Consider the following 111,733-nt stretch of genomic DNA (forward strand, 5'->3'; position numbering starts at 1 on the left):
CAGCAGCTTCGTGAAATCGGGGGCGTGCACGATCTCGCGCACCGCGCGCTGGACCTTCAGGATGCGCTCGGGCGGCGTGCCGGCAGTGGTCCAGAGGCCCATCATCCCGATGAGCTCCCACTCCGCGAAGCCCTGCTCCTTCATCGTCGGCGTCTCGGGCACCAGCAGGGCGCGCCGGCGGCCGGTATAGCCGATGGCGCGCAGCGATCCCTCGCGCAGGAAGGGCAGCGCCGGCGGGATGGTGGAGAAGGTGATGTCGACATTGCCGGCGAGGATCTCGGTCAGGCTCGGCGCGGTGCCGTGCAGCGTGACCAGCACCAGCTCCGTTCCGGTGAAGGCCTTGAACTGCTCGGCCGCGAGATGGGTGATGTTGCCGAAGCCGCTGATGGCGCAGGTGAGGCCGCCGCGCGCCCGCGCGATCGCGGCAAGCTCCGCCATGCTCGTCGCGCCGAGGCGCGGGCTCGCCACCAGCATCATGCCGGTGCCGTCCGCGACCAGCGTCACCGGCGCCACGTCCCGCATCGGGTCATAGGGCAGGGGCTGCTGGCTGAAGGCGAGGTTGCCGATGAAGCTGCCGGTGGTGAAGAGCAGCGTGCCGCCGTCGGGCCGCGCCGTCGCGATCTGATGCGTGGCGACAATGCCGTTGGCGCCGGGCTTGTTCTCGAACACCACGGTCTGGCCGAGCTTCTCGCCGAGCCGCTCGGCCAGCGGCCGGCCGAAGATGTCCATGGGGCCACCCGGCGTGAAGGGCACCCACATGCGCAGGAGGCGCGTCGGCCAAGCCTCCGTCTGGGCCTTCGCCGCGCCGGTGGCCAGGCAGGCCACCGCCAGCATGGTCCTGCGGGTGCACCGCATGGATCATCTCCCCCGTCGGCGCGGCGCCTGCAATGGGCCCCGCGCTTGTGCATGGTCAAACGAGTGTTTTATACGGGTGTCACAGTGTCAAGCGTCCATGGGCGGGGTGGAATGAGCGTGAGCGTGGACGCCATCGAAAGGCCGGGCTCGGCGCAGGAGCGGACGGTGGGCCGCATCCTGACTGCGGCGGCGCGGCTCTTCGCGGCGCGCGGCCTGGCGGGCGTGGGCCTGCGGGAGATCACGGCGGAGGCGGGGGTCAATCTCGCCGCGGTGAACTACCACTTCGGCTCGAAGGAGAGGCTGCTCGAGGCGCTGTTCCTCCGCCGCGCCAGGCCGATCACCGAGGAGCGCCTGCGCCTGCTCGCACTCTGTCGCGAGGCGCCCGGCCGGCCGCCGATGCTCGAACAGTTGCTGGAGGCCTTCCTGCGCCCGGCCTTCTCGCTCGGGCTCGAGGCGGGTGTGGACGGCGCGACCTTCGGCCGGCTGCGCGCCCGGCTCTCGGTCGAGAGCGAGGACCTCTATCGCCGCATCCTGTCGCAGGCCTTCAATGCCAGCACGCGTGCCTTCCTCGACGCGGTGGCGGCGGCGCTGCCGGACCTGCCGCGGGCGGAGGTGGAGTGGCGCTTCCACTTCATGCTGGGGACGATGATCTACACCATGGCCGATAGCGGCCGGATCCAATCGGTGGGCGACGGGCTCTGCCGGCCGGGCGAGGTGGAGACGGCGCTGGCCAGGCTGGTGCCCTTCCTCTGCGCCGGCTTCCGCGCGCCGCCGACGTGACGGCAGCGGGCGGCGGCGCGCGACGGGAATGACAAGGCCGGCGAAGGCCGACAGGGGAGGAGCTGAGGATGCCAGCCTGGACCAGGCGGGCGGCGCTCGCGGGCGCCGGCCTGCTCGCCACCCGCATCGCGGCGGCCGAGCCCGCCTTCGACCGGCCGCTGCGCCTGGTGCTGCCCTTCGCGCCGGGCGGCTCCACCGACATCAGCGGCCGGCTGCTGGCCGAGCAGATGCGCCAGTCGCTCGGCCAGCCCGTCGTCGTGGAGAACCGCCCGGGCGCGAACGGGCTGCTGGCGCTGGAGGCGGTGGCGCGGTCGCGGCCGGATGGCACCACGCTCATGCTCGGCAACGTCACCACCAACGGCACGGCGCCACTGCTCGCCGGGCCGCGGCTCGGCTTCGACTACGAGCGGGACATGCAGGCGGTGACGCGCATCGCCGACGTGCCGAGCCTGCTGGTGGCGACCGCGGCCAACTTCGTGCCGCAGAGCCTCGCCGAGGTCGTGGCGCTGGCGCGGGAAAGGCCGGGACGGCTGAACTACTTCTCCACCGGCGTCGGCAGCTATACCCATCTGGACACGGTGCTGCTGGCGCGCGCCGCGGGCATCGACGTCGTGCATGTCGTGCTCTCCGGCGGCGCCGGGCCCTCGCTGCAGACGGTGATCGCCGGCGACGTGCAGTTCGGCTTCATGAATGCGGCGACGGCGACGCCGATGGTGCGCGACGGAAGGCTGAAGGCGCTGGCCGTGACGGGCGAGCGGCGGCTCGCCGAATGGCCGGCGGTGCCGACCATGGCGGAGGCCGGCTACCCCGGCATCGGCACCAGCGCCTGGCACGTGCTGATGCTGCCCTCGGGCGTGCCGGAGCCAGCGCAGCAGGCGGTCTTCGCCGCGGCGCGCGCGGCGCTCGGCAGCGAGCCGGTGCTGGCCGCCTTCCGGCGCCAGTCGATCCAGCCGACGCCCAGCGCCTCCATCGCCGAGGCGCGGGACTGGATGCGCGCGGAACTCGCGGCCTGGCGCCGCATCCTGCGCCAGACCGCCATCGCCACCGCGGACTAAGCAGGCTTTCGCGGGTTGGGCCACACTTCGTGCGGCCCAACTTCTTGAAGCGAAAGCCTGCTTAGGATTTTGTTGCGGCGCAAACCCCGAGGGGTTTGCTTAGGGAAGGAGAGACGGATGCTGGTCTTCGACCTGAAGCAGGAGCAGCGCTGGGACCCGGTGAAGCATGTCGAGCACGTGCTCGGCCGGATCGAGGGCGGCGACGTGACCGTCGCCTGCTGGGAGCCGGGGCAGTGCAGCCCGCACCACCTGCATCCCAATTGCACCGAGATCTATGTCTGCTTCGAGGGCGGCGGGACCATGCGCACGCCCGGGCAGACCATCGAGGTCAAGCCCGGCGCCTTCGTCGTCCATCCGCGCGGCGAGCTGCACGAATACGAGAACGGGCCGCAGCGCACGCTGCTCTTCCGCGTGCGCTACGGCGACGACTTCTCCGTCCGCACGAAGGAATGGCGCGGCAACCCCGCCTGGAGGCCGCGCCCGGAGGACATCGCGCATTTCGGCCTGGCTGCCGAGCCGACGGCCTGACCGCGCGTCAGGCCTTGCCGATGCCCTTGTTGACCAGCGAGAGGTCGAAGGCCTTCCGCCAGTCGAGCGCCGCCGGCAGCACGCCGATATCGGCCATGGCGGCGTGGAAGCGCTGCCAGCGCGCCTCGGTCATGGCGCCGATGCCGAGCGTGGCGGCATCGCCGGAGCGGAGGATGCCGGCCTCGTTCATCATCCTTGTGCCGAAGGCGATGAGGTCGTCGCCCATCTCCGGGTTGTGCGACTTGATGAGGGCATTGGCCGGCGCGGTGTCGAAGCCGCCGGCCGGGCCCTTCAGGTACTGGTCCCAGCCCTCCATCGTCGCGTCGATGAAGCGCTGGATCACCTCCCGCTTCTCCGCCAGCGTCTTCTGGCCGATATTGATGGTGGTGCCGTAATTTTCGAAGCCGGCATCGTGCAGCAGCAGCGTGTCCGGCTCGATCCCCGCCTGGCGGATGGAGAAGGGCTCGCTGCCGAGGTAGCCCTGCTGGACGAGTTGCTTGTCCGCCAGGAAGGGCTGCAGGTTGAAGGTATAGGGGCGGATCTGCTCGTCCTTCAGCCCGTATTTCTTCACCAGGAAGGGCCACCAGGTCACCCGCGGCTCGGCGCTGATCAGCACGGTGCGGCCGCGCAGTGCCTCGAAGCCGGTGAAGCCGGTGTTCGGGTGGGCGATCAGCACCACCATGTCCTTCTGGAAGACCGCGCCGATGCAGAGGAAAGGAATGTTCTCCCGCACGAAGTTCAGGGCGGTGAGGCCATTGCCCATCGACATGTCCACGCGCCCGCCGAGCAGGAGCTGCGCCGGGTTGACCTGCGGCCCGCCGGTCCGCAGCTCCACCTCCAGCCCCGCCTTGCGGTAGAGGCCGGCGGCCTGCGCCTGGTAGAAGCCGCCATGCTCGGCCTGCGCGCGCCAGTTGGTGACGAAGCTGACCTTGTCGAGGCGCGGCTGCGCCCGGACGGGGCCGGGGGCGGCCACCAGCAGCGGCGCGCCGGCGCCCAGCAGCCCGAGCGCCGCGCGGCGCGAGACGGTGAAGCGTTGGATCGTCATGCGGTGGTCCTCCCGGGCGAGATCGGTCGCCGGGAGGGAAGGTGGCGCATTGCGCCGCCGGCGCAAGCGGGAACCGCCGCTCAGGCTCTGAGGCCGAGCGGCCGGACCAGCATCAGCGCCGTCCCGAAGCCCCAGGCGCCATTGTAGAGCAGCCCGCGCCAGGGGATGGCGCCGCTCCAGGTCGGCAGCCCCTTCAGGGCGGGCACCAGCGTCACCGCGACCGCGGTCAGCGCCAGCGCGCCGAAGATGGTGGAGAAGAGGATCGCCGGTGGCCGCAGCCGGACCAGGATCAGCGCCAGCACCAAGCCCCAGACCCCGCCCCAGAAGGCCTGGGACAGCACCACCGGCACGCCGAGCGGCCTGGTCGGGGCCATGTTGAAGGGTGGCGAGGTCTGGCCGAGGACCGCGACCACCGCCGGGATCCGGTTGCCGAACTGGTGCAGCAGGAAGGCCGTGCCCTGGTGGAAGACCAGCACGGCAATGAAACCGGCGATGAAGCCGGCGATGATCGTTCTGAGCATGGTTGGAAACTGTCCCCTCTATGGCCGCCACGGCCGGGGGGTCCCTTGCCGTGCGGCGCTCGCCCGCGCACCCTGCCACCACCTTGCATCCGCCGGAGGGGGAAGTCGCCGTGAACGGAGCCGAAAGCCTGGTGAAGACGCTGCTGGGGGCGGGGGTGGATGTCTGCTTCGCCAATCCCGGCACCAGCGAGATGCATTTCGTCGCGGCGCTGGATCGCGTCCCGGGCATGCGCTGCGTCCTCGGCCTGCAGGAGAACATCGTCACCGGCGCCGCCGACGGCTATTGGCGCATGGCGGAGAAGCCGGCCTGCACCCTGCTGCATTGCGGTCCCGGCCTCGCCAATGGGTTGGGCAGCCTGCACGACGCCCGTCGGGCGCGCTCGGGCATCGTCAACATCGTGGGCGACCAGGCGACCTATCACCGGCCCTTCGATGCGCCCCTGACCGCGGATACCGAGGGCTGGGCGCGCGGCGCCTCCGCCTGGGTCCGCACCTCGACGCGCGCGGAGGATGTGGGCGCCGATGCCGCCGTCGCGGTGCAGGCCGCCCGCACCTCGCCGGGGCAGGTGGCGACCCTGGTCCTGCCCTCCGACAGTTCCTGGAACGAGGGCGGCACGGTTGCCGCGCCGCTGCCGGTGCTGGCCGTCCCGCAGGCCGATCCGCATGCGGTCCGCACCGTGGCGAAGCTGCTGCGGGAGAAGCGGAACGTCCTGCTGCTGCTGGGCGGCCTGGCGCTGCGGGAGGGAGCCCAGGCCCAGGCGCACCGCATCGCCGCCGCGACCGGCGCCGCGCTGCTGGCCGAGGGCTCCAATGCCCGAATCCAGCGCGGCCGCGGCCGCCTGCCGCTGGACCGCGTGCCTTACGTGAACGAGCAGGCCGTCGAGGCGCTGCGGCCCTACGAGCATATCGTCCTGGTCAATGCCAAGGAGCCGATCGGCTTCTTCGGCTATCCCGGCAAGCCCAGCCGCTTCTGGCAGCCGGGCTGCGAGATCCATGTGCTGACCCGGGTCGAGCACGACGCCGAATCGGCGCTGCGGGCGCTGGCCGAGGAACTCGGCGCCCCGGCCGCGTCCATCCCCGATCCCGGTCCGCGGCCGGAGGCGCCGCGCGGCGAGCTGAGCCCGGAGGGCCTGGCCCGCGCCGTCGCCGCGCTGATGCCGGAGGGCAGCATCGTCGTCGACGAATCGGTGACCTATGGCCGCGGCTTCTTCCCGCACAGCGTTGCCGCGCCGGCACATGACTGGCTGCAGAATTGCGGCGGCGCCATCGGCTACGGCCCGCCGGTCGCGGTCGGCGCGGCGATCGGCGGCGGCGGGCGCCGGGTGATCGCCCTGCAGGCGGATGGCAGCGCCATGTATACCGTGCAGGCCCTCTGGACCCAGGCGCGGGAGAAGCTGCCCGTCACCACGGTGCTGCTCTCGAACCGCAAGTACCAGATCCTGATCGGCGAGTACCGCAATGTCGGCGCCAATCCAGGCCGCACCGCCATGGACATGCTGGACCTGGGCAATCCCGATATCGGCTGGGTGCAACTGGCGAACAGCCTGGGCGTAGAGGCGGCACAGGCGCGCAGCCTGGAGGCGCTCGGCGACCTGATGGCTCAGTCCTTCGCCAGGCCGGGCCCGTTCCTGATCGAATTGCTTATCTGAGGCACCGCCAGGACCATTTTTTCTCATGTTGTAGCGCAGCATGAGAAAAGCCGATTGAAACAAGCTGTCCTAGCCTTCAGGTTTCGCGCAAACTTCGTGTAAGGCGGGGTGGCGCATGGTCGGGTGCGTCGTGGGGGTGTCCCCCTCGCGATCCGCTCACCTGTACATGGGTGCCGGGACATGGTGGGCGGGGATGTGCAGCGATGCGGACAGCGGCGGTTTCTGACAAGCGATGAATATGATCCACCAGCCGCCGCCCGCGTCGGAGACTGACGCCTCCCGGCCCGCGGTCCATACCATCACGCTGCCGCCGGCCCCGCCCACGCCTACGCCCGCCGTCGTGCCGCCGGTCGGGGCGCCGCCGGTCGGGGCGCCGTCCGAGCCGCCGCAGGACGCCCATGCAGCGGACCCGGCGCCGTCGCGGCGGCGGCTCTGGATCCCGGCCGTCCTGCTGCTGGTCGCTGCCGGCGGCGGCTATGCCTGGCATGTCTCGCAGGAGGCGCGGCCGGTGCCGACCTCGCCCCCGGCGACGGTGACCGAGCCCCTCTCGCAGGGCGAGTTCCGCCTGTCCGACAACGAGATGCGGGCGCTGCGGATCGAGGAGATGCAGCTCCGCGACTTCCGGGCGGAGCGCGTGGCGGAGGGCCGCATCGCCTACAACGAGGACCGGGCCACCCCGGTCTACTCGCCCTACAACGGCCGCGTGGTGCGGGCGCCCGCCCGCATGGGCGATACGGTGAAGGCCGGCGACACGCTGCTCGAGATCGAGACCACGGACCTCGCCGGCGCCGCCAACGACCTGCTCTCGGCCGCCGATGCCGCCAACAAGGCCCGCGCGACCCTCGACCAGGCGCGGCGCGAGGAGGCGCGGCAGGCCAGCCTGTTCAGCGCCCGCGCCGCCTCGCAGCGCGACGTGGAGCAGGCCCGGGTCGCCGCCATGACCGCAACGGCCGACCTCCGCAGCGCCGAGGCGACGCTGGCCGCCTCGCGCGACAAGCTGCGCGTGCTCGGCCGCAGCGCCGGGGAGATCGCGCGGATCGAGCAGACCCGCATGGTGAACGCCATCGTGCCGGTGCTGGCGCCGATCGGCGGCACCGTCACCCAGCGCAAGGTCGGCCCCGGCCAGTGGCTCTCGACCGGCGCCGCCGACCCCGTCTTCACCATCGCCGACCTCTCCACCATGTGGCTCGTCGCCGCGGTGCGCGAGCTGGACGCGCCGCTGATCAAGGTCGGCCAGCAGGTCAAGGTCACGGTCGGCGCCCTGCCGGACCGCGAATTCGACGCCCGGGTCACCACCGTCGGCGCCGGCCTCGACCCCGTCACCCGCCGCATGACGGTCCGGGCGGAGGTGCAGGACCCCGACCGGCTGCTGAAGCCCGAGATGTTCGCCACCTTCCGCATCGCGGTCGGCGAGGAGCAGCGGGCCGTCGCCGTGCCGGTGAATGCCCTGATCTTCCGCGGGCCGGAGGCGAGCGTCTGGGTGGCGCTGGACGCCAACCGCTTCATGCTGCGCAAGGTGAAGACCGGCATCCGCAGCGGCGACGTCGTCGAGGTGACGGAGGGGCTGAAGGCGGGCGAGCGCGTGGTCACCGGCGGCGCGCTCTTCATCGACCGGGCCGCCCGCATCGACTGAACCATCTGCCGCTGGCCGGCGGGGGGCCGGCCGTGGCAGAGAGGGAGGGGGCGGAACCGACTCGCCCCCAGGACCGCCGGGACCGCCGCCATGCGCCAGATCGTCGCCTTCTCCCTGCAGCGCCGGCCGCTGGTCATCCTGCTGTTCTTCACCTTCATCGTCATCGGCCTGGTCGGCTTCACCCGGCTGAACATCGAGGCCTATCCCGACCCGGTCCCGCCCCAGGTCGTCATCATCACCCAGAACCCGGGCCAGAGCGCCGAGGAGATCGAGCGCTACGTCACCATTCCGGTAGAGGTGGCGATGGCCGGGCTGCCCAACCTGACCTCCGTCCGCTCGACCAGCCTCTTCGGCCTCTCGGACGTGCGGGTGCAGTTCAACTTCAACTACACCTACGACCAGGCGCTGCAGCAGGTGCTGAACCGCCTCGGCCAGCTCGACGACCTGCCGGAGGGAGTCTCGCCGCAGATCAGCCCGCTCAGCCCGATCGGCGAGATCATGCGCTACCGGCTGGTCGGGCCCCCAGGCTATTCGCTGGCCGACCTCAAGACCCTGCAGGACTGGGTGCTGGACCGCCGCTTCAAGCGCGTGCCGGGCGTGATCGACGTCACCTCCTTCGGCGGCCTGACGAAAAGCTACAACATCGTCGTCGACCTGCACCGCATGGCGGCGCTCGGCCTGACGCTGCCGCAGGTGATCCAGGCGGTGCGGGCGGGCAATGCGACCGTCGGCGCCGGGACCATCCGCATCGGGCCGCAGGCCGCTGTCGTGCAGGGCATCGGCCTCATCCGCGGCCTCGACGACGTGCGCAGCGTGGTGGTCTCGGCCGAGGGCGGGGTGCCCGTCCTGCTCTCCGACATCGCCACCATCGAGGTCGGCAATACCCCGCGCCTCGGCATCGCGGGGCATGAGCAGGACGACGACGTGGTGCTGGCCACCGTCCTGATGCGCCGCGGCGAGCAGACCCTGCCCACCATCCGCGGCGTGCAGAAGGAGGTGGAGCGGATCAATGCCGGCGGGGTGCTGCCGCCGGGCGTCAGGATCGTGCCGCTCTACGACCGGGAGGACCTGGTCAAGATCACCACCAAGACCGTGGTGCACAACATCATCGAGGGCGTGCTGCTGATCCTGGTGATCCAGTACCTCTTCCTCGGCGACCTCCGCGGCGCGCTGGTGGTGGCGGCGACCATTCCCTTCGCCTTCCTCTTCGCCATCTTGCTGATGCTGGCCCGGGGCGAGAGCGCCAACCTGCTCAGCCTCGGCGCTCTCGATTTCGGCCTGCTGGTCGATGCCACCGTCATCATGGTGGAGAACATCTACCGCCATCTCGGCCTGGCCCGCAGCGCCCACCGCTACATCGCGCCGGCCGGCTCGAAGGAACTCTCCGGCCTGTCGCTGACCGTGCTGCGGGCGGCGGGCGAGGTGGACAAGGCCATCTTCTTCTCGGCGCTGATCATCATCGCCGCCTTCATCCCGCTCTTCACCCTCGGCGGCATCGAGGGGCGGATCTTCGGCCCGATGTCGAAGACCTATGCCTATGCCATCGTCGGCGCGCTGCTCGCGACCTTCAGCATCACCCCCGCCCTCGCCGCCGCCCTGCTGAAGGAGGACAGCCGGGAGAAGGACACGCCGGTGGTCCGGGCGCTGCGCTGGGGCCACCAGCGGCTCTATGGCCTGGCGATGCAGGCGCGGCTGCTCTGCGTCGCCCTCGCCGCCGCCCTGTTTGGCGCGGCGCTCTTCCTGCTCTCGACCCTCGGCGCCGAATTCCTGCCGACGCTCGAGGAAGGCAATCTCTGGGTCCGCGCCACCATGCCGGGCACCATCAGCCTCGAGGAAGGCAATGCCACGGTGAACCGCATCCGCGGCGTGCTGATGGAGTTTCCGGAGGTCATCACCGCCACCTCCCAGCAGGGGCGGCCGGATGACGGCACGGACAGCGCCGGCTTCTTCAATGCCGAGTTCTTCCTGCCGATGAAGCCGCCGGACCAGTGGACCACGGCGTCGAACCGCGACGGCCTGGTGCACGCCATGCAGGAGCGGCTGTCGCGCGAGTTCCTCGGCATCGAGTTCAGCTATGCCCAGGCGATCAGCGACAACGTGCAGGAAGCGGCCTCGGGCGTGAAGGGCGCCAATGCCATCAAGGTCTTCGGGCCGGAGCTCGACATCATCGCCCGCAAGGCGGAGGAGATCAGGAAGGTGCTGGCGGGCGTCGAGGGCGTGGCCGACCTCGCCGTCTTCCGCTCGCTCGGCCAGCCCACGGTCGCGGTGCAGATCGACCGGGCGCGGGCCGCCCGCTTCGGCCTCTCGGTCGAGGACATCAACGAGGTGGTGCAGGCGGCGATCGGCGGGCGGGAGGCCGGGCGGCTCTACGAGCCGGGCGGCGACCGCAACTTCCCGCTGGTGGTGCGGCTCGACGCGCCCTTCCGCGACAGCCTCGAGGCCATCCGCCGCATCCCGGTGGGCGGCGCCCGGGCCGCGACCCTGGCCGATGTCGCCGAGGTCCGCCTCGTCTCCGGCGTCTCCTACATCTACCGCGAGGATGCCAGCCGCTACGTGCCCATCCGCTTCTCCGTCCGCGGCCGCGACCCGGCGAGCACGGTCGGGGAGGCGCAGGAGCTGGTGGCGCAGCAGGTGGAGCTGCCGCCCGGCTACCGGCTGGACTGGGTGGGCGAGTTCCGCAACCTGCAGGACGCGCTCGGGCGGCTGATGGTGGTGGTGCCGGCGGCGCTCTGCCTCATCCTCGTGCTGCTCTATGTCCAGTTCAACACGCTGCGGGAGACGCTGCTGGTCTTCGGCGTCGTGCCGCTCTCGCTGACCGGCGGCATTGCGGCGCTCGCCGTCGCCGGGCTGAACTTCTCCGTGCCGGCCGCCATCGGCTTCCTCGCGCTCTTCGGCATCACGGTCATGGAGGGCATCATTATGCTCTCCCACTTCAACCACCTGCGGCTGGAAGGCATGCCCTGGCGCACCGCGCTGGACCAGGCGGGCCGCGACCGCATGCGGCCGGTCTTCATGACCTGCTTCGCCTCCTTCACCGGCCTGCTGCCCATGGCGCTGGCCACCGGCATCGGCGCCGATGTCCAGAAGCCGCTCGCCCTCGTCGTCGTGGGCGGCATCGGCCTGGTGCCGCTCTTCATCCTCGTGGTCTTCCCCGTCATGATCGATCTCTTCGGCAAGCCGCGCCACCTGCGGCAGGAAGCCGCGCGCGTCCGCGCGCTCGGCGCCCGCGCATGAGGCTGCGTCCCTCCGCCGCGCTGCTCGGCCTCGCCGTCTTCGCGCAGCCCGCCCAGGCCCAGCCCCAGGGGCAGGCCCAGGCCCAAGGGCCGGCCCAGGGCCAGGCGCCGTCGCCCGCCCGCCCCGCCGCGCCGGGCAACCTGCCGCTGCCGGTCGGCCAGGGGGCCCAGCCGCTGACCCTGGCGCAGGCCGAGGCGGTGCTGGTGGAGCGCAACCTCGCCGTCATCGCCGCCCGCCGCGGGGTGGATGCGGCGCGGGCCAACCGCCTCGTCGCCGCCTCCCTGCCGCCGCCGCAGGTCGTGGTCGGCAACAGCTTCCTGCAGTTCAACGAGACGGCCGCCGGCGCGGTGCGGGGCACGCGCCTGATCTCGCCGAGCAACAACATCCAGGCCGGGCTGCAGGTGCTGGTCGAGCGCGGCGGCAAGCGGACGCTGCGCACCCGCGTCGCGGAGGACCAGATCGGTGCCGCCGAGGCGCAGGTGCTCGACGCCCTGCGCACCTCGCTCTTCGCCCTGCGCCAGGCCTTCCTCGGCGCACTGCTGGCGCGGGCGAATCTCGAGGTCGCGCTCGGCAACCGGATGAGCCTCGACCGGACCGAGGCGCTGCTGCGGCGGCAGTTGCGCGACGGCGCCATCCCGGAAGGCGACCTGCTGCGCTTCCAGGCCAGCCGGCTGCAATTCGAGCCGGACGTGACGACCAATGCGCAGGCCTATGCCGCCGGCGTGGCGGCCGTGGCGGCACTGCTCTCGGCCGACCCGGCCGCCTTCCAGCCGGGTGCCGGGACGATTCCGGCGCTCGGGATCAACCCGTCGCAGCCCGGCGCACTGCCGCCGGAGCCGTCCGGCCCGCGCGGCCGCGCCGCCGCGCCGCCCGGGCCCGCCAGTGCGCCGACCACCGTGCAGACCATCCTCTCGCCCGTCGCCTTCGATGTGCGCGGCCGGTTCGAGGCGGTGCCGCAACTCGGCATCGGTCGCGAGGACCTGGCCAAGGGCATCGAGAGCCGCGCCGACGTGGTCGCGGCGCAGCGCCAGTTCGCGGCCGCCAATTCCAACCGGCTGCTGGCCGAGGCCGGGCGCTCGCGCGATGTGACGGTCAGCGGCAGCTGGAGCCGTTCCCGCCTCAGCCAGGACCTGCCGAACTCGCGCGACCAACTGGATGCCACCAACAGCTTCGGCATCCAGTTCTCGGTGCCGATCTTCACGCGCCAGATCGTGGAGGGGAATGTCGGCGTCGCCTCGGCGCAGGCCGGCCAGGCGGAGGCGCAGGCGCGCGCCGCGCTGCTGCAGGCCCGCGCCGATTTCGCCGCGGCCTGGGCGACCTACGAGCAGGCGCGGGCGCTGCTCAACCTCTATACCGGCGGGGCGCTGAACCGGGCGGAGGAGGCCTATCGCAGCACCGAGCAGGCCTATCTGGCCGGCGGGCGGTCGCTGATCGACGTGCTGGACGCGCTGCGGGTGCTGAATGCGACGCGCATCCAGGCGAACCAGGCCCGCTATGCCTATCTGCTGGCGCTGTCGCAACTCGAGCAGGCGACGGGCGTGAGCGGGATCGCGCCGCGGCTCTAGCCGCGCACGGGTCGGTGCGCTGCATCAACGGCGCGCGAGAGCGCGCGCCCTCGGGTGGACGTGGCCGCGTCGCCTTCCCAATCTGCGGTCGCACGACCAAGGGAAGAGATGCCGATGCGCCGGATCGCGTTCGCCGCCAGCCTGCTGGGCCTGCTGGCGGGGTGCAGCCCGACCTTCTCCAGCGAGCCGGAGCCGCGGCAGGTCATCGTGGTGCCGCCGGGCGGCAGCGTGGTCTGTCCCGGCGGCTACGCGCCGCCCTGCCGCTGAGGCCTGAGAGGGCCTGCCCCGGACCGGCGCCTCAGGCGCGGCAGCCGAGCGGGGCGAGTTGCGCCAGCACGGCGCCCGCCAGCACCACGCCATGTTCCGAGACCGGCAGGCCGGCATGGCGCAGCGCCTCCGCGGTCCAGGTGTTGCAGGTATAGGCCAGGGAATAGCCGCGCGCGGCGTCGAGGAAGAGGCTGCCGCGCAGCGCCAGGCTGCCCGCATCCGCGGCGATGCTGGCCTCGAGGAAGGTCAGCAGTCGGGCGAGCCCGCCCTCCGGCAATGCGAGCGCGATGGCCCCGCCCGGCCAAGCCTCCGGCGGCAGGGTGGAGAGGCCCTTCGCTTCCACCACCCCGGCCCCCGGGAAGGGGCCGAGCAACACCTCGGCCGGCGCGTCCGCCTGCGCCAGCATGAAGCTGCGCTTGCCGAAGCCGAAGCCGAGCGCGGCGGCGCCGGGGAAGAGCGGGCGGAGGCGGGCGAGGGGGCCGGCGAGGTCCTCGGCGCGCAGCCAGATCTCCGTATGCCAGCCGGGGGCGGTGACCCAGAAACTGCCCTCCGCCCCTCCGCAGGCGGGCGGCCGGGGCACGGCGCAGCCGGCCAGCGTGCCGAGCGCGAGCAGGGTCATGGCCTTGCGACGGCCCGGGGCGGCGGCGATAGTCATGCGGAGAGGCGAGATCCTGCGCGGCGGGCCGGACCGGTTCGCATGCGTGCGGCGCGCCGGCAAGCGGGGGAACGGACATGGAGATGGAAATCTGCGGCAAGCGGGTGCTGGTCACCGGCGGCTCGAAGGGCATCGGCCTCGCCTGCGCCCAGGCCTTCGCGGCGGAGGGCTGCGACCTCATCCTTGCCTCGCGCGACCAGGGGGCGCTGGACAAGGCGGCGGGCGAGATCCGCCAGCGGCACCAGGTGAACATCGCCAGCTTCGCCGGCGACCTGGGCGATCCCGCGGTGCGCACCGCGCTGCATGCGGCGCACTCCGACATTGATGTACTGGTGAACAATGCCGGCGCCATCCCGGGCGGGACGCTGCACGACATCAGCCTGGAGCGCTGGCAGCAGGCCTGGGCGCTGAAGGTCTTCGGCTACATCCACCTGACGCAGCTCTACCTGCCGGCCATGGAGGCGCGGCGCGACGGCGTCATCGTCAACATCATCGGCATGGCGGGCCGCGGGCCGCGGGCCGACTATATCTGCGGCGCGGCGGGCAATGCCTCCCTCATCGCCTTCACCGCGGCGCTCGGCGGTAAGGCGCCGGACAGCAATGTGCGGGTGGTCGGCATCGCGCCGGGGGCGACGATGACGGAGCGGATCATCACCTTGAGCAAGAGCCGCGCGAAGACGAAGTGGGGCGACGAGAGCCGCTGGGAGGAGATGCTGTCCGGCCTGCCGCTCGGCCGCGCGGGGAAGCCGGAGGAGATCGCCGACCTCGCCGTCTTCTGCGCCAGCCCGCGCGGCGGCTATCTCAGCGGCACCACGATCGAGGTGGATGCCGGCGCGCAGTTCCGGGGCTGAGCCTCGGCCGGCCAGCGCTCGAGAGGAGGATGCCGTGGAGTTCCGGCTGACCGAGGAGCAGCGCGCGCTGATCGCGCCGGTGCGGGAGATGGCGCAGACCAGCTTCCGCCAGCGCGCCCTGCGCTGGATGGACGGCACCTTCCCTTGGGAGAACATCCGCGACCTCGCCTCGCTGGGCGTGTTGGGGATGACGGTGCCAGAGGACTATGGCGGGCTGGGCCTGCCGGTCTTCGAGACGGCCCTCGTGCTCGAGGAACTGGCGAAGGTCTGCTACCCCACAGCCATGGCCGTGCTGGGCGAGGCCGGGGTGCAGACCCGCGTCATCGCCCGCTATGCGCCGGAGAGCATCCGCAGCCGCATCCTGCCGCAGGTGGTCAGCGGCGACTGCATCCTCTCGATCTGCATGACCGAGCCGCATGCCGGCACCGATGTCGCGAACTACCGCACCAATGCCGTGCTGCGCGGCGACCGCGTGGTGGTGAACGGCGCCAAGACGCTGATCAGCCGTGCCGAGGAGGCCGGCATGTTCGTCGTCTTCACCCGCATCGACGGCAGGCCGGGGCGCGAGGGCATCGGCTGCGTGCTGATCGAGCGCGGCACGCCGGGGCTCGCCGTCACCGGCACCTTCCACACCATGGGCGGGGAGAACCTGCACGAGGTGCGCTTCGAGGATGTCGAGCTGCCGCTCGAGAACCTCGTCATCCGCGAGGATGGCTTTAAGAAATTGCTGAGCGCCTTCAACACCCAGCGCTGTCTGAACCCGGCGATCTCGCTGGGCCTCGCCGAGGGCGCCTTCGACGAGGCGCTGCGCTATGTCCGGGACCGGCCCGTCTTCGGCAAGCCGATCGCCGATTTCCAGGGCGTGCGGTGGAAGCTGGCCGATATGTACAGGGATATCGAGGCGGCGCGCGGCCTGCTCTGGCGCGCCTGCATGACGGCCGATCCCTTCCCGGACCCCTTCCTGGCAGCGACGGCGAAAATCTTCTGCAACGAGATGGCGATCCGCGTGACCAGCGAGGCCGTCCAGCTCCATGGCGGCTTCGGCTTCACCGACGAATACCCCGTCTCGCGCCTCTATCGCGGCGCGCGCTACGGCAGCCTCGGCGGCGGCGCGACGGAGACGCTGCGCGACCTGATCGGGCGGAAGCTGGTGGGCGAGGATCCCGGCCCGGACGGGATCATGGGCCTCGGCTATTTCTGAGGCGCCGCCTCCAGGCTCTCGACCAGCATCTGCAGCAGCGTCTCGCCGAAGACGCGCATGTTGCCGATGCGGTCGGGGCTGGCGGTCTCGATCGTGCGGCGACGGCCGACCGGCCCGGCGACGGCGAAGACGCCATGCCCCGCCGCATGGCCGTAGCTGTTGCCGGTCGGCCCCGCCGCGCCCGCCTCGCCGAGCGCCCAGGTGGTGCCGAGCCGTTGCCGCGCGGCATCCGCCAGCAGCGCGGCCATCTCCTCCGAGGCCGGCGCCGCGGCGCGCAATGCGCTGGTCGGGATGCCAAGCAGCGTCTCCCGCGCCGCGCGGGTATAGACCACGCTGCCGCCCTTGAAATAGGCCGAGGCGCCGGGCACCGCGAGCAGCGCGGCGGATACCAGCCCGCCGGTCGAGCTTTCCGCCACCGCGATGGTCTCCCCGCGCGCCTTCAGCAGCGCGCCGGCGCGGGCGGCGATGGGCAGCAGCGTCTCCATGGGCGGTCCTCCTTGCCGCGAAGGCTAGGGCGCGCCGGGCCGTCCCGGCAAGCGCCGCCCGGTTGACGCGGCGCGGCAGGCTGCCAGACTCGCGGCCAGGAAGGGACGTCCATGCTGAGCATCGAACCCACCGGCGCGGTCCTGGGCGCCACGGTCCATGGCCTGGACCTGCGGCAGACGCTGTCCGACGCGGAATTCGCCGGGCTGCTGCGGGCGCTCGGGGAGCACGGCGTGCTGCGCATTCCGGGCCAGGCGATCGGGGCGCGGCACCTCCGCGACTTCTCCGTGCGCTTCGGCCCCATCCAGGGCTCCGTCACCGGCCGCTTCCATGACGGGGAGGTGCCGGAGGTCGGCATCCTCTCCAACATCATCAGGGATGGCGAGCCGATCGGCATCGCCGATGCCGGGCAGGACTGGCACACCGACATGTCCTATACGGCGGCGAAGGGCTTCGTGAACGTCCTCTACGCCGTGCAGGTGCCACAACGGGACGGCCGGCCGCTCGGCGACACGCTCTTCGCCAACATGCACGCCGCCTATGCGGAGCTTCCGGCGGAGGTGAAGCGGCGCCTCGCCGGCATGACGGTGCGGCACGACTTCAACGTCTTCTGGGAGCGCATGCGGACCCGCCCCGGCAGCATGCGCGCGCCGCTGACGCCGGAGCAGCGCGCCAAGCGCCCGCCGGCCGTCCACCCCATCTTCATGACCCACCCGATCACCGGCCGCACGGTGCTCTACTGCAATCCGGGCTATGCCGAGCGGATCGTGGAATTGCCCGACGCGGAAAGCCGGGAGATGCTGGATTATCTCTTCGCCCACCAGCTCCAGCCCCGATACCAATGGGCGCATCGCTGGACGGTCGGGGACGTGCTCCTCTGGGATCATATCGGCACGCTGCACAATGCCATCCCCGACTACCGACCGGAGGAGCACCGGCTGATGCTGCGCTGCCAGGTCATGGCCGACCGCATCTTCGATGCGGGGTTCCAGCGGCAATGGCTGCGGGCGGCCTGAGCCCATGCGCATCGCCAGCTACACCACCGCGGCCGGCCCTTCCTTCGGCCTCGTCACCGGCGACGGCATCGTCGATCTCGGTCGCCGCACGCCCCATGCCGACATCTCCGCCGCGCTTGCCGCGGGCGCGCTGGCGGAGCTTGCGCGGCATGCCTCGGCGGCGCCCGACCACGCGCTCTCGGAGGTGGCGCTGCTGCCGGCGGTGCCCTCGCCGCTGCGGAAGGTGCTCTGCGTCGGGCTGAACTACCGCGCCCATGTGGCGGAGGCGGCCGGGCGGGAGGTGCCGGAGCATCCCCGCATCTTCGCGCGCCTCGCCGACTCCATCATCGCCCATGGCGCGCCGCTGGTCCGGCCGCGCAACTCCGCCCAGTTCGACTACGAGGGGGAGCTGGCCGTCGTCATCGGCAGGCCGGGCCGGCATATCCCGGCGGCGCGGGCGTTGGAGCACGTCGCGGCCTATACCATCTTCAACGACGGCAGCCTGCGGGACTACCAGAAGCACTCGGTGACGGCGGGCAAGAACTTCCCGGACACGGGTCCGCTCGGCCCCTGGCTGGTCACCGCCGACGAGATCCCGGACCCGGCCGCGCTCACGCTCGAGACGCGGGTGAATGGCGAGCGCCGGCAGCGGGCGAGCACCGGCGACATGATCCTCTCCGTGCCGCAGCTCATCGAATACATCTCGGCCTGGACGCCGCTCTCGCCCGGCGACGTCATCGCCACCGGCACGCCGGAGGGCGTCGCTCATGCCCGCAGGCCGCCGCCCTGGCTGACGCCGGGCGACGTGGTGGAGGTGGAGATCGGCGGCATCGGCGTGCTGCGCAACCCGGTGGTGGCGGAGGAGGACCCGGCATGATCGGCCGTCGCCTGTTGCTCGGCGCGGCCCTGGCCGCGCCCGCCATCGCCCGGGCGCAGGGCGGCTGGCCGAACCGCCCGGTGCGCATCGTCGTCCCCTTCCCGCCGGGCGGCTCGAACGACGTCGTCGCCCGGCCCCTGGCGGAACGTCTGCAGGCGAAGCTCGGCCAGCCCTTCGTCATCGAGAACCGGGGCGGCGCGGGCGGCGCGATCGGAGCGGCGCAGGTCGCCCAGGCGCCGGCGGATGGCTACACGCTGATGGTCACCTCCTCCTCCTTCGCCACCTCGGCGGTGATCCAGAAGACGCCCTGGGATGCGGAGGGCAGCTTCGATGCCATCGCCATCCTCGCCCGCGCGCCCTTCTTCCTGATGCTCAACCCGGATTTCCCGGCGCGCGACCTCGCCACGCTGGTCCGCATGGCGAAGGAGCAGCCGGGCTCCATCGACTACGGCAGTTCGGGCGCGGGCGGGATCAACCACTTCATCTCGGAATACTTCGCCCAGGCCGCCGGCATCCGGATGAACCACGTGCCCTATCGCGGCACGGCGCCCGCGGTCACCGACCTCGTCGCGGGCAATATCCAGCTCATGCTCACGACGGTCGCCAGCGCCAATGCCGCGATCCGCGAGGGTCGCGTGCGGGTGATCGCCGCGACGGCGCCGGGCGGCGGCCTGCCGCCGGAGGTGCCGCCGGTCCGCACCGTGAAGGAGCAGGGCATCGACTACGAGGTCGCGATCTGGTGGGGCCTGCTCGCGCCGAAGGGCGTACCCCTCGAGATCCGCCGCGCCATCCATGCCGCCGTCAACGAGGCGCTGGGCGACCCGGCCCTGAGGCGGGTCTATGACGCCGAAGGGGCGGTGCCCTCACCGGGCGGTCCCGAGGAATTCGCCGCCGTGCTCCGCGCCGACCTCGCCCGCTGGCGCCGGGTCGCCCAGGCCGCCAATATCCAGCCAGAATGACCGACCGACCGACCCCGCATCGCCGCGACTTCGACCCCGCCGCCACCGGCGCCCTGCAGGGGCTGCGCGTGGTGGACCTCTCCCGCCTCGTCGCGGGCAACCTGCTGACCAAGGTGCTGGCCGATCACGGCGCCGAGGTGGTGAAGGTGGAGCCGCCCGAGGGCGACACGCTGCGCGCCTGGCGCATCCAGGGCATCTCCACCACCTGGAAGACGCTCAGCCGCAACAAGCTCTCGGTCTGCCTGGACCTGCGCAACCCCGAGGCGATCGTGGTGGTGAAGCGCCTGGTCGAGGAGGCCGCGATCTTCGTCGAGAGCTTCCGCCCCGGCATCCTGGAGGTGATGGGCCTCTCGCCGGAGGCGCTGCTGGCGATCAATCCGCGGCTTGTCGTCGTCCGCGTCAGCGGCTGGGGCCAGGACGGGCCCTACCGCCACAAGCCCGGCTTCGGCACGCTGGTCGAGGGCTATTCCGGCTTCGCCGCGGTCAACGGCTTCGCCGACCGGGAGCCGGTGCTGCCGCCCATGTACATGGCGGATGGCTATGCCGGGCTCTACGGCGCGGCGACGGCGATGATCGCGCTGCGGCATGCCGAGGCGACGGGGCAGGGGCAGGTGATCGACCTGACGCTCTTCGACCCCATCCACGTCATGATGGAGCCGCAGCACGCCAACTGGCAGCTCAACCGCAAGCTCAAGCCGCGCACCGGCAGCCGCAGCACCAATGCGGTGCCGCGCAATGCCTATCGCACGCGGGATGGCGGCTGGGTCTGCCTCTCCGCCTCGACGCAGGGCATGACGGAGAAGCTGTTGCGCAGCATCGGGCGGGAGGAACTGATCGCCGATCCCCGCTTCCGCACCAATGCCGACCGGGTGCGGCATGGCGAGGAGCTGGACGCCATCATCGCCGACCATATCCGCGGCCTGACGCTGGCCGAGTGCCTGGCGAAGTTCGATGCCGCGGGGGTGACCATCGGCCCGATCATGGATGCCGAGATGCTCGAGCACAACCGCTACGTCGTGGAGCGCGAGGCGGTGATCGAGGTGCCGGACGCCGAGATGCCCTCCGGCTGGCTGCCGATGCATGGGATGGTGCCGCGCCTCTCGGCGACGCCCGGCATCCTGGCGCGGCCCGCGCCGCGGCTCGGCGAGCACAATGACCGGATCCTCTCGCCCGCGCTGGGCGAGGCGGAAGTCGCCCGCCTGCGGGCGGCGGGCGTGGTGCGCGACCCCGCCTGAGCGGGGCCGCGGCGCGGAGCGGATCGCCGGAGGGCCGCATGGCCCGGAGGCGTGGATCCGCTCCGCCAGCCTGAACTCAGCCCTGCTTCAGCTTGTCCAGATCCTCCGGCTTCGCCCCTGCGAAGTTGTTCTGCAGCAGGTAGCGCGGGCTGGTAGCGATCCAGCGGTCGAGGTCGATCTCCTCGAAGACCGGGTTGTCCCAGGTCTGCACCATCTCCAGCGGCTCGTCGCCGATGTTGCGCATGGCATGGCCGAAGCCCTGGGTGATGTAGACGACGTCGCCCGGATTGACCTCGGCCACCTTGCCGCGGCCGCCGGAGCCGAAGACCGCCACCTGGCCCTTGCCGCGGAGGTAGTAGTGCCACTCATTGGCATTGGGGTTCCAGTGCAGCTTGCGCATCTCGCCGGGCTTGATGACCATCAGGCCGCCCGACATGCTCTTCTGCGCCGGGAATTCCTCGTTGGTCGCCAGCCAGAACTGGCCGCCCTCGAACTCCCGGACGGCGCGGCGGTCCTGCAGCAGGCGGAAGCGGTGCGTCGATTCCTTCGGCCAGGGCGCGTCCATCGCCTGCGAGATTGGGACGACCGGCCCCTGCGAGATATAGGCCTCGCCCTTCGGGAAGGCGTCGAAGATGTCCTTCGGCACCCCGAACTCCTTCGCCAGCAGGTCCTTTGGCGTGACGTCCACCCAGTCGGTGATGCCGAAGGTCCCGTGCTCCGAGAAGGCGCCGTTGTCGAAGCTCAGGATGAAGTGGCAGGGCTCGTCGCCGATCGTCTGGATCGAATGCCCGTGCCCCTTCTGGAAGTACCAGAGGTCGCCCGGATTGTAGTTGTTGATCTCCGACGCGCCCGAGGGCTCGAGCACCACGGTCTGGCAGCGGCCTGAGATGACGAAGGCCCATTCGGCCGCGATGGCGTGCCAGTGCAGCTCACGCGAAGCGCCGGGGTTCAGATACATGTGGACGCCGGCGATCCCCTTGCTGACGGGGAATTGGTGGACCGTCGCCTCCTTCGCCCAGCCGCCAGAGGTGATCTTCGGCACATTGCCGTCGAGCGAGAAGCGGAAGTCGGGGAATTCCGCTATGTCCTTCTGGTTGTGCGTCGCGACCGGCGGGCCGGGCGGCAGCCGGTCCACCTTGCGGCCGAAGCCGCCCTGGCCGGCCTGGCCATGGTCGCTCTTCGCCGCGGCCTCCTGCGCCGCATCGGCGATCTTCTCGAAGGAGACGAGACCGCTGGCCCCGACGGCGGCGGCGCCCAGCAGCGAACGCCTGTTGGATGGAAACATGGTTCTCCCTTTCCGGAAGTGCCGGCATGGGAGCGGCCCCCCGGCTTGGGCATCCCGCGACCTGGATCGGCCGGCTCTGGCCGGCTAACGGGGGCGGCGGTCGGCCGGTTGCCCTTCGATCCGCCCCACACCTGCGCAACGGCCGCTCTGCGCGGCGTTGGAACCTCGAGGATCAGCCGACGTTCCCCGGACGGAACGCAGGAGAGGAAGCCATGCGCCTGGACGGCGAGCGCGAGAGCGAGAACATCGAGGACCGCCGCGGCAGCGGCGGCGGCTTCGGCGGTGGCGGCGGCTTCCCGATCGGCGTCGCCGGCGGCGGCCTCGGCACGGTGGCGATCATCCTGCTCGCGCTCTTCTTCGGCGTCGATCCGCGGGTGATCCTTTCGGGCGGCGGCGATGCACCGGCGCCGCAGCAGAGCCAGGTGACGGAGAGCCGCCCCGCGCCAAACGGGCAGGCGAACGGGCAGGAGGACGGCCAGCGCCGCTTCGTCGCCCAGGTGCTGGCGACCACCGAGGATGCCTGGACCGATATCTTCCGCAATGCCAACCGCCGCTACGATCCGCCGAACCTCGTGCTGTTCAGCGGCGGCACGCAGAGCGCCTGCGGCTTCGCCCAGACCGCCGTCGGCCCCTTCTATTGCCCGAACGACCGCAAGGTGTACCTCGACACCGCGTTCTTCGCCGACATGGAGCGCAAGCTGGGCGCACCCGGCGAGTTCGCGCGCGCCTATGTCATCGCGCATGAGGTCGGGCACCACGTGCAGAACCTGCTCGGCATCCTCGATCGCGTGGATCGCGAGAGGCGCGGCATGGATCGCGCTGAGTCGAACGCGCTGCAGGTCAGGATCGAGCTGCAGGCCGACTGCTTCGCCGGCATCTGGGCGGCCCGCACCGAGCAGATGAAGCGCTTCCTCGAACCCGGCGACATCGAGTCCGGCATCGGCGCCGCCGCTGCCGTCGGCGACGACCGGCTGCAGCGCCGCGCGCAGGGCTATGTGGTGCCGGAGAGCTTCACCCATGGCAGCTCCGCGCAGCGCACGCGCTGGTTCCGCACCGGGCTTGAGAGCGGCGATATCCGCCGTTGCGACACCTTCGGGGCAGACCGTTTGTGACGGAACGCGCCTGATGATTCCCCGTTAGTGGCGGGCAAGCAGGCGGCAAGCCTGCGAACCCATCACACGGGAGACAATCATGCGCACGACGCTCCTTCGCCTGGCCTTGCTGGGTGCGGTGGCGGCCGTCCCGGCCTATGCCCAGACCTCTCCTGCGACGCCCGACCGCACCGCCCCGGGCGCCGCGACCCCGGGCAGCACCACGCGTCCCGGCACCACGGTGGCGCCCGCACCCGATACCCGCAGCGGCGCCACGACCCCGAGCCGCGACACGGACAGCAGCAATGCCGCGGTGCGCACGGATGACGGCACCCGCACCGCCAACGCGCCGGCGCCCGGCGCCAACAGCTTCACCGAGGGCCAGGCGAAGAGCCGCATCGAGGCGGCCGGCTTCACCAACGTGTCCGACCTGCAGAAGGACGACCAGGGCGTCTGGCGCGGCAAGGCGCAGCGCAGCGGCCAGCAGGTCAGCGTCGCGCTGGACTACCAGGGCAACGTCGTCCCGAACGCCGGCCGCTGAACCAACAGGATCGGAGAACCCCCATGGCGACCCGTACCATCGCCCGCCTCTTCGACAGCTACGCGGATGCTTCCGCGGCCGTGCGCGACCTCGAGGCCGCCGGCATCGCGCGTGACGACATCAGCCTGATCGCCAGCCGCGGCGACGCCGGTACCGGCACCACCGCGACCGGTGCCGACACGACGACGGAGGCCGACAGCGGCACCGGCGCCGGCACGGGCGCGACCATCGGCACCCTCGTCGGCGGCGGCGCCGGCCTGCTCGCCGGCCTCGGCGCCCTCGCCATCCCGGGCCTCGGCCCGATCGTCGCCGCCGGCTGGCTGGTGGCGACGCTGACCGGCGCCGGCGTCGGCGCGGCCGCGGGCGGCCTGCTCGGCGGACTCACCGGCGCCGGCCTCTCCGAGGAGGAGAGCCATGTCTATGCCGAGGGCGTGCGCCGCGGCGGCAACCTGGTGACCGTGCGCGCCGACGACACCCGCGCGACCGAGATCGAGTCCATCATGGCCCGCCACAACGCGGCGAATGCCGAGACGCGCGGCGCCGATTACCGCGCTGCCGGCTGGTCCCGCTATGACGAGGCGGCGGATCCGGCGACCGGCCTCGGCACCGCGGCGGGCGTCGGCACCACCACCGCCGCCGCACAGATGGGCACGCGCACCGGCGCCATCCCGCGCACCGATGCTTCCACCATGACCAGCCCGCCGGACGGCACGCCGGGCAACCCGCCGGGCACGAAGCTGTCCCGCGGCATCGACGAGGTGGCCGGGACCAATATCAGCGGCGCGCATCCGGAGAACGAGACGCGCCGTGCGACTGGTGCCAGCCTCGGTGCCGGTGCGCGCAGCACGACCGATGTCGCCAGCAACCCGCCGGGCACCATGGCCTCCCGCGGCGCCGACGACATCGCCGGCACCAACATCAGCGGCGCGCGGCCGGAGAACGAGGGGCGCAGCACCTTCGGCACCTCGGCGCCGGACGGCACCCCCGGCAATCCGCCCGGCACCAAGCTGTCCCGCGCTGCGGATGACGCGCTGGGCACGAACGTGAGCGGCGCGCGGCCGGAGAACGAGGTGAAGAACAACCCGCGCCGGTAGGGGCAGGGCGAGGGGCGCTGCCCCTCGCGCTCCCCGCCAGGGGTCCGTTCGGCGTATACGCCGAACCCCCTGGACCCGGCCTGAGTCTAGCGGGCGCGCGCCAGGAGGCGACGCGCCCGTTCCACGACGGGTTCGTCGATCATCTCGCCCTCGAAGGCGACTGCGCCGACGCCCTTCGCCAGGGCATCCTCGAAGGCCGCGACCATGCGCTTCGCGCGCGCGACCTCCTCCGGCCGGGCGCCGTATTCCTCGTTCACGATCGGCACCTGCAGCGGGTGCACGCAGCTTGCGCAGGCAAAGCCCAGCGCCCGGGAGCGCCGGAGCATCGCCCGATAGGCCTCCATGTCGGAGATGCCGGCCACCGTGCCGATGAAGCCGAGCGGCAGCACGCCCGCCGCACGCGCCGCGACCACCGCCAGCATCTTCGGGACATAGAGCGCGTCCGGCGTCGGTTCCATGCCGAGATCGGTCGCCAGGTCCTCCCCACCCGCACCGAGCGCGACCAGCCGCTCATCGGCCCGCGCGATCGCCTCCATCTGCGGTAGGGCCTGTGCCGTCTCGACCAGGCCGATGAAGCGCGTGCGGCCGCCTGGCGCGCCATGCGCGGCTTCGGACTCCGCCGTCAGCTCCGCCAGCAGCCGGACGTGATCGGGGCCCAGCAGCTTGGTAAGCACCAGCACGTCCGCCCCGGCCGCGACCGCCGCGTCGATGTCCTGCGCCGCCATGCGCAGCGGCCGGTTGATCCGCACGCAGACCTCGGCGCCGCCCTGCCGCACCATCGGCACCGCCTTCGCCAGCGCGGCGCGGGCGGCCGGCTTTTCGGAGAGCGCGACGGCGTCCTCCAGGTCCAGGATGATCGCATCGGCGCCGCGGGTATGCGCCTTGGCGACGAAGCTGTCGCGGGTCGCCGGGACGTAGAGCAGAGACCGCCAGGTCGGGAGGGTGCGCATGCCGGCGACGCTAGAGCAGATCGCCGCGACGTGGAAAGGCTGGGGGGGCTTGGCTCTGCCCTGCACGTCGAAGGCGTGGCGCATCCCCGCGCTGCCCGGGCCGCCCGGGAATGCCCCGGCGCGGCCGGCGACGGTTGCGAAGCGGGTCGGCAGGGTGTGCGCGACCCGCGGCGGGCGGCCTAATCCAGCGTGACCTTCGCCGCCTTCACCACCGGGCCCCAGCGCTCGACATCGGCGCGCACGAAGCGCTCGGTCTCGGCCGCGTCCATCCAGATCGGCTCGCTGCCCATGTCGGTCAGGCGCTGGCGGATCGCCGGCGTCTCCAGGATCTCCCGCAGCGCCGGCGCCAGGGCCTGGGTCACGGCGGGCGGCGTCCCGCGCGGGGCGAAGAGGCCGGTCCAGGAGCGCACGGCGAAATCCGGCACGCCCTGCTCCTGGATCGTCGGGATCTCCGGCCGGCTGCGGACCCGCTCCGCCGAGCCGACGGCGATGATCCGCACCTGGCCCGCCGCGGCCGGGCCGGAGATGGTCGGCAGGTTCAGGAAGACCATCGGCACGGTATCGGAGATGAGGTCGGCGATCGCCTGCCCGCCGCCGCGATAGGGCACATGCGTCAGGTCGAGCCCGGTGCGGAGCTTCAGCAGCTCCCCCGCGAGGTGGTTGGAGGAGCCGACGCCCGAGGAGCCGAAGCTGGCGCCGCCGCGCATGCGGCGCACCTTCTCGATCAGTTCCGGCACGGTCCGCACGCCGAAGGCATTGGAGACGGCGAGCACGTTCGGCACATCCACCAGCATGCAAATGGGCTGCAGCGCCTGCTGCACGTCGTAGCCCAGGTCCTGCGCGATCAGCGGATGGAAGACGTGGTTGGAGGCGGAGGAGACCAGCAGGGTATAGCCGTCCGGTCTGGCGCGGGCCGCCATGCCCATGCCGAGGCTGCCGCCCCCGCCCGGCCGGTTCTCCACCACGAAGGGCTGGCCGAAGCGGGCCTCGAGCGCCGGAGTGAGGAGGCGGGCGGCGACGTCGTTGGACCCGCCCGGCGCCCAGGGCACGATCAGCGTGACGGGGCGCCCTGGCCAGGCTTCCTGTGCCGCCGTGCCGCGGGCCAGCAGCAGGGCAGGGGCGGCGAGCGCGGCGCGGCGGCCGAGGCTTGGCATGACGGGTCCTTCCTCCACGACGACGGGCCGCTGGCTATACGGCGGGGACGGGTCGGGCGGAAAGGGCGGGGCGGCGGTGCTGACGGATGCCGGGCTGCGTCCGGCGCCGGGAGCGCCACCGGCCGGGCTTCCTGGCCTTGCCCGCGGCGGCCTCGCCGCGGCGTGGAGCATGCGATGCGCAGAGCCGCGTCACGCCCCCGGACGCTTCCGCTCTGCCGCGATCTGCGCTAGCCGCGGAACAGGCTGAGCAAAGCCTGCGGGGCCTGGTTGGCGATGCCGAGCGCCTGGGTGCCGAGCTGCTGGCGGATTTGCAGGGCCTGCAGCCTCGCACTCTCCTTGGCCATGTCGGCATCGATCAGCGCGCCCAGGCCGCTTTCCTGCGCATCCAGGATCGCCTTGTTGTAGGTGATCTGGCTGTCGATGTAGTTCGAGTAGCTGCCGAAATTATTGAGCTGGGTGAGGACGTTGGTGATGGCCGTGCCGACCGCGCCCGTGGCGGTCAGCGCCGCCGAGGCCGAGACCTGGTCCCAGGTATTGGCGCTGGAGACGGCGTTGTAGACCTGCGCCAGCGCCGAGTAGCTGCTGAAGCTGTAATAGGTGCCGGTGCCGCTGGTGATCACCTTCACCGCGGTGGCCGCCGTGTCGTCGAGGATGTTGAGCCCGTTGTAGCTCGCGTCCCCGATGAAGGCCTTGACGTTGTTGGTCAGCTGCTTCGCCTGCGCTTGGTACTGGGTGCGCTGCTCGGAGGTGATGGTGCCGTCGGCGAGCTTGACCACGATCTCCTTCAGCTTGTTGAGCGTGGTCGAGACGTTCTGCAGCGCGGTGTTGGTGACGTCGAGCAGGCCCTTGACGCCACCAAGCTGCTGGTTGGCGGAGTTCGTCGCCGCCATGTCGCCGCGGATGCGCTCGGCCACCGCATAGGCCGCGCCGTCGTCGCGGGCATCCGCCACGCGGTAGCCGGTCGAGATCCGCTTCTGGGTCGCCGAGAGCTCGTCGGTCGTCCGGTTGAGCGACTGCAGCGCCACCATGGCGCCGGCATTGGTGTTCACGGAGTTCAGCGGCACGGGATTTTCCTCGCGATCGGCGGCCGCCTGACGGCCACATGGCTCGATCATGGCCGCGGAGTGCTGAAGGAGCGGTAAAGGCGAGGAGCGCAACATGGAGCGACGGTCCACTCCTGCTGGGCGCTACAAACACATCGAAGTGATACTCTGGGTTGTGTGCTGGGCGACGCACGGCTCCTCTGCTTCGTCGTAATGGATGGCCGGGAGCAGATCCCGCAAGCGCCGGGAGCGGGTTGAGGGTAAAGTGGGCAACATCGGAAAAGGCGCAACATTCATAGGCTGGCGACGGGATGAGGGGATGCCGCCCGCTTCGGCGAGCGCACGCCCTGGCGGGCGGGCACCCTTGCGGCCGGGGAGACTCCGGGGCTTAAGGAACCGGACACTCAGGCAGCGGAGAGAGCCCCTTCGACCTAGCGGGTGCATGGCCTGGTTCGGTTCCGGAGGTACCTGGTGCTCACGCTCAAAACGGCGGATGGCGGCATGACGACTGGCCCTGCAGTTTCCGGGAATTTCACGGCGGAGCGCTTCGCGCTGCCCGGCCCCGTGCTGGTGACGCCGCGGCGCTTCGGCGACCACCGCGGCTTCTTCCTCGAGACCTGGAGCGCGCGGGACTTCGCCGCGCTCGGGATCCCGGATGTCTTCGTGCAGGACAACCACTCGCTCTCGGCCCGCGCCGGCACGATCCGCGGCATGCATTTCCAGCGCCCGCCGCATGCGCAGGCCAAGCTGGTCCGCGCGCTGCGCGGCGCCATCCTCGACATCGCGGTCGATATCCGCCGCTCCTCGCCGACCTATGGCCAGCATGTGGCGGCCGAGCTCACGGCCGAGAATGCCCGGCAGCTCTACGTCCCCGTGGGCTTCGCGCACGGCTTCTGCACGCTGACGCCCGATACCGAGGTGGCCTACAAGGTCACCGACCTCTATGCGCCGGACTGCGATGCCGGCATCGCGTGGGACGACCCGGATCTCGGCCTGCCCTGGCCCTTCGCGGCCGCCGAGGTGCAGCTTTCCGACAAGGACCGGCGCGCCCCCCGCCTGCGCGACATCGCGCCGGCTTTCGACTGACGCGGTCCGATGGCCGGAGCGGTCCGACGCATGCGCCGGCTGCCGCGGAGGCCTGAATCGGCCCGCCCAACCTTCAAGGAGCCCAGAGACATGCGCATCCTGGTCACCGGCGGCGCCGGCTTCATCGGCTCGGCCGTCACCCGGCTCCTCGTGCTCGAGCGCGGCGCGAGCGTGCTGGTCGTCGACAAGCTCACCTATGCCGGCGACCGGCGGAACCTCAGGGACTGCGAGGGCCGGCCGGGCTTCTCCTTCCTGCAGGCCGATATCTGCGACCGCGCCCGCATGGCCGCCGCCATGGCCGAGTTCCGGCCGGATGCGGTGATGCACCTCGCCGCCGAGAGCCATGTGGACCGCTCCATCACCGGTGCGGCCGACTTCATCCGCACCAATATCGACGGCACCTTCTCGATGCTGGAGGCGGCGCGCGGCTACCATGCCGGGCTGGACGCCGAGGCGAAGGCCCGCTTCCGCTTCCACCACATCTCGACCGACGAGGTCTTCGGCTCGCTCGGGCCCACCGGCGCCTTCTCCGAGACCACGGCCTATGACCCGCGCTCGCCTTACTCGGCGAGCAAGGCGGCCTCCGACCACCTGGTCCGCGCCTGGCACGAGACCTACGGGCTGCCGGTGCTGGTCACCAATTGCTCGAACAATTACGGCCCCTACCACTTCCCCGAGAAGCTGATCCCGCTGGTGATCCTCAATGCGCTCGAGGGCAAGCCGCTGCCGGTCTACGGCGACGGCAGCAACATCCGCGACTGGCTCCATGTGGAGGACCATGCCCGGGCGCTGGTGACGGTGGTGGAGCGCGGCCGCATCGGCGAGACCTACTGCATCGGCGGCCGTGCGGAGCGGCGGAACCTGCAGGTGGTCGAGACCATCTGCGACCTGCTCGACGCGCGCCGGCCGATGGGCACGCCGCGCCGCGGGCTCATCCGCTTCGTCACCGACCGCCCCGGCCACGATGCGCGCTACGCCATCGACTGCACGAAGATGGAGAGTGAGCTCGGCTGGCGGCAGCAGCAGAGCTTCGAGAGCGGCATCGCCCAGACCATCGACTGGTACCTCGCCAACGAGTGGTGGTGGCGGCCGCTGCGCGAGCAGAAGTACAGCGGCGAACGGCTGGGCCTGATCACCCAGAAGGCAAGCTGATGCGCGTCCTCGTCATCGGCCGCACCGGCCAGATCGCGACCGAACTGTTGCCGCGCCTCGCGGCCGCGGGCCATGCGGCCGAGGCGCTGGAGCCGCCGGGCTTCGACATGACCGATGCGGCGCAAGTCGCGGATGCCTTCGCCCGCACCCGGCCGGAGGCGGTGGTGAACTGCGCCGCCTATACGGCGGTGGACCGGGCCGAGGACGAGCGCGCGCTGGCCTTCGCGGTGAACGCCACCGGCCCGCGGCTGCTGGGCGAGGCGGCGGCGCGCGCCGGCGTGCCCGTGCTGCACTACTCCACCGACTACGTCTTCGACGGCACCAAGGACGCACCCTATTCCGAGGCCGATGCGCCCGACCCCGTCGGCGCCTATGGCGCCTCCAAGCTCGCGGGCGAGCTGCTGCTGCACCTCGCGCAGCCGCGGAGCGTGACGCTGCGCACCGCCTGGGTCTGCTCGCCCTTCGGCAACAACTTCGTCAAGACCATGCTGCGCCTGGGGCAGGACCGGCCGGAGCTGCGCGTCGTCGCCGACCAGCAGGGCGCGCCGACCTTCGCCGCCGACCTCGCCGAGGCCGCCGTCACCCTGCTGCCGCGCCTCGCCGCCGCGCCGGCGGGCGATCCGGTCTTCGGCGTCGCCCACCTGACGGGTGCGCCCTACACCACCTGGCACGGCTTCGCCGAGGCGATCTTCGCGGGCGCCGCGCGGCGCGGCCAGCCCGCTCCGAAGGTGACCGCCATCACCACCGCCGACTACCCGACCAAGGCGCGCCGCCCGGCCAATTCCCGGCTCGACTGCACGCGCGCGGCGACGGTGCTCGGCATTCCCCCCAAGGACTGGCGCGCGGGCCTGGACGCCTGCCTCGACGCGCTGATGACGAAGGACCAGGCAGCATGAAGGGCATCGTCCTCGCCGGCGGCAGCGGCACAAGGCTCTATCCGGCGACGCTCGCCGTCTCCAAGCAGCTCCTGCCGGTCTACGACAAGCCGATGGTCTACTACCCGCTCTCGGTCCTCATGCTGGCCGGGATCCGGGAGATCATGATCATCTCCACCCCGCACGACCTGCCGCTCTTCCAACGCCTGCTCGGCGATGGGAGCCAGTGGGGCGTCCGGCTGGAATACATGGTGCAGGAGGCGCCGAACGGCATCGCCATGGCGCTGGTGCTGGCCGAGGAATTCCTGGCCGGCGGCCCCTCCGCCCTGGTGCTCGGCGACAACATCTTCCACGGCGACGAGCTCGAGACGCGCATGGCTGCCGCCAAGGCCGAGCACGGCGCCTCGGTCTTCGCCTATCGCGTCGCCGACCCCGAGCGCTACGGCGTCGCCGAATTCGATGCCGAGGGCCGGGCGCTCTCGATCGAGGAGAAGCCCAAGCACCCGAAGTCGGACTGGGCGGTGACCGGGCTCTATTTCTACGACGGCCGCGCGCCGCAGATCGCGCGCGCGCTCAAGCCCTCGACCCGCGGCGAGCTCGAGATCACCGACCTGAACAAGGTCTACCTCGCCGAGGGCACGCTGCGCGTCGCCCGCCTCGGCCGCGGCTATGCCTGGCTCGACACCGGCACCCATGACAGCATGCTGGAGGCCGCCGAGTTCGTTCGCGCCATCGAGAAGCGCACGGGCCAGAAGGTCGCCTCGCCCGAGGAAGTGGCCTGGCGCATGGGCTTCATCACCGACGCGCAACTGATCGAGGTCGCCCGGCCGCTCCACAACAGCGGCTATGGCCGGTATCTCGAGAGCCTGTTGACGCACCGCTAGGCCCGACACCCCGATGCCGGACGGCGCGACCCCGCCCGAGTCCGGCCTGGTCCAGGCGACCTGCGCCCTCCTCGGCCGCGCGCCGGGGGAGGCGGAGGCGCGCCTGCGCCCGGCCGCGCTCCTTGCCACCCTCGCCGGCTCGGCCGAGTTTGGCCTCCAGCTCGGCCGCCTCGCGGCCGGCCTGCCGACGCGCCATGTCACGCTGCCGCCGCCGGCGCTCGCCGCGGCCTGGGACTGGGCGCTGTCGCGCGGCTGGCTGAGCGAGGCGGCGGCAGCGCTGCCGCCCTCGCCGGGCGCGCTCCTCGCCGGGCTGCTGCACCTGCCGCCCGTCGCCGCCCGCATCGCCCGCCTGCCGGAGGCGCAACAGGCGGCGCTGCGCGCGGCCGCGGCCGCGCCGGCGCGCAGCGCCGGCCACCTGCTCACCCGCATGGCCGGGTCGGAGGACCATGCCATGCTCGCCGGCCTGCTCTTCGGCCCCGGCGCCATGGCGCCGGCCGGGCAGGCCGCGCAGCCCGTGCCGCTGCTGCTCCTGCTGCAGCATGTGCTGACCGGCGAGCGGTTCCGCGACGCCATCCTGCGCCCGCTGACCGAAGGCGGCCCGGTGCCCGGCGAGGGCCTGCCCGGCCCCGATCTCCGTTCCTGCGCCGCCTGGCTGGCGGAGCGGCTCGGCGCCGCGTCCTGCCCGGGCGAGCCGCCCTATCACGGCGCGCTGCTCGCCGCGCTGCTGCGCCTGCCCGCCGCCGCCGAGATGCTGGCGAGCGGCTGGCCCGAGCAGCGCGCCGCCCTCGCGGCGGCGCTGCCCGACCTTGCCTCTGGCCTGCACCAGCTCCGCCAGTCCGTGCTGCCCGATGACGCGGCGCATGCCTCGCTGCTCGTCCTCGGCCGGCCGCTGCGCGGCGAGGCCGCACCGCCCGCGGGGACGCGCTGGTCCCTGCTCTCCGGCCTGCTCGGCGGGCCGGCCTTCCGGCAGGCGGTCCTTGCCGAGCTCGTGGACGGCCATAGCCCGCCGCATGCCGGCCTCCCGGCCGAGGAGCGCCGCATGGCGGCGGCCTGGCTGCGCCTGCGCCTCGGCCTGCATCCGGCGGAGCCCGAGGCGACTCCGCCGGGCGGCCCCGCCCTGCTGCGCCGGCTGCTCTCCCTGCCGGTCCTGGCCGCCGAGGCCGCGGCGCGCCACGGCATGCTCTGGACCGACGCCGCGGAAGCGCTGGCGCTCTGGGACGATGCCGCCGCCGAGGGTCTCACCGGCGGCATCGACTACGTCACCGGCGACCGGATCGCCGGCTGGGCGCGGCACGGCTCGGGCGGGCCGGTCGAGGTGGAGGTGCTCTGCGACGGCCGCAGCCTCGGCACCGCACTGGCCGATCGGCCGCGCAGCCAGGGCGAGGCCGGCGCCCGCGGCTTCCGCCTGCTCTGGGACGGCCGCCACCTGCTGGAGGAGGGCGGGGCGCATCGCTTCCAGCTCCGCGAGCCCGGCACCGGCCGCCCGCTCGGCGCCGGTTTCGCGCTGGAGCCGATCCTCGCCGAGGCGCGGCCGGCGCTGCAGGCCATGGCCGTCCAGCTCGCCGAGACCCGCGCCACCCTCGAGCGGCTCGAGGGCATGCTGCCGCAGCTCGAGAGCTTCGCCGCCTGGCCGCCGGAGCACTATACGCAGTTCCGCCGACGCCACGACGTCCCGCCGCCGCCCGCCGCATCCGGCGAGGCGCCGGTGATCGACATCCTGGTGGACGGCAGCGCCGGGACGGTGCGCGGGCTGCGCCGCACGCTGGACAGCCTCGCGGCGCAGACCCATGCGCGCTGGACCGCGGCGCTGCTGGTCCCGCCGGCCGCTGAGGCCCTCGCCGCCCAGGCCGCGGCGCGCGACCCGCGGATCCGCGCCTGGCCGCTGGAGGATGCGGCGCAGCTGGCCGAGCGGCGCGCCATGACCGGGGGCGCGGGCGACCTCGTCCTGCTGTTGCCGGCCGGGACGCTGCTCGACCCCGCCGCGCTCGCCTGGTTCGCCCATGCCGCCGGCCGGGCGCCGGGCGCCGTGGCCTTCCTCTGCGACGAGGACGCGGCCCTCGAGCCCTTCCGCGGCCCGCCCTCGCAGGCCGCGCCGGTGCTGCGTGGGGCGCTCGACGAATGGTCGCTCGCCTTCGCCGATCCCGGCGGGGCGGTGGTCTGCGCCCGCCGCGCCGCGCTCGCCCCGGCCTTCGACGCCATCGCGGCGGAGGCGCCGCGCTGGGTGCTCTGGGCGGCGCTGCGGCGGCAGGGGCCGGTCGGGCACATCCCGCGCCGCCTCGCCTCCATGCTGCGGGCCGAGCAGGCGCCGCCCGCCGCGCCGGCCCGGCCGCCCGCCGCGCTGCGCGGCCTGCTGCGGCATCCCTGGCTGCTGGACGATCCCGCCGGCTGGGACGCGCCGCCCGCCCGCATCACCGTCATCGTCCCGACGCGCGACGGCGGCCCGCTGGTGCGGGAGGCGCTGGGCTCGCTCGCGGCCCGCGCCGCCGACCCCTCGCTGCTCGATGCCGTCGTCATCGACAACGGCAGCACCGCGGCGGAGACGCTCGACATCCTCGCCGCCGGCGCGCGGGCCGGCCGCTTCCGCGTGCTGCGGCTCGACCAGCCCTTCAACTGGTCACGCCTCAACAACCTCGCGGCGCGGGAGGCCCAAGGGGAAGGTGGGGGGGCGGGCGGGGGCGAGCTGCTGCTCTTCCTCAATGACGACACGCGCATGCTGACGGAGGGCTGGGACCGCATCCTGCGCCGGCTGCTGGCCGAGCCCGAGGTCGGCGCGGTCGGCGCCCGGCTGCTCTACGAGGACCGCACCATCCAGCATGCCGGGGTGCTCTGCGGCCTGGAGCGGCTGGTGGGGCATGAGGGCGTCGGCGCCGCGGCGGAGGAGCCGGGGCCGCTCGGCCGCTGGCAGACCCTGCGGCAGGCCGGCGCGGTGACCGGCGCCTTCCTCGGCTGCCGACGCGAGGTCTTCGCGGCCGCGGGCGGCTTCGACGAGCAGGCGCTGCCGGTCAGCTTCAACGACGTGGATTTCTGCCTCAAGCTCCGCGCCGCCGGCCTCGCGGTGCTCTACGAACCACGGATCGCGCTCATCCACTACGAATCCAAGAGCCGCGGGCATGACGATGCCGACCCGGTGAAGCAGGAACGCGCCGAGGCCGAGCAGAGCCGGCTAATGGAGCGCTGGGGCGAGGCGCTGCTGCTCGACCCCGGCTGGAACCCGCATTGGAGCCGCTGGACGAAGCCCTTCGCCGCGCTGCGCGAGCCGAGCCCGGCGGAGATTGCCCGGCACCTGGCGGCGAGCTGCGCCGCCGCCCCCTGGTCGCTGGCCTGATCAAGCCGCGGCCGCGGCCGGCGGCGTGGCGACCACGCAGCCCGGCGGCAGGTGGATCGCGCAGCGCAGCCCCTCCGGCCCCCAGTCGCGGGTGAGCCGGCCGCCGAGCTGGTCGCGCACCGTCGCCTCCAGGATGCGCATGCCGAACCCATCCTGCGGCGGCGCGGGCGGCGGTGCTGGCTGCCGTTCCTGCCAGAGCAGCTCGAGCCCGCCCGCCGGATCCAGCCACCAGGTAACGGAGAGCATGCCGCCCGCCTGGGCGAGGGCCCCGTGCCGCGCCGCATTGCTCGCCAGCTCGTGCAGCACCATGGCCATGGGCTGGGTGGCGATGGCGGCGAGCATGACCGCGGGCCCGCTGAGCAGCGGCTGCGCCGCGCCGTCCCGCGGCCGGTGCCGGTGCAACTCGGCCGCGGCCAGGTGCCGGAGCGAGGTGCCCTGCCAGCGCGACTGCGCCAGCAGCGTATGGGCGCGGGCGAGGGCGGCGATCCGCGCCTCGACCCGCGGCAGGAAATCCACCGGATCCTCCGTGCGGGTGAGGCGGAGCAGGGCCTGCACCACCGCCAGCGTGTTCTTGGCGCGGTGATCCACCTCCCGCAGCAGGCGCTGCTGCTGCTCCTCCGCCTCCCGCCGCTCGGTGATGTCGCCGACGACGCCGTGCCAGACGATCCCGCGCGGCCCGCGCGCGGCCTGGGCGCGCAGTTCGATCCAGCGCAGCGGCTGGCCGGCCGAGGCACGCAGGCGCAGCGTGCACTGGCAGGGTTCCCGGTCCCAGCGGGCGCGGGCGAAGGCGGCGTCAAGCGTGGGGTGATCCTCCGGCTCCAGCCGCTGACGAATGGCGCCGCGGGGCACGGCATGGCTCGGGTGCCACCGCAGGATGGCGGCGGCGCGGTCGTCCCAGGTGACCTCGTCCGTCGCCTCCTCCCAGGACCAGGAGCCGAGTTCGGCCGCGCCGAGCGCGAGTCGCAGGCGCGTCGCGCTCTCGGCGAAGCTGGCGTTGCGTTGCTCCTCCCGCACGTCCTCGGCCGCGGCGGCGTCGCGTGCCCGCCGCTCCCACCGATGCGCCAGGCCCGCGAGGAGCAGCATGCCGCCGACGGCGCTGCCGAGAGACAGCAGGCCGTTGCCGCCCGGCGTCGCCATGTCGCGCATGGCGATCACCATGGCCGGCCAGCCCGGGACCGGCGACCGTGCGCAGAGAAGGGGCTGGTTCGCCGGGATCGCCTCCTCCGCGCTGCGCGCCAGGACGCGGCCGTCCGACGCGAGGAGGGCGAGGCGAATGCCGGGCGGCGGGGAGGGGCCCAGCAGCGCGGCGGCGAGCGCGGCCGGAGTCGGCGCCGCGCGCCAGGGTGCGTCCCGCAGCGCGGCGGCCGTGGCGGGGGAGGCCTCGGGGTCCGACAGCGAGGCCTGCGGCGACGCAGGGACGAGGGATGCGATCCGGTCGGCGGCCGCGGCCGCTTCGTGCTGCAGTCCCGCCGCCCTGCCGGCATGGTCCGGCAGCAGCCGGCCGAGCAGGACCAGCGCCAGCGGCAGCAGCAAGGCGCCGACGAGAAGGAGACGCGACAGGCGCACGGTTGTCCGCGCCGCGGCAGGCCGCGGTCTGGGCGCGGACTCCGCCACCGTCGGGAGCCGAAGACTGATGCCGGTGAAGCCCAACCCCCGGGGCCCCTGTTCGTTGAGGGCGAGCACCACGCCCGCGCCGTTGCTTGCACCATGACGTTCTGGTTGAAAATCTGCAGCTAGAAATCTCGTGAACAATGGAAGTTGTCGGCAGCATCCCCGCGCCCTTGCCCGCGAGGTGAGCCGGGCAGGCGTTTCCGCCCGGCTCGCATCTGCCTTATCCTGACGCGCCTTCCCCGGGCACCAGCGCTGCCCGCCATCTGCGGAGACCAGACCGGATGCCCGATGCCCCGCGCGACCTCGTCAGCGACATGCCCGAGCCGGGCGAGGTACGCATGCTGCAGCCCGGCTTGCTGCGCGCCCGCATGCCGCTGCCCTTCCCGCCGGGCCATGTGAACATCTGGCTGCTCGAGCATGACGGCGGCTGGCTGGCGGTGGATACCTCCGTCGCCGGGCGGACCAGTCGCGGCCTCTGGGACCAGGTGCTGGCGCAGCCGGTACTCGGCGGCCGGCCGCTGACCGGCCTGCTGGTCACGCATTTCCACCCCGACCATATCGGCCTCACCGGCTGGCTCTGCGAACGCTTCGGCCTGTTCCCGACCATGACGCGCATCGAATGGCTGATGGCCCGCGCGCTCTGGTACGACAGCGGCCCGGACATGATGGCGCAGCAGCTCGCGCATTACGCCCGCGCCGGCTGCACGCCGGAATACCTCTCCTTCGTCGAGGGGCGCGGGGCGCTCTACCAGCGCGCGGTCGCCGAGCTGCCGCGCAGCTTCCATGCGATCAAGGACGGTCGCAGCATCCGCATCGGCGGCAGCGAGTGGCGGGTGATGACCGGCGCCGGCCATGCGCCCAACATGGCGACGCTCTATTGCGCCGAGCGCGGCGTGCTGATCTCGGCCGACCAGATCCTGCCGCGCATCTCCCCCTATATCGGTCTGCATCCGGGCGAGCCGGAGGCCGATCCGCTCGGCGACTTCCTCTCGAGCAACGAGCGCTTCCGCGCGCTGCCGGAGGACACGCTGGTCCTGCCCTCGCATGGCGAGCCCTTCACCACGCTGCACCGGCGGCTCGACCAGCTCGCCGGCCACCATGCCGAGCGGCTGGATACGCTCGCCGAGGCCTGCCGCGAGCCGCTGACCGCCTTCGAGGCCGCGCAGGTGCTCTTCCCCCGCGCGACCGGCGAGCTGTCGCAGGTCGGCTTCACCGTCGGCGAGACGTTGGCGCATCTGCGTCGGCTGGAGCGGCAGGGACGGCTCTCGGTCGAGCCCGGCCCCGGCGATGCCGTGAGGTTCCGGACGCGCACATGAGCTTCGACGCCGATGTGGTGGTGGTCGGTGCCGGCGCGGCCGGCATCGCGGCGGCGCGCGCGCTGCTGGCGCGAGGGCGGACGGTGCGGGTGCTGGAGGCGGGCGGGCGGCTCGGCGGGCGGGCCTTCACCGACACCGAGTCGCTCGGCGCGCCCTTCGATGCCGGCGCCTCCTGGATCCATGTGGCGGAGCGCAACCCGCTGACGCCGATCGCGCAGGGCATGGGCTTCACGCTGCGCGACGAGCGGCGGCGGGTGCGCGACATCCTGCTGGTCCGCGGCCGGCCGGCCACCGCCGGGGAGCGCGCGGCGCATGACGCGGCGGCCGAGGCCTGGGAGGCCGCGGCCGAGGCGCGGGATGCCGCCGGCGGCGAGGACATCCCGCTCGCCCAGGCGGTGCCGCGCGGCGGGCCCTGGGACGCCACCATGGCCTATTGGTTCAGCACCATCATCTCCGGCGTGGAGGCGGAGCGCTTCAGCCTGCGCGACTACGTGGCGACCGGGCTGGACGGCGGGAACCTGCAGGTGCGGGAGGGCTTCGGCACGCTGGTCGCGCGGCTGGGGGAGGGCCTGCCGGTGACGCTGCACGCGCCGGTCGCGCGGCTGCGCCAGGACGGCGCCGGCCTCGCGGCGGAGGGCGGCTGGGGCGTGCTGCGGGCGCGGGCGGCGATCGTCACCGTCTCGACCGGCGTGCTGGCGGCGAAGGGCATCCAATTCGAGCCTGAATTGCCGGACGAGGTCCATGCGGCGATCGCCGGGTTGCCGCAGGGGCTGCTGAGCAAGGTCGTCCTGCGGGCTTCGGGGGAGGGGCGGCTCGGCCTCGGTCCCTTCTCGCGGCTGGGGCGGATGGTCGAGGGGCCCGGCGACCACGCCATGTCCTGGATGCTCTGGCCCTGGGGCCGCGACCATGCCGTCGGCTTCCTCGGCGGCGAACTCGCCTGGCAACTGGCGCAGGAAGGCCCGGCCGCGGCCGAGGCCTTCGCCCGCGCCGAGCTCGCCCGTTATGTCGGCGCGGCGGAAGTCGCGCGCAGCTTCGCCCCGGGCGCCGTCGTGACCCGCTGGGCGGAGGACCCGCTTTTCCTCGGCGCCTATTCCCATGCCCGAGTCGGGCACTACGGTGCCCGCGCCGCGCTGCGCGACGCGGCTCCGGGCGATGGCCGGCTGCGCTTCGCCGGCGAGGCCTGCCACCCGCGCTATGCCGGCACGGTCGGCGGCGCCTGGGAGAGCGGCGAGCACGCCGCGGCGGCAATCGACGCCACGCTCGGCTGACGCGCAGGCCGCGTCGGGGTATGGCGCGGGCATGATTTGCATCGACGTCGCCGGCCCCGTCGCGTCGCGCGCCACCGGATGCTTGCCGGTCGAGGACCTGCGCCAGGTCGCCCCTGTGCACGCGCCGGCGGCGGGCGCATGACGGCGTTGCGTCCACACCCCCGGCCTGCCGCGGCGGAGGCCGCGGATCCCATCCGCCCGCGCGCCGCGACCGAGGGCCGGAATGGGGGTGCCGGCGGCAACGTCCCGCGCGCGATGCTCTGGATGCTGGCGAGCGGGCCGCTCTTCACCTGCCTCAATGCCCTGCTCCGCACGCTGGCGCAGCAGCTCGATCCCTTCGTCGCGCAGTTCCTCCGCTACGGCGCCGGCCTGCTGGTCATGCTGCCCTTCATCTGGCGCGCGGGGCTTGCCGCCTACCGGCCGAAGGGCCTCGGCGGGCAGCTCTGGCGCGGCGCCGTGCATACCGGCGGGCTGATGCTCTGGTTCGTCGCCGTGCCGCATGTGCCGCTGGCGGAGATGGTGGCGCTCGGCTTCACCACGCCGCTCTTTATCATGCTCGGCGCGATCCTCTTCCTGCGGGAGAGGCTCGTGCTCGCGCGCTGGGTCGCGGCGCTGGTCGGCTTCGCCGGCGTGCTGGTCGTGGTCTCCCCGGGGCTGGGCGGTGGCGGCAACCCTTATGCGCTGGTGATGCTCGCCAGCTCACCGCTCTTCGCTGCCTCTTTCTTCATCACCAAGGCGCTGACGAAGCGCGACACGCCGGCGGTGATCGTGGCGTGGCAGGCGATCGGCGTGACGGCCTTCACCATGCCGCTCGCGCTCTGGTCCTGGACCTGGCCGACGCCGCTGCAATGGGCGCTGTTCCTGCTGGCCGGGGCGCTGGGCTCGGCCGGGCATTTCTGCCTGACGCGCGGCTATGCGCTGGCCGACATCTCGGCGACGCAGCCGGTGAAGTTCCTCGAGCTGATCTGGGCCTCGGCCATGGGCTTCGCGGTCTGGGGCGACATTCCGGGGCGGACGACGCTGCTGGGCGGCGCGGTCATCTTCGCCGCCACCACCTGGATCGCGCGGCGCGAGGCGCGGGCGCGGCGGTAGCGCCGCGCCTCGCGGCTGCGCTACTCCGCCGCCACCCGCGGCACCGCGCCCGGCACCGCGTCCTTCAGCGCCGGCATGACCTGCTTCGCGAAGATCTCGATGTTCTTCATGGTCAGGTCGTGCGGCAGGGTGCCGAAATGCAGCCCGGCCATGACCAGGTTGAAGCCGCCGCGGCGCTGGTACTCGGCCAGCTGGTCGATCACCGTCTGCGGCCCGCCGCAGATGAAGGTGCCCTGCTCAAGCATCTGCTCCATCGTCCGGTATCCGCCGGTGATGGTCTTGCGTGACTGGATCAGCCCCTTCATCGAGGCGAGCGAGGTATAGCCCGGCGGCAGCAGGTATTCCTGCGGCATGCGGAGGAACTTGTTGGCGAAGGCCTCGATATGCGGCTTCGCCTCCCGCCGCGCGGTCGCGTCATCCTCCGCCACATAGAGTTTGATCGACCATCCCAGCTGGTCCGGGCTGGCCTGGTAGCCGCGCCGCTCGGCCTCGTCGCGGTAGAGCTGCATGGTCCTGAACAGCGTGGCCGCTGGCGCCGCGGTCTGCAGGTAGGTGTAGCGCCGCGCCGGGTCGGCGGCGAACTCGACGGTCTCGCGCGAGCCCTGGGAGGGGATCCAGACCGGCGGATGCGGCTGCTGGTAGACCCGCGGCCAGAGGTTCACATGCGGGAAGTGGTAGTGCTTGCCCTCCCACGGGAAGGGACCCGTGCGGGTCCAGGCCGCCATGATCAGGTCATGCGCCTCGTGGAAGCGCTCGTGGCTCTCGGTCGGGTTCACCGCGAGCGAATGGTACTCGGCGCCGATACCGCGCACGAAGCCGGTGACCAGCCGCCCGCGGGTGATGTTGTCGAGGACCGCGAATTCCTCGGCGACCGAGAGCGGGTTGGACAGCACCGGCAGCGCCCGCCCCAGCACGGCGATTTTCGCCGTCTCCGGGATGCGCCGCGCCAGCATGCCCGCGAAGACGTTCGGGCAGGGCATCAGCCCATAGGCGTTCTGGTGGTGCTCGTTGACGCCGACGCCCTCGAAGCCCAGCGCCGCGGCGTATTCCAGCTCGTCGAGATAGCGGTGGTAGAGGTCGGCGCCCTTCACCGGGTCGTAGAAGCTGTTCGGCAGCGTGACCCAGGAGGAGGGGTAGGTCTTGTCGTAGTCCGGATCGAGGTCCGCATAGGGCATCAGGTGGAAGAAGTAGAACCTCATCGGCCGGCCCTCCCCAGGAACTCCTCGACGATGGCGCAGAACGCCTCGGTCTTCTCGACCTGCGGCGAGTGGCCGCAGTCCGCCACCACCACCGCCTCGCTGCCCGGGACCAGCCCGGCCCAGTGCTGCGCGTAGACGGCGGGGAGGACGGCGTCCTCGGCGCCCCAGAGGATCAGCGTCGGCACGTCGATCCGGTGCAGCCACTTGTGCAGGTGCGGGTCGTGCCAGCGCGGCGACCAGGCCAGGCGCGCGGTGGCGAAGCGGTTCTTCAGGCGCCGGTCGATCTCCGCCTCGTCCGGCTCCGCCGCCAGCAGCGCATCGGCGAGGGACTGGTCGTGGAACAGGGCGCGCGTCGCCTGCTCCTCGGTCCAGAGGAAGGTGTCGGGCCGCGGCACGCCCTTCATGTGCAGGCCGGCGGGGCCGATCAGCGTCAGGCTCGCCAGCCGGTCCGTGCTGCGCACCGCCGCCTCCGCCGCCACCCAGCCGCCGAGCGAGGCGCCCACCAGGTGCGCGCCGCTGATGTCGAGCGCCTTGAGCAGGTCGAGCACGAAATAGGCGACGTCGTGGATGGTGTCGAACCAGTCCGGGGTGTCGGTGCGCCCGAAGCCCGGCATCTCGGGCGCGATGACCGCATGGCGTTCCGCCAGCCGCGCCAGCGCCGGCGTCCAGCGGCCGCCGCCGCCCGCGCCGTGCAGCCAGAGCAGGGGCGGGCCCTCGCCGCCGCGCTGGACCAGGGTGCGGCAGCCCGCGATGGTGACGAATTCCTCGATCATGCCGGCCGGATCCCCGTCTCCGCAATCACAGCAGCCCAGGTCTCCCGTTCGGAGGCCAGCATCTGCGCCAGGTCCTCGGCGCTGCCGCCGACCGGCTCGAAGCCCAGGCCGCGCAGCCGTGCCGCGAAGTCGGGCGCGGCGACGGCCTGGCGCACCGCGCGCTCGATTACCGCGGCGATCGGCGCCGGCGTGCCCTGGGGCAGGAACACCGCCTGCCAGGGCGCCGGCTCGAAGCCCGGGAAGCCGAGCTCGCCGAAGGTCGGGATCTCGCCCAGCACGCCGAGCCGCCGGCGGCCGCTGACCGCCAGCGCATGCACCTGCCCGTCGCGGATCGACTGCATGCCGCTGGCGGAATCGACGATGCCGCAGCGGATGTGGTCGGCGATCAGGTCGCGGATCAGGTTCGGCGTATTGGTGTAGTGGACGATCTCGTTGCCCAAGCCGGCGCGCTTGATCAGCAGCGCGGCGTTGATGTGGCTGGCGGTGCCATGGCCGTAATCGGCGAGGATGAATCGCTCCGGCTGCGCCCGCACCAGCGCGAGGAACTGCTGCAGCGTCCGCGCCGGCACCTGCGGCGGCACGACCAGCACCGTCGCCGCCTGGTGCAACTGGGAGACCGGCATGAACTGCCGCACGTCGTAGCTCAAGGAGGGGTCGACCAGCGGCGCCAGCAGGATGGAGGAGATGCTGCACATGAGGGTGTGGCCATCCGGCCGCGCCCGCGCCGCCGCCAGGATGCCGACCGCGCCGACGCCCTGGTTCAGGTTCTCCACCACGACGCCTTGGCCGAAGGACTCCGCGAGCTTCATCGCCAGCGCCCGGGCGATGACATCGGCGCCGCTGCCGGGGCCGGAGGGCACGATCATCCGCACCGGCCGGTCCGGCCGCCACTCGCCCTGCGCCGCCACCCGGCTTGCGGCCAGCGCGCCCCCCAGGGCGCCGAGCATGGGCCGGCGCCCGATCCTTCCCTGCATCCGCCCCTCCCCAGGGGTGTCCTTTGCGGGGAGTAGAGCAGCCGCGGCGCGCGCCGGCCAGACCCGATCAGCCGCGCTCGATATGCCCGCGGATGGCGCCGGCCGCGTCCACCCAGCCCTTCTTCGCGGCATAGGCGAGCATGGCCTCGAAGCCCTGGACCCAGGCGGCGTCGCCGGCGCGGCCGGAGGCGGCGCGCAGCCAATCGGGCGAGATCCAGGCGTGGTCGCCATCGAGGCGCCCGGCCGGGCCGAGGGCGGCGGCGAGCGCCTCCCCATGCAGCCCCTCCGCGACGAGGACCTTGAAGGCCTTCAGGTCCTCCGGCGCGTCGAGCCGCGCGCCGGCCGTCGAGACATGGATGATCACGGAGGCTTCCTTCCGGGACGGCGGGCTCTGGCGGCCCGCTCGAGGGTATCGGGGAGGGCGGGCCCTCCCCGCAGCGTCAGCCGCGCGCCTTCGCCTCGCGCCGGCGGCGGTGCAGGATGAACTCCGTATAGCCGTTGGGCTGGGTCGTGCCCTCGAAGACCAGGTCGCGGGCGGCATGGAAAGCCGGGCCATCGAAGGCCGGCGCCATCGGCGTATAGGCCGGGTCGCCCGCATTCTGCTTGTCCACGACGACCGCCATGCGGCGCAGCGTCTCCTCGACCTGCTCCTGCGTGGCGATGCCGTGGCGCAGCCAGTTGGCGATGTGCTGCGCGCTGATGCGCAGCGTCGCGCGGTCCTCCATCAGCCCGACATCGTTGATGTCCGGCACCTTGGAGCAGCCGACACCCTGGTCCACCCAGCGCACGACATAGCCGAGGATGCCCTGGGCGTTGTTGTCGAGCTCCGCCTTCACCGCATCGGCCGGGAAGTTGGTATCGGCCGCGAGCGGGATGGTCAGGATATCGTCGAGCTTCGCCCGCTTGCCACCCTTGGCCAGTTCCTCCTGCCGCGCGGCCACGTCCACCTCATGGTAGTGCAGCGCGTGCAGCGTCGCGGCGGTGGGGGAGGGGACCCAGGCGGTATTGGCGCCGGCCTTGGGGTGGCCGACCTTCTGCTCCAGCATCGCCGCCATGGCGTCCGGCGCCGCCCACATGCCCTTGCCGATCTGCGCCCGGCCGCGCAGGCCGCAGGCGAGGCCGGTATCGACGTTGTTGTCCTCGTAGGACCTGATCCAGGCGGCGCCCTTCATGTCGTTCTTGCGGATGACCGGGCCCGCTTCCATGGAGGTGTGGATCTCGTCGCCGGTGCGGTCGAGGAAGCCGGTATTGATGAACACCACGCGGTCGCGGGCGGCGCGGATGCATTCCTTGAGGTTCACCGTGGTGCGGCGCTCCTCATCCATGATGCCCATCTTGATGGTGTTGCGCGGCAGGCCGAAGGCGTCCTCGACGCGGGAGAAGAGCTCGTTCGCCCAGGCGACTTCCTCCGGCCCGTGCATCTTCGGCTTGACGATGTAGATGCTGCCGGCGCGGCTGTTCAGGTGCTTGCCGCGCAGGTCGTGCAGGGCGATCGCCACCGTGCACATGGCATCCAGGATCGTCTCCGGCGTCTCCTGACCCGCGAGCGTCACCACGTCCGTCATCATGTGGTGGCCGACGTTGCGCACCAGCATCAGCGAGCGGCCATGCAGCGTGACGGCGCCGCCCGCGGGTTTCAGCCAGGTGCGGTCGGCGTTCAGCGTGCGGGTCAGCGTCTTGCCGCCCTTCTCGAACTGCGCCGACAGCGTGCCGTTCATCAGGCCGAGCCAGTTGCGGTAGACCAGGATCTTGTCCTCGGCATCCACCGCGGCGACCGAATCCTCGCAGTCGACGATGGTCGTGACCGCGCTCTCCAGCACCAGGTCGGCGATGCCGGCCGGGTCGTCCTTGCCGATCGGGTGGTCGCGGTCGATGCGCAGCTCGGCATGCAAGCCGTTCTGCACGAACAGGATCGCGGCCGGCGCATGCGGCTCGCCCTGGTAGCCGATGCAATGGCCGGGCTGGGCGAGGCCGATGGAGCGGCCATCCCGCAGCGTCACCGCCAGCGTGCCGGCGGTGATGGCATAGGATTTGGCATCGCGGTGCGAGGCGCCGCCGGCGAGCGGCGCGATCCGGTCGAGCACGCCGCGGGCGTAGTCGATCACCTTCTTCCCACGCGCGGGGTTGTAGCCCTTGCCGCGCGTCGCGCCGTCGGTCTCCGGGATCGCGTCCGTGCCGTAGAGCGCGTCGTAGAGGCTGCCCCAGCGGGCATTGGCGGCGTTCAGCGCGTAGCGGGCATTGGAGACGGGGACGACGAGCTGCGGGCCGGCGATCTGGCCGAACTCAGCATCCACGTTGGTAGTGCCGACCTGGAAGTCCGGCCCCTCGGGGACGAGGTAGCCGATCTCCTGCAGGAATGCCTTGTAGGCCGCGAGGTCCACGGGCTTCGCCGGATGCGCGCGATGCCAGGCATCGATCTTCGCCTGCAACTCGTCGCGCTTCCGCAGCAGGGCGGCGTTGCGGGGGGCGAGGTCCTTCAGGATGGCGGCGTAGGAGGACCAGAAGCGCTCCGCGGAGACGCCCGTACCCAGCAGGGCTTCCTTCTCGAGGAACTCGGCCAGTTGCCGCGCGACCGTCAGACCCGCCATCTCGACCGTTTCCGCCACTGACCGCCTCCGTCCTTGATGTCCCCGGCCGGGCCGGGCCCGGAGGCGCCGTACCTAGGCGGAAAGCGGCCGAGGCGCAAAGGGGGTGGGGCGGCGCGCGGCCGGAACATACATCCCCCGGTGGACCCGAGTGGCGATCAGGCGGCGAGCGCGGCCATCCCGGCCGCGGCGGCGCGCAGGCGCGGCAGCACCTCCCGCCCGAAGCGGGTGAGGGCGCGCTTCACCGCCGCGCCGGGCAGCCCGGTGAAGCCCATGTAGAGGGAATAATGCGTCGGCCGCAGCAGGCGCATGTCGGCGATCAACTGCTCGGCGATCTTCTCCGGCGCGCCGATCAGCCCATGCTCCAGCAGCCATTCCACCGTCGGCTCGCCCTCGAAGGCGAGGGGGCGGAGATGCACGCCGTCCCGCGGCGGGACGGCGGCACGCAAGGAGCGGGTATTGCGGGCGAGGTTCAGCAGCCCCTCGGCCGCCTGCCGGGCCTCGGCCCGGTCCTCGGTGACGAAGAGGTAGCGCTGGATGCCGAGCGGCATGGGCTCCGGCCCGCCGACGCCGCGCCAGGCCTCCCGCAGGTCCTGGCACATGCCGGTGGATTGCGGGCCGCTGCGATAGCCCTGGCTGACCATGGGCGTGGCGCCGGCCCGGACGCCGCGCGCGAGCACCGCCGGCGTCGAGGAGGCGAGGAACATCGGCGGCATGCGGCCGGAGAGGGTCCGCGCGGCGACCGGCGTGTCCTCGATCCGGTAATGCACGCCGAGGTGATGCACGCGCCCGGTGGTCAGCGCCTGCTCGACGATGTCCCAGCCCTCCAGCAGCCTCTCGTAGCGGGAGTCGATCGGCACGCCGAGGCTGCGGAACTCGTGCGGCTGGTGGCCGGGGCCGAAGCCGAGCAGGGCGCGGCCGCCGCTGATCTGGTCCAGCATCGCCACCTCCTGCGCCACGCGCAGCGGGTGGTGCAGCGGCAGCACGACGACGGCGGGGCCGAGCAGGATGTGCGAGGTCACCGCGGCGCAATGTGTCGCCATCAGCAGCGGCGAGGCGCAGACCGAGGCGGAGGAGAAATGGTGCTCCGCGAACCAGGTCGCATCGAAACCCAGCTCCTCCGCCAGGCGCACCTGGCGGACGGTATTCGCCAGCACAGCGGCGGGCGTCTCGCCCGGGTGGTTCATCGACATCAGGTTGAAGTAGGCGAACTGCATGCCCGGTCCCGCGGATGCTGCGCTGCGGGAAAGGCTGGCATCGCGGGGGGCGGGGCGCAAGCGGCCCCGCCCCCCTGAGCCTCAGCGGTCGAGCACCGCGCGGTCGTTCTTCGCGACCAGCGTGCGGACATGCGGCTCGAGCTCGGCCTGGGTGAGGCCCCAGCTCTCCGCGAACTGCATGACCAGCCGCTGCTCGCCCTGCTCCGTCTCGCCGTCGCTCATGGCGCTGTCGATCATGTTGAGCAGGATGCAGAGCTTCTGCTCCGGCCGCAGGCGGGGATTGCTGTCGGCGAGGAACTGCGTCGGCTGGGTGGCGCGGACATAGCGCAGCGCGGCATTGAGCTGCTCGCGCGTCGCGCCGCGGCCGAGGACGGAGACGAGGTGGCCGATCTCCTCCTCGTCCATCTCCCCGTCCGCGCCCATGCAGTAGATCAGCGAGACGAGGAGGCAGGTGCGCGGATTGAGGTCGAGCGAGGCGGATTGCGACTTGAACATTCCGAACATGGCTGGCCCCCCTGCGGCCGGCCGCACCGGCCCATCCGGTGCGGCTTACGGTCGGGCCAAGTATGGATTACAGGGATGTAATGCAAGCCCCCGCCCTGCGGGTCAGAGCCCGGCGCGGTCGAGCCGCAGGATCGCCCGCGCCATGGCCTGGGCGCGCGGTACCATGCTGGCGACCTCGAGATATTCCTCCGGGCTATGCGCCTTGCCGCCGACCGGGCCGACGGCGCAGATGGTTGGTGCGCCAACCGCGGCGGTGAAGCCGCTATCGGCGCAGCCGCCGGAGAACTCGCCGGTGACGGCAAGGCCGCTCTCCTTCGCCGCGTCGACATACATCCCGAACAGCTTCGCGGCCGCGGGCGTCTGGGTCAGCGGCAGGAACTCGCCGCGGATGGTGAGCTTCGCCTTAGTGCCGGGAACATGGCTGCGGGCGATGATGTCGTGGATCTTCCCCATCACCTCGTCGCGGTCGGCGGGCTCGACATAGCGCAGGTCGATCTGGCCCTGCGCCCAGGGGGCGACGGTGTTCACGCTCTGCCCGCCCGAGACCAGGCCCACGTTCAGCGTGATGCCGCGCTTGAGGTCGGTCAGCGCATGGATCGCCTGGATCTTGCGGGCCAGTTCCTCGATGGCGCTGATGCCGGCCTCGAAATTGCCGCCGGAATGGGCCGCCTTGCCCTCGATGTCGAAGACCGAGAAGACGCCGCCCTTGCGGCCCGTCACCACGCCGCCATTGGGACGGCCGGGCTCCGAGTTGAAGACCACGCGCGCCTCGCGCGCCGTCGCCTCGATCACCGCGCGCCCCTCGGGGCTGCCGATCTCCTCGTCGCCGGTGAAGAGGCCGAGCAGTGGGCCCGGGGCGCCGCCGAAGCGCCGGAAGGCGGCCAGGACGAACATGTTCATCACGAGGCCGGCCTTCATGTCGGCGACGCCGGGGCCGGTGGCGATGCCGTTCTCGATCCGGAAGGGGCGGCGGGTCGGCTCGCCCTTCGGGAAGACCGTGTCGCGGTGGCCCATCAGCACGATGGAGCGCTGCATGTTGCCGCTGGCCAGCGCCTCGCCGCCCGCGACGCGGGCCTTCAGGCAATCGCCGTAGGTCTCGCGCGGCACGACCTCCACGGGGATGTCCTGCTCGGCCATGAAGCGCTTGACGATCTCGCCCACGGCATCGACGCCGGCCTTGTCGTAGCTGCCGCCATCGGTGTTCACCATGGCCTCGAGCACCCGCAGCATCGCCTCCTGCTGGGTGGCGAGCCAGGCGGTGATGGTGGATTCGGTGCTCTCGGCGGTCATGCGCGTCTCTCCGTCTCGGGGGGCGGCAGGCTGGCACCGCCGGGGCGGGAGGGAAAGACCGCGCCGGCGCTACTCGATCCTGCCGATCCGCCGCACGGCCTTGACGAGGCGCGCGGTGTCGTCGCGGAAGAAGCGCTCGAAGGCGGCGCCGTCGCGGTGGTCCAGCGCATTGCCGCCGGCCTCCAGCGCGCGCCGCAATTCCGGGTCGGCGGCGACGCCCGCCATGGCCTGCCGCAGCGCCTCCCGCAGCGGCGCCGGCGTGCCGGCGGGCGCGAAGACGCCGGCCCAGATGTAGTACTCGGCCTCCGGGAAGCCGCGCTCGATCAGCGTCGGCACCTGCTCGAAGCCCGGCGCGCGGCGGGCGCCCCAGCTCGCCAGCACGCGCACGGCGCCCGATTTCAGGTGCGGCGTGATCGGCCCCGGCCCGCTCGCCAGCGCCTGCACCTGGCCCGAGAGCAACGCCGTCAGTGCCGGCCCACCGCCCTGGAAGGGCACGTGCAGCAGGTCGAGCCCGGCCGCCGTGGTCAGCATCGCCATCGGCAGGTGCAGCGCGCCGTAATTGCCGGAGGAGGAATAGGGGATCGCACCCGGCCGCCGCTTCGCATCGGCGATGAACTCCTCCAGGCTTCGCCAGGGCGCCTCGGCCGGCACGGCCAGGTAGGTCGGGTCGGCGGTGAAGAGCGCGATGGGCGCGAGCTGGTCGATCTCATAGGCCGGCGGCCGGCCGAGGAGCCGCGCCGCCTCCGGGATCACCGCCAGCGAGGACAGCGCCATCAGCAGCGTGTACCCGTCCGGCGCCGCCCGGGCGACCGAGGCATTGCCGATCTCGCCCGAGGCGCCCGGGCGATTCACCACCGGCACGGGCTGCTTCCACAGCCGCTCCAGCCCCGCCGCGACCGGCCGCGCCACGACGTCGCCCTGCCCGCCGGGCGGGAAGGAGACGACCAGCGTGACGGCGCGGTTCGGGAATCCCTCCTGCGCGCGGGCGGCGAGGGGCGCGGCCGTCGCGGCGAGCGCAGCGGCGAGGAGGGGGCGGCGATGCAAGGGGCGTCTCCCGGTGTCTCTGGCGTCGATGCGCGTGGCCATCGCACCAGAGCCGGGGCAGCCTGCCAAGCTCCCCCGGTCAGCCGCCCGGTGCGGCCGCGAGTTGCTGGAAGGTGAGGTGGTTGCCGTCGGGATCGGAGACCACGGTCAGCCTCCCCCAGGGCGCCGCGATGATGTCGGAGGGCGATGCGCCGGCCGCGAGCAGCGTCCGGCGGCAGGCCTCGATATCCTCGGTCTCGAAGACGAGGCCCCGCAGGCTGCCCGGCACCATGCTCGGGAACCAATTGGCCAGCATGATGGCCGCGCCGGTGCCGCGCGGCGCGAGCCGGACGACATGGACGGTCTTGCGGCCGGTCCAGACATTCTCGTCGTCGAGGATCTCGAAGCCGAGGACGCCGGCATAGAAGGCCTTGGCGCGCCGGACATCGCTGACCGGAACGGTGACGGTGCTGAGCTGGGCATCCATGCAGGGACTCCAGGGCGGATCACGGCGGCGCTGCCTCCCCGGCCGAGGCGGTGCGATGTTCGGGGGAGGCGACCGCGGGCATCCATAACGCCGGCTGCGCGGCATCAGGATGCCCGGGGCCGATCTTCGCCGGGCGGGTTCGGTCCTTTGGCCGTGTCTGCCCCACGGCCATGGGATCGAGGGCGGAGCAGGGGACGCGCCCCTGCCTTGATCCCGCTGCCGCGCCGCTACCGGGCGGGAGCGCATCGTCCAGCCTTCCCGGTCCCGTCCCGCGCCGTGGTCCGCAGGGCCGCCACGCCACCGCGCATCGGCGGCCCGCGACGATGGATCGCAAGGCCGTTCCGAGGGCGAAGCTTCGGGGGCTGCTCAGCCCACCGGGTTCTCCAGCACGCCGATCCCCGGCACCTCCACCCGCACCACGTCGCCGCGCTTGAGGAATTTCGGCGGGTTGAAGCCGATGCCGACGCCGACCGGCGTGCCGGTGGCGATGACGTCGCCCGGCTCGAGCGTGATGCCGGCCGAGATCGCCGCGATCAGCGTCGGGATGTCGAAGATCAGGTCGGCGACGGAGGCGTCCTGCCGCTTCTCCCCGTTCACATGGGTGATGACGCGGAGCTTCGCGGGATCCGGCACCGCATCCGCGGTCAGGATCGCCGGGCCCATGGGGCAGAAGCCGTCGATGCCCTTGCCCAGCACCCATTGCCGGTGCCGGTGCTGCAGGGTGCGGGCGGTGACGTCGTTGACGATGGTGTAGCCGAAGACGTGCCGCAGCGCCTCGGCCTTGCCGATGCCGCGCCCGCCATGGCCGATGACGACCGCCAGCTCGCCCTCGTAATCCGTGCTGCCGGTCGGGTCGAGATGCGCCGGGATGGTTTCGCCGGTGGCGATGATGGCGGTCGCCGGCTTGGAGAAGACCACCGGCGCCTCCGGCACCACCTCCTTCGCGCTGGCATCGAAGCCGCTGCCGGCGAACTCCCGGGCGTGCTCGTGGTAGTTCTTGCCGACGCAGAAGACGTTCTTCGGCGGCCGCGGGATGGGGGGGCAGAGCACCGCGCCCTCCGCGACGGGCGCCTTCGCCATGGCGTCCCGCGCATGCTGCAGCGCCGCAGCGCCACCGGCGATGAAGGCCGGCATGTGTCCGCCCTCGAGCGCCGGGGAGGCGGCGGCGAGGTCGAGCACCGCCCCGTCCTCGCGGAGCGCGCCGATATGCGTTCCCAGCCTGTGGGGCTTCCTGAAGGTCACCAGCCGCATCCGAGTCCTCTCCCTTCTCCCGTGCCGTGAAGCAGTCTCAGCCGGGATTTGCCAGCGGAACCTCCGCCGCCCGCTCCAGTGCCCGCGCCGCGCGGAAGGCGAGATCGTCGCGGTAGAGGGCCGCCGCCACCTGCACCGCCCGCGGCATGCCGTGCTCGTCGAGCCCGAGCGGCACGCTGATGGCGGGCTGGCGGGTCAGGTTGAAGGCGAAGGTCCAGGGCGCCCAGTCGCGCCAGAGCGCTTCGGTCGGCCGCAGCGTCGGCTGGTCGGCGGCGAAGGCGGCGGTCGGGGTACAGGCGGTCAGCAGGATGTCGTAGCGCTGGTGGAAGCGGGCCATGGCATGTGCTGCCTCAATGCGCAGGGCCTCGGCGCCGAGGAAATCCACCGCCGACATGCCGCCCTCGCGCTCCGCGACCTCCTCCAGCCCCTGATCCAGCAGCGCGCGCTTCTCCGCCGGGATGGTGGCGACGAGGCGCGCCAGCGCCACACCCCAGACCCGGCCGAAGATGGCGCGCGTATCGGGCAGGCCCGGATCGGCCTCCTCGACGATCGCGCCCTGCTCCTCCAGCAGCTTCGCGGCGCCGACCAGCGCCGCCTCGCCGTCGCGGTCGAGCGGCGGCTCGAAGCCGAGGCGGCGGACCAGGCCGACGCGCATCCCCTCGACACCCTGCTCGATTCCCTGCCGCCAGTCCCGCGGCTCGTCCGGCAGGCAGAAGGGGTCGCGCAGGTCGTGCCGCGCCATGGCCGAGAGCATGAGCGCCGCGTCCCGCACTGTCCGCGTCATCGGCCCGGCGCAGGCGACATTGGCGAAGGCGCCGAGCGGCCATTGCGGCACCCGGCCGAAGGAGGGCTTCACCCCGACCAGGCCGCAGAAGGCGGCGGGGATGCGGATGGAGCCGCCGGCATCCGTGCCGATATGCAGCGGCCCGAAGCAGGCCGCGCCCGCCGCGCCGGCGCCGGAGGAGGAGCCGCCCGGCGTGCGCTCGCGGTTCCAGGGATTGCGGGTGATGCCGTGCAGCGGGCAGTCGCCGGGCGACTTCCAGCCGAACTCCGTGGTCGTGGTCTTGCCGAGGATGACCGCGCCCGCCTCCTTCAGCCCGAGCACCGCGGGCGCGTCCTCGCTCGCCGGCACCGCCTCCGTGGTCTTGCTGCCGCGCCGCGTCGGGAATCCCGCCAGGTTCAGCAGGTCCTTCACCGTCGCGGGCACGCCGTCCAGCAACCCCATGGGCCGGCCGGCCATCCAGCGCGCCTCGCTCTCCCCTGCCTGCTGCAGCGCGCGCGGATTCATGGCGGCGAAGGCGTTGACCCAAGGGTTGTAGAGCGTGACGCGCTTCAGGACCGCCTGCAGCACCTCGACCGGCGACAGCGCCCGGCGCGCATAGAGGCCGAGCAGCGTCTCGGCGGACATCAGGGCGGGGTCGGTCGGGGGCATCGCGGGTCCTGTTGCCGGTCGGCGGCACTCTGCGCCGCCGGCGCCGGAGGCGGAAGTCCCGCCTCGGCCGGCGGGCGTCCGGGCCATGCTCGCCGGCACCTCGACAGCGCGATCCGTTGCCGGTATCGCGCGCCGTGCCGCAGGACGCGGCATTCCCGACCGAAAACGAAGACCTGACGGACAGGGCAAGGCCGACGGCATCCTCCTCTCTCGTGGATGGTCGCCGCGACGCGCGCCCGGGGCCGCTGCCTGCGGCCTGCCGCGCGGCGCCGGGACGCGCCGGGTTCGGTTGGGGGAGTGCAGGGTGAGCAGAGGCAGCGCCGCTGGCGCGGGGAGACGGCGTGGAGCGGGCGCAGGCGGAGAGCATCCTGGTGTCGCGGGGATGGCTGGCGGAGCAGCCGGCCTCGGTGCAGGCCGAGGTGCTGCGTCGGGGAGACCTCGCGCCCTTTGCCAAGGGTGACTGGCTGCACCGGGTGGGCGACGGGCCCGGGCCCTTCTATGGCGTCGTCGCCGGCTCCTTCGGAACCTATGTCGGCGGGCCGCAGCGCGGGCCGGACCTGACGCATATCCTCCGGGTCGGCTGGTGGTTCGGCGAGGGACCGACGCTCGGCGGGCAGGCCCGGCTGCTCGGCGTGCGGGCCATGGAGGAGTCCTTCGCCTGGCGGGTGCCGCTGGAGGCGGCCCGCGACCTCGTCCGCGATCCTCTCGCGGCGCAGAGCGTGGGGCGGATCAGCGTGGACGCCATGCGGATTGCGGCGGTGAACGTCTCGGACCTGCTGATCCGCCGGACGGACCGCCGGGTCGCGGCCGTCCTGCTGCGGGCGGCGGGCGCCATCGAGCGCGGCGTGATGCGGCCCACCGGCGATGTCCGCCTGACCCAGGGCAACCTGGCGCAGATGGCGAATGCGTCGCGCGACGTGGTGAACCGGACTCTGGCCCGGCTCGAGGACAGCGGCTTCGTCCGCCTGGGCTACAACCGCGTGGCCGTCCTGCAGCCGGAGGCGGTGGCGGAATTCGCCTTCCGCCACCGGCCCTGAGGCGCGCCGATGACCGCAGGGCCGGATGGCCCGGAGGTCTGAATCGGCTCGCCCAACATACAAGGCGGGCGGCCAGCCTGGCCGCCCGCCGGCGTGTCAGGCCGCGAGCTTCACATGGCTGCGGCACTGCATCAGTGGCTGGATGCGCTGGCCGAACTTGTCCATGCCCAGCAGGAAGTCGTCGAAGGTCAGCATGATGCCCTTCACGCCCGGCATCGCCGCGACCTCGTCCAGCATGCGCGCGACATTGGCATAGGAGCCGACCAGCGTGCCCATGTTGAAGTTGATGGGCGAGGGGGAGCGCTGGATGGCGGCGGCCATGGAGGTCGCTTCCGTGTTCACGTCGGCCGCGGCATGGCCCAGCAGATGCGCCAGCGCCTCCCGGTCTGCGCCCTGGTTGTAGAGGTCCCATTTCGCCAGCGCTTCGGCATCCGTCTCCTCGGCGATGATCATGAAGAGCACATAGGTGCCGACATCGCGGCCGGTCTTCGCGGCATGGGCGAGCATGCGGCGCGGCACGTCGATGCATTTCTGCGGCTCGTTCACCCCCTCGCCGAGGGCGAAGTTGAAGTCGCAGTACTGCGCGGCGAATTCCATGCCGCGGTCGCTCTGCCCCGCCGCCACCAGCTTGATCGGCACGGAGGGCGGCGGGCTGAGCTTGCAGTCATCCATCTGGAAGAACTCGCCCTTGAAGTCGGACCGGCCCGTCTCCCAGAGCTCCTTCATGATGTGCACGTACTCGGTGCTGTAGTCGTAGCGCTTGCCGAAATACGCGTCGCCGGGCCAGAGGCCCATCTGGCTGTACTCCACCTTGTGCCAGCCCGAGACGATGTTCACCCCGAAGCGGCCGCCCGAGATGCTGTCGATGGTGGTCGCCATGCGGGCGACGATCGCCGGCGGGATGGTCAGGACGGCGGTCGAGGCATAGAGCCGGATCCGGCTGGTGACGGAGGCGAGGCCGGCCATGAGCGTGAAGCTCTCGAGCCCATGGTCCCAGAATTCGGTCTTCCCGCCGAAGCCGTGCAGCTTGATCATGGAGAGGGCGAAGTCGAGGCCATAGCCCTCGGCCTTCTGCACCACCTGTTTGTTGAGCTCGAAGCTCGGCATGTACTGTGGCGAGGCCGCCGAAATGATCCAGCCATTGTTGTTGATCGGGATGAAGACGCCGATATCCATCGATCCCCTCCTGCGCGGGCGTGCCACGATACAGCAATCCGCGTGCCAGGGGTCGATCCAAGGGGAGAGCGAAGCATGAGCAGCGAGGCAGCGAAGCCCTGGGAATGGCCGGAGGCGCAATGGCGCCGGGTCGTCGGCAATGCGCGCGCCGGGCGCAGCCTGCGGCCGGCGGCCTGGCCGGGCGGGGCGCGCTGCTGCGTCACGCTGTCCTTCGACGCGGACCACGAGACGATCCCGCTGCGCGACGCGGACGAGAGCCCGATGCGCATCAGCCAGGGGCAATACGGCAACCGCCAGGGCGTGCCGCGCATCCGGGCGCTGCTGGCGCGGCACGGGATCCGGGCGAGCTTCTACTATCCGGCCGTCTCGGCCCTGCTGTACCCGGAGGAGGTGCGCGCGGTCGCCGACGAGGGCCACGAGATCGGGATCCATTCCTGGATCCACGAGGCGAACACCGCCCTGCCGCCCGGCGTCGAGCGCGACCTGACCTTTCGCGCCGCCGATGTGCTGGAGAGGCTGGCGGGCCGCCGCCCGGTCGGCATCCGCACCGCGAGCTGGGACTTCTCGGTCGATACGCTCTCGATCATCCGCGAGCTCGGCCTGCTCTACGACAGCAGCCTGATGGCCGACGACGACCCCTACGAGCTGCTGGACCAGGGCGAGCCGACCGGCATCGTCGAGCTGCCGCCGGAATGGATCCGCGACGACGCGCCCTATTTCAATTTCCTCCGCTTCAGCGCGCTCAGGCCCTACACCGCCCCCTCGGCGGTCGAGGAGATCTTCCGCGCCGAGTTCGACGGCGCCTGGGAGGAGGGGGGCATGTTCCTGCTGACCATGCACCCGCATGTCATCGGCCACCGCAGCCGCATCGCGCTGCTCGAGCGCCTGATCCGGCACATGCGGGAGAAGGGCGGGATCTGGTTCGCCACCCATGAGGAGGTGGCGCGGCACGTGCGGACGGCGCTCACGGGCTGAGTGCCGGCGCGGTCTCGTACCAACGCCCCTGAACCTTGACACGTTCAGGGGCCCCTCAGACGCCGGGCGCAAACCTCCGGTTTGCTTGGCTTCGCGCCATCCGGCGCGGCGCCCGTTCGGGCGCTCGGACCGGTCAGCAGGCCGGTCCGTTCGTATCAGGCGGCGCGGGCGGGCTGCGGATAGGCGGTCCGGGTCAGCGACTCGAAGGCGCGGCGGAAGCTGTCGGTGATCGCCTCCTCGGCGAAGCGCAGGTGCAGCCCGCGCAGGCCGGAGGCGCGCACCTCGAACGCGACCCGCGCGCCCTGCCGCGGCAGGTGCAGCACGCCGGTCGTGCCGGTCGTCAGCCCCGTCACGCCGCCGACCAGCGCGCCATGCGCCGAGAGATCGACCAGGCGGCCCTCCAGGCGCTGGCCATCGGCCTCGACCAGGCAGTCCTCGCTCACCGCGTGGCGCGTCTCGGTGCGGCGATTGGCCTCGGCCATGGAGGCACGGACGACCTGCAGCAGGCCCTGGCGCATCTGCTGCACGCTCTCGTCCACCAGGACCGTGCCGTCGCGCAGCCGGGCGACGCGGCCATCCGTCTCGGCGGCGTCGCGCGCCACCGCCTCGATGCGGCCCGCCATCTGCCGCACCTCCTCGCCATTCGCGGCGACGTTGCAGGCGATCTCCTGCGTCGCCGCGCCCTGCTGCTCGACCGCGGTGGCGATGATGGCCGTCGTCTCGGAGATATCGCCGATGGCGCGGCCCATGCCGGCGACCGCCTGGACCGCCGCCTCGGTCGCCGAGCGGATGCCGCCGAGCTGGCGCGTGATGTCCTCGGTCGCCTGCGCGGTCTGGGTGGCGAGCTGCTTCACCTCGCCGGCCACCACCGCGAAGCCCTTGCCGGCCTCGCCGGCGCTCGCCGCCTCGATGGTCGCGTTCAGCGCCAGCAGGTTGGTCTTCGCGGCGACATCGCCGATCAGCCGCACCACGTCGTTCACCCGCGTGGCCGCCTGGGCGAGCGAGGCGATGGTCGCCTCGGCCTCGCGTCCGGTCCCGACCGCGCGGTCCGCCAGGGCACGGGCGTTGTGCGTCTGCGCCGTGATCTCGCGGATCGAGGCGGAGAGTTCCTCGGTGGCGGCGGCGACGGCCTGGGTATTGCTGAGCGCCCGGCCGGCGGCCTGCGCCGCCGCCGCCGCATTGCCGCCCAGCCGTTCCGCCGCGCCCGCGACCTCCGCGGTCTCCGTCGTCATCACGCCGGTCCGCTGCGCGACGGCCTCGACCGCATTGCGGGTCTCGCGCTCGACCCGGTCGGCCATCTCCTTGATGGCGGCGGAGCGCTCCTGCCCGGCGCGTCCATCGAGTTCCATCTGTTCCTGTGCGGCATAGGCGAGCCGGGCCTGCAGCCCGCGCAGCGCCTCGACGATCCGATGGAACTCCCGCGCCGCGGGCATCGACAGCTTCCCGCCCAGATCGCCGCGCGCGATGCGGCCGAGCTGGCCCTGCAGCTCCCGCAGGGCGCCGCGCATCGCCGTGTCGGACAGGACGCAAAGCGACATGACGACGAGCGCCGCCGCCACCGCCGCGGCGAGGATGGTGGCGACGAGGCGGTGATAGGCGCGTTCCGCCGCGGCATAGGTCCTGGCGGTCAGCTCGCTCTGCAGCCGCACCAGGCTCTGGACCTTCTCGTTGGCCGCGGCGAAGTGCGGCACGACGACATCGCGCAGGTGCTGCCGCAGCTTCGCGGCATCGCCGCGCTCGCCGATCTCGATCGCGGGCAGCATCGCCTCCTGCACGAAGCGGCCGCGCAGCGCGGCGAAGCTCTCGGCGAGACGGGTCTCCTCCGGGGCTTTCGGGGCGGACAGGTAATCGCCCCACAGCGTCGACATGGCGGCGATGTTCGTGCGGATGGCGGTCGTGCGCGGCGCGATCGAGACGCCATTGACCACGTCGCCGGTCAGCAGCGTGGCCTGCAGCAGGTTCTCCCGCATCAGCTCCCGCAGTTCGGCGAGGCGCTGCGCCGGCACGGTGCGCTCCTCGTAGACCATGCGGAGCTGCTCGTTGGAGGCAGCCGTGCCGGAAAGGCCAAGGCCGCCGACGACCAGCAGCGCCAGCAGGGCGACGCCGCCTGCGAGGGTCATGCGCACCCGGATGCTCGACCAGGCCTCGGCGAGCCGATGGCCCCAGCCACGACGCACCAGCTCGCCACTGCGGAGGGTCCAGGCCTGGCTGCCTTGGCGGAGCTGCGCATAGGCGGCCTCGGCCTGGGCCACCTCCTCCCGGCCCGGACGGCTGCGGATCGAGATATAGCCGCTGACCTTCCCGTCCGCGATCAGCGGGGTGACGTTGGCCCGCACCCAGTAGAAGTCGCCCGACTTGGTGCGGTTCTTGACCAGGCCTTCCCAGACCCGGCCCGTCTTGATCGCCGTCCAGAGGTCGGCGAAGGCGGCCTGCGGCATGTGCGGGTGGCGGACGATGTTGTGCGGCGCGCCCTCCAGTTCCGCGCTGCTGAAGCCGCTGACGCGCACGAAGGCCGCATTGGTGAAGCGGATGCGGCCGCCGGTATCGGTGCTGGAGACGAGAAGCGCGTCCTCGGGAAGCGGAATCTCGGTATTGGTGATGGGCAGGTTTTGCCGCATGGCGGCGGGTTCCTTCGGCGCGGCGGCTGGCTCAGGCCGTAATCCAGCCTGATCCGGCTACCACTCTCTCAACGGCGCGGCGTCCGAATCGACCGCGCGGCAGGCGCGCAGGCCGATCCGATGGAACGGCGCTCCGTGCCTGCCTGGTCGTCCGCCGCGTGGGTCCGCGCCGCCCTGCCCCCTGCCGCCGATGTCCCGGCGCGTCAGCCCGCCGCCACCGCCGCGCTCCAGGGGCTGGCCGCGTCGCTGATGCCGGCCACGCCCTCCGGCCCGCGCCGGATCAGGTTCGGGCAGGCGAAGTTGATCGGCATGACGCCATGCTCGACCGGTTCCACCGCGCCCTCGGCGCGCAGCGCGGCCAGCACGGGCTCGGGCAGCCGCAGGTCGGCGCTGATGCCGCTCGGCCCGGAGACGTCGATCCGCGGGTGGTGCGCGGCGTCCTCGACCCCCATGCCGAACTCCGAGACGAAGGCGAGAAGCTGGACGACCGAGGCCATGATCCGCCGCCCGCCCGAGGCGCCGACCGCGATCTCCGGCTGATCGCCCGAGGCCGCGATCACCGGGCACATGTTGTTCAGCGGGCGCTTGTTCGGGGCAATGGCGTTGGGCGTGCCGGGCTGCGGGTCGAACCACATGACGCCGTTGTTCATCATGATCCCGGTGCCCGGCAGCATGACGCGCGAGCCCATGGAGGAGAGGAGCGTCGTCGTCATCGCCACCATCATGCCGTCCCGGTCGCAGACGGTGAGGTGGGTGGTGCAGGAATCGGCTCCCTTGGGCTCGGCGTCGCCGAGGCCGGCCAGGCGCTCGGCATAGGCGTCCTGCATGACGCGGGCGAGGCGGGCATACCAGACGGGGGAGGGCGCGGTGCCGGTCCAGTCGGCATCCGTCATCCCCTCCAGCACCCGCTTCAGGGTGGGCGCCGCGGTCAGGCCGTTCACCAGCATCAGCCGCCGGCCGCGCCAGTCCACGGGGACGGAGGGCAGGACGCGGGCGCGGCACTCCCTGAGGTCGGCGGCCGAGAGCACGCCCTCCATCGCCTTCACGTCGGCGGCGATCTGCGCCGCGATCTCGCCCTCGTAGAAGTCGCGCAGGCCCGCCTGCTGCAGCCGCTCCAGCGTCGCCGGCAGGTTGCCGAGGGTGAAGAAGCCCGGACTGCCCTGGTAGGGCGGGACCCGCGGCAGGCCGCCCGGCAGGTAGACCCGCGCGCTCTCGGGGTAGAGCCGCAGCACGGCGGCCGAGTTCGCCGCCTTCAGCACCGTGTACCAGTCCTGCGGCAGGCCGCGCTTGGCCAGCGCCACGGCGGGCGCCAGCACCTCCCGGATCGGCAGCCGCCCGTGCCGCTCGTGCAGCAGCGCATAGCCCGCGACGGCCGAGGGGATGACGAAGGAGAGCGGGCCGTGGACGTTGCGGTCGCCCTCGACCTCGGGCCAGGGAAAGAGGTCCTGCTTCATCCGCCCGGTCAGCGGGAAGGCGGCGGGGTCGAGGCCGGCGGGCGAGACCGGGCCGAAGTCGAAGGTCTCGGCCGCTGCCATGCCGGGCTTCATGGCCTGGGCGAAGCCGATGCCGCCGAGTCCGCTGTTCCAGGGCTCGAGGGCGGCCAGCGCGAAGGCGGTGGCGACCGCGGCATCGGCGGCGCTGCCGCCGGCCTCGAGCATGGCGGCCCCCGCCTCGGCGGCGGCCTTCACCTGGGAGACGACCATGCCGCCGCGGCCGGTGGCGGCCGGCTTCCGCAAGGTCCAGTGCTGCGTGACATGCGGGGCGGGGGTGAAGGGTTCCGGCATCGGGCTGGCTCCGGCGACATGGCTCGCCGGCATGCTCCCGCCGCCGGTGGTCGGGGGCAAGCCCCCGGGTCTCGATCCTGGGCGGGCCGCTTCAGGCCCTGAGCAGGCTTTCACGGGTTGGGCCACACGTCGTGCGGCGCAACCCTTTGAGGCGAAAGCCTGCTCAGGGCTTTACTGCAGCGCAAACCCGAAGGGGTTTGCTCAGGGCCGCCTGGCCTCCGCTCACCGGGGCGCGTCATACCGCCCGGCAGAGGTCAGGACGTCTGCCGGTCGGCCTCAGTGGTCCACCTGCGTCCGGCGCCGCTCGGCGACCAGCGCCTCGAAGTCGAGCTTCGCATGCATGTCCACATGCGCCTCGAGGGTGGCGGTCGCCTGCGGCTCGTCGCCGCGTTCCAGGGCATCGATCAGGGTGTAGTGGTCCGCGCTCTCGGGCGCGCAGTCATTGAGCTGCATCGCCAGGCCCCAGACCACGGCAAGTTGCCGGGCGAGGCTCTGCCAGAGGGCGAGGAGGGGGGCATTGCCGGAGGCGCGGCAGAGCTCGGCGTGGAACTCCTCCTCCGCCCGGACCCGCAGGGCGGGGTCGCTCGCGCGCGCCGCCTCGGCGAAGGTGTCGGCCGCGAGCCGCAGGCGGTCGAACCGCTCCGGCCCGCCGGGCTGCACCAGGGCTTCCTTGATGGCGAGGGTCTCGAGCGTCAGGCGCACGCGCATCAGGGCGGCGACGCCCCGGTTGGTGACCTGCATCAGGCGCATGCCCTTGTAGGGCGTGCTGACGACGATGCCCTGGCTCTCCAGCAGGCGCAGGGCCTCCCGGACCGGGACCCGGCTGATGCCGAGGTCGCGGGCGATCTCCGCCTCGACCAGCCGGTCATCGGGGAGGAAGATGCCGCGCGCCGCGCCGGCGACGATGGCCTCGGCGGCCTGCTCCACCATGGTGCGCGGCTGGACCGGCACGAGCCGGCGGCCGTCGGCCACGCTTGATATGACACCCACCGGCGCGCCGGCTCGCGCCCGGTGGTCCCGCACTGCCACTGACATAGCTCCCGATCCACCTCGCGAAGACGCGAAGTTTAAATTCAACTTTCTGGTTTGGGAAGCAAAGCCGGCGGCTCCTGCCGGGCGGCGGGGCGGCAGGTCGCGAGGCGCCGTGACTGGGTACGTGCTCCGATTTATTCAACCAAAAGTTGCATTCTGCGAAACGCCTGCCAAGTCCCGTGTTTGTTCACGCTCTCGCGAGTAACTCCAAATAGAAGCGTGATGCGGATGCCGCAACGGAAAGCTGTGATCTGCCGGGGAATCCATTGCGTAAGCATATATGGTAATTCGGCAACACTCCGCGGAATCCGCGTATACGCCTAGTCGCGCCAGGGCCGCCGATGCCAGAGCTGCCGGAGAGAAGCTTCCATCTCGCCGATCATGGCGGCGTAGGCCGGGCCGATCAGCGGCCGCAGCGGCATGCCGACTCGCTCCGCCTCGCGCAGGAAGGCGGGATCGGCGAGCGCGGCCGCGAAGGCGGCCTCGAAGCGGGCGCGGATCGGGACCGGCAGCCCGGGCCCCGCGATGAACCCGCGCGAGGCGCCGGCGACCAGCTCGATCCCCTGCTCGCGGAAGGTCGGGATCTCGGGCGCGAGGCCGACCCGGGCCGGCGCCGCGGCGCCGAGCGCGCGCAGCCGCCCCTCCCGCAGCAGCGCGAGCTGCTCCGAGACATTGCCCACCAGCACGTCGAGGTTGCCGGTCAGCAGGGTCTGCAGCGCCGGCGCGCTGCCGGTGAAGGGGACATGCACCATGGGCGGCAGGCCGGCCTGCTCCTCGAAGCTCAGCATGGCGATGTGGTCGTCCCCGCCGATCCCCGTGCTTCCGTAGGAGAGGGTGCCCGGCCGCGCCCGCGCCGCCGCGGCCAGGTCGGCGAGCGTCCGCAGCGGCGAGGCGGCGAGCACGAAGAAGGCGTTCGGGTCGTCCACCACATTGGCGATCCAGGCGAATTCCGCGGTGCGGTAGCGGACCTGGCGCTCGATCGGCATGGCCGGCAGGGCGGGGCAGGAGATGGCGCCGAGGGTGTAGCCGTCCGGCGCGGCGGCGAAGACCGCCTCGATCCCGATCTGCGAGCCGGCGCCCGGCCGGTTCACCGTGACGAAGCGCGCCCCCGGGCCGAGCCGCGCGACGACATGCGGCATGACGAGGCGCGCCATGGTGTCGAGCCCACCGCCGGGCGGGACGGGGACGATGACCTCGATCGGCCGGTCATTGGGCCAGCCCGCGCCCTGCCCGCGGCCGGTGGCGGGCATGGCAAGGGCAGCCAGCGCGACGAGGCCGGCGCGGCGGGGGACCATGGCGCTCCTCCCAGAGCGTGTTGTTGCGGGGAGGGTGGGGCCAGGCGCGGCGCGGGTTCAAGCATATTGCGGCCCGGCAGCGCCCCCGGCCCGCGCCGGGCGGGGACGAAGTACCCGGCATGCCGGCGCCTGGGCGACTGGCCGCCAAGCAGCCGGCGCCGCGCCGACGCGGCCGCAAGCAGGCCGCGGCGGGTCGGCATGGACCATCCCTGCTGTTGTTCGGCGGGAGGGTGCGGTAGGCCGTGCGGGACAGGCAAGGGACGGGACGGCGATGGAAGACCTGGCAACGGTGGGGGCGGCCTTCGGGATCGAGGGCGACTGGGCGGCCTGGAAGCGCCACCGCGTGCGCTGGTCGGAATGCGACGCGCTGGGGCACATGAACAACGTCGCCTACCTGACGCTCTGCGAGGACCTGCGCGTGGGGCCGGGCTGGACCGCGCTCGGCGGCAGCTTCGCCGCCGGCGGCATCAGCCCGGTCGTCGCGCAGATCGAGGCGCGCTATCTCCGCTCCCTCGTCTTCGAGGAGGAGGCCCTGGTGACGCTGCGCTTCGCCTCGGTGAAGCGGACCTCCTTCGTGCACGACTATGCCGTCTGGAAGGGTGGCCTCTGCTTCTCCTGCCGCACGGTGCTGGTGGCGGTGCGGCAGGCGGACGGGGCGCGCGTGCCGCTGCCGGCCGATATCCGCGCCGCCATGCTGGCGGCCGGGGCGAGGGACGAGGCGGGGTGAAGGACGAGGCGGGGTGACGGGGCGCCCCGCCGGTCAGGTCTCGATCTCGCTGTCCCAGTAGAGGAAGTCGAGCCAGGTCTGGTGCAGGTCGGTGGTGGCCCAGTGCAGCCGGCGCGCCGCGCTGTCGAGCTCGTGCGGGCTTGGCTCGCGCGGCTCGCGCAGCAGCCGCATGCCCGCCTGCCGCGGCGTCAGGTTGCCCTTCTTCAGGTTGTCGGCGGGGCAGCAGGCGACGATGTTCGACCACTCGGACCGGCCGCCCTTGCTGCGCGGGATCACGTGGTCGAAGGTCAGCTCCCGCGAGGGGAAGCGGTTGCCGCAGTACTGGCAGGTGAACTCGTCCCGCAGGAAGAGGTGGAAGCGCGTGAAGGTGGCGCGCTTCTTCCGATGGTAGCTCTTCAGCGCGACGACGGCGGGCACCTCGTAGGAGCGGGCGGCGGAGCGGACCACCACGTCCTCATAGGCCTTGAGCTGGATCACGCGGTCCTGCATCACCGCGACGATCGCCTCCTGCCAGGTCCAGACCGAGAGGGGCGCCCAGCTCAGCGGCTGCATGTCCGCGTTGAGGACCAGGGTCCGCAGGTTCGAGGACACATGGGTCATGCCGGGTCGCCTGCGGCGCGGCCGGGCCGGGACGACAAAGGGGAGGGGAACGGCGGGCGGGCTTCCGCGCTCGACACGAGGGCCGGACAGGCCTGGACACCGGTGAAGCTACTGCCGTCGGGCAAGCACCGCTCCTATGCGGGGCGGGGCCAGCTAGTTCTGGGGCCTGTCACACTTACTGGGCCCCAGATACTGTGGCACCGCCGTGTTCCAGCATCTTCATGCCAGCCTGTGGACAACCGCGCAAGGCGTGGTACCCGAACCAGGCCGGCTTTCATGGCTTCGTCATGCGTCCGGCCCCGTACCGAAGGCCGCCCGCAGGCTGCGCAGGCCGGCTGCCAGCCCCGCCTCGTCGATTCCATGCGCCAAGCCCGGCTGGTAGAGCGCCTGCACCGGCACCCCGGCCTCGCGCAGCGCCGATTCGGCCTGCCGGGTCGCCTGCACCGGCACGATGTCGTCCGCCTCGCCATGCACCAGCAGCACGGGCGGGCGGCCGGTGATCTCGGCCGTGAGCGAGTCGGGGGCGAGCAGCGCGCCGGAATAGCCGAGGATGGCGGCCGGCGGCTCGGCCCGTCGCAGCCCGGCATAGAGCGCCATCATGCAGCCCTGGGAGAAGCCGGCCAGCGCCAGGGCCGAGCCCGGCAGCCCCTCGCGCGCCAGTTCGGCCGTGAGGAAGGCCTCCAGCCCCTCCCGCGCCGCCCGGGCGCCCGCCGCCATGACGGCGGGGCGGCGGTCCTGCAGGCTGAACCATTGCCGGCCATAGGGGCCCATGTCGCAGGGCTCCGGCGCATCGGGCGCGACGAAGGCGGCATCCGGCAGGGCCTCGGCCCAGTGCGGCGCGAGTTCGATCAGGTCCGCGCCGTCGGCGCCGAGGCCGTGCAGCAGCACGACGATCTGCTTCACCGGGCCGCCCGATTTCGGGCCGAAGCGGGGTCCGTCGAGGGCTGCCATCCCTGTTGCTCCCATGCCTGCCCACCCGCTACGCGCATCGGGCGATGCCAGCAACCGCACGCCTGCGTCACCTGTTTTCCGAGTCGCCGCCCGGCGCGGTGACCCGCTTCGCGCCCAGCCCGACAGGGCACCTGCATCTCGGCCATGCCCATTCCGCGCTCTTCGCGGCCTCGCTGGCCGAGGCGGCGGGCGGGCGCTTCCTGCTGCGGCTCGAGGATATCGACCGCAGCCGCTGCCGGCCGGAATTCGCCGCCGCCATCGAGGAGGACCTGGCCTGGCTCGGCCTTGCCTGGGACGGCCCGGTGCGGGCGCAGTCTGCGCATATGCCGGCGTACCGCGCAGCGCTCGACCGGCTGGCGGGGCGGGGGCTGCTCTATCCCTGCTTCTGCACCCGCGCCGACATCCAGCGGGAAGTGGCCGCCGCCGGCCATGCCCCGCATCTGGCTCCCCGGGGCCCTGACGGCCCGCTCTATCCCGGCACCTGCCGGCGGCTTTCCCCGGCCGAGCGGGAGGACCGCATCGCTGCCGGGCAGCCCTATGCGCTGCGCCTCGACATGGCGGCGGCCCTGGCGGAGGCGCCGCCCGGCCTCAGCTTCCACGAACTCGGCGAGGGCCGCCTGCGCTGCGACCCCGGGCAGTTCGGCGACGCGGTGCTGGCGCGGAAGGACGTGCCCGCCAGCTACCACCTCTGCGTCACCCATGACGACGCGCTGCAGGGGGTGACGCTGGTCACGCGTGGCGAGGACCTCAGGCCCGCCACCCATCTGCACCGGCTGCTGCAGGCCCTGCTCGAATGGCCGGAGCCGGCCTATGCGCACCACCCCCTCATCCTCGGGCCCGACGGGAAGCGCCTCGCGAAGCGGGAGGGCGCGCCGGCGCTGCGCGCCCTCCGCGCCGCCGGCCAGGCGCCCGCCGCGGTGCGGGCGATGGCCGGCTGGCCGCCCGGTGTCAGGCCAGGATGACGTCGCAGGCCTGCAGGTGATGCACGCCCACCAGCTCGATCTCCTGCGTCGGGCCTTCCGGCACCGAGGGCGGCGTCCCCGGCGGCGGCGAGCCGAAGGGGGCGACGATCTGCACGATGGTGTTGCCGTCCTCGATCTCGTACCGCACCTGCAGCGCGCCTGTCGCCGTGAAGGGATCGGTGCCGAGGAAGACCGCCGGCGGCTGCCCCTCCGGCGGCGGGAAGAAGTTCAGGTAGTGCGTGAGGTCGATGACGTCCTGCCGGTCCTGGAAGTCGAGGATCACGTCGCGGTTGCCCGGGCCGACGCCGGTATCCGGCGTGATCGGGTCGCTGGCGAAGGGCTCCAACTGCCGGCCGAAGAGGAAGACGTCATGGCCGGGCCCGCCGGCCAGCACATCCACGCCGGTGCCGCCGATCAGCGTATCGTCGCCCGCGCCGCCGAGCAGCGTATCCGCGCCCCCGCCGCCGCGCAGCAGGTCGTCGCCCGGGCCGCCGTCCAGGAGATCCGGGCCGTCGGCCCGGATGATCCCGGCATTGCCGGAGGGGCTGACGCCGGCCGCGCCATAGCCGATCAGCGTGTCGTTGCCCGGTCCGCCGAGGACGGTATCCGCGCCGAAGCCGGCATGGACGGAGTCGTCCCCCGCGCCGGCGATGATCAGGTTGTTGCCGGGCGTGCCGCCGAACTGCGCGGGGTAGGGGCCGAAGACGTCCTGGCCGAGCGGCCCGCCGGGCAGCGGGATGTTGTCGCCGGCGATGGTATCGTTCTGCGGTCCGCCGAAGATGACATCGTTGCCGGGCCGGCCGACGAGGAAATCCGCGCCGCCATGCCCCAGGATGAGGTCGCTCCCGTCCGTGCCGACCAGCGTATCGGCCGCGGCGGTTCCCGGGATGAATGCCATGGTCCGTTCCTCCCGCGGGAGGCGTCCTGCCCTCCCGCGCCGGCGGAAGGCCGGCGGCGGGGCGGTGTTGCAGGCGCCCGCCGCAACCCTCCGCGACGCGCTGCCGCTGCGCCGGGCAGGCCGCATTGCCCCGGGCCGGGTCGCGGCGCATATCGGCTGCCGCATGACCGATACCGCTGCCCGCCCGCTGATCCGCCTGGTGCCCGGCCATGACCGGCGGGTGAAGGGCGGCCACCCCTGGGCCTTCTCCAACGAGATCGCCATGACCGCCGCGGCCAGGGCGCTGCCGCCCGGCGGCGCCGTCCGGCTGGAAGGCGACGACGGCTGGCGGCACGGCACCTGGAGCTTCAACCCGCACAGCCTGATCGCCGCCCGGCTGCTCGATCGGGACCCGGGCGCGGCCCTCGACCTCGCCTGGGCCAGGCAGCGGCTCGGCGCCGCCCTGGCGCTGCGGGAGAAGCTCTATGCCACGCCCTTCTACCGGCTGGTCCATGCCGAGGCGGATGGGCTGCCCGGCCTCGTCATCGACCGCTACGGCGATGCGCTGGCGCTGCAGGCCAATACCGCCGGGATGGAGGTGCTGACGCCGGTGCTGGTCGAGGCGCTGCGGGACCTCGTCGCCCCCCGCCTCGTCGTCGGCCGCAACGATGCCGCCGTCCGCCGGCTGGAGGGGCTGGAGGAGCAGGTCGCGCCGCTGCTGGGCGAGGGCGGCACGGCGCAGGTCGAGGAGGGCGGCCTGCGCTTCGCCGTGGACCTCCTCGGCGGGCAGAAGACCGGCTGGTTCTACGACCAGCGGGAGAACCGCGACCGCGTCGCCCGCCTCGCGCCCGGCGCGACGGTGCTGGATGCCTTCTGCCATACCGGCGGCTTCGGCCTGCGCTGCGCCGCCGCCGGCGCGGCGCGCGTCACGCTGCTGGACCGCAGCGCGCATGCCCTCGACCTCGCCATGGAGACGGCCCGTGCCAACGGCCTCGCGGATCGCGTCGAGGCGCAGCGCGGCGAGGCGCTGGAGACACTCGAGCGCATGGGCGCGGCCGGCACGCGCTTCGACATCGTCGTCGCCGACCCGCCGGCCTTCGCCAAGTCGCGCAAGGACCAGCCGCAGGCGCTGCGCGGCTATGGCAAGCTGGCGCGGCTGGTGGCGCCGCTGGTGGCGAAGGGCGGCTTCCTCTTCATCGCCTCCTGCAGCCACCATGTCTCGCCCGGCGACTTCGCCGATGCGGTGATCTGGGGCCTCGGCCGGGCGCGCCGCGATGCGAAGCTGCTCTTCCAGGGCGGCGCCGGGCCGGACCACCCGGTGCACCCACAACTGCCCGAGAGCGCCTATCTGAAGGCGATGCTCTTCCAACTGGCATGAGCGTGCGGCTGCACCGCGCCTATCGCCGCAGCCGCTACGAGGCCGCGGGCGCCGTCGCCCGCATCGGCGGGCGGAGCCCGGCGGTGGACGCGCTGCTGCGCCGCCTCGGTGCGCGGGCGGGCGGCTTCGTGACGGCCTGGAACCCGGCCAGCCGCCGGATGCCGCCGGGCTGGAACCGCCGCATGCTGCCGCGCCTCCGCGCCGCGGCGCGCCGCCTGCCCATGGCGGAGGGCTGGGGCGGCGACGGGCCTTGGCGGGAGTGGCACCTGCTGCTCGGCGGCGATCCGCGCCGGGTCGCGGTGCTCGCCCGCCGCTTCCGCCAGGCCGCCATCGTCACGGTCCGTCGCGGCGCGCCGGCGCGGCTGGTCCTGCTCCGCCCCGCGCCATAGGCTGCCCCCAACCGATACCGGGAGGAACGCCATGCCCAGGCTCGACCGCGTCGAGACCGGCCTCTACCGCATCCCGCTGCCGGAGGTGCTGACCGACAGCACCCATGGCGCCATGACGGGCTTCGAGCTGGTCACCTGCCGCGTCACGGACGCCGAGGGCGCGGAGGGCGTCGGCTATACCTATACGGTCGGGCGGAACGGCGGCGCCGTCGCCTCGACGCTGGCCGAGGTCGCGGAGCTTGCCGCCGGGCAGGATGCCGACCGGATCGAGGCGCTGTGGAAGCATCTCTGGTGGGCGCTGCACTATGGCGGCCGCGGCGGGCCGACCGTACTCGCGCTCTCGGCCTTCGACATCGCGCTCTGGGACCTCAAGGCGAAGCGTGCCGGCCTCGCGCTGTGGCGGCTGCTCGGCGGACACGACCCGCGCGTGCCCTGCTATGCCGGCGGCATCGACCTCGACCTCTCGGCGGCCGAGCTGATCGCGCAGACCGACGGCAACCTGTCGCGCGGCTTCCGCGCCATCAAGATGAAGGTCGGGCGTCCCAGGCTGTCGGAGGACGTGGAGAAGCTCGCCGCCATGCGGGCGCATCTGGGCGAGGGCTTCCCGCTGATGGTGGATGCCAATATGCGCTGGACGGCGGATGCCGCCATCCGCGCCGCCCGCGCCTTCGCGCCCTACGATCCGACCTGGCTGGAGGAGCCGACCCCGCCCGAGGACGTCGCGGGCCATGCCCGGGTGCTGCGGGAGGGCGGCGTGCCGGTGGCCTCGGGCGAGAATCTCCGCTCCCTCTGGGACTTCCAGGCGCTGATCGCCGCGGGCGGCGTCAGCTATCCGGAGCCGGACGTGACGAATTGCGGCGGCGTCACCGCCTTCATGAAGGTCGCGCACCTGGCCGAGGCCTTCCATCTGCCGGTCACCAGCCATGGCGCGCATGACGTGACGGTGCAGTTGCTCGCTGCCTGCCCGAACGCCTCCTACCTCGAGGCGCATGGCTTCGGCCTCGACCGCTACATCGCCGAGCCGCTGCGGATCAAGGAGGGGCTGGCCGTGGCGCCGGACCGGCCGGGGCACGGGATCGCCTTCGACTGGGCGGGGCTCGCGGCGCTGCGGGGGTGAGCGGGCGGGTGTCGAGGTGCTGGTGCGGCCTTCGGCCCCGGGACCATGGCGCCCGACCCGGCGCGGGGCGGCCCGCGGCGCTTCGGCACCCGTGTCATCGGCAATGGCCGCCACGACCGGCCGGCGGGGCAGGGCCGGCGACCGGACGCAGCCGGCTTCGATGCCGGGCGCGCCGGAGAACCGAGCCGCGGGGCCGGGCTAAGCAAACCCCTCGGGGTTTGCGCTGCAACAAAACCCTAAGCAGGCTTTCGCTTCGCAGGGTTGGGCCGAACGAAGTGTGGCCCAACCCGCGAAAGTCTGCTTAGGCGCGCATCGGGCTCGGCATGATCCTCTTCCTCTACGGCACGCTGCTGCATCCCGCGGTGCTCGAGGCGCAGGCCGGGCAGCGCGGCCTCGGCCGGCGGCTGCGGCCGGCGCGGCTCGATGGCTGGGCGCGTGTCGGGCTCCGCGGGACGCCCTATCCGACCCTGGTGACGCGGCCGGGCGCGGCGACGGAGGGCGCGGTGCTGCGCGTCGGACCGGCCGCGCTTGCCCGCCTCGCCGCCTATGAGGGGGCCTTCTACCGGCTGCTGCCGGTGCGGGTCGCCACGGCGCGCGGCCCGGTGCGGGCGCGGTCCTGGGTGGCGCAGCGCTGGCGCGCAAGCGGGCGGGCATGGTCGCCTGGACCGGCGCCGAGGGGCCGGCGAGACCCGTCCGGCATGCCCGCCGGCGGGTGGCCGGCGGCGGTCCATCCTGCGGGAAGCGATCTCCTCGGGCCGGCGCGACCCTCGGCCGCGTATTCCCCTGGCCTGGGCGGCCGCCCGGCACCGTGACCCCGGCCGATCTCGCCGGCCTGCTCGCGGCCGAGCCGCGGCTGCGAGACCCGCTCCGCGCCGTCGCCGCACTCGGCCTGCCGCAGGCCTGGATCGGCGCCGGCTTCCTGCGGAACGCGGCCTGGGACGCGCTGGCCGGCCTGCCCTTCGGCGCCAATCCGCCGGGCGACATCGACGTCGTCTGGTTCGATACTGGCCGGGCCGATTCGGCCACCGATGTCGCGATCGAGGCCATTCTGCGCGCCGCCCTGCCGGGCGTGCCCTGGTCCGTGAAGAACCAGGCGCGCATGGCGGCGCGGAACGGCGATGCGCCCTATGCCGGCGTGGCGGACGCCGTGTCCCGCTGGCCGGAGACGGCCACCGCCGTGCTGGCGCGCTGGAACGGGGCGGGGGTGGACCTCGCCGCCCCTTGGGGCCTGGACGACCTGCTGGGCCGGGTGGTCCGGCCGACGCCGGGCTTCGCGGCCGGGGCGGTGAAGCATGCCGTCTTCCTCGCGCGTTGCCGCGAGAAGCGCTGGACCGAACGCTGGTCGGGGTTGCGGATCCTGGGCGGCTGACCGGCGGCGCGTGAGGCCGGGCGGGCCGGCACGGCCATTCGCCATACCTTCGAACCGTGCCGTTCGTCCGGCGGCCCGCGGGCCGGCCCTGCCGTCGTCAGTTGGGGCGCATCCAGGAGCCCGATGGTCGCCGGCGCAACCGGACATGGGCGATCGCTGCCATTCGCAGGCGGCGCCCGCGGCGCGGACGGGACGGCAGGCGCCCGGTCCGGTCAGCGGGATGCCGGAGCCGGTCCGGGCGGCGCCAACCTTGCCGCTTGCGCCAGAGAATTTTTCGATATATCTAAGATGCAGCATAGATGTGCTGAACAGGAGACGTCATGCACCACGGACACCCCCATCACCGACATCCCCATCACGGTCACCATCGCCACGGCCATGACCGCCGCTTCGCCCGGCGCGAGCATGGCCTCGACCTCCACCCCTTCGGCCATGGACGGCATGGCCGCGGCGGCGGCCGCTTCTTCGCCAGCGGCGACCTGCGGCTGGTCATCCTGCAACTGATCGCCGAGAAGCCCCGGCACGGCTACGAGCTCATCAAGGGCATCGAGGAGCGGGTGGGCGGCGCCTATAGCCCGAGCCCCGGCGTGATCTATCCGACCCTCACCCTGCTCGAGGACCTCGGCCATGTCGCGGCCGAGGCCGGGGAGGGCGGCGGCAAGCGGCTGCACCGCATCACCGAGGAAGGGCGCGCCTTCCTCGAGGCCAACCGCCCGGCGGTGGAAGCCTTGCTCGCCCGCATGGCCGAGGCCGGGCGGCGCCACGGCGGCGAGCCTGCGCCGCAGGTCCTCCGGGCCATGGAGAACCTCAAGATGGCGCTTCGCCTCCGGCTCGGCCGCGGCCCGCTGACCGAGGAACAGGCCAATGCCATCGCCGCCGCGCTCGACGCCGCCGCGACCGGCGTGGAGCGCGCCTGATGCCGGCCGCCGAGGCGCGCGTCGCCATTGCCATGCCGGGCCGTTACCTGACCCAGCTCTGCAAGCATTTCCGGCACAGGCGGCCGGTCACCCTGGCGGAGGGGCAGGGGCGGATCGACTTCGCCGACGGCACCTGCACGCTGGCCGCCGAGGAGGCGGTGCTGGTCCTCCGCGTGACCGCCGCCGAGGCGGCAGCGATGCCGGCGCTGCAGGACGTCGTCGCCCGGCACCTCCTGCGCTTCGCCTTCCGCGACCCGCCGGAGATCCGCTGGGTCCCGGCGACGGAGCCGGAGGCGGCGCCATCCTCCCCCGTGGCCGGCTGACGGCCCGGCCATCCCCTGCTGGCGGCGCGGCCGCCGTCGCCTTCGCTGCCCTGCTTGCGCCAGATCATGCCTGGGCAGTCGCCCGATGCCGCAGCCTGTGCAACCCTGCTGGAAAATCACCGCCTGACCGGAGTCTCCTGTCCATGCTGCAGCCGCCGCCCGCCGAACCGGGCATGATGGAGGAGGAGGTCGATACCCCCGCCCTGGTCCTCGACCTCGACGCCTTCGAGGCGAACCTGGACGCCATGGCCGCCCTGCTCGCGCCCACCGGCACGAAGCTGCGGGCGCATGCGAAGACCCACAAATCGGCGGTCATCGCCCGGCTGCAGATGGCGCGCGGCGCGGTGGGCCAATGCGTGCAGAAGGTGGCGGAGGCCGAGGCGCTGGCCTGGGGCGGCGTGCCGGACATCCTGGTCAGCAACCAGGTGGTGGGCGCGGTCAAGCTGGCGCGCCTCGCCGCGCTGGCCCGCATCGCCGAGGTCGCGGTCTGCGCCGACGACCCGGCCCAGGTCGCCGAGATCGCCGCCGCCGCCGAGGCGGCCGGCACGCGCCTGCCCGTCCTGGTCGAGATCGACTGCGGCGCCTCCCGCTGCGGCGTCGAGCCGGGGCCGGAGGCGGTGGCCCTGGCCGAGCGGATCGCCGCCAGCCCGCATCTCCGCTTCGGCGGGCTGCAGAGCTATCACGGCAGCGCCCAGCACCGGCGCAGCCCCGGCGAGCGCGAGGCGGCCATCGCCCATGCCGCGGAGGTGACGCGCCGGACGGTGGAGCAGCTTCGCCAGCGCGGCCTCGACTGCCCGATCGTCGGCGGCGGCGGCACCGGCACCTTCGCGCTGGAGGCGGCGAGCGGCGTCTATACCGAGATCCAGGCCGGCTCCTACGCCTTCATGGATGCCGACTATGCGCGGAACGAGGTGCCCCCGCCCTTCCGGCAGAGCCTCTTCGTGCTGTCCACGGTGATGAGCCGGGCGGTGCCGGGCGTCGCGGTGCTGGATGCCGGCCACAAGGCGGTGGCGGTCGATTCCGGCCTGCCGCTGGTGCATGGCCGGCCGGGGCTGCGCTACGCCTCGGCCTCGGACGAGCATGGCAAGCTGCTGGTCGAGGACGGCGCGGCGCCGGCGCTCGGCGAAAAGCTGCGGCTGGTGCCCGGCCATTGCGACCCGACGGTCGACCGCTACGATTGGTATGTCGGCGTGCGGAACGGACGGGTCGAGTGCCTCTGGCCCATCGCGGCGCGCGGGGCGATGGCCTGAGCCTGCCCTGCGGCGCGCGGGCCTGACCCGCGCGCGGCGCTGGCGGACACGAACGATCCCCCACCGGCGCGATGGCAGGTCGGTGTGGCCTGGCCGGGGATCCGGGCGCGCGTCGCAGGCTTCGGCCTTCCCCGGAGGCCGCCCCCGCGGCTGGCGCGCAACCGGCCTTCTGTGTACGATATCCAGAGGGTAGGGTGCGCCGATCCGGTGATGCCGGCAGCGGAGGAGGCGTGCATGGCGCGCGACCGACGTCGTCCACCAGGCCTACCGCCCACGACCCCGCGCAGGCCGCCATGACCGAGATCGCGGCCTGGCTGCGGAGCCTCGGCCTCGACCACTATGTCGAGGCCTTCGGGCGGAACAACATCGACCCCGGGCTGCTGCCCTCCCTCACGGCCGAGGACCTGAAGGAGATCGGCGTCGCCTCGGTCGGCCATCGCCGCCGGCTGCTCGATGCCATCGCCGCCCTGCGCGGACCGTCCGCGCCCTTGCCCGCGGCACCGCCCGACCCGCTGGCCGACCCGCCGGCCGAGGCCGCGGCCGAGCGGCGGCGGGTTACCGTGCTCTTCTGCGACCTCGCCGACTCCACCGCGCTCGCCGCCCGCCTCGACCCCGAGGACCTGCGCGCCGCCATGGCCGGCTATCACCGCACCGTCTCCGCCGTCATCGAGGCGCATGGCGGCTACATCGCCAAGTTCCTCGGCGACGGCGTGCTGGCCTATTTCGGCTGGCCGCGCGCCGGGGAGGACGATGCGGAGCGCGCCGTGCGCGCCGGCCTCGCCGCGACGGCCGCCGTCGCCGGGCTCGACCTGCCCACCGCCGGCCCACTGGTCGCCCGCGTCGGCATCGCCACCGGCGAGGTGGTGGTGGGCGACCTGCTGGGCGAGGGCGAGGCGCGCGAGCGCGCCATGGTCGGCGCCACGCCCAACCTCGCGGCACGGCTGCAGGCCATGGCCGCGCCCGGCACCGTGCTGGCCTGCCCCGTCACCCGCCGCCTCACCGGCACCCTCTTCGACTGGGAGGCGCTGGGGCCGCAGGCGCTGAAGGGCCTGGGCGAGGCGGTGCTGCCCTCCCGCGCGCTCGCCGAGAGCAGCGTCGAGAGCCGCTTCGAGGCGCTGCGCCGCGGCCTCGCGGTGCCGCTGGTGGGGCGGGAGGAGGAACTGGAATTGCTGCTCCGCCGCTGGCGCCGCGCCCGCGCCGGGGAGGGGCAGGTGGTGCTGCTGCGGGGCGAAGCCGGCATCGGCAAGTCCCGGCTCGCCGCGACGCTGCGCGAGGCGCTGGCCGAATCCGGGGAGCCGCACCGGGCGCTCACCTTCTCCTGCCAGCCGCAGGCGCGGGACAGCGCGCTGCAGCCGGTGATCCTGCGGATGGAGCGCGCCGCCGGGCTGCTGCCGGAGGATCCGCCGGAGGCGCGGCTGGCCAAGCTCGAGGCCATCCTGCTGCCGCTCGCCCCGCCGCCCGAGCATGTCGCGGCGATCGCCGAGCTGCTCTCCGTCCCGACCCTCGGCCGCTGGCCGGCGCCCGACCCCGCGCCGCAGAAGCGGCGGGAGGTGCTGCTGGCCGCGCTCGCCACCCGCATCCGCGCGCTCGCGGCCCGCCGGCCGTTGCTGGTGCTGGTCGAGGACGCCCACTGGATCGACCCCACGACCCGCGAGCTGCTCGACCTGCTGGTGACCGAGGGGATGGCGATCGCCTGCCTGCTGGTCGTCACCCACCGGCCGGAATTCGAGGCCTCCGCCTGGCTCGGCCACCCGCATGTCACGCCGCTGCAGGTCAACCGCCTGACGGTGGCCGAGCACGCCCTGCTGCTCCGCCGCCTCACCCGCGGCAAGCCGCTGCCGGCCGAGCTGGAGGCGGAGATCCTGGCGCGCAGCGACGGCGTGCCGCTCTTCGTCGAGGAGCTCGGCCGCGCCGTGCTGGAGGGCGAGCTGCTGCGCGAGGAGGAGGACCGCTGGGTGCTGGAGGGGCCGCTGCCGCCGCTCGCGGTGCCGGCCAGCCTGCAGGCCTCGCTGATGGCGCGGCTCGACCGCGCGCCGGCGCTGCGGGAGGTGGCGCTGGCCGCCTCGGTCCTCGGGCGCGAGTTCACCTACCCGGTGGTGGCCGAGGTCGCCGCCCTGCCGCCGGCGCGGCTGGAGGAGGGGCTGGCGCAGCTCGAGGCCTCCGGCCTGCTGCACCGGATCGGCACGCCGCCCGCCGCGCGCTACGCCTTCCGGCATGCCCTGCTGCAGGACGCCGCCTATGGCACCCTGCTGCGGGAGCGCCGGCGGCTCCTGCACCACCGCGCCGCCGAGGCGATCGCGCGGCTCAGGCCCGAACTCGCCGAGCGCGCGCCGGAGGTGCTGGCGCGCCACCGCGCCGCGGCGGGCGATGCGCGGGAGGCGATCGCGCTCTACCGCCGCGCCGGCGAGCGCTCCGCGGCCCGGCTGGCGCTCCGCGAGGCGCGGGCGCAGCTCACCGCCGCGCTCGAACTGCTCGAGGGCCTGCCCTGCGATGCCGCACGGGACCGGCTGGAGCTCGAGTTGCGCACCACCCTGGCCGTCGCCCTCACCTGGCTGGAAGGGCAGGCGGCGAGCGCGGGCGGCGAGGCCTATGCCCGGGCCTGCGATCTCGCCTGCCGCCTCGGCGAGACGGCCCGGCTGGTCCCGCTGCTCGGCGGGCTCGCCGTGCACCACATCAACCGGGCCGCGCCGGAGCTGGCGGGACGGCTGGCGGAGGAGATGCTGCAGCGGGCCCGGGCCGCGGGCGATGCCGCCGGGGAGCTCTCGGCGGAGCGGGTGCTGGGCTACGCGCTGTTCAAGCAGGGGCGGCTGGCGGCGGCGGAGACGCATCTGCGGCGCGTGCTCGACCGCTTCGAGGCCGGCCGGCACCGGGCCGTCGGCGCCGGCTTCCCGATGGACACGCGCATCGGCGCGCTGGTCTGGCAGGCCAATACCCTCCTCCTGCTCGGCCGGCCGGAGCAGGGCGCCGCCTGCAGCCGGACGGCGCTGGCGGAGGCCGAGGCGCTGCAGAACGTGCAGGCGCAGGTAACGGCGCTCACCTCGGCCGGCTGCGCCTTCCACTGCTTCGCCCGCGACCCGGAGGCCGTGCTGCGGCATGCCGCGGCGCTGGAGGGGCTGAACCAGCGGGCCCCGGCCTTCCGCGACGTCGCCCGGATCTATCGCGGCTGGGCCCTGGCGGCGCATCCCGAGGGCGATCCGGCGGAGGGCATCGCGCGCATGGAGGAGGCGCTGGCCGACTACCGCGCGAGCGGGGCCGGCACGGTGGTGCTGCACGCCCTCGGCCTGGTCGCCGATGCCTGCCGGCGGACCGGCCGGGTGTCGCGCGGCCTGGACCGGGTGGCGGAGGCCCTGGCGCTGGCCGAGGCGGGCGGCGACCGGGTGCAGGAGGCGGAGCTGCACCGGATCCGCGGCGAGTTGCTGCGGCTCCGCCCCGGCGGGGAGGCCGAAGCGAGCTTCCGCCGCGCGCTCGGCGTGGCGCGGGCGCAGCAGGCGCTGCTGTGGGAGCTGCGGGCGGCGGTCTCGCTGGCGCGGCTCTGGCGCGACCGGGGCCGGATGGCGGCGGCGCGCGGCCTGCTCGGCCCGGTCTGGCGCCGGTTCACGGAAGGATTCGGTTTCGCTGACCTCGTTGAGGTGCAGGCCCTGATGGAGGAACTGGGCCCCGGGCCGGAGGAGCCGGAGGGGAGGCCGCCCTGCGATCCCGACTATGCCGCGGGGCCGGTCCCGGCCCGTTGACGCCCCGGCGTGGCCCAGCGCCGGTCCGCTGGCGGGAGAGGCCGCGATGCCGTCGCGTGCGGCGCCTGGCCGGAAGGCGGGATGGACGGCATCGCCCATCGGACGGAGCGGCCGCTTCAGCGCCTCGCGCCAGAGCCGCAAGGGGCCGCCTGCGGCAGGGGCGCCTTGCCCGTCGGGCCGGCCGGTTCAGGCCTCCGCGCCGCGCAGCGCTGCGGTCATCGGGCCGGCTCAGCCGGCGCGGCGGGTATTGGCGGCGGTCTTCTGCGGCTTCGCGGCCGGCTTCTCCGCCGGCTTGGTGAAGGTCACCGCCTGGCGCTTGGCCGGCGCAGTGACGCGGCTGGTATCGCCCTGCTCCGGCCGGGCGGCGGCGCGCGCGGGCCGGGTCGTGGCCATGCGCAGCAGGGCCGGCCTGCTCTCCTGCAGGCGGAAGGCGGTGGCCTTGGGTGCCGGGGCCGCGCGGGCGGCGACGGCGCGGCCGGTGGCGCGCGCCGCGGTGCGCCAGCCGCCATGCGGGGTCGCGGCCTGGGCGCTGGCCAGCAGGCCGGGCAGGGCGCGGCGCGCCATCGGCGTCTCGGGCGTGGCAACGCCGAGGCTGGTGAAGCCCTGGTCGAGCAGCGACATCATGTGCCGGTCGCGCTCCCGCCCCGTGCGGCCGCCGAAGACGGCGGCGACCAGGCGCACGCCCTCCCGCTGCGCGGAGGCGACGAGGTTGAAACCGCTGTCGTCGACATAGCCGGTCTTGATGCCGTCGGCGCCGTCGTATTCCTGCAGCAGCCGGTTGTGGTTCCAGTGCGTCCGGCCGCGGAAGACGAAATGCGGAGTGGAGAAATAGGTGTAGCGGTCCGGGAAGTCCTTGATCAGCCGCTGGCCGAGCAGGGCCATGTCGCGCGCCGTCGAGACCTGGTCGATATCCGGCAGGCCGGAGGCGTTGCGGAAGGTGGTGTTGCGCATGCCCAAGGAGCGGGCCTTCAGCGTCATCATCTGCGCGAAGCGGTCCTCCGACCCGCCGCCGAGCAGTTCGCCGAGGGCGGCGGCGGCGTCGTTGGCGGATTTGGTGACCAGGGCGAGGATGGCTTCCTCGACCGTGAGGCTCATGCCAGGGGTCAGGCCGAGCTTCGAGGGGGCCATGGAAGCCGCCGAATAGGAGACGGGGACGGGCGTCGAGAGCTCGATCCGGTCGTCCTTCAGCGCCTCGAACGCCATGTAGAGGGTCATCATCTTGGTGAGCGAGGCGGGGTAGCGCCGCTCATCGGGATTGGCGGCGATCAGGGTATTGCCGCTGCGCGCATCCAGGACGATGGCGGCATAGCGCTCCCCGCCGATCTGAGCGAGAGCGGGGGAGGCGATCCCCAACCCAGACGCGAGCATAAGGGCGGCAACCGCCCTGGAGCGCAGGATCGCGCTGGTGCCAGACATGGATAGCCCCCTGATGCGCGGCACCGCCCCCCCGGCATGCCGACAAATCGACCACACGATAAGGTGTCACATGCGCGACTGTCCACCGGAATGGAACAAGAACCTTTAGGAAGCAATAACTTGCGTTACGGTGGTGCAGTGGTGTGGCGAATCTCGCAGGCCTGGTTCGCGGCCTTGGTGGCAAGCCGCAGCGACCGGAGCAAAGGGTTGCCGACCTCTCGAAGCTGTGACCAAGAATGTTTTGCTGCAGTGCAAAATCTTTCTTGCCCGCACGAGGTCGGGAGGTTTAGAACCGCGATGTTGCAGTGCAGCAAAACGGCGCACCAATGGGGGTCCTGCCCCGGAGCGGCGCCGGTCGAAGGCGAGGCGAACCGTGGCGGCGCGAAGGAGCAAGGCTGTGGCGAGCGTGACCGAGGCAAGGCCGGCCGATGCCAAGACACCGGTATCGATCGCCGCGGCCGGGGTGACCGAAGCCGAGCCGACCGTGGTCGAGGCCGCCGAGGCAGCGGTCCCGGCAGTGGCAGCGGCGGCCGTACCGGCCGTGGCGGTGACGGCCGAACCGGCCGCACCGGAGACGGCCGAACTGGCCGCACCGGAGACGGCCGAACTGGCCGCACCGGAGACGGCCGAACTGGCCGCACCGGAGACCCCGGCCATCCCGCAGGCCGGCAGCATGACCGTGACAGTTCCCGCGCGGATGCGCGAACCAGTGGAGAGAACGATGGAACAGGCGACGAAGACGGCCGAGGGGCTGTTCAAGGCGGCGGAAGAGGCGGCGGAGTTCGGCCGCGGCAATCTCGAGGCGGTGGCGAAGGCGACCCAGGTCTATGTCGCCGGCGTGCAGGACCTCGGCAAGCAGACCTTCGCCCTGGTGCAGGGCCTGGCCGACCACACCGTCGCCGGCGCCAAGGCGCTCGGCTCGGTGAAGTCCCTCAAGGAGGCGGCCGACATCCAGGCCTCCTACGCCCGCGCCGCGATGGAGAAGTCCTTCACCGAGACGGCGAAGCTGCAGGAGGCCGCGCTGAAGCTGGCCGAGGCGTCCTTCGCCCCGATCTCCGCCCGCATGACGCTGGCGGTCGAGAAGTTCTCCAAGCCGATCGCGGCCTGATCGGGCCGTCATCGGCCTGAGAACTGCCCCGGGCCAGAAAGGCCTGGGATGCGCCGGGCCCGGCACGGGCCGCCCGCGCCTCCTTCGGGGGGCGGGCGGCCCGGCCGGGCCCTTGTCGTTTCAGGCACCGCTCTTCCGCCGGCCGCGCCAGGCGCCCATATCTTCACGCGAGGCTGCGCGTAGCCCTTCACCTTGCGGCATGCGCGGCGGTATCCTTGTCCGGGGACGGGTTTCGGCCGGCCCCGGGATGCCCTCAGCCAGGCGAGCGCCCTGCCCACCAGGAATTTCGATGAGCGACCAGGACAAGCGACCGAACGGAGGGAACACGCCCGGCGACACCACGCCCAATACCGGCGTGGTGGTCAAGACCCGTCCGCGCACCAAGAAGCCGGCAATGTACAAGGTGCTCATGCTGAACGACGACTACACGCCGATGGAGTTCGTCGTGCATGTCCTCGAGCGCTTCTTCCAGAAGAACCGGGAGGAGGCGACGCGCATCATGCTGCACGTGCATCGGCGCGGAGTCGGCGTCTGCGGGGTCTATACTTATGAGGTCGCCGAGACCAAGGTCACCCAGGTGATGGACCTCGCCCGCCAGAACCAGCACCCGCTGCAATGCACCATCGAGAAGGAGTGACCCGGGCGGTGGATGTCGTGGTGACGCAGGAATGACTCCGTCGTACCCGTCCGCCCGGGGGACACTGTCGGCGCCGGCCACCCCGCCAAACGGCGGGGATGCCCAAGGGAGCGAACGGGCCAAGATGTTCAACCGGGGAAACCCCCCGGCGCCTCCGGGCGATGTCCGGGACGTCGGTTCTCATTGGGAGCGTCTCTAGCATGCTGTCACGCAACCTCGAGCAGACGCTCCATCGCGCCCTCGGCCTTGCGAATGAACGCCGGCACGAATACGCGACCCTGGAGCATCTCCTTCTCGCCCTGACCGACGACACCGATGCCTCCACCGTGCTGCGCGCCTGCGGCGTGGACACCGAGAAGCTCAAGCGCGACCTCACCGAGTTCCTCGACAAGGACCTCGCCGGCCTGGTGACGGAGCGCGCCGGCGACCCGAAGCCGACCGCGGGCTTCCAGCGGGTGGTGCAGCGCGCGGCCATCCATGTCCAGTCCTCCGGCCGGGACGAGGTGACGGGCGCCAATGTCCTCGTCGCCCTGTTCAGCGAGCGCGAGAGCCACGCCGTCTACTTCCTGCAGTTGCAGGACATGACGCGGCTGGATGCGGTGAACTTCATCTCCCACGGCATCGCCAAGGCGCCCGGCCGCACCCAGAGCCGGCCCGTCCAGGGCACGCCCTCCACCGCCTCGAACGAGGAGCAGGAGAAGGAGGAGAAGCCCGCCCGCGGCCGCGGCCAGGACGCGCTGTCCAATTACTGCGTCAACCTCAACAAGAAGGCGCAGCAGGGCAAGATCGACCCGCTCATCGGCCGCGACCAGGAGATCGAGCGGACCATCCAGATCCTCTGCCGCCGCACCAAGAACAACCCGCTCTATGTGGGCGATCCGGGCGTCGGCAAGACCGCCATCGCGGAAGGCCTGGCCAAGCGCATCATCGAGGGCGACGTGCCCGAGGTGCTGGGCAAGTCCACGATCTACGCGCTCGACATGGGTTCGCTGCTGGCCGGCACCCGCTACCGCGGCGATTTCGAGGAGCGGCTGAAGGCCGTGGTGAACGAGCTGGAGCAGCAGCCCGGCTCCATCCTCTTCATCGACGAGATCCACACCGTGATCGGCGCCGGCGCGACCTCTGGCGGCGCGATGGATGCCTCCAACCTGCTGAAGCCGGCGCTGGCCCAGGGCACGCTGCGCTGCATCGGCAGCACCACCTACAAGGAATACCGCAACTACTTCGAGAAGGACCGGGCCCTCGTCCGCCGCTTCCAGAAGATCGACGTGAACGAGCCGAACCTCGAGGATGCGGTCAAGATCCTGCAGGGGCTGAAGACCAACTACGAGAAGCACCACAAGGTCCGCTACACGCCGGAGGCGATCCGCGCCGCGGTCGAGCTCTCCGCCAAGTACATCCATGACCGCAAGCTGCCGGACAAGGCGATCGACGTCATCGACGAGGTCGGCGCCTCGCGCATGCTGCTGCCGGAGAACAAGCGGCGGAAGACCGTCACGCTGAAGGATGTCGAGGAGATCGTGGCGAAGATCGCCCGCATCCCACCGAAGACCGTCAGCAACGACGACAAGGAGACGCTCAAGACCCTCGAGCGCGACCTGAAGTCGATGGTCTTCGGCCAGGAGAAGGCGATCGAGACGCTCTCGGCGGCGATCAAGCTCTCCCGCGCCGGACTGCGGGACCCGGAGAAGCCGATCGGCAACTACCTGTTCAGCGGCCCGACCGGCGTCGGCAAGACCGAGGTGGCGAAGCAGCTCGCCAAGACCCTCGGCATCGAGCTGATCCGCTTCGACATGTCGGAGTACATGGAGCGCCACTCGGTCAGCCGCCTGATCGGCGCGCCGCCGGGCTATGTCGGCTTCGACCAGGGCGGCCTGCTGACGGATGCCATCGACCAGCACCCGCATGCCGTGCTGCTGCTCGACGAGATCGAGAAGGCGCACCAGGACCTCTACAACATCCTGCTGCAGGTCATGGACCACGGGAAGCTGACCGACCACAACGGCAAGACCGTCGATTTCCGCAACGTCATCCTGATCATGACGACGAATGCGGGCGCGGCGGACCTGGCCAAGCCCGCCATCGGCTTCGGCCGCGAGGCGCGGGTCGGCGAGGACACGGAGGCGATCCAGCGCATGTTCACGCCGGAGTTCCGCAACCGGCTGGACGCGGTGGTGCCCTTCTCCGGCCTGACGCCGGAGATCGTCGGCCGCGTGGTCGAGAAGTTCGTCATGCAGCTCGAGGCGCAGCTCGCCGACCGCAACGTGACGATCGAGCTCTCCTCGGCCGCCAAGGAATGGCTGGCGGACAAGGGCTTCGACCCGCTCTACGGCGCGCGGCCGCTGGCCCGCGTGATCCAGGAGCACGTCAAGAAGCCGCTGGCCGAGGAGCTGCTCTTCGGCAAGCTGGTCAAGGGCGGCGCGGTGAAGGTGAACCTGAAGGACGGCGAGCTGGCCTTCGAATATGTCGAGGCGGCGCCGCCCGCCCTGCCGAAGCCCGAGGAAGGCGACGGCGAGGCGGAGAAGGAGCCCGAGGCCGTCGAGTAACTGACGGTCCCGGACTGGGTTATGCAGGGGCGCGGGGCCATACCCCGCGCCCTTTGCTGTTGAGGGGAGAGACGCATGAGCGGCATCAAGGACTGGGGCGCCTACAACGCCGCGGCGCGGGACCAGGGCAAGGCGCTGACCGCGCTGCATCCGGAACTGGTCAAGGGCTTCGGCGCGCTGAACCGCGGCGCGGCCAGCACGCAGCACCTCGACGCCAAGACGCGGGAGCTGATTGCGCTGGCCGTCGCCATCACCACCCGCTGCGACGGCTGCATCGACGCGCATGTCCGCAAGGCGAAGCATGCCGGCGCGACCAGGGAGGAGATGGCCGAGGCCCTCGGCGTCTCCATTGCGCTGAATGCGGGCGCTGCCTTCACCTATGCGCTGCATGTCCTGGACGCCGCCGGGGAGTAGCCGGGCGCCGCGTCCGGCGGCAGGATGCGCGGCATGACCGGGACCGCCGAGGCCGCGCTGCCGCCCCTGCCGAGCGACGACGAGATCCTGCGCGGCGTCACCCGCGCCGCGCTGAAGGCCGGCTACGAATACGCCCATGCCGGCCGGGTGCGCCGCCTGACGCGCTCGGCCGACGGGCTGGTGCTGGAGGCCGAGGTCAAGGGCACGGCACGCAAGCCCTATGCGCAGCATGTCCGGCTGCGGCCCGGCAAGGCGGTGGCGACCCCCTTCCAGGGCACCTGCACCTGCCCCGTCGGCCTGAACTGCAAGCATGTCGCGGCCGTGCTGATCGCGGCGCGCGAGCAGGCGATGCCATCTCCGCCGCCGCGCCGCACCGACGCGCGCACCGCGCCCGTGCCGCCCGTGGTCATCCGCGCGCCCGCCGTCCCGCCCAGACCCGCCGAGCCCGCGCTGCCCTACCAGGTCGCGGAATGGCTCCGCCGCATCGGCGCCGAGGATGCCGAGGACCCGGAAGCCTATCCCGCCACCGTCCGCCAGCGCCTGCTCTATGTCGTCGGCCTCACCCGCCGGCCCGGCGGCCTGCCTGCGGCCGAGGTCCGGCCCATGGTCGTCAACCTGAAGAAGGATGGCAGCCTCGGCGCGATGCGCGACTTCGGCGCGCATATGAGCCATGCCGCCGCCTATCTCCGGCCCTCCGACCGGGCGATCCTCGAGCGCCTGTCGCCGCTCCGCTACGCGACGCCGGAGCGGCTGGCGCAGCACGACCTGCCCGACCTGCTGCGGCGGATGCTGGCCACCGGCCGCGCCCGCTGGCAGGACCCGCACGGCCCGGCCCTGGCCGAGGGTCCGCCGCGCCCCGGCCGGCTGGACTGGGACCTGCTGCCGGACGGCAGCCAGCGCCCGGCCCTGCGGCTGGAGGAGGGCGTGACCGGCCTCGCCCTGCCGCAGCCCTGGTACGTGGACCCGGCGGCGGGCCTGGCCGGGCCGGTCGATCTCGGCTTGTCGCCGCATCTGGCGGGCGAGTTGCTGGCGGCGCCGCCGATCCCGGCGGAGGTCGTGCCCGTGGTGCAGGAGGCGCTGTCGAAGCGCGTCGCGGCACCCGCCGTCGCCCTGCCGGCCGCCCTGCAACCGGCCGAGCCGCTGCAGGGCCCGCCGGTGCCGCGCCTGCTCCTCACCGCCCTCGAGCTGCCGTCCCTGCCGCGCGGCCGCGGCATCTTCGGCGATAACCCCGAGGAGGACGAGGCGGTGCCGATCGCCCGCCTCGGCTTCCGCTACGGCCCGGTGGTCGTCCCCTGGGCCCGCGGCCCGCGGGGGCCGGCGACCGTGGCGCGGGAGGGCCGGCTCTACAGCCTGCGCCGCGACGAGACGGCGGAGCGCGCCGCCCTGCGCCGGCTGGAGGGCATCGGCTTCGCACCGATGGTCGGGACGACGCTCGGCCTGATCGCCCCGCAGGGCGATGCCTTCGTGCTGTCGGATGACGACTGGGAGGAGGAGGAGGCGCCCGACTGGATCTTCGTCCTCCAGGAGGAGGTGCCGGCGCTGCGCGCGGCGGGTTGGGAGGTGGAGGTCGCGCCCGACTTCCCGATCCGCCTGATCGAGCCCGAGGGGCCGCTCGAGGCACGGCTCGAGGAAGGCTCCGGCATCGACTGGCTGGACCTGCATCTCGGCGTGACGGTCGGCGGGGAGCGCATCGACCTCGTCCCCGTGCTGGTGCGGCTGCTGCAGGCCGGCGCGGCGCTGCTGCCGGAGGACGCGGAGGCCGATACCGAGCCGCTGGTCCTGCCGCTGCCCGATGGCCGCCTGCTGCAGCTCCCGCGCGAGCAGATCCTGCCGATCCTGCGGGTGCTGGAGGAGCTGTTCGAGGAGGGCGCCTTCGATGGCGGCTCGGGCGGGCTGCGCTTCACCCGCCAGGACGCGGCGGAGCTGGCGCGGCTGGAGGCCGAATCCGGCATCGCTTGGCAGGGCGGGGAGGCGCTGCGCGCGCTCGGCGCCCAGCTCCGCGCGGCGGAGGGCCGGATCCCCGAGGCCGCGGTCCCGGCGAGCTTCCTCGGCACGCTGCGCCCCTACCAGCAGCAGGGCGTCGCCTGGCTGCAGTTCCTGCGCGCGGCCGGGCTCGGCGGCGTGCTGGCGGATGACATGGGCCTCGGCAAGACGGTGCAGACGCTGGCGCATCTGGCGATCGAGCAGGCGGCCGGCCGGCTCGACCGCCCGGCGCTGATCCTCTGCCCGACCAGCCTGGTGCCGAACTGGACGCGGGAGGCCGCGCGCTTCGCGCCGACGCTCAAGGTGCTGCCGCTGCACGGGCCGCAGCGGAAATCGCGCTTCGGCGAGATCGCGCAGCACGACCTGGTCATCAGCACCTATCCGCTGCTGGTCCGCGACCAGGAGGCGCTGACGGCGCAGGACTGGCACCTGGTGGCGCTGGACGAGGCGCAGACCATCAAGAACCCGAATGCCGAGACCACGCGCCAGGCGCTGCGGCTGCGCGCGGGGCAGCGCCTCTGCCTCTCCGGCACGCCGCTGCAGAACCATCTCGGCGAGCTCTGGTCGCTCTTCGACTTCCTCGCCCCCGGCTTCCTCGGCAGCGCCAAGGACTTCCGCGCCCGCTACCGCACGCCGATCGAGAAGCATGGCGACCCGCAGCGGCAGGCGGCGCTGCACCGGCGCATCCGTCCCTTCCTGCTGCGCCGGACCAAGGAGGAGGTGGCGAAGGAGCTGCCGCCCAAGACCGAGATCACCGAGCCGGTGGAGATGGAGGCGCCGCAGCGCGCGGTCTACGAGGCGATCCGCCTCTCCATGCATGCGCGCGTCAAGCAGGCGATCGCGGAGAAGGGGCTGGCGCGCTCGGGCATCATCATCCTCGACGCCCTGCTCAAGCTGCGGCAGGCCTGCTGCGACCCGCGGCTGCTGAAGATGAAGTCCTCGGAGAAGGCCGGCTCGGCGAAGCTGGAGCGGCTGCTGGAATTGCTGCCCGTGCTGCTGGGGGAGGGGCGGCGGGTGCTGCTCTTCTCGCAGTTCACCTCCATGCTGGCCCTCATCGAGACGGCGCTCGACAAGGCCGGCATCCCGCATCTGCTGCTGACCGGCAGCACGAAGGACCGCGCGACGCCGGTGCGCCGCTTCCAGGCGGGCGAGGTGCCGGTCTTCCTGATCAGCCTGAAGGCCGGCGGCGTCGGGCTGAACCTGACGGCAGCCGATACCGTCATCCACTACGATCCCTGGTGGAACCCGGCGGCCGAGGACCAGGCCACCGACCGCGCCCACCGCATCGGGCAGGAGAAGCCGGTCTTCGTCCACCGCCTCGTTACCCTCGGCACCATCGAGGAGAAGATGGAGGAGCTGAAGGAGAAGAAGCGCGCCCTGGTCGCCGCCGTGCTGGGCGCGGAGGAGGGCGGGGCGCTGAAGCTGACCGAGGCGGAGGTGGAGGAGCTTTTCGCCGCGGCGTGACGGGTCTCAGGCCGCCCGCGGCGTCGCCAGGCTCAGCAGCAGGCTGCCGAGATCACCCTCCTGCACCGCCTCGGCGGCCTCCGCCGGCGTGAACCAGCGGCGCTCACGCTCGTCCTGCTCCGGCCAGTGGTCGAGCAGCGACTCGACTTCCAGCGCATAGACCTCGACCTCGACCGGCAGGCAGGTGCCATCGGCCAGCCGCTTGGCGTAGCCATAGCGGCCGAGCGGGACCTTGCCGATGCGGCCGCGGATGCCGGCCTCCTCGAAGGCCTCGCGCGCCGCCTGGGCGGCCGGGGTGCAGCGCTTCTCCACCCAGCCCTTCGGCAGGACCCAGCGCCGCGTCTCCCGGCTGGTCACGAGCATGACCCGGACCTCCCCGCCCTGGCGGGAGATGGGAAGCGCGGCACATTGGCGCCTGCGGCGCGAGGGGTTCCTGCCTGACATCGCTCTCGACTGACGATCCTACCCCAATGTCATGCCCGCTTGCCGTTGCAAACGGATGAACCTTGAGTTTGTCGTTAACGTCGGTCGAAGCCAAGTCGTACTGTTTTCAATGTCCTGCCGAGCGGCAGGACCCTGGGGCGGATGTCGGCTAGCTGACGGTTCCGCCATCCTTGCGGACGATGGCGATCACCGAGGGCCGCGGCGGCGCGCCCTCCCGGAAGTCCGGCCAGCGGGTGGAGGGGCGCTCGAAGGTGCTGCCGGCCTCCTCGCCGGGATGCTGGATCGCCAGGAAGATCGTCCGGTCGTCGGGGGTGAAGCGCGGCCCGCAGACCTCCGCCCCGGTCGGCGCCTGGTAGAAGAGACGCGTCAGGCCGCGGCCATGGCCGGCGGTGTCGGCGGCATAGAGGCCATCCGCCACGCCCGCCGCCTCCGGCGCGCCATCGGTGGCGATCCAGATCCGCCCCTTGCTGTCGAAGGCGCAATTGTCGGGGCAGGAGAGCCAGCCCTGCTCGCTGGTAGCGCGGTGGTACTGCGCGCCCGGGTCGAGGCCCGGCTTGCCGGCGGCGAGGAAGATGCCCCAGCGCGCCTCCTCCGCCGCGTGGTCGACGCGGGCGGTGCCGGCGCCGGGCGGGATGATCTCCAAGACATGGCCGTGGATGTTGCGGGCGCGCGGGTTGGCGGCGTCCACCTTCTCCGCCGTGCGGTTGCCGTTGTTGGTCAGCATGACGTAGACGCGGCCATTGACCGGGTTGGTCTCCACGTCCTCCGGCCGGTCCATGGGCGTCGCGCCCAGCAGGTCGGCGGCGCGCCTCGCCTCGATCACCACGTCGCCCTGCGAGGCGAAGCCGTTCGCCGCGGTCAGCGGGCCCTGGCCCTGCACCAGCGGCAGCCAGCGCAGCGTGCCATTGGCCTCGAACTTCGCCACGTAGAGGGTGCCCTCGTCCAGCAGGTCGCGGTTGGCGGCGCGGTCCTGCGGGTTCCAGGGCTTCGCGGTGACGAATTTGTAGACATAATCGAACCGCTCGTCGTCGCCGGAATAGAAGACCACGCGGCCGTCCGGGTTGACGGCATGGGTGCAGCACTCGTGCTTGAAGCGGCCGAGGGCGGTGCGCTTCACCGGCACGCTCTCCGGGTCATGCGGGTCGAACTCGACCACCCAGCCGAAGCGGTTCGGCTCATTCGGCGTGGCGTCGAGGTTCCAGCGCGCATCGAAGCGGTGCCAGCCATAGACCGGCTCCTTCTGGATGCCGTAGCGCTTGTAGGCCGCGGCCTGGGCGCCGCTGACGGCGGCCTCGCCACCGAAATACATGTTGAAATTCTCTTCGCAGGTCAGGACCGTGCCCCAGGGCGTATTGCCGCCGGCGCAGTTGTTCATGGTCCCGCGCACCCGCGTGCCGGTCGGGTCCTCGGCAGTCTTCATCCGCGCATGTCCCGCCGCCGGGCCGCTGATGCGCATCGGCGTCTCGACGGTGATGCGGCGGTTCCAGCGGCTGTCCTTCACATAGGACCAGCGGTTGTCCTGCCGGCGGACCTCCACCACGGAGAGCCCCATGGCCGCGCGCTCGATCGCCGCATGCTGCGCCGTCAGGCGCCGCCGCGCCTCCGGCCCGGTGCCGAGGCCGGGGAACATCAGGTTGGTATTGGTGTATTCGTGGTTCACCACCAGCAGGCCGCGCTCCGAGGAGCGGCTGCCCTGCGGCAGCGGGAAGAAGTCGAGATAATCGTTGTTGTAGCCGAACTGGCGCGATTGGGCCTCGGCGCTCGGGTTGTGCGGGTCGTGCTCCGGCGCGTCGGGCAGGATCGGGTCGCCCCAGCGGATCACCACCTGGATCTCGTGCCCCTCGGCGACCGCGTCGCGCTGCGAGAGCTGGTGCCGCAGCTCTGGGAATTGCAGGGAGGAGGGGCCGCCATTCGGCGTATTGCCGCTGTCCTGCGCCGCCGCGGGCAGGGCGGCGGCGAGTGCCGCGGCGCCGGCCGCGCCCAGCACGCCGCGACGGGAGAGGCGCTCCGCGATCAGCTCGCCGATCGGCCGCCGCGGGTCGGGGTTGGAGCCGATATCCTCGATCTCGATCGGGGTCTCGGGCGTCTCGGTCATGGTCGGTCCCTGGCTGTCGCACGCTGCCGCAACGGCGGCGCGATCTGGCCCCCGGCCCGCCCGGTTGTCCAGCGACACGGCGATGACAGGCGGCGCCCGACCCGGCGGGGCGCGCGCCGCCGCCGGTCAGCTCCGGTACTGCGCCGGCATCTGCGGGTTGTTGGCCGGGTTGGTGTCGTGCTTGGACAGGCGCGTCACCAGGGCGCCGCCGACCAGGGGCTGCAGCGCCGCCTCCAGCGCATCGGCCGCCTCCTTCGCGTAGACCTCCTCGCCGCCGACATAGAGGGTGAAGGCCTTGGCGTATTTCCGCCGCTTCTCCGGATCCTCGACCGTCGCCTTGGTCCAGCGGGCCAGCGGGAAGCGGTCCGGTCCCTGCCGCTCCGCCTCGGCCACATAGGCCTCGAAGGCGTCGAGCTGGCTGACCGGCTTCGCGTCGTGTCGCGCCAGGATCTCCATCAGCGGCCGCAGGGCCGGGTCCTCCGGGCTGTGGCGCGCCAGTTCCGCCAGCGCGTCGGTCATGGTGATCCGGATCTGGTACTGCCAGGCTTCGGTCATCGGGGCCTCCTTCGGCTCGACGGCATGTGCGCATGCTGCCAAGGATGGGGAAGGGGCCGGGCTTCCCCCTCGGCGCCGGCCGCGCCATCCTGCGCCGCAACGCAGGAGGAACCGGTCCATGGCGGAGCAGCCCAGGCCCTTCACGCTGGCCATTCCGGACCAGGCCATCGCCGACCTCAAGGCGCGGCTGGCCCTGACGCGGCTGCCGGACCAGGCGCCGACGCCGCCCGGCCAGCCCTGGGCCTATGGCACCAGCGTGGACTACCTCGCCGACCTCGTCGCCTATTGGCGTGACCGTTTCGACTGGCGGGCGCAGGAGGCGGCGCTCAACGCCTTCCCGCAGTTCAAGGTCCCGCTGCACGGCATCGACGTCCATTTCCTGCACGTCCAGGGGAAGGGACCCAACCCGACGCCGCTGCTGCTGATGCATGGCTGGCCCGGCTCGGTCTACGAGTTCCTCGAGATCATCCCCCGCCTGACCGACCCGGCCGCGTTCGGCGGCGACCCGGCGGACGCCTTCACCGTCGTCGCGCCCTCGCTGCCCGGCTATGGCCTCTCCTTTACGCCGGGACAGCCGCGCTTCGGCGTCCCCGCCATCGCCGATTGCCTGGCCGACCTGATGACCGAGGTGCTGGGCTACCGCCGCTTCGCCGCGCAGGGCGGCGACTGGGGCGGCTTCACCGCGTCCTGCCTCGGGGTCGAGCATGCCGACAAGCTGCTCGGCATCCACATCAACCTGCTGTCGGTCCGCCCCGACCTGCCGCCGCCCGCCGACCCGACGCCGGAGGAGGCGCGCTACTTCGCGGAGGCGGCGCACTGGGTGAAGGAGGAAACCGGCTATCAGTGGATCCAGGGCACCAAGCCGCAGACCCTGGCCTTCGGGCTGACCGACAGCCCGGCCGGCCTCGCCGCCTGGATCGTCGAGAAATTCCACGGCTGGACCGACAATGACGGCAGCATCGAGAGCGCGGTGCCGCGCGACCGCCTGCTGGCGAATATCGCGCTCTACTGGTTCACCGGCTGCATCGGCGCCTCCTTCTGGCCCTACTACGCGCGCCTGCACGGCCCCTGGCCGATCCCGGCGGGCCGCACGGTGGATGTGCCGATGGGCTATGCCGCCTTCCCGCGCGAGATCCGTCGGCCGCCACGCAGCGTCGCCGCGCAAAGCTACACGGACATCCGGCGTTGGACCGTCATGGAGAAGGGCGGGCATTTCGCCGCGCTGGAGCAGCCGGCGACGCTGGCCGCCGAGGTGCAGGCCTTCTTCCGCGACCTGAGGAGGGCATAGAGAATGCGCGCTGTCGGCTTCACGAAAAAGGCGCTGCCGATCGAGGATCCGCGGTCGCTGCTCGACCTGGAATTGCCCGATCCCGGCTCGCCGCAGGGCCATGACCTGCTGGTGCGGGTGCGGGCCGTCTCGGTCAATCCGCGCGACATGAAGAGCCGGATGACCATGGAGGCCTCGGCGGAGAAGCCGGTCGTTTTGGGCTACGACGCCTCCGGCGTGGTGGAGGCGGTCGGGCCGGATTGCACGTTGTTCCGGCCGGGCGACGAGGTGATGTATGCCGGCGTGCTCGACCGCCTCGGCAGCAATGCCGAGCTGCAATTGGTGGACGAGCGCATCGTTGGCCGCAAGCCGCGCAGGCTGGAGCATGCCCAGGCGGCCTCGCTGCCGCTGACCGCGCTGACCGCCTACGAGATGCTGTTCGACCGCATGCGCATCCCGCGTGACGGCGAATCGGCCGGCAACGTGCTGCTGGTGGTTGGCGGCGCCGGCGGCGTGCCGAGCATCGCCATCCAGCTCGCCCGCGCGCTGACGGAGCTGACGGTGGTGGCGACGGCCTCGCGTCCCGAGAGCGCCGCCTGGGTGCGGCAATGCGGCGCGCATCATGTGGTGGACCACAGCCGGCCATTGCCGGCGCAGATGAAGGCGCTGGATGCCGGCCCATGCCCCTGGATCTTCTCCACCCATACCGACACGGCGCGCTGGGCCGAGATGGCGCAGATCCTGGCGCCGCAGGGCAGCATCGGCCTGATCGACGATCCGGAGCCGCTGGATCTGCGGCTGCTGAAGTTCAAGAGCGCGGCGGTGCACTGGGAGGCGATGTTCACCCGGCCGATGTTCCGCACCAGGGACATGGTACGCCAGCACGAGATCCTGGACGAGGTCGCTGACCTGGTGGATGCCGGCAAGCTGCGCGCCACCACGACCAGGGACTACGGCAGCATCAATGCCGCCAACCTGCGCACCGCACATGCGGCGATCGAGACGGGCAGGGCCGTCGGCAAGATCGTGCTGAGCGGCTTCTGACGGCCGCGGGAGGGGACGCCATGCTGGACGAGACCGCGGCCCGCGCCGCGCATGACCTGATCTGGGAGACCTGGCAGGCCGCCGGCCGCATCGCCGCGCTGCCGGAGGCGCTGCGCCCGGCGACCCGGGCCGAGGGCTATGCGATCCAGGCGCATCTTGAGGCCCGCAGCGCCCGGCCGCTCTTCGGCTGGAAGATCGCCGCCACCAGCCGGGCGGGCCAGCAGCATATCGGCGTCGACGGGCCGCTCGCCGGCCGCATCCTGGCGGACATGGTGGTGCCGGCGGGCAGCGCCGTCCCGCTCTCGGACAATGCCATGCGCGTCGCCGAGCCGGAATTCGTCTTCCGCATCGGCCGCGACCTGCCGCCCCGCGAGACGGCGTACGGCCAGGCCGAGGTGATGGCGGCCGTCGCCGCGCTGCATCTCGGCATTGAGGTGCCGGATAGCCGCTTCGCCGATTTCTCCACGGCCGGCGGACCGCAGCTCATCGCCGACAATGCCTGCGCCCACCGCTTCGCGCTCGGCCCCGAGGCGCCGGCGCTCTGGCGCGGCCTCGACCTCGCGCAGCACCGCGTCCGCTGTACCGTCGCCCCGCGCTACGAGCGGGAGGGGATCGGCGCCAACGTGCTGGGCGATCCGCGCATCGCGCTCACCTGGATCGCCAATGAGCTCTCCCGCCACGGCGTCACGCTGCGCGCGGGCGAGTGCGTGACCACCGGCACCTGCGCCGTGCCGCTGGAGGTCCAGCCCGGGGACGCCGTGACGGTCGATTTCGGCCAGCTTGGCAGCATGGGCCTGCGCTTCGTAGATTAGGCCGAATTCCCGAGGAAATCCCCGTCATGGCCGATGCGCCCGACGCCGACACCTTCGACTACGTCATCGTGGGCTCCGGCGCCGCCGGCTCCGTGCTGGCGAACCGGCTGAGCGCCGACCCGAATGTCACGGTCTGCGTGCTGGAAGCCGGCCCGCCCGACCGCAACCCCTTCATCCATATCCCGGCCGGCTTCATCAAGACGCTGGTCGACCCGGCCGTCACCTGGCAGTTCAAGACCGAGCCGCTGGAGATGACCGGCGGGCGGCGCATCAGCACGGTGCAGGGCCGCACGCTCGGCGGCTCCTCCTCGGTCAACGGCATGATCTACAACCGCGGCCAGCCCGCGGACCTCGACAACTGGGCGCAGCGCGGCAACCGCGGCTGGGGCTACGCCGATTGCCTGCCCTATTACCGCCGCTCGGAAAACCGCATCGGCGCCTGCGACGACAGCCGCGGCAGGAACGAGGACGGCATCCCGATCACCGACATGGACTGGATCCATCCGGTCTCGGAGGCCTTCATCCAGGGCTGCCTCGGCCTCGGCATCCCTCGCTGCACGGACTACAACAGCGGCACCCAGGCGGGCGTCGGCTATTTCCAGCGCGCCATCCGTAAGGGCCGCCGCGTCTCCGCCGCCGTCGCCTTCCTCAAGCCCGCGCTGTCGCGCGGGAATCTCGAGGTGCGGACGAATGCGCGCGCCAGCCGCATCCTGTTCGAGGGCAAGCGCGCGGTCGGCGTCCAGTACCTCGGCGCGCCTAGCGCGCCGCCGCAGGAGGTCCGCGCGCGGCGGGAGGTGATCCTCTCCTGCGGCACGGTGAACACGGCGCGGCTGCTGCAGGTCTCGGGCGTCGGCCCCGCCGACCTGCTGGGGAAGATCGGCGTGCCCGTCGTGCACGAGCTGCGCGGCGTCGGTTCCAACTTCCGCGACCACTATGCCTCCCGCCTCGTCATGCGGGCGAAGAGGGGCGTCGAGACGCTGAACGAGCTCTCGCGCGGCCTGAAGCTCGGCGCCCAGATCGCCCGCTGGGCCATGGGCAAGCCGAACATCCTGGCGACCTCGCCCAGCCATGTGCATGTCTTCTGGAAGAGCTTCGAGGGCCTCGACGAGCCGGACCTGCAATGCGTCTTCACCCCCGGCAGCTATGCCGAGGGCAAGGTCTATGTACTCGACGACTATCCCGGCGTGACCGCCGGCGCCTGGCAGCACCGGCCGGAGAGCACGGGCTGGGTGCGCGCGCGCAGCGCCAGCGTCTTCGAGGATCCGGAGATCAATCCCAACTACCTCTCCGATCCCATGGACATCCGCGTGCATCTCGGCGGCATGCGGCTGCTGCGCCGCATGCTCGGCACGCCGCAACTCGCGCAGTACGTGGAGGCCGAGACGCTGCCCGGCCCGCAGGTGCAGAGCGACGACGAGCTGCTCGACTTCGCCAAGAAGAACGGCAGCACCACCTACCACCTGATCGGCACGGCGCGCATGGGGCCGGAGACCGACCCGAGCGCTGTCGTGAACGACCGCCTGCTGGTGCACGGCATGCAGGCACTGCGCGTGGTGGATGCCTCCATCATGCCGAGCATGCCGAGCGCCAATACCTATGCCACCACGCTGATGATCGCGGAGAAGGCCGCCGACTTCATCCGCGGGCGGGAGATGGTGGCGGAGGCGGCGTAGCAGCCGGGGCGCCGCCTCCCACCCGTTACCGCGGGCTCTGCGTCGGCTGCGCCGGCACCGTCGTGCCGGTGTTCGGATGCGTGCCCATGCCCTGCGACTGCGCCCCGCTCATCGCCGCGCCGGCGCCGAGATTGCCTTCCGGCCGGCGCCGTGCCGGGTTGTCGCTGGCGCCCGGCGGCGTCGGGCTGTGCAGTTGCGGCTGCGGCGTCGCCGTGCCGGGCTGGTTCGTGCCGGTGGATTGCGCCGCCGCGCCGCTCATGGCCGCGCCCGCGCCGGTATTGCCTTCCGGCTTCTGCTGCGCAGAGGCCCCACCGGCGGCAAGCAGGGGCGCGACAAGCGCGAGCGCCGTGAGAAGCTTCATGGCTTTCCTCCTGGTTGGTTCGGAAACCAACGCCGGAGGCGGCGATGGGACCGCTACTCACGTCGAGGTGACGAGCGCAGCATGGCGAACGATGTCCGGCTGACTCTGTCGGCGACCGGTCTGGCCAGCGGGAACGCTACCGAATTCGCCGGCTGCCCCGCTGAGGCGGTTCGGCTGGACTGACCCCAAGCCGCGGCGTGATCCGGCCGCGGAGCCCCATCTCCAGGCGAAGCCGCCCTATCCGGCGGCGCGCTTCGCCAGGCACTCCTTCATGAAGGCCTTGCGCGGGTCGCCGTGCAGCGAGCGTTCCTTCGCGGTCGCGCTGCACTGGCGCATCCGCTCGTGCTGCGCCTGCTGGGCGTGGCTTGGTGCCTTCCGCGGCTTGGACTCCGCGGCCATCGCGGGCAGCGCGGCGCAGGACAGCAGGGCGAGGGTCAGGGCGAGGCTGCGCATGGTGGATCCTCCTGGTCCATTGGCGCCAGAGTGGTTGGCGGCGCCGAGTCGATGCAACCATGACGTTCATGGGCTCGCCTGGGGCATGCGCCTTGCTAACCTTCCCGCCGAAGGTGCCGCCGTCCGGCGCCGGAAGGGGATGCGATGCCGACCGAACCAGACCTCGTCCTGCCGACCATGGAGGCGATCCGCCGCTGGAGCGGCGTCGACCTGCCGAATGCCGCGGCGCGGCATGGCCTCGCCGATTTCACCGCGCTCCTCGCCGAGCTCGAGGCGCTGCGCGGCAGCATGGCCTTCGAGGACGAGCCGAGCAGCTTCGAGGCCGCGCTGCGCGACTGCCGGGAGACGGGCGCATGAGCGATCTCGCCCTGCTCTCCATGACCGAGGCCGCCGATGCCTTCGCCAAGGGCGAGGTCGCGGCGGAGGCGATGGTCCGCGCCTGCCTCGCCCGCATCGATGCGCATGACGGCAAGGTCAACAGCACCATCCGCCTGGACCGGGAGGCGGCGCTGGAAGCCGCCGCGGCGCAGGACAAGGCGCGCGCCGCGGGACAGCGCCTCGGCCCGCTCGCCGGCGCGCCGATGATGCACAAGGACATGTACTACCGTGCCGGCAAGGTGAGCACCTGCGGCTCGAAGATCCGGAAGGATTTCGTCCCGACGGTCACCGCGACGGTGCTGCAGAAGCTCGACGCCGCCGGCGCGATCGACATGGGCACGCTGAACATGGCGGAGTTCGCGCAGAACCCGACCGGGCACAACGCGCATTTCGGGCATTGCCACAATCCCTGGATCCTCGATTATTGCACCGGCGGCTCCTCCTCCGGCTCCGGCGCCGGCGTGGCCGCGCGCTTCTTCACCGCAGCCCTCGGCAGCGACACCGGCGGCTCCATCCGCCTGCCGGCGACGCTCTGCGGCGTCACCGGGCTGAAGGCGACGCAGACCCGCGTCTCGCGCCACGGCGTCATGCCGCTCAGCTTCTCCTGCGACAATGTCGGCCCGCTGGTGCGCACGGCGCGCGATGCGGCGCGCTTCCTCAAGGTCACGGCGGGCCAGGATCCGCAGGACCCGACCAGCGCGGCGGAGCCGGTGCCGGATTACGAGGCGGCGCTGACCGGCAGCGTGAAGGGGATGCGGATCGCGGTCTGCGAGACCTATTTCCTCGACGGCGCCGATGCCCCGGTGGTCGCCGCCTTCGAAGCCGCACTCGACGCGCTGAAAGGTGCGGGCGCCGAGGTGACGCGGGTGAAGGCGCCGTCGCTCCGCGCCATCAATGCCTATGTCGCGCTGGTCAGCCGGGTCGAAGGTGCGGCGATCCACGCCCAGTGGATGCGCGAGCATCCCGGCGACTACGCCATCCACCTCTCGGCGCGCCTCTTCGGCGGCTATGCCATCCCCGGGCATCTCTACGTCGAGGCGCTGTCGCGCCGCGGCCCGCTGCTGCGGCAATTCGTGGCGGAGACGCTGACCGGCTTCGACCTGGTGGCGACGCCCACGCTGCGCACGCGGGTGCCGACCCTGGCGGAGACCGACATCGACGCCGACCCGGCCAATTGGTCGCGCTTCATAGCCGTCTCGGCCAATACGCGGCCCTTCAACTATCTCGGCCTGCCGACGATTAGCATCCCCTGCGGCTTCGACGACCGCGGGTTGCCGATCGGCCTGCAGCTTGCCGGCCGGCCCTTCGCCGAGGCGGCGGTGCTGCGGGCGGCCGACGCCTTCCAGCAGGTCACCGACTGGCACCGGAAGGCACCGCCGCTGGCCTGAACCGGAGAGGCAGGGGGACACTGTCCCCCCGCCCGCCGGGTCTCAGGCGACCGGGTTCAGCTCGGTATGGTGGTAGCTCATCACCAGCGTGCCGTCGGCCTCCGTGGTCGCCTGCACGTCCTGCAGGGATACGCCCTTGAGCAGCAGCGTGGTGTGGTCGGGCGCGCTGCCGCCGATGCCGCCGATCTGCAGCAGCAGGTCCTGGCCCTGCTGCACCTGGTGCACCTCGCGCGTCGAGCACGGCTCGGCGAGCCGCAGCACGTCGCCTTCGCCGAAGCCGTAGATCGTGTCGGTCTCGGCATACTTGCCGACCAGCAGGGTGGCGGCGTAGTCGCCCAGCGTCACCGTATTGCTGCCGCCGCCCGCCGCCACCAGGTCGCCCGCGACGCTGGTGCCGGCGATCAGCACGTCGTTGCCGGCGGCGCCGATGAGGGTATGGGCGATCGTCGTGTTGAAGCCGCTGTACAGGAGATCGCTGTCGGCGGTGCCTTGCAGCACGGGTGTGGTGTCGTCGCCGATGAGAATGGCCATGATTGTCGCTTCCCGAATGTCTTCTGGCTGGTCCGAATCGGCGCCGCGTTACACGAGCGGCGTATCGGGCGGTGCGTACTGCACGTTCTGCAGGTGCACGCTGTTGTCGCCGTGTTGCAGGTCCATGGACCACCAGGTCTGTTCGCCCACGCCGGCCAGGGAGTTGGTGCCGCCATGCGCCGCATCGGCGGGCACATGGTCGGTGAACTGGTTGGCCTGGACCCCGTCAACATAGTTGGTGATGCTGCCCGGCAGCCAGGCGGTCGAGTAGGTATGGACGTCCGAGGTCTTCACGTTCGGCAGGTCCTTCGCCGCATAGGCGTCCTTGCCGTTATTGTTCCAGTGGACGGTGCTGTATTCCTGGCCGTTCGCCAGGATCTCGACGGTGTCGATCTCCGCCCCCGGCCACTTGTTGTCCGCCGGCCAGAGCAGCGCATAGGCGCCCGGCACGTCGCCCGGGGTGTTGGACAGCGTGAAGCTGTAGAGCCCGTAGCCGCTGCCGCCACCCTGCTGCAACGCGCCGGCATCCTGCCCGCCGGACGACGTCACGGTGATGGAACCGTCGCCATTGCTGTGCACGTTCCCCCAGTGATTGGACAGGTTCTGCGTTCCGGTCCAGCCGCCAGGAAGCGAGGCGTCGAAGCCCTCGATGCCGGCAATGTTGTTGGTGCTGCCTGCCATGCGTCCCGTCTCTCACATGCGGGGATGCTCCGGCGCGCGACAGGCCCCGCTCCTGGCGCGCGCGTTCCTCACCCGCGAAGCGGGCGAAGAGACCTCGGATGTGTGTCGTGCCGCCCGCACTGACATGATCGGCGGTGGCGGCGGTGCGGACCGGTCGAGGCCGGCCGCGGTCGGAAGAACCCTGCCGAAGCAGTACGCCCGCTCGCAGCGGATGCAGGCGCCGACAGCGGTTTCGGGGAGAGGGCGCGGAGTGTCAAGCGCAACATCGGCGCCGGGCGCAGCGGCGGCGCGGCACGCCATCCGCGCGAACTGCGTGTGACGGCATTGCACATCCCGCAGTCGCAGCTTTTCCCTGGCATTGCGGAAGTACAGGCTTTTCACCTTCGCGCCACCGTCACGAAATGCGACGCGCTGCCGATGACGCCAAGGTGAGAAGAAGCTGCGCCGCGCGACGGGTCAGCGCGTCATGCGGCGCGCCGCATGGCAGCGTCGGACGCCGCGCTTCGCGGCGTCAGTAGATCTGGGCGCGGATCCGCGCCTGGTACTCCGCCTCGTACTGCGCGGCGTCGATCGCGCCGCCCGCGGTATGCGCGGCGATCATCTGGCCGTTGCTCGGCACGCCCGGCGGCCGCGGCCTGTCGCCCCAGAGGTGAGATCGCATCACGGACTTGGCGCAATGCGCGTAGACCTCGCGCACCGCGACCAGCAGCACCGTGCTTGGCGCGCGCCCCTCGACGGCGAATCGCGCGCGCAGCGCGGGATCGGCGGTGATGCGTGCCGCGCCCTGCACGCGCAATGTCTCGCCGACGCCGGGCACCAGGAAGAGCAGCGCGACGCGCGGGTCCTCCAGCACGTCGCGCAGCGCATCCAGCCGGTTGTTGCCGCGCCGGTCGGGCAGGGCGAGGGTGCGGTCGTCGAGCGGCAGGACGAAGCCCGGCGCATCGCCGCGCGGCGTCGCATGCGGCCCGCGCGAGCCGGTGGTCGCCAGGATGCAGAAGGGGGAGGCGGCGATGAAGGCGCGCGCCGTCGCCTCCAGCCGGTCCGTCACCTTGGCGAGGAAGCGCGGATGCGGCGCCTCGTAGAGCGCGGCCAGCGCCTCCAGGCTCGTCACCGCATGCGGGTCGCTCATCCCCGCAGCGCCTTGATCTGCGCGGGGTAGCTGCCGGGATCGACCCGGACATCGACCAGCGCCGGGCCGGGCGCGGCCAGCGCCTCGGCCAGCGCGGCGCGGAAGCCGGCCTCGTCCGCCGCCCGCAACCCGGTCCCGCCGAGGGCGCGCAGCGCGCCGGCGAAATCCGCCTCCGGCCAGCCCAGCGCGCCGTCCGGCAGGGCGCGGCCGCCCTTCTTGATGTCGATCAGGGAGAGGCTGGCGTCGTTGAAGACCACGATGGTCAGCTTCGCGCCGAGCACCGCGGCGGTTGCCAACTCGCCGAGCGCCATCAGCAGCCCGCCATCGCCGGTGAAGGCCAGCGCGCCGCGCCCCGGGTCGTGCAGCGCCGCCGCGATGCCGGCGGGCAGGGCGAAGCCCATGGTGGCGAGGCCGTTCGAGATCAGCAGGTCGCCCGGCCGCTCCGCCTGCCAGAAGGTCGTGCAGGGGAACATATGGGCACCGGCATCGACCGAGACGCGCGGGTCGCGCCCCGCAACGCGGCAGGCCTGCTGCGTGATCTCCACCACCGCCTGCGGCGAGAGGCCGCGATTGCCGCCCGGCGCATTGGCCAGCGCGCGCAGCCAGGCCGCCCGCTGCGCGGCGATCGCCGCCGCCTCCCAGCCGCTCGGCGCCGCCTCGGCGGCCAGCGCCGCCAGGGCCGGTGCCAGCGGCCCGTAGAGCGCGGCGGCCGGCGCATGGTAGTGCAGCGGCCGCGGCGCGGTGCCGAGGTCGATGACCGGCGCCCCGTAGCGCCAGGGTTGCGGAATGAACTCCACCGGATCGGCGCCGGCGAGGAGGATCAGGTCGGCCTCGCGCAGCAGCGGCGCCTCGGCCTCGCCGCCGGTGAAGACGCCGCCGAAGAGGGGATGCGCGTCCGGCAGCACGCCCTTCGCCTTGTAGGTGACGAGCCCCGGGCAGCCGAGGCGCTCGGCCAGCGCCCGCAGCGCGGCGCAGGCGGCGGGCTCCGTCGCCTCCAGCCCCGCGACCAGCACCGGCCGGCGCGCCGCGGCGAGCAGCCGCCGTGCGGCCGCGAGCGCCGGGCCCTCCGGCGCGGCGGCCGCGCCGGCCAGGGCGGCGAGCGGCAGCGGCGCGGCCGGCGCGCGCGCCACGCCGCCCGAGACCTCGAGCAGCGCCGGCCCTCGCGGCGCCGCCATGGCGGTCGCCAGCAGCGTCGCGGCGATGGCGCCGGGCGCGCCGCCCGGCTCCGTCGCGCGCGCCTGCGCCTTGGTCACCGGCGCCAGCATGGCGGCATGGTCGAAGAACTGGTGCGTCGCGAAGGCGCGCTCCGTGCCGGTGAAGCCGTCGGCGAGAAGCAGCAGCGGCGCGCGGTCCAGCGCCGCCTGCGCGATGCCGTTCGCCGCATTGCCGACCCCCGGGCCGCGGGTGACGACGACCGCGCCCGGCCGGCCGGAAAGCTCGGCCTCGGTCGCCGCCATGATGACCGCCGCCGTCTCCTGCCGTGCCAGCACGAAGGGGATGCCACGCGCCGCCGCGGCCTCGACCAGGTCGAGGCTCGAGCCGCCGCCTGGCACGCCGTAGAGGCGCGGGACGCCGGCCGCGCGCAGCGCCTCGGCCACGGCCTCCGCACCGGTGAGGCCGTCCCGGCCGGATGGCGGCGCTGTCATGCATGATCCTCCCTCGACTCCGTGCAACGGAGCATAGGCCTGATCGGTCGCCTGCCCAGCCCGCCTGCGCCCATGCGCCTGCCGCGCCGCTGGGCGGGGCTGACCAGCAATTGTGCAGCCGATATGTCTGCGCCTCATTTCCTTGCGGCTGCCTTCTTGCAGGCATGGGGCTGTCCGTGCTGGTTTGCGGAAAAGGAAGGCAGCCAGGGGACCCGAGACGCGTGACGCTATCCAGACCCCCCGCATTCGATGAGATGCGCGCCGAAGACGGGGTTCGTTCCGCCTATGCCGAGATCGAGCGGTGGCTGCGCGCCACGCCCCGCGAGATGCTCGATCGCAAGCGCCACGAGGCCGAACTGCTGTTCCGCCGCATCGGCATCACCTTCGCGGTCTATGGGGAGGGCGGGGATCCGGAGCGGCTGATCCCCTTCGACCTCATTCCCCGCATCATCGCCCGCTCCGAATGGGACCGGCTCTCGGTCGGGCTGAAGCAGCGGGTGCAGGCGCTCAACGCCTTCCTCGCCGATGTCTATGGCCCGCAGGAGATCCTGAAGGCGGGGAGGATCCCTGCCGCCCTGGTGCTGGAGAACGAGGGCTACCGCAAGGAGATGGTCGGCATCACGCCGCCGGGCGGGGTCTACACGCATATCTCCGGCATCGACATGGTGCGCACCGGGCCCGACCAGTTCTACGTGCTGGAGGACAATTGCCGCACGCCCTCCGGCGTCTCCTACATGCTGGAGAACCGGGAGGCGATGCTACGGCTCTTCCCGCGGCTCTGCGCCCGGCACAGGATCGCGCCGGTCAGCCGCTACCCCGAGGAGCTGCTGGAGACGCTGAAGGCGGTCGCGCCCGCCCGCGCCGGCGCCAACCCGACGGTCGCGCTGCTGACGCCCGGCCCCTACAACAGCGCCTATTACGAGCACTGCTTCCTGGCCGACGAGATGGGCGTGGAGGTGGTGGAGGGCGCCGATCTCTGCGTGCAGGACCAGGTGGTCTACATGCGCACGACCGCCGGGCCGAAGCGGGTGGACGTGATCTACCGCCGCATCGACGACGAGTTCCTGGACCCGGAGGCCTTCCGCCCCGACAGCCTGGTGGGCGTGCCCGGTTTGATGGCGGCCTACCGCGCGGGCAATGTCGCGCTGGCCAATGCGCCGGGCGGCGGCATCGCCGACGACAAGGCAATCTATCCCTATGTGCCGGAGATGGTCCGCTTCTACCTCGGCGAGGAGCCGCTCCTGGCCAATGTCCCCACCTTCCTCTGCGATCGCGACGAGGACCGCAAATACGTCCTCGACAACCTCGACAAGCTGGTGGTGAAGCTCGCCAAGGGCTCGGGCGGCTACGGCATGCTGATCGGCCCGCATGCCAGCAGGGCGCAGCGCGAGGACTTCCACGCCCGCATCCTGGCCAGGCCCGGCGACTACATCGCCCAGCCGACCCTTGCGCTGTCGACCTGCCCGACGGTGGTCGAGCAGGGGATCGCGCCGCGGCATGTGGACCTCAGGCCCTTCGTGCTGTCGGGCAAGGAGATCCGCATCGTCCCGGGCGGGCTGACCCGCGTGGCCCTGAAGGAGGGCTCGCTGGTGGTGAACTCCTCGCAGGGCGGCGGCACCAAGGACACCTGGATCCTGGAGGACGAGGGGCCGGACGGCAGCGCGCCCGGCCAGAGCCAGAGCCAGGCGGCCTCCCTCGGATGCTGAGCCGCACCGCCGACAACCTCTTCTGGGTCGCCCGCTATACCGAGCGCGCCGGCAACGTCGCGCGCGGCCTCGGCGTCGCCTCCCGCATGGCGGCGATCTCGGCCCGCCTCGGCGACGAGGTGGCGGAGTGGCGGGCGCTGCTCACCGCCTCGGGCGGCGATGGCGGCTTCTACCGGAAATACGAGACGCCGGAGGCCGAATCCTGCATCCACTGGCTGGTCTTCGACCCGGACAACCCCTCCTCCATCCTCTCCTGCTTCGAGGCGGCGCGGCGCAATGCCCGCGCGGTCCGCACCGCGCTGACGGTCGACATGTGGGAGGCGCTGAACGACAGCTGGAACCGCCTGCGCCAGCTCTCGCCCGAGGCGACGGAGGGCGAGAACCTGCCCGACTTCCTCGGCTGGGTGCGGGAGCGGGTGACGCTCTTCAACGGCGCCTCGCACGACACCATGCTGCGCAACGAGCCCTGGCGCTTCGTGCATCTCGGCACGATGCTGGAGCGGGCCGACAACACCGCGCGGCTGCTCGACGTGAAGCATGCCCTCTTCGCGCCGGAGGCCGAGGGGGCGGTCGACTACGTGCAGTGGCAGGCGGTGCTGCGCTCGGTCTCCGCGCTGCGGTCCTACCAATGGGTCTACCGCGAGCGGCTCTCGGCGCGGCGGATCGCCGAGCTGATGATCCTGCGGCCGGAACTGCCGCGCAGCCTCGCCGCCTGCCATGCCGAGGTCTCCGACACGCTCGAGGCCATCGCCATCGAGCAGGGTGGGCGCATCGGCGAGTGCCACCGCATCGCCGGGCTGCTGAAGGCGCAGCTCCGCTACGGCCGGATCGATGACATCTTCGAGGAAGGCCTGCACGACTACCTGACGGGCATGATCACCCGCACGGCGGAGCTCGGCGCGGCGATCGATGCCTTCTACATCCGGCACTGAGCCTCAGCCGGGGTCCGGCCGGTAGAGCCGGATGACGGAGACGCTGTCGGCCATGGCATGGCCCTGGCCGACATAGGCATCCAGCCGCGCCGTCGCGCTGCGCGCGACAGGCAGGTCGAGGCCGAGCCCGCCGGCGAAGGCCTCCACGGCGTGCAGGTCCTTCTGCAATTGCCTGGCATAGCCGAGCGGCGGGTCGAAGGCCCGGGCCTGCATCAGCGGCCAGATGCGCTGCAGCAGCGCGCCATCGGCGAAGCCGCCGGCCAGCGCCGCCGGCACCGCGGCGGCGTCCAGCCCGGCGGCCTCGGCCATGGCCAGCGCCTCGGCCATCACCAGGAAGCCGGTGCCGACGATCGCCTGGTTGATCATCTTGGCGGCCTGGCCGGCGCCGACCTCGCCGAGGCGCGTCACGTTCGCGCCGAGCTCGCGCAGCACCGGCTCCACCGTGGCGACATCCTCGCCGCTGCCGCCGGCCATGATGGTGAGGCGCCCGGCGCGCGCCGCGGGCGGGCCGCCGGAGACCGGCGCATCCACGAAGCCCATGCCGGCCTCCGCCCGCAGGCGCCGCGCGGCCTCGCGCGCCGCATCCGGCGGGATGGTGGAGAGGTCGACCAGGACCTTGCCGCGGCAGGCCTCGCCGGCGGCCGCCACGCCTGCGGGCCCGAACAGGCAGTTGCGCACGGCTTCGGTATGCAGGACGCAGCTCAGCACGATGTCGCTCGCCGCGGCGACCGCGGCGGGGGAGGGGGCGGCGACGGCACCATGCGGCACCACCAGGTCCAGCCTCTCCGGCTCCAGGTTCCAGGCCGTGACCGCATGGCCGCGCTCCAGCAGCCGGCGCGCCATGGCCTCGCCCATCAGCCCGATGCCGATCATCCCGATCCGCGCCATGCCCGCTCCTCCCGCGCTATGCCGCCGGGCGTGGCCGCGGCGCGGGGATCTCCCGCGGCGCGACCCGCAGCACCGCCCAGCCCAGCAGCCCGGCCATGCCGGAGCCGAGCAGGATGCCGAGCTTCACCTCGTCCTGCAGGTGCTGGTTGCCGGCGAAGGCGAGCAGGCCGATGAAGAGGCTCATGGTGAAGCCGATGCCGCAGAGCAGCGCCACGCCCAGCATCTGCCAGCGGCCCGCGCCCATCGGCACATCGGCGAGGCCGAGGCGGATGACCAGCGCCGCGCTGCCATAGACGCCCACCAGCTTGCCGAGCACGAGGCCGAGCGCGACGCCGAGCGTCAGGTGGTCCACCGGTGCATCCACGCCGATGCCGGCGAAGGAGACGCCGGCATTGGCCAGGCCGAAGACCGGCACGATGCCGAAGGCGACCCAGAAGTGCAGCCCATGCTCCAGCCGGTGCAGCGGGGAGCGGGCCATGTCGTCCGGCCGGCCCGCCTGCATGCGTAAGGGAATGGCCATGGCCAGCACGACGCCCGCGATGGTGGCATGCACGCCGGAGCGCAGGACGAAGAGCCAGAGCACGACGCCGAGCAGCAGGTAGGGCCAGAGCCGCATCACGCCGAAGCGGTTCAGGCCGGCCAGCACCGCCGCCACGCCCGCGGCGAGGCCGAGGTCGAGGAGGGACAGGTCGCCGGTGTAGAACAGCGCGATGATCAGCACCGCGCCGAGGTCGTCGATGATGGCGAGCGCGGCGAGGAAGACCTTCAGCGAGGTCGGCACCCGGTCGCCGAGCAGCGAGAGCACGCCGAGCGCGAAGGCGATGTCGGTCGCCGACGGGATGGCCCAGCCGCGCAGCGTCTCGGCGTCGCTCCAGTTGAAGGCGGCATAGATCAGCGCCGGCACCGCCATGCCGCCGGCCGCCGCGATGCCGGGCAGGGCGCGCCGCGGCCAGGTGGCGAGCTGGCCGTCCAGGAACTCCCGCTTGATCTCGAGCCCGACGAAGAGGAAGAAGACCGCCATCAGCCCGTCATTGATCCAGTGCTGCAGGCCGAGCGGACCGAGCTCGAGATGCAGCGCCTCGAAATAGAACGGCGCGGCGGGCGAGTTCGCCAGCACCAGGGCCAGCGCGGCAGCGCCCATGAGCACGAGGCCGCCGGAGGCCTCGTTGTCCAGGAAATGCCGCAGCATGGAGAGCGGGCGGCGGGAGATCGTCGCGATCCCGTCGGGCATCTGGGTCTTCCTTGCTGGTGGGGTGCCCCGCCCGTCCGGCCGCGGCATCGCCGCAACGCGACAGGCCCGGGCGGGATGCGAGTAGCTGGATGGCTCAGGCCGCGCCCGACGCCGGCCATGATGGATGACGCGCGGGCGGGCAGTCCAGCCCGAGCAGGGCGCGTGCCCGGAGGCGGGCCGTCTTGCATGGTGGGCGAGCCGATTCGGACCTCCGGCCCTTCGGTCATCGGCACGCCTCGGGCGGAAGGGTCTCGACCAGGGCACCGGCCGGCCGCGCCAGGCCCGGGTGGTGGACCGGCAGGGCCGGGCCATAGGATGCCATGAGGCGGCGGGCCAGCGCGGTCTTGCCCGCGCCGCCCGCCCCGCGGAGGTTGAGGAGGATGCCCATGGCATTGCCTTCGCCATGGATCCCGAGCGGGAGGTAGCGAAACTTCCGGGAACGCAGGCGGGCGCGGCATGCGTTATAGGGGCCGCGAGCCACAGGGGTGCTCCGCATGACCTATTGCGTCGGACTCTACCTGAAGGAGGGGCTGGTGCTCCTCTCCGACACCCGGACCAATGCGGGCGTCGACAACATCTCCATCTTCTCGAAGATGCAGGTGGAGGAGGTGCCGGGCGAGCGGGTGCTGGCCATGCTCTCGGCCGGCAACCTGGCCGTGACCCAGGCGGTCTGGAACCGGCTGCAGGAGGGGGTGCGGCTGAACGGTGCGCGGCACACGCTGCGCACGGTGCCCAACATGTTCCGCGCCGCGCAACTCATCGGCCAGGCCGTCCGCGACCAGTTCGAGGCGGATGGCGCCGCGCTGAAGGCGCAGGATGTCCGCTTCGACATCTCCCTCATGCTCGGCGGCCAGATCGCCGGGGAGGCGCCGCGGCTCTTCCTGATCTACGCCGCCGGCAACTTCATCGAGGCGACGACCGATACGCCCTTCCTGCAGATCGGCGAGCACAAATACGGCAAGCCGATCCTCGACCGGGCCGTGACCTTCGACACGCCGATCGAGGACGGGGTGAAGCTGGTGCTGATCAGCATGGACAGCACGCTGCGCTCGAACCTGACGGTCGGGATGCCGGTCGACCTGCTGGTCTACCGGACGGACGGCTTCGCGGTGACGCTGAAGAAGCGCCTGACCGAGGAGGACCCCTATGTCCGGCTGATCCGGGAGGGGTGGAGCGCCGCCCTGCGGCAGGCCTATCTGGAGATGCCCCGGCCCGACTGGGTGCCCTGACCCGATCTGCCTGGCCCGATGTGCCTGGCCCGGCTTGCCTTGCGGCGTGGCGCGGGCATGATCCGCGGCCCAAGGAAGGACCGGGAGACCCACCCATGCCCAGCACCCGCCGCGGCCTCGTCCGCGCGGCCGCCGCCGGCGGCGCCGCCACGCTCGCGGCCGCGCCGGCGCTCGCCGCCTCCGCCGCGCCGGCGCCGATCTTCGCGGTGCCGGCCATCACCATCCCGATCGCCGGGATGGATGCCGTCTTCCCGGTGCGGCGGATCTATTGCATCGGCCGCAACTACGCCGCGCATGCGCGGGAGATGGGCAGCGACCCGACGCGCGAGCCGCCCTTCTTCTTCCAGAAGCCGACCGATGCCATCCAGTTCGTCGCGCCCGGCACCGTCGCCGACCACCCCTATCCGTCGCTGACGAAGAACTACCACTACGAGGTGGAACTGGTCGCGGCGCTGAAGTCGGGCGGGCGGGACATCCCGGCGGAGAGGGCGCTCGAGCACGTCTACGGCTATGCCGTCGGCCTCGACATGACGCGGCGCGACCTGCAGCGCTTCATGGGCGACGAGAAGAAGCCCTGGGAGATCGGCAAGAGCTTCGACCAAGCCGCGCCGATCGGGCCGATCCATCCGGTGGAGACGGTCGGGCATGTCGCCAAGGGCGCGATCTCGCTGGCGGTGAACGGCACGGTGAAGCAGAACGCGACGCTCGAGCACATGATCTGGTCGGTCGCCGAGCAGATCGCCAATCTCTCCACCGCCTTCGAGCTGCGCCCGGGCGACATCATCTATTCCGGCACGCCGGAGAATGTCGGGCCGGTGGTGAAGGGCGACGTGATCCTGTGCAAGATCGAGGGGCTGCCGGACCTGTCGGTCAGGATCGTCTAGCCGCGCTGCCCCATGCCGGGTGGCGCCTGATCCGGTCCGCACCGCCTCGGGAGGACATCGCATGGTCCCACGCCGCCCCCTGCTCGCCGCCGCGCTCGGCGGCCTCGCGCTGGCCTGCCCGGCGCGCGCGCAGGCTTGGCCGAGCCGGCCCATCCGCCTCGTCGTGCCCTTCGGCCTCGGCGGCTCGGCCGATGTGGCGGCGCGGTTCCTGGCCGACCCGCTGGGCCAGGCGCTCGGCCAGCCCGTGGTGGTGGAGAACCGCCCCGGCGCCGGCGCCATCATCGGGACCGACCTGGTGGCGAAAGCCGCGCCGGACGGCCAGACGCTGCTGCTCATGTCCAACACCCATACGGCGAACGAGACGCTGCTGCCGGACCGGCCCTATGTGCTGCTGCGGGATCTCGTGCCCGTCGCGGCCATCAACATCGCCGTCCACGTGCTGGCGGTGCATCCCTCCCTCGGCGCCCGCAGCGTGCCGGACCTGATCGCCCGGGCGAAGGCCGCGCCGGGGCGGATCGACTACGCCTCCTCCGGTCCCGGCACGCCCTACCACATCGCCGGGGAGGTGTTCCGGGCCATGGCGGGGATCGAGATCAACCACATCCCCTTCCGCGGCTCCAACGAGGCGCGGACGGCGCTGATCGCCGGGCAGGTGCCGATGATGTTCGACGCCATCCCGACGATGCGCGAGCAGATCGCGGGCGGCCGCGTGCAGGGCCTGGCGACCACGGGCGTGGCGCGCAGCCCGCTGCTGCCGGACCTGCCGACGGTGGCCGAGACCCTGCCGGGCTACGAGGCGAGCATCTGGCTGGGCCTGATGGCGCCCGCCGGCACGCCGGCGCCGGTGGTGGCGCGGCTGCATGCCGAGGTGACCCGGATCCTGCAGGCCGCGACGACGCGCGACAGCATGGCGCGCGGCGGCGCCGAGCCCATGCTGATGAGCCTGGCGGAGTTCGACGCCTTCCTCCGCCGCGACATCGAGCGGCAGCGCGACTGGATCCGCATGGCGCGGATTCAGGCGGGATAGCCGGCTTGGCGGCTGCGGCGCGCGGAGCCACTCTGCGGGCCGAGTGAGGGGAACGCCCATGGTCGAGTTCACGCTGAACGGCGCGCCGGTCGCGCTGGACGTGCCGCCCGAAGCCTCGCTGCTGCAGGCGCTGCGCGGGCCGGCCGGCCTCTCCGGCCCGCGCTTCGGCTGCGGCACGGAGCAATGCGGGTCCTGCATGGTGCTGCTGGACGGCGTCCCGACATATGCCTGCAGCCGCGCCGCCTCGGCCTGCGCCGGGCGCGCGGTGACGACGGTGGAGGGGCTCGGCACGCCCGAGGCGCCGCATCCGCTGCAGGCCGCCTTCCTCGCGGAGCAGGCGGGGCAATGCGGCTATTGCCTCTCCGGCATCCTGGTCTCCGCCGCCGCCCTGCTGGCGCACACGCCCGCGCCGGAGGAAGAGGCGATCCGCGCCGCGCTCGACCCGCATCTCTGCCGCTGCGGCAGCCACAACCGGATCGTCCGGGCGGTGCAGCGCGCGGCGCGGGAGATGCGGGCATGAGCGGCCTGATCTCCGACCCGGTGACCGGGACGACCACGACCGGCTTCGGCGCGGCGATGCCGCCGAGCGACGGCAAGCCGCGCCTGCCGGGCAGCCTGCACCTCAACCGCCGCCTGTCGCAGTGGCTGAGCTTCCATGCCGATGGAAGGGTGACCATCACGCCGGGCAAGGTGGAGCTGGGGCAGGGGATCCTGACGACGCTGTCGCAGATCGCGGCGGAGGAACTGGACGTCGCCTTCGGTCGCATCCGCGTGAAGCCCGCCGCCACGCCGGACAGCCCGGACGAGGCGGTGACCAGCGGCAGCCTCTCCACCCAGGACAGCGGCGGCGCGCTGCGCCATGCCTGCGCCCAGGCGCGCGCGATCTGCCTGCAGGTCGTCGCCCAGCGCAGCGGCGTGCCGGTCGAGGCGATCAGCGTCGAGGACGGCACCTTCCTCGGCCCCGACGGCCCGGTCGGCAGCTACTGGGACCTCGCCGACCAGGCGCTGCTGGAGACCGAGGCGGTGCCGGAGGCGCGGCCCAAGCCCGCGGGCGCGCGGCGGATCGCCGGGACCTCCGTCCCGCGCATCGACCTGCCGGACAAGGTCTTCGGCGCGGCGCGCTATGTCCACGACCTGCGGCTGCCGGGCATGCTGCAGGCCCGTGTCGTGCGTCCCCCCTCTAGCCGTGCGGTGCTGACGGGCGTGCAGGACGGCCCGCTGCCCGGCGAGGCCCGCCTGGTCCGCGACGGCAGCTTCCTCGCCGTCCTCGCCGCGACGGAATGGGAAGCCGAGGCCGCGGCGACGCGCCTCGCCGCCCGCTGCACCTGGCAGGAGCAGGACACGCTGCCCGAGCAGGCGCGGCTGGCGGAGTGGCTGCGCGAGGCGGCGACCCGCGGCGAGCGCAGCGAGGTGGCGAAGCACGGGGAGCCGGCGCCGGCCGCGCGGACGCTGCGGCGGAGCTTCCTGCGGCCCTATCTGGCGCATGCCTCCATCGGACCTTCCTGCGCGGTGGCGCAGTGGGAGGGCGACACGGTGACCGTCTGGTCGCACAGCCAGGGCCCCTACAACCTCCGCGCCGACATTGCCAAGACGCTGCGCTGCGCGCCGGAGAAGGTCGTGGTGCGGCACATGGAGGGCGCCGGCTGCTACGGCCACAACGGCGCCGACGACGTGGCGCTGGACGCCGTGCTGGCGGCGCGCGCGGTGCCGGGCCGGCCGGTGCGGCTGCTCTGGTCGCGGGCCGAGGAACTGGGCTGGTCGCCCTTCTCCCCATCCATGCTGGTGGATGTCGAGGCCGACCTGGACGAACGCGGCAGCATCACGGGCTGGCGCAGCCACATCGTCAGCAACGGCCATTCCAGCCGGCCGGGACGCGACCCGGTGCCGACGCTGCTCGCGGCCTCCATGCTGGCGGAGCCCTTCCCGGTGAAGCCCAGCATCAACCCGCCCATGGTCGCGGGCGGCGGCGCGCCGCGCAACGGCGTGCCGCTCTACGCTTTCCCCGCCCTGCAGGTGGAGACGACGCGGCTGCTGGAGATGCCGGTGCGCACCTCGGCGCTGCGCGGCCTCGGCGCCACGATCAATGTCTGGGCGATCGAGAGCGTGATGGACGAGGCGGCGGCGCTCGCCGGCGAGGATCCGCTCGACTTCCGCCTGCGCCACCTCGAGGACGCGCGCGGCATCGCCGTGCTGGAACGCGCGGCGGCGATGGCCGGCTGGCGCGGGCGGCAGAGGCGCGAGAGCTGGGGCATGGGCCTCGGCTTCGCCCGCTACAAGAACAGCGGCGCCTGGGCCGCCGTCGTGGCGGAGGTCGAGGCGCGCGAGCGGGTCTTCTGCCGCCGCCTCTGGATCGCCGGCGATGTCGGGGAGGCCGTGAACCCCGACGGCGTCGCCAACCAGTTCGAGGGCGGGG

Annotated in this window: 99 protein-coding genes (2 of these 99 only partly in view); 56 read left to right on the top strand and 43 right to left on the bottom strand. The window is 72.5% G+C overall.

What is annotated here, in order from left to right:
- On the bottom strand, positions 1-855 hold the 5' portion of the coding sequence (locus Q7A36_RS02190; RefSeq protein WP_305102008.1) for a Bug family tripartite tricarboxylate transporter substrate binding protein. The gene continues 129 nt to the left of window position 1, outside the view; the window shows 855 of its 984 coding nt (coding positions 1-855); its start codon is at positions 853-855; the stop codon falls past the left edge of the window.
- A gap of 123 nt (positions 856-978) precedes the next feature.
- Here Q7A36_RS02190 and Q7A36_RS02195 point away from each other — a divergent pair, with 123 nt between their 5' ends.
- From Q7A36_RS02195 to Q7A36_RS02205, 3 genes are all read left to right on the top strand, one after another.
- Positions 979-1,635, top strand: a complete 657-nt coding sequence (locus tag Q7A36_RS02195; protein ID WP_305102009.1) for a TetR/AcrR family transcriptional regulator — start codon at positions 979-981, stop codon at positions 1,633-1,635.
- Between the two features lie 68 nt (positions 1,636-1,703).
- Entirely contained in the window at positions 1,704-2,690 is a 987-nt protein-coding gene (locus Q7A36_RS02200) for a Bug family tripartite tricarboxylate transporter substrate binding protein (RefSeq protein WP_305102010.1), read from the top strand.
- Positions 2,691-2,807: 117 nt separating this feature from the next.
- Entirely contained in the window at positions 2,808-3,218 is a 411-nt protein-coding gene (locus tag Q7A36_RS02205; protein WP_305102011.1) for a cupin domain-containing protein, read from the top strand.
- Positions 3,219-3,225: 7 nt separating this feature from the next.
- Here the strand turns inward: Q7A36_RS02205 and Q7A36_RS02210 are convergent, their stop codons facing one another.
- Positions 3,226-4,263 (bottom strand): ABC transporter substrate-binding protein, encoded by a 1,038-nt coding sequence (locus Q7A36_RS02210; RefSeq protein WP_305102012.1) that lies wholly within the window; start codon positions 4,261-4,263, stop codon positions 3,226-3,228.
- 80 nt (positions 4,264-4,343) lie between these two features.
- On the bottom strand, positions 4,344-4,784 hold the full coding sequence (locus Q7A36_RS02215) for a hypothetical protein (protein ID WP_305102013.1): 441 nt from the start codon (positions 4,782-4,784) through the stop codon (positions 4,344-4,346).
- A 110-nt stretch (positions 4,785-4,894) separates the two neighbouring features.
- Here Q7A36_RS02215 and Q7A36_RS02220 point away from each other — a divergent pair, with 110 nt between their 5' ends.
- From Q7A36_RS02220 to Q7A36_RS02240, 5 genes are all read left to right on the top strand, one after another.
- Positions 4,895-6,433 (top strand): acetolactate synthase large subunit, encoded by a 1,539-nt coding sequence (locus Q7A36_RS02220; protein WP_305102014.1) that lies wholly within the window; start codon positions 4,895-4,897, stop codon positions 6,431-6,433.
- A gap of 232 nt (positions 6,434-6,665) precedes the next feature.
- Positions 6,666-8,066, top strand: a complete 1,401-nt coding sequence (locus Q7A36_RS02225; RefSeq protein ID WP_305102015.1) for an efflux RND transporter periplasmic adaptor subunit — start codon at positions 6,666-6,668, stop codon at positions 8,064-8,066.
- Between the two features lie 90 nt (positions 8,067-8,156).
- Positions 8,157-11,300 (top strand): efflux RND transporter permease subunit, encoded by a 3,144-nt coding sequence (locus tag Q7A36_RS02230; protein WP_305102016.1) that lies wholly within the window; start codon positions 8,157-8,159, stop codon positions 11,298-11,300.
- Positions 11,297-12,865, top strand: coding sequence for a TolC family protein (locus tag Q7A36_RS02235; protein ID WP_305102017.1), 1,569 nt, complete (start codon positions 11,297-11,299; stop codon positions 12,863-12,865). Before Q7A36_RS02230 ends, Q7A36_RS02235 begins: the two co-directional genes overlap by 4 nt.
- A 114-nt stretch (positions 12,866-12,979) precedes the next feature.
- Positions 12,980-13,132: a hypothetical protein gene (locus Q7A36_RS02240; RefSeq protein WP_305102018.1), complete on the top strand. Its 153-nt coding sequence runs from the start codon at positions 12,980-12,982 to the stop codon at positions 13,130-13,132.
- A 31-nt stretch (positions 13,133-13,163) separates the two neighbouring features.
- Here the strand turns inward: Q7A36_RS02240 and Q7A36_RS02245 are convergent, their stop codons facing one another.
- On the bottom strand, positions 13,164-13,787 hold the full coding sequence (locus Q7A36_RS02245) for a DUF2459 domain-containing protein (protein ID WP_305102019.1): 624 nt from the start codon (positions 13,785-13,787) through the stop codon (positions 13,164-13,166).
- A 77-nt stretch (positions 13,788-13,864) separates the two neighbouring features.
- Here Q7A36_RS02245 and Q7A36_RS02250 point away from each other — a divergent pair, with 77 nt between their 5' ends.
- Together Q7A36_RS02250 and Q7A36_RS02255 are read left to right on the top strand one after the other, a co-directional pair.
- Positions 13,865-14,638: an SDR family oxidoreductase gene (locus Q7A36_RS02250; protein ID WP_305102020.1), complete on the top strand. Its 774-nt coding sequence runs from the start codon at positions 13,865-13,867 to the stop codon at positions 14,636-14,638.
- Between the two features lie 34 nt (positions 14,639-14,672).
- On the top strand, positions 14,673-15,839 hold the full coding sequence (locus tag Q7A36_RS02255; protein ID WP_305102021.1) for an acyl-CoA dehydrogenase family protein: 1,167 nt from the start codon (positions 14,673-14,675) through the stop codon (positions 15,837-15,839).
- Here the strand turns inward: Q7A36_RS02255 and Q7A36_RS02260 are convergent.
- Positions 15,830-16,324, bottom strand: coding sequence for a CinA family protein (locus Q7A36_RS02260; RefSeq protein WP_305102022.1), 495 nt, complete (start codon positions 16,322-16,324; stop codon positions 15,830-15,832). The two genes, Q7A36_RS02255 and Q7A36_RS02260, sit on opposite strands and share 10 nt — an antisense overlap.
- A gap of 111 nt (positions 16,325-16,435) precedes the next feature.
- On the opposite strand from Q7A36_RS02260, the gene Q7A36_RS02265 reads away from it, so the two are divergent.
- Genes Q7A36_RS02265 through Q7A36_RS02280 form a run of 4 tightly spaced genes read left to right on the top strand, consistent with a single transcriptional unit; the run spans position 16,436 to position 20,388 of the window.
- Positions 16,436-17,338: a TauD/TfdA dioxygenase family protein gene (locus Q7A36_RS02265; protein ID WP_305102023.1), complete on the top strand. Its 903-nt coding sequence runs from the start codon at positions 16,436-16,438 to the stop codon at positions 17,336-17,338.
- 4 nt (positions 17,339-17,342) lie between these two features.
- Positions 17,343-18,194 (top strand): fumarylacetoacetate hydrolase family protein, encoded by an 852-nt coding sequence (locus tag Q7A36_RS02270; RefSeq protein ID WP_305102024.1) that lies wholly within the window; start codon positions 17,343-17,345, stop codon positions 18,192-18,194.
- Positions 18,191-19,153: a tripartite tricarboxylate transporter substrate-binding protein gene (locus tag Q7A36_RS02275; RefSeq protein ID WP_305102025.1), complete on the top strand. Its 963-nt coding sequence runs from the start codon at positions 18,191-18,193 to the stop codon at positions 19,151-19,153. The genes Q7A36_RS02270 and Q7A36_RS02275 overlap by 4 nt, the downstream gene beginning before the upstream one ends.
- Complete coding sequence (locus tag Q7A36_RS02280; protein ID WP_305102026.1) at positions 19,150-20,388, top strand: CaiB/BaiF CoA transferase family protein; 1,239 nt, start codon at positions 19,150-19,152, stop codon at positions 20,386-20,388. Before Q7A36_RS02275 ends, Q7A36_RS02280 begins: the two co-directional genes overlap by 4 nt.
- A 76-nt stretch (positions 20,389-20,464) precedes the next feature.
- Here Q7A36_RS02280 and Q7A36_RS02285 read toward each other — a convergent pair whose 3' ends face one another.
- Positions 20,465-21,673 (bottom strand): cupin domain-containing protein, encoded by a 1,209-nt coding sequence (locus Q7A36_RS02285; protein ID WP_305102027.1) that lies wholly within the window; start codon positions 21,671-21,673, stop codon positions 20,465-20,467.
- Positions 21,674-21,885: 212 nt separating this feature from the next.
- Here Q7A36_RS02285 and ypfJ point away from each other — a divergent pair, with 212 nt between their 5' ends.
- From ypfJ to Q7A36_RS02300, 3 genes are all read left to right on the top strand, one after another.
- Positions 21,886-22,785, top strand: a complete 900-nt coding sequence (ypfJ, locus tag Q7A36_RS02290; protein WP_305102028.1) for a KPN_02809 family neutral zinc metallopeptidase — start codon at positions 21,886-21,888, stop codon at positions 22,783-22,785.
- A gap of 79 nt (positions 22,786-22,864) precedes the next feature.
- Positions 22,865-23,305, top strand: a complete 441-nt coding sequence (locus Q7A36_RS02295; protein ID WP_305102029.1) for a hypothetical protein — start codon at positions 22,865-22,867, stop codon at positions 23,303-23,305.
- A 23-nt stretch (positions 23,306-23,328) separates the two neighbouring features.
- A complete protein-coding gene (locus Q7A36_RS02300; protein WP_305102030.1) occupies positions 23,329-24,399 on the top strand; it encodes a hypothetical protein in 1,071 nt (356 codons plus the stop codon).
- Between the two features lie 86 nt (positions 24,400-24,485).
- Here the strand turns inward: Q7A36_RS02300 and Q7A36_RS02305 are convergent, their stop codons facing one another.
- The 3 genes from Q7A36_RS02305 to Q7A36_RS02315 form a co-directional block, all read right to left on the bottom strand.
- Positions 24,486-25,433, bottom strand: coding sequence for an HpcH/HpaI aldolase/citrate lyase family protein (locus tag Q7A36_RS02305; protein ID WP_305102031.1), 948 nt, complete (start codon positions 25,431-25,433; stop codon positions 24,486-24,488).
- A gap of 95 nt (positions 25,434-25,528) precedes the next feature.
- On the bottom strand, positions 25,529-26,503 hold the full coding sequence (locus Q7A36_RS02310) for a Bug family tripartite tricarboxylate transporter substrate binding protein (protein WP_305102032.1): 975 nt from the start codon (positions 26,501-26,503) through the stop codon (positions 25,529-25,531).
- Positions 26,504-26,730: 227 nt separating this feature from the next.
- Positions 26,731-27,567, bottom strand: coding sequence for a flagellin (locus Q7A36_RS02315; protein ID WP_305102033.1), 837 nt, complete (start codon positions 27,565-27,567; stop codon positions 26,731-26,733).
- Between the two features lie 480 nt (positions 27,568-28,047).
- On the opposite strand from Q7A36_RS02315, the gene rfbC reads away from it, so the two are divergent.
- The 5 genes from rfbC (at position 28,048) to Q7A36_RS02340 (ending at position 34,868) form a co-directional block, all read left to right on the top strand.
- Complete coding sequence (gene rfbC / locus Q7A36_RS02320) at positions 28,048-28,632, top strand: dTDP-4-dehydrorhamnose 3,5-epimerase (protein ID WP_305102279.1); 585 nt, start codon at positions 28,048-28,050, stop codon at positions 28,630-28,632.
- Positions 28,633-28,722: 90 nt separating this feature from the next.
- On the top strand, positions 28,723-29,784 hold the full coding sequence (gene rfbB / locus Q7A36_RS02325; RefSeq protein ID WP_305102034.1) for a dTDP-glucose 4,6-dehydratase: 1,062 nt from the start codon (positions 28,723-28,725) through the stop codon (positions 29,782-29,784).
- On the top strand, positions 29,784-30,680 hold the full coding sequence (rfbD, locus tag Q7A36_RS02330; protein WP_305102035.1) for a dTDP-4-dehydrorhamnose reductase: 897 nt from the start codon (positions 29,784-29,786) through the stop codon (positions 30,678-30,680). Before rfbB ends, rfbD begins: the two co-directional genes overlap by 1 nt.
- Positions 30,677-31,543, top strand: coding sequence for a glucose-1-phosphate thymidylyltransferase RfbA (rfbA, locus tag Q7A36_RS02335; RefSeq protein WP_305102036.1), 867 nt, complete (start codon positions 30,677-30,679; stop codon positions 31,541-31,543). Before rfbD ends, rfbA begins: the two co-directional genes overlap by 4 nt.
- Before the next feature lie 13 nt (positions 31,544-31,556).
- A complete protein-coding gene (locus tag Q7A36_RS02340; protein ID WP_305102037.1) occupies positions 31,557-34,868 on the top strand; it encodes a glycosyltransferase in 3,312 nt (1,103 codons plus the stop codon).
- Here Q7A36_RS02340 and Q7A36_RS02345 read toward each other — a convergent pair whose 3' ends face one another.
- Positions 34,869-36,434 carry an HWE histidine kinase domain-containing protein gene (locus tag Q7A36_RS02345; RefSeq protein WP_305102038.1) on the bottom strand — a complete coding sequence of 522 codons (1,566 nt, stop codon included), beginning with the start codon at positions 36,432-36,434 and terminating at the stop codon, positions 34,869-34,871. It lies immediately after the preceding gene.
- 326 nt (positions 36,435-36,760) lie between these two features.
- Between Q7A36_RS02345 and Q7A36_RS02350 the strand changes: the two genes are divergently transcribed.
- The 3 genes from Q7A36_RS02350 to Q7A36_RS02360 all read left to right on the top strand — a co-directional run bounded on the left by Q7A36_RS02350 (position 36,761) and on the right by Q7A36_RS02360 (position 40,155).
- Complete coding sequence (locus Q7A36_RS02350) at positions 36,761-37,795, top strand: MBL fold metallo-hydrolase (RefSeq protein WP_305102039.1); 1,035 nt, start codon at positions 36,761-36,763, stop codon at positions 37,793-37,795.
- Positions 37,792-39,063 carry a flavin monoamine oxidase family protein gene (locus tag Q7A36_RS02355; RefSeq protein WP_305102040.1) on the top strand — a complete coding sequence of 424 codons (1,272 nt, stop codon included), beginning with the start codon at positions 37,792-37,794 and terminating at the stop codon, positions 39,061-39,063. Before Q7A36_RS02350 ends, Q7A36_RS02355 begins: the two co-directional genes overlap by 4 nt.
- Positions 39,064-39,201: 138 nt before the next feature.
- Entirely contained in the window at positions 39,202-40,155 is a 954-nt protein-coding gene (locus Q7A36_RS02360) for a DMT family transporter (protein WP_305102041.1), read from the top strand.
- 20 nt (positions 40,156-40,175) lie between these two features.
- On the opposite strand, the gene Q7A36_RS02365 is transcribed toward Q7A36_RS02360, so the two are convergent.
- From Q7A36_RS02365 to Q7A36_RS02420, 12 genes are all read right to left on the bottom strand, one after another.
- Entirely contained in the window at positions 40,176-41,354 is a 1,179-nt protein-coding gene (locus Q7A36_RS02365; RefSeq protein ID WP_305102042.1) for an LLM class flavin-dependent oxidoreductase, read from the bottom strand.
- The gene (locus tag Q7A36_RS02370) at positions 41,351-42,127 is read right to left on the bottom strand and encodes an alpha/beta fold hydrolase (protein WP_305102043.1); all 777 of its coding nucleotides are present in this window, start codon (positions 42,125-42,127) and stop codon (positions 41,351-41,353) included. Before Q7A36_RS02370 ends, Q7A36_RS02365 begins: the two co-directional genes overlap by 4 nt.
- Complete coding sequence (locus Q7A36_RS02375) at positions 42,124-43,101, bottom strand: Bug family tripartite tricarboxylate transporter substrate binding protein (protein ID WP_305102044.1); 978 nt, start codon at positions 43,099-43,101, stop codon at positions 42,124-42,126. The genes Q7A36_RS02370 and Q7A36_RS02375 overlap by 4 nt, the downstream gene beginning before the upstream one ends.
- Positions 43,102-43,168: 67 nt before the next feature.
- Positions 43,169-43,465, bottom strand: a complete 297-nt coding sequence (locus Q7A36_RS02380) for a hypothetical protein (protein ID WP_305102045.1) — start codon at positions 43,463-43,465, stop codon at positions 43,169-43,171.
- A 76-nt stretch (positions 43,466-43,541) separates the two neighbouring features.
- Positions 43,542-45,689: a malate synthase G gene (locus Q7A36_RS02385; RefSeq protein ID WP_305102046.1), complete on the bottom strand. Its 2,148-nt coding sequence runs from the start codon at positions 45,687-45,689 to the stop codon at positions 43,542-43,544.
- A gap of 155 nt (positions 45,690-45,844) precedes the next feature.
- Positions 45,845-46,903: an LLM class flavin-dependent oxidoreductase gene (locus tag Q7A36_RS02390; protein ID WP_305102047.1), complete on the bottom strand. Its 1,059-nt coding sequence runs from the start codon at positions 46,901-46,903 to the stop codon at positions 45,845-45,847.
- Between the two features lie 81 nt (positions 46,904-46,984).
- A complete protein-coding gene (locus tag Q7A36_RS02395; RefSeq protein ID WP_305102048.1) occupies positions 46,985-47,407 on the bottom strand; it encodes a tellurite resistance TerB family protein in 423 nt (140 codons plus the stop codon).
- A gap of 102 nt (positions 47,408-47,509) precedes the next feature.
- The gene (locus tag Q7A36_RS02400; protein ID WP_305102049.1) at positions 47,510-48,697 is read right to left on the bottom strand and encodes a M20 family metallopeptidase; all 1,188 of its coding nucleotides are present in this window, start codon (positions 48,695-48,697) and stop codon (positions 47,510-47,512) included.
- Positions 48,698-48,766: 69 nt separating this feature from the next.
- A complete protein-coding gene (locus Q7A36_RS02405; RefSeq protein WP_305102050.1) occupies positions 48,767-49,741 on the bottom strand; it encodes a tripartite tricarboxylate transporter substrate binding protein in 975 nt (324 codons plus the stop codon).
- Between the two features lie 79 nt (positions 49,742-49,820).
- Positions 49,821-50,207 (bottom strand): VOC family protein, encoded by a 387-nt coding sequence (locus Q7A36_RS02410; protein ID WP_305102051.1) that lies wholly within the window; start codon positions 50,205-50,207, stop codon positions 49,821-49,823.
- Positions 50,208-50,573: 366 nt separating this feature from the next.
- Positions 50,574-51,449, bottom strand: a complete 876-nt coding sequence (locus tag Q7A36_RS02415; protein ID WP_305102052.1) for a fumarylacetoacetate hydrolase family protein — start codon at positions 51,447-51,449, stop codon at positions 50,574-50,576.
- Between the two features lie 46 nt (positions 51,450-51,495).
- Entirely contained in the window at positions 51,496-52,890 is a 1,395-nt protein-coding gene (locus Q7A36_RS02420) for an amidase (protein WP_305102053.1), read from the bottom strand.
- Positions 52,891-53,231: 341 nt separating this feature from the next.
- On the opposite strand from Q7A36_RS02420, the gene Q7A36_RS02425 reads away from it, so the two are divergent.
- Positions 53,232-53,927 (top strand): Crp/Fnr family transcriptional regulator, encoded by a 696-nt coding sequence (locus Q7A36_RS02425; RefSeq protein ID WP_305102054.1) that lies wholly within the window; start codon positions 53,232-53,234, stop codon positions 53,925-53,927.
- Positions 53,928-54,023: 96 nt separating this feature from the next.
- On the opposite strand, the gene rutA is transcribed toward Q7A36_RS02425, so the two are convergent.
- Positions 54,024-55,103, bottom strand: a complete 1,080-nt coding sequence (gene rutA, locus Q7A36_RS02430) for a pyrimidine utilization protein A (RefSeq protein WP_305102055.1) — start codon at positions 55,101-55,103, stop codon at positions 54,024-54,026.
- Between the two features lie 75 nt (positions 55,104-55,178).
- Between rutA and Q7A36_RS02435 the strand changes: the two genes are divergently transcribed.
- Positions 55,179-56,078 (top strand): polysaccharide deacetylase family protein, encoded by a 900-nt coding sequence (locus tag Q7A36_RS02435; RefSeq protein ID WP_305102056.1) that lies wholly within the window; start codon positions 55,179-55,181, stop codon positions 56,076-56,078.
- 155 nt (positions 56,079-56,233) lie between these two features.
- Here Q7A36_RS02435 and Q7A36_RS02440 read toward each other — a convergent pair whose 3' ends face one another.
- The 4 genes from Q7A36_RS02440 to Q7A36_RS02455 form a co-directional block, all read right to left on the bottom strand.
- Positions 56,234-58,696 (bottom strand): methyl-accepting chemotaxis protein, encoded by a 2,463-nt coding sequence (locus Q7A36_RS02440; protein ID WP_305102057.1) that lies wholly within the window; start codon positions 58,694-58,696, stop codon positions 56,234-56,236.
- A gap of 203 nt (positions 58,697-58,899) precedes the next feature.
- Complete coding sequence (locus Q7A36_RS02445; RefSeq protein ID WP_305102058.1) at positions 58,900-60,480, bottom strand: gamma-glutamyltransferase; 1,581 nt, start codon at positions 60,478-60,480, stop codon at positions 58,900-58,902.
- Positions 60,481-60,756: 276 nt separating this feature from the next.
- A complete protein-coding gene (locus Q7A36_RS02450) occupies positions 60,757-61,452 on the bottom strand; it encodes a GntR family transcriptional regulator (protein WP_305102059.1) in 696 nt (231 codons plus the stop codon).
- 380 nt (positions 61,453-61,832) lie between these two features.
- Positions 61,833-62,807, bottom strand: coding sequence for a tripartite tricarboxylate transporter substrate binding protein (locus Q7A36_RS02455; RefSeq protein ID WP_305102060.1), 975 nt, complete (start codon positions 62,805-62,807; stop codon positions 61,833-61,835).
- A 271-nt stretch (positions 62,808-63,078) separates the two neighbouring features.
- Here Q7A36_RS02455 and Q7A36_RS02460 point away from each other — a divergent pair, with 271 nt between their 5' ends.
- On the top strand, positions 63,079-63,534 hold the full coding sequence (locus tag Q7A36_RS02460) for an acyl-CoA thioesterase (protein ID WP_305102061.1): 456 nt from the start codon (positions 63,079-63,081) through the stop codon (positions 63,532-63,534).
- A gap of 33 nt (positions 63,535-63,567) precedes the next feature.
- On the opposite strand, the gene Q7A36_RS02465 is transcribed toward Q7A36_RS02460, so the two are convergent.
- Positions 63,568-64,134 (bottom strand): HNH endonuclease, encoded by a 567-nt coding sequence (locus Q7A36_RS02465; RefSeq protein WP_305102062.1) that lies wholly within the window; start codon positions 64,132-64,134, stop codon positions 63,568-63,570.
- Between the two features lie 285 nt (positions 64,135-64,419).
- The gene (locus Q7A36_RS02470; protein ID WP_305102063.1) at positions 64,420-65,085 is read right to left on the bottom strand and encodes an alpha/beta hydrolase; all 666 of its coding nucleotides are present in this window, start codon (positions 65,083-65,085) and stop codon (positions 64,420-64,422) included.
- 44 nt (positions 65,086-65,129) lie between these two features.
- Between Q7A36_RS02470 and gluQRS the strand changes: the two genes are divergently transcribed.
- Positions 65,130-66,047, top strand: a complete 918-nt coding sequence (gene gluQRS, locus Q7A36_RS02475; RefSeq protein ID WP_305102064.1) for a tRNA glutamyl-Q(34) synthetase GluQRS — start codon at positions 65,130-65,132, stop codon at positions 66,045-66,047.
- Here gluQRS and Q7A36_RS02480 read toward each other — a convergent pair.
- Positions 66,034-66,945, bottom strand: coding sequence for a hypothetical protein (locus Q7A36_RS02480; protein ID WP_305102065.1), 912 nt, complete (start codon positions 66,943-66,945; stop codon positions 66,034-66,036). The two genes, gluQRS and Q7A36_RS02480, sit on opposite strands and share 14 nt — an antisense overlap.
- Here Q7A36_RS02480 and Q7A36_RS02485 point away from each other — a divergent pair.
- The 9 genes from Q7A36_RS02485 to Q7A36_RS02525 all read left to right on the top strand — a co-directional run bounded on the left by Q7A36_RS02485 (position 66,944) and on the right by Q7A36_RS02525 (position 77,398).
- Entirely contained in the window at positions 66,944-68,302 is a 1,359-nt protein-coding gene (locus Q7A36_RS02485; protein WP_456306773.1) for a class I SAM-dependent rRNA methyltransferase, read from the top strand. The genes Q7A36_RS02480 and Q7A36_RS02485 overlap by 2 nt on opposite strands.
- Complete coding sequence (locus tag Q7A36_RS02490; protein ID WP_305102066.1) at positions 68,299-68,691, top strand: DUF3293 domain-containing protein; 393 nt, start codon at positions 68,299-68,301, stop codon at positions 68,689-68,691. Before Q7A36_RS02485 ends, Q7A36_RS02490 begins: the two co-directional genes overlap by 4 nt.
- A 31-nt stretch (positions 68,692-68,722) precedes the next feature.
- A complete protein-coding gene (locus tag Q7A36_RS02495) occupies positions 68,723-69,808 on the top strand; it encodes a mandelate racemase/muconate lactonizing enzyme family protein (protein ID WP_305102067.1) in 1,086 nt (361 codons plus the stop codon).
- A gap of 323 nt (positions 69,809-70,131) precedes the next feature.
- On the top strand, positions 70,132-70,620 hold the full coding sequence (locus tag Q7A36_RS02500; protein ID WP_305102068.1) for a gamma-glutamylcyclotransferase family protein: 489 nt from the start codon (positions 70,132-70,134) through the stop codon (positions 70,618-70,620).
- A complete protein-coding gene (locus tag Q7A36_RS02505) occupies positions 70,617-71,177 on the top strand; it encodes a nucleotidyltransferase family protein (protein WP_305102069.1) in 561 nt (186 codons plus the stop codon). The genes Q7A36_RS02500 and Q7A36_RS02505 overlap by 4 nt, the downstream gene beginning before the upstream one ends.
- 320 nt (positions 71,178-71,497) lie before the next feature.
- Positions 71,498-72,094 (top strand): PadR family transcriptional regulator, encoded by a 597-nt coding sequence (locus Q7A36_RS02510; protein WP_305102070.1) that lies wholly within the window; start codon positions 71,498-71,500, stop codon positions 72,092-72,094.
- Positions 72,094-72,417: a DUF2218 domain-containing protein gene (locus Q7A36_RS02515; protein WP_305102071.1), complete on the top strand. Its 324-nt coding sequence runs from the start codon at positions 72,094-72,096 to the stop codon at positions 72,415-72,417. Before Q7A36_RS02510 ends, Q7A36_RS02515 begins: the two co-directional genes overlap by 1 nt.
- 143 nt (positions 72,418-72,560) lie before the next feature.
- Positions 72,561-73,667 (top strand): DSD1 family PLP-dependent enzyme, encoded by a 1,107-nt coding sequence (locus tag Q7A36_RS02520; RefSeq protein ID WP_305102072.1) that lies wholly within the window; start codon positions 72,561-72,563, stop codon positions 73,665-73,667.
- A gap of 293 nt (positions 73,668-73,960) precedes the next feature.
- Positions 73,961-77,398 carry an ATP-binding protein gene (locus tag Q7A36_RS02525; protein ID WP_305102073.1) on the top strand — a complete coding sequence of 1,146 codons (3,438 nt, stop codon included), beginning with the start codon at positions 73,961-73,963 and terminating at the stop codon, positions 77,396-77,398.
- 228 nt (positions 77,399-77,626) lie between these two features.
- Here Q7A36_RS02525 and Q7A36_RS02530 read toward each other — a convergent pair whose 3' ends face one another.
- Complete coding sequence (locus Q7A36_RS02530) at positions 77,627-78,814, bottom strand: D-alanyl-D-alanine carboxypeptidase family protein (protein WP_370655626.1); 1,188 nt, start codon at positions 78,812-78,814, stop codon at positions 77,627-77,629.
- Positions 78,815-79,211: 397 nt separating this feature from the next.
- Here Q7A36_RS02530 and Q7A36_RS02535 point away from each other — a divergent pair, with 397 nt between their 5' ends.
- From Q7A36_RS02535 to Q7A36_RS02555, 5 genes are all read left to right on the top strand, one after another.
- Positions 79,212-79,922 carry a phasin family protein gene (locus Q7A36_RS02535; protein WP_305102074.1) on the top strand — a complete coding sequence of 237 codons (711 nt, stop codon included), beginning with the start codon at positions 79,212-79,214 and terminating at the stop codon, positions 79,920-79,922.
- A 289-nt stretch (positions 79,923-80,211) separates the two neighbouring features.
- Positions 80,212-80,559, top strand: coding sequence for an ATP-dependent Clp protease adapter ClpS (gene clpS / locus Q7A36_RS02540; protein ID WP_226606351.1), 348 nt, complete (start codon positions 80,212-80,214; stop codon positions 80,557-80,559).
- 200 nt (positions 80,560-80,759) lie between these two features.
- Positions 80,760-83,105 (top strand): ATP-dependent Clp protease ATP-binding subunit ClpA, encoded by a 2,346-nt coding sequence (gene clpA / locus Q7A36_RS02545; RefSeq protein ID WP_305102075.1) that lies wholly within the window; start codon positions 80,760-80,762, stop codon positions 83,103-83,105.
- Positions 83,106-83,189: 84 nt separating this feature from the next.
- A complete protein-coding gene (locus Q7A36_RS02550; RefSeq protein WP_370655627.1) occupies positions 83,190-83,519 on the top strand; it encodes a carboxymuconolactone decarboxylase family protein in 330 nt (109 codons plus the stop codon).
- Positions 83,520-83,552: 33 nt separating this feature from the next.
- Positions 83,553-86,966: a DEAD/DEAH box helicase gene (locus Q7A36_RS02555; RefSeq protein WP_305102077.1), complete on the top strand. Its 3,414-nt coding sequence runs from the start codon at positions 83,553-83,555 to the stop codon at positions 86,964-86,966.
- A 6-nt stretch (positions 86,967-86,972) separates the two neighbouring features.
- Here Q7A36_RS02555 and Q7A36_RS02560 read toward each other — a convergent pair whose 3' ends face one another.
- The 3 genes from Q7A36_RS02560 to Q7A36_RS02570 all read right to left on the bottom strand — a co-directional run bounded on the left by Q7A36_RS02560 (position 86,973) and on the right by Q7A36_RS02570 (position 90,060).
- Positions 86,973-87,410, bottom strand: a complete 438-nt coding sequence (locus Q7A36_RS02560) for an NUDIX hydrolase (protein ID WP_305102078.1) — start codon at positions 87,408-87,410, stop codon at positions 86,973-86,975.
- Between the two features lie 148 nt (positions 87,411-87,558).
- Positions 87,559-89,505 (bottom strand): PhoX family protein, encoded by a 1,947-nt coding sequence (locus Q7A36_RS02565; protein WP_305102079.1) that lies wholly within the window; start codon positions 89,503-89,505, stop codon positions 87,559-87,561.
- 126 nt (positions 89,506-89,631) lie between these two features.
- Positions 89,632-90,060 carry a hypothetical protein gene (locus tag Q7A36_RS02570; RefSeq protein WP_305102080.1) on the bottom strand — a complete coding sequence of 143 codons (429 nt, stop codon included), beginning with the start codon at positions 90,058-90,060 and terminating at the stop codon, positions 89,632-89,634.
- A 118-nt stretch (positions 90,061-90,178) separates the two neighbouring features.
- Here Q7A36_RS02570 and Q7A36_RS02575 point away from each other — a divergent pair, with 118 nt between their 5' ends.
- Genes Q7A36_RS02575 through Q7A36_RS02590 form a run of 4 tightly spaced genes read left to right on the top strand, consistent with a single transcriptional unit; the run spans position 90,179 to position 94,856 of the window.
- A complete protein-coding gene (locus Q7A36_RS02575) occupies positions 90,179-91,348 on the top strand; it encodes an epoxide hydrolase (RefSeq protein WP_305102081.1) in 1,170 nt (389 codons plus the stop codon).
- Positions 91,349-91,351: 3 nt separating this feature from the next.
- Entirely contained in the window at positions 91,352-92,371 is a 1,020-nt protein-coding gene (locus tag Q7A36_RS02580; RefSeq protein ID WP_305102082.1) for a zinc-binding alcohol dehydrogenase family protein, read from the top strand.
- A gap of 20 nt (positions 92,372-92,391) precedes the next feature.
- The gene (locus Q7A36_RS02585; RefSeq protein ID WP_305102083.1) at positions 92,392-93,183 is read left to right on the top strand and encodes a 2-keto-4-pentenoate hydratase; all 792 of its coding nucleotides are present in this window, start codon (positions 92,392-92,394) and stop codon (positions 93,181-93,183) included.
- A 26-nt stretch (positions 93,184-93,209) separates the two neighbouring features.
- Entirely contained in the window at positions 93,210-94,856 is a 1,647-nt protein-coding gene (locus tag Q7A36_RS02590; protein ID WP_305102084.1) for a GMC family oxidoreductase, read from the top strand.
- 25 nt (positions 94,857-94,881) lie between these two features.
- Here Q7A36_RS02590 and Q7A36_RS02595 read toward each other — a convergent pair whose 3' ends face one another.
- Entirely contained in the window at positions 94,882-95,217 is a 336-nt protein-coding gene (locus Q7A36_RS02595) for a hypothetical protein (protein ID WP_305102085.1), read from the bottom strand.
- A 237-nt stretch (positions 95,218-95,454) separates the two neighbouring features.
- Positions 95,455-95,670, bottom strand: coding sequence for a PsiF family protein (locus Q7A36_RS02600; RefSeq protein ID WP_305102086.1), 216 nt, complete (start codon positions 95,668-95,670; stop codon positions 95,455-95,457).
- A gap of 144 nt (positions 95,671-95,814) precedes the next feature.
- On the opposite strand from Q7A36_RS02600, the gene Q7A36_RS02605 reads away from it, so the two are divergent.
- Positions 95,815-96,027: a hypothetical protein gene (locus tag Q7A36_RS02605; protein WP_305102087.1), complete on the top strand. Its 213-nt coding sequence runs from the start codon at positions 95,815-95,817 to the stop codon at positions 96,025-96,027.
- Positions 96,024-97,436 (top strand): amidase, encoded by a 1,413-nt coding sequence (locus tag Q7A36_RS02610; protein ID WP_305102088.1) that lies wholly within the window; start codon positions 96,024-96,026, stop codon positions 97,434-97,436. The genes Q7A36_RS02605 and Q7A36_RS02610 overlap by 4 nt, the downstream gene beginning before the upstream one ends.
- A gap of 42 nt (positions 97,437-97,478) precedes the next feature.
- Here Q7A36_RS02610 and Q7A36_RS02615 read toward each other — a convergent pair whose 3' ends face one another.
- The 4 genes from Q7A36_RS02615 to Q7A36_RS02630 all read right to left on the bottom strand — a co-directional run bounded on the left by Q7A36_RS02615 (position 97,479) and on the right by Q7A36_RS02630 (position 101,423).
- Entirely contained in the window at positions 97,479-97,967 is a 489-nt protein-coding gene (locus Q7A36_RS02615; RefSeq protein ID WP_305102089.1) for a hypothetical protein, read from the bottom strand.
- Positions 97,968-98,015: 48 nt separating this feature from the next.
- Complete coding sequence (locus tag Q7A36_RS02620) at positions 98,016-98,648, bottom strand: family 16 glycosylhydrolase (RefSeq protein ID WP_305102090.1); 633 nt, start codon at positions 98,646-98,648, stop codon at positions 98,016-98,018.
- A 511-nt stretch (positions 98,649-99,159) separates the two neighbouring features.
- Positions 99,160-99,777 (bottom strand): pyridoxamine 5'-phosphate oxidase family protein, encoded by a 618-nt coding sequence (locus Q7A36_RS02625; protein WP_305102091.1) that lies wholly within the window; start codon positions 99,775-99,777, stop codon positions 99,160-99,162.
- The gene (locus Q7A36_RS02630; protein WP_305102092.1) at positions 99,774-101,423 is read right to left on the bottom strand and encodes a thiamine pyrophosphate-binding protein; all 1,650 of its coding nucleotides are present in this window, start codon (positions 101,421-101,423) and stop codon (positions 99,774-99,776) included. The genes Q7A36_RS02625 and Q7A36_RS02630 overlap by 4 nt, the downstream gene beginning before the upstream one ends.
- Positions 101,424-101,677: 254 nt before the next feature.
- Here Q7A36_RS02630 and Q7A36_RS02635 point away from each other — a divergent pair, with 254 nt between their 5' ends.
- Both Q7A36_RS02635 and Q7A36_RS02640 read left to right on the top strand, forming a co-directional pair.
- A complete protein-coding gene (locus tag Q7A36_RS02635) occupies positions 101,678-103,129 on the top strand; it encodes a circularly permuted type 2 ATP-grasp protein (protein WP_305102093.1) in 1,452 nt (483 codons plus the stop codon).
- A complete protein-coding gene (locus Q7A36_RS02640; protein ID WP_305102094.1) occupies positions 103,123-104,061 on the top strand; it encodes an alpha-E domain-containing protein in 939 nt (312 codons plus the stop codon). The genes Q7A36_RS02635 and Q7A36_RS02640 overlap by 7 nt, the downstream gene beginning before the upstream one ends.
- 3 nt (positions 104,062-104,064) lie before the next feature.
- Here the strand turns inward: Q7A36_RS02640 and Q7A36_RS02645 are convergent, their stop codons facing one another.
- From Q7A36_RS02645 to Q7A36_RS02655, 3 genes are all read right to left on the bottom strand, one after another.
- The gene (locus Q7A36_RS02645) at positions 104,065-104,949 is read right to left on the bottom strand and encodes an NAD(P)-dependent oxidoreductase (RefSeq protein ID WP_305102095.1); all 885 of its coding nucleotides are present in this window, start codon (positions 104,947-104,949) and stop codon (positions 104,065-104,067) included.
- A gap of 16 nt (positions 104,950-104,965) precedes the next feature.
- Entirely contained in the window at positions 104,966-106,180 is a 1,215-nt protein-coding gene (gene nhaA, locus Q7A36_RS02650) for a Na+/H+ antiporter NhaA (RefSeq protein ID WP_305102096.1), read from the bottom strand.
- A 223-nt stretch (positions 106,181-106,403) separates the two neighbouring features.
- Positions 106,404-106,568, bottom strand: coding sequence for a hypothetical protein (locus Q7A36_RS02655; RefSeq protein ID WP_305102097.1), 165 nt, complete (start codon positions 106,566-106,568; stop codon positions 106,404-106,406).
- Between the two features lie 106 nt (positions 106,569-106,674).
- Here Q7A36_RS02655 and Q7A36_RS02660 point away from each other — a divergent pair, with 106 nt between their 5' ends.
- The 5 genes from Q7A36_RS02660 to Q7A36_RS02680 form a co-directional block, all read left to right on the top strand.
- On the top strand, positions 106,675-107,409 hold the full coding sequence (locus Q7A36_RS02660; protein WP_305102098.1) for a proteasome-type protease: 735 nt from the start codon (positions 106,675-106,677) through the stop codon (positions 107,407-107,409).
- Between the two features lie 236 nt (positions 107,410-107,645).
- Entirely contained in the window at positions 107,646-108,293 is a 648-nt protein-coding gene (locus Q7A36_RS02665; protein ID WP_305102282.1) for a fumarylacetoacetate hydrolase family protein, read from the top strand.
- A gap of 61 nt (positions 108,294-108,354) precedes the next feature.
- Entirely contained in the window at positions 108,355-109,320 is a 966-nt protein-coding gene (locus tag Q7A36_RS02670; RefSeq protein WP_305102099.1) for a tripartite tricarboxylate transporter substrate binding protein, read from the top strand.
- A 58-nt stretch (positions 109,321-109,378) separates the two neighbouring features.
- Positions 109,379-109,840, top strand: a complete 462-nt coding sequence (locus Q7A36_RS02675) for a (2Fe-2S)-binding protein (protein ID WP_305102100.1) — start codon at positions 109,379-109,381, stop codon at positions 109,838-109,840.
- Positions 109,837-111,733, top strand: the 5' portion of a protein-coding gene (locus Q7A36_RS02680; protein ID WP_305102101.1) for a xanthine dehydrogenase family protein molybdopterin-binding subunit. The gene runs 281 nt beyond the window's last position; only the first 1,897 of its 2,178 coding nucleotides appear in the window; it begins with the start codon at positions 109,837-109,839; its stop codon lies beyond the right edge, outside the window. Before Q7A36_RS02675 ends, Q7A36_RS02680 begins: the two co-directional genes overlap by 4 nt.

Source organism: Paracraurococcus lichenis, assembly GCF_030657435.1.
Classification (GTDB): Bacteria; Pseudomonadota; Alphaproteobacteria; order Acetobacterales; family Acetobacteraceae; genus Paracraurococcus; species Paracraurococcus lichenis.

Excerpts from the sequence above, each read along its gene's own strand:
- Q7A36_RS02200 (WP_305102010.1), top strand. The coding sequence starts at position 1,704 with ATGCCAGCCTGGACCAGGCGGGCGGCGCTCGCGGGCGCCGGCCTGCTC.
- Q7A36_RS02205 (WP_305102011.1), top strand. The coding sequence starts at position 2,808 with ATGCTGGTCTTCGACCTGAAGCAGGAGCAGCGCTGGGACCCGGTGAAG.
- Q7A36_RS02210 (WP_305102012.1), bottom strand. The coding sequence starts at position 4,263 with ATGACGATCCAACGCTTCACCGTCTCGCGCCGCGCGGCGCTCGGGCTG.
- Q7A36_RS02215 (WP_305102013.1), bottom strand. The coding sequence starts at position 4,784 with ATGCTCAGAACGATCATCGCCGGCTTCATCGCCGGTTTCATTGCCGTG.
- Q7A36_RS02225 (WP_305102015.1), top strand. The coding sequence starts at position 6,666 with ATGAATATGATCCACCAGCCGCCGCCCGCGTCGGAGACTGACGCCTCC.
- Q7A36_RS02230 (WP_305102016.1), top strand. The coding sequence starts at position 8,157 with ATGCGCCAGATCGTCGCCTTCTCCCTGCAGCGCCGGCCGCTGGTCATC.
- Q7A36_RS02235 (WP_305102017.1), top strand. The coding sequence starts at position 11,297 with ATGAGGCTGCGTCCCTCCGCCGCGCTGCTCGGCCTCGCCGTCTTCGCG.
- Q7A36_RS02240 (WP_305102018.1), top strand. The coding sequence starts at position 12,980 with ATGCGCCGGATCGCGTTCGCCGCCAGCCTGCTGGGCCTGCTGGCGGGG.
- Q7A36_RS02245 (WP_305102019.1), bottom strand. The coding sequence starts at position 13,787 with ATGACTATCGCCGCCGCCCCGGGCCGTCGCAAGGCCATGACCCTGCTC.
- Q7A36_RS02250 (WP_305102020.1), top strand. The coding sequence starts at position 13,865 with ATGGAGATGGAAATCTGCGGCAAGCGGGTGCTGGTCACCGGCGGCTCG.
- Q7A36_RS02260 (WP_305102022.1), bottom strand. The coding sequence starts at position 16,324 with ATGGAGACGCTGCTGCCCATCGCCGCCCGCGCCGGCGCGCTGCTGAAG.
- Q7A36_RS02265 (WP_305102023.1), top strand. The coding sequence starts at position 16,436 with ATGCTGAGCATCGAACCCACCGGCGCGGTCCTGGGCGCCACGGTCCAT.
- Q7A36_RS02270 (WP_305102024.1), top strand. The coding sequence starts at position 17,343 with ATGCGCATCGCCAGCTACACCACCGCGGCCGGCCCTTCCTTCGGCCTC.
- Q7A36_RS02275 (WP_305102025.1), top strand. The coding sequence starts at position 18,191 with ATGATCGGCCGTCGCCTGTTGCTCGGCGCGGCCCTGGCCGCGCCCGCC.
- Q7A36_RS02280 (WP_305102026.1), top strand. The coding sequence starts at position 19,150 with ATGACCGACCGACCGACCCCGCATCGCCGCGACTTCGACCCCGCCGCC.
- Q7A36_RS02285 (WP_305102027.1), bottom strand. The coding sequence starts at position 21,673 with ATGTTTCCATCCAACAGGCGTTCGCTGCTGGGCGCCGCCGCCGTCGGG.
- ypfJ (WP_305102028.1), top strand. The coding sequence starts at position 21,886 with ATGCGCCTGGACGGCGAGCGCGAGAGCGAGAACATCGAGGACCGCCGC.
- Q7A36_RS02295 (WP_305102029.1), top strand. The coding sequence starts at position 22,865 with ATGCGCACGACGCTCCTTCGCCTGGCCTTGCTGGGTGCGGTGGCGGCC.
- Q7A36_RS02300 (WP_305102030.1), top strand. The coding sequence starts at position 23,329 with ATGGCGACCCGTACCATCGCCCGCCTCTTCGACAGCTACGCGGATGCT.
- Q7A36_RS02305 (WP_305102031.1), bottom strand. The coding sequence starts at position 25,433 with ATGCGCCACGCCTTCGACGTGCAGGGCAGAGCCAAGCCCCCCCAGCCT.
- Q7A36_RS02310 (WP_305102032.1), bottom strand. The coding sequence starts at position 26,503 with ATGCCAAGCCTCGGCCGCCGCGCCGCGCTCGCCGCCCCTGCCCTGCTG.
- rfbC (WP_305102279.1), top strand. The coding sequence starts at position 28,048 with ATGACGACTGGCCCTGCAGTTTCCGGGAATTTCACGGCGGAGCGCTTC.
- rfbB (WP_305102034.1), top strand. The coding sequence starts at position 28,723 with ATGCGCATCCTGGTCACCGGCGGCGCCGGCTTCATCGGCTCGGCCGTC.
- rfbD (WP_305102035.1), top strand. The coding sequence starts at position 29,784 with ATGCGCGTCCTCGTCATCGGCCGCACCGGCCAGATCGCGACCGAACTG.
- rfbA (WP_305102036.1), top strand. The coding sequence starts at position 30,677 with ATGAAGGGCATCGTCCTCGCCGGCGGCAGCGGCACAAGGCTCTATCCG.
- Q7A36_RS02340 (WP_305102037.1), top strand. The coding sequence starts at position 31,557 with ATGCCGGACGGCGCGACCCCGCCCGAGTCCGGCCTGGTCCAGGCGACC.
- Q7A36_RS02350 (WP_305102039.1), top strand. The coding sequence starts at position 36,761 with ATGCCCGATGCCCCGCGCGACCTCGTCAGCGACATGCCCGAGCCGGGC.
- Q7A36_RS02355 (WP_305102040.1), top strand. The coding sequence starts at position 37,792 with ATGAGCTTCGACGCCGATGTGGTGGTGGTCGGTGCCGGCGCGGCCGGC.
- Q7A36_RS02360 (WP_305102041.1), top strand. The coding sequence starts at position 39,202 with ATGACGGCGTTGCGTCCACACCCCCGGCCTGCCGCGGCGGAGGCCGCG.
- Q7A36_RS02365 (WP_305102042.1), bottom strand. The coding sequence starts at position 41,354 with ATGAGGTTCTACTTCTTCCACCTGATGCCCTATGCGGACCTCGATCCG.
- Q7A36_RS02370 (WP_305102043.1), bottom strand. The coding sequence starts at position 42,127 with ATGATCGAGGAATTCGTCACCATCGCGGGCTGCCGCACCCTGGTCCAG.
- Q7A36_RS02375 (WP_305102044.1), bottom strand. The coding sequence starts at position 43,101 with ATGCAGGGAAGGATCGGGCGCCGGCCCATGCTCGGCGCCCTGGGGGGC.
- Q7A36_RS02385 (WP_305102046.1), bottom strand. The coding sequence starts at position 45,689 with ATGGCGGGTCTGACGGTCGCGCGGCAACTGGCCGAGTTCCTCGAGAAG.
- Q7A36_RS02390 (WP_305102047.1), bottom strand. The coding sequence starts at position 46,903 with ATGCAGTTCGCCTACTTCAACCTGATGTCGATGAACCACCCGGGCGAG.
- Q7A36_RS02395 (WP_305102048.1), bottom strand. The coding sequence starts at position 47,407 with ATGTTCGGAATGTTCAAGTCGCAATCCGCCTCGCTCGACCTCAATCCG.
- Q7A36_RS02400 (WP_305102049.1), bottom strand. The coding sequence starts at position 48,697 with ATGACCGCCGAGAGCACCGAATCCACCATCACCGCCTGGCTCGCCACC.
- Q7A36_RS02410 (WP_305102051.1), bottom strand. The coding sequence starts at position 50,207 with ATGGATGCCCAGCTCAGCACCGTCACCGTTCCGGTCAGCGATGTCCGG.
- Q7A36_RS02420 (WP_305102053.1), bottom strand. The coding sequence starts at position 52,890 with ATGCCCCCGACCGACCCCGCCCTGATGTCCGCCGAGACGCTGCTCGGC.
- rutA (WP_305102055.1), bottom strand. The coding sequence starts at position 55,103 with ATGGATATCGGCGTCTTCATCCCGATCAACAACAATGGCTGGATCATT.
- Q7A36_RS02435 (WP_305102056.1), top strand. The coding sequence starts at position 55,179 with ATGAGCAGCGAGGCAGCGAAGCCCTGGGAATGGCCGGAGGCGCAATGG.
- Q7A36_RS02440 (WP_305102057.1), bottom strand. The coding sequence starts at position 58,696 with ATGCGGCAAAACCTGCCCATCACCAATACCGAGATTCCGCTTCCCGAG.
- Q7A36_RS02445 (WP_305102058.1), bottom strand. The coding sequence starts at position 60,480 with ATGCCGGAACCCTTCACCCCCGCCCCGCATGTCACGCAGCACTGGACC.
- Q7A36_RS02455 (WP_305102060.1), bottom strand. The coding sequence starts at position 62,807 with ATGGTCCCCCGCCGCGCCGGCCTCGTCGCGCTGGCTGCCCTTGCCATG.
- Q7A36_RS02460 (WP_305102061.1), top strand. The coding sequence starts at position 63,079 with ATGGAAGACCTGGCAACGGTGGGGGCGGCCTTCGGGATCGAGGGCGAC.
- Q7A36_RS02465 (WP_305102062.1), bottom strand. The coding sequence starts at position 64,134 with ATGACCCATGTGTCCTCGAACCTGCGGACCCTGGTCCTCAACGCGGAC.
- Q7A36_RS02470 (WP_305102063.1), bottom strand. The coding sequence starts at position 65,085 with ATGGCAGCCCTCGACGGACCCCGCTTCGGCCCGAAATCGGGCGGCCCG.
- gluQRS (WP_305102064.1), top strand. The coding sequence starts at position 65,130 with ATGCCAGCAACCGCACGCCTGCGTCACCTGTTTTCCGAGTCGCCGCCC.
- Q7A36_RS02485 (WP_456306773.1), top strand. The coding sequence starts at position 66,944 with ATGGTCCGTTCCTCCCGCGGGAGGCGTCCTGCCCTCCCGCGCCGGCGG.
- Q7A36_RS02480 (WP_305102065.1), bottom strand. The coding sequence starts at position 66,945 with ATGGCATTCATCCCGGGAACCGCCGCGGCCGATACGCTGGTCGGCACG.
- Q7A36_RS02490 (WP_305102066.1), top strand. The coding sequence starts at position 68,299 with ATGAGCGTGCGGCTGCACCGCGCCTATCGCCGCAGCCGCTACGAGGCC.
- Q7A36_RS02495 (WP_305102067.1), top strand. The coding sequence starts at position 68,723 with ATGCCCAGGCTCGACCGCGTCGAGACCGGCCTCTACCGCATCCCGCTG.
- Q7A36_RS02500 (WP_305102068.1), top strand. The coding sequence starts at position 70,132 with ATGATCCTCTTCCTCTACGGCACGCTGCTGCATCCCGCGGTGCTCGAG.
- Q7A36_RS02510 (WP_305102070.1), top strand. The coding sequence starts at position 71,498 with ATGCACCACGGACACCCCCATCACCGACATCCCCATCACGGTCACCAT.
- Q7A36_RS02515 (WP_305102071.1), top strand. The coding sequence starts at position 72,094 with ATGCCGGCCGCCGAGGCGCGCGTCGCCATTGCCATGCCGGGCCGTTAC.
- Q7A36_RS02520 (WP_305102072.1), top strand. The coding sequence starts at position 72,561 with ATGCTGCAGCCGCCGCCCGCCGAACCGGGCATGATGGAGGAGGAGGTC.
- Q7A36_RS02525 (WP_305102073.1), top strand. The coding sequence starts at position 73,961 with ATGACCGAGATCGCGGCCTGGCTGCGGAGCCTCGGCCTCGACCACTAT.
- Q7A36_RS02530 (WP_370655626.1), bottom strand. The coding sequence starts at position 78,814 with ATGTCTGGCACCAGCGCGATCCTGCGCTCCAGGGCGGTTGCCGCCCTT.
- clpS (WP_226606351.1), top strand. The coding sequence starts at position 80,212 with ATGAGCGACCAGGACAAGCGACCGAACGGAGGGAACACGCCCGGCGAC.
- clpA (WP_305102075.1), top strand. The coding sequence starts at position 80,760 with ATGCTGTCACGCAACCTCGAGCAGACGCTCCATCGCGCCCTCGGCCTT.
- Q7A36_RS02555 (WP_305102077.1), top strand. The coding sequence starts at position 83,553 with ATGACCGGGACCGCCGAGGCCGCGCTGCCGCCCCTGCCGAGCGACGAC.
- Q7A36_RS02560 (WP_305102078.1), bottom strand. The coding sequence starts at position 87,410 with ATGTCAGGCAGGAACCCCTCGCGCCGCAGGCGCCAATGTGCCGCGCTT.
- Q7A36_RS02565 (WP_305102079.1), bottom strand. The coding sequence starts at position 89,505 with ATGACCGAGACGCCCGAGACCCCGATCGAGATCGAGGATATCGGCTCC.
- Q7A36_RS02570 (WP_305102080.1), bottom strand. The coding sequence starts at position 90,060 with ATGACCGAAGCCTGGCAGTACCAGATCCGGATCACCATGACCGACGCG.
- Q7A36_RS02575 (WP_305102081.1), top strand. The coding sequence starts at position 90,179 with ATGGCGGAGCAGCCCAGGCCCTTCACGCTGGCCATTCCGGACCAGGCC.
- Q7A36_RS02580 (WP_305102082.1), top strand. The coding sequence starts at position 91,352 with ATGCGCGCTGTCGGCTTCACGAAAAAGGCGCTGCCGATCGAGGATCCG.
- Q7A36_RS02585 (WP_305102083.1), top strand. The coding sequence starts at position 92,392 with ATGCTGGACGAGACCGCGGCCCGCGCCGCGCATGACCTGATCTGGGAG.
- Q7A36_RS02590 (WP_305102084.1), top strand. The coding sequence starts at position 93,210 with ATGGCCGATGCGCCCGACGCCGACACCTTCGACTACGTCATCGTGGGC.
- Q7A36_RS02595 (WP_305102085.1), bottom strand. The coding sequence starts at position 95,217 with ATGAAGCTTCTCACGGCGCTCGCGCTTGTCGCGCCCCTGCTTGCCGCC.
- Q7A36_RS02600 (WP_305102086.1), bottom strand. The coding sequence starts at position 95,670 with ATGCGCAGCCTCGCCCTGACCCTCGCCCTGCTGTCCTGCGCCGCGCTG.
- Q7A36_RS02605 (WP_305102087.1), top strand. The coding sequence starts at position 95,815 with ATGCCGACCGAACCAGACCTCGTCCTGCCGACCATGGAGGCGATCCGC.
- Q7A36_RS02610 (WP_305102088.1), top strand. The coding sequence starts at position 96,024 with ATGAGCGATCTCGCCCTGCTCTCCATGACCGAGGCCGCCGATGCCTTC.
- Q7A36_RS02615 (WP_305102089.1), bottom strand. The coding sequence starts at position 97,967 with ATGGCCATTCTCATCGGCGACGACACCACACCCGTGCTGCAAGGCACC.
- Q7A36_RS02620 (WP_305102090.1), bottom strand. The coding sequence starts at position 98,648 with ATGGCAGGCAGCACCAACAACATTGCCGGCATCGAGGGCTTCGACGCC.
- Q7A36_RS02625 (WP_305102091.1), bottom strand. The coding sequence starts at position 99,777 with ATGAGCGACCCGCATGCGGTGACGAGCCTGGAGGCGCTGGCCGCGCTC.
- Q7A36_RS02630 (WP_305102092.1), bottom strand. The coding sequence starts at position 101,423 with ATGACAGCGCCGCCATCCGGCCGGGACGGCCTCACCGGTGCGGAGGCC.
- Q7A36_RS02635 (WP_305102093.1), top strand. The coding sequence starts at position 101,678 with ATGCGCGCCGAAGACGGGGTTCGTTCCGCCTATGCCGAGATCGAGCGG.
- Q7A36_RS02640 (WP_305102094.1), top strand. The coding sequence starts at position 103,123 with ATGCTGAGCCGCACCGCCGACAACCTCTTCTGGGTCGCCCGCTATACC.
- Q7A36_RS02645 (WP_305102095.1), bottom strand. The coding sequence starts at position 104,949 with ATGGCGCGGATCGGGATGATCGGCATCGGGCTGATGGGCGAGGCCATG.
- nhaA (WP_305102096.1), bottom strand. The coding sequence starts at position 106,180 with ATGCCCGACGGGATCGCGACGATCTCCCGCCGCCCGCTCTCCATGCTG.
- Q7A36_RS02655 (WP_305102097.1), bottom strand. The coding sequence starts at position 106,568 with ATGGGCATCCTCCTCAACCTCCGCGGGGCGGGCGGCGCGGGCAAGACC.
- Q7A36_RS02660 (WP_305102098.1), top strand. The coding sequence starts at position 106,675 with ATGACCTATTGCGTCGGACTCTACCTGAAGGAGGGGCTGGTGCTCCTC.
- Q7A36_RS02665 (WP_305102282.1), top strand. The coding sequence starts at position 107,646 with ATGGATGCCGTCTTCCCGGTGCGGCGGATCTATTGCATCGGCCGCAAC.
- Q7A36_RS02670 (WP_305102099.1), top strand. The coding sequence starts at position 108,355 with ATGGTCCCACGCCGCCCCCTGCTCGCCGCCGCGCTCGGCGGCCTCGCG.
- Q7A36_RS02675 (WP_305102100.1), top strand. The coding sequence starts at position 109,379 with ATGGTCGAGTTCACGCTGAACGGCGCGCCGGTCGCGCTGGACGTGCCG.